The organism is Pseudomonas sp. UBA1879, from assembly GCF_002338065.1.
Classification (GTDB): domain Bacteria; phylum Pseudomonadota; class Gammaproteobacteria; order Pseudomonadales; family Pseudomonadaceae; genus Aquipseudomonas.
Genome location: NZ_DDHJ01000013.1, coordinates 57,042 through 146,274 on the forward strand (window position 1 = coordinate 57,042; position 89,233 = coordinate 146,274).

The following is an 89,233-nucleotide window of genomic DNA, read 5'->3' on the forward strand; positions in this document are numbered from 1 at the left end:
GTGCGGCCGTGCTTTTCTTCGATGTGCAGGAGAGTCGACAGGCGGTGGGCGTCGGCGCCGACTTTCAGCGGCTGGATGAACTCGACCCGGCCACCGGCCCACATGCGATTACGGTTGTCAGCAGGAGGCAAAAACCCGCCGCGAGCAGGATGGCCGTCAGCGCCGAGTTGCGATTCGAACACCGGTTCCTGGAAGAAACACCATTGCCACAGCGGCGGCAGCGCGTCGCCAACGGCGGGCACCGGCTCACCGAAGGTGGCAGCGATGCGCTTGATCAGGTTGAGGCTCAGGTGATCCCGAGCCTCTTCGGTCCGGCCGATCCAGGCAGTGAAATCCACCGGCGACTCTGAAGCACTCATACGCGAGAACCCTCTGCAGTTTGTTGTTATGAGCGGATCATGCGAGCCTGTCAGCATTCTGTGAATTTGCATTTGCGTATACCGGCGTTCATGTAATCTGAACGCCTTCACCTGTCTGGACACCCCTATGCATTTCGACCTGGCTGACCTGCGCCTCTTCATCCACATCGGCGAATCCCCCAGTTTGACCCAGGGGGCTCGCCGTGCCTTCCTTTCCCCCGCAGCCGCCAGTGCGCGGATCAAAGCACTGGAAAGCCAGCTCGACACCCGCCTGCTGTACCGCGACAGCCGCGGCGTCGAACTGACCCCCGCCGGTCAGCGCCTGCTCAAGCATGCGCGGCTGATCATGAGTCAGGTCGATTACCTGAAAAGTGAATTCACCACCTACGGCACCGATTCCGCCGGGCACATCCGCATCTTCGCCAACACCACGGCGGTGACCGAATTCCTGCCTGAAATCCTCGCCGGTTTTTTGGCCGAACGACCTGGCGTCACAGTGGACCTGCAAGAGCGTCTGTCGCGAGACATCGTGCGCGGCGTGCTGGACGGCAGCTCGGACATGGGCATCATCGCCGGGCCCGTGGAGGCGGCAGGTTTGCAGGTGATCCACTTCAGCACCGACCGTCTGGTGCTGACGGTTCCGGAAGGCCACGAATTGGCGACAGAGAAGAAAGTCACGCTCAAGCAAACCCTGGCGTTTCAGCACATCGGCCTGCACGAAGGCAGCACGTTGCTGAGTTTCCTGCGCGATCACGTCGAACGACTGGGGCTGAATCTGTCTTTGCGGATTCAAGTGTCGAGCTTCGAAGCGATCTGCCGGATGGTCGAAGCGGGGGTCGGCATCGGCGTCATTCCCGAGTCCGCCGCGTTGCGGCATAGCCGCACGATGAAGCTGGTGACCATTGAGCTGGACGAACCCTGGGCCGTGCGCGAGCGAAGCATTCTGGTGAGGGAACTGGATGCACTGCCAGGGGTGGTCAGGGCGTTGATTGCGGTGTTGATGCCGGGTGGGCAAGTTGCGGTTTGAGGTGAGTATTTGAAAGCAGAGTGTCAGCCAGCCTATGAGTGGCTGAAAGGCCGTTTTCGCTGATGTCGTAACCTCCGGCGTCTCCCACAGGATTCGTGGCGAAGCGGGGATTGAAGATCGACGCGCACAGCGCACAGGTCCAGTTGCTCTAAGGCGCCGCAGCCTGATGCGGATCAGCAGGACCACGGCATCCACTGTGGGAGCCGGCTTGCTGGCGAATGCGTAAGTTCTGTGAACATCGGAGTGAATGGCACAGCGCTTTCGCCAGCAAGTCGGCTCCTACAGGGGTTGCGTACACCCGAACCGTCTATTCGGCACGAACACCCAACATCCTCAACCACTTCCCCGGCGGATAGCCAAACGTCTTCACGAAATGCCGCGTCATGTGGCTCTGATCGGCAAAACCGGCCACCACCGACGCGTCGCTCAATGACACGCCGCATGAAATTGAATGCCGCACCAGGTCGAGACGTCGCTGGGTCAGGTAGCGATGGGGGCTGGTGCCGAACAGCGCGCGAAAATCCCGGGACAGGCGCCAGCGGTCGGTGTCGCTGGCCTGCTCAAGCACTTCCAGGCTGACACCCTGCTCAAGGCTGGCCATCAGCAGCTCACGGGCGCGTTCGGCGGCAGCGTAGTCGGTGGATTGCCGCCCTCTTCTGACACCTGCGGCATCTTGCAGGGCGATGGTGAGGTCGTACACCGCGTCATCCAGCTCCAGCGGTTCGAAAGGATTGTGCAGGTCTTTCAGCAGCGTCTGACTCGCCTTGAACAGCCGAGGGTCCCGGGACACGCCGCCCTTGATGAAGGGCAACGGCTTGCCGCCCAGCACCTGCTGGATCATCGCCGGTTCCAGGTAAAACATCCGGTAGCGGAAGCCATCTTCGGTGCCCGCGTGGCCGTCGTGAGGCTCGTCAGGGTGCAGGACGATGGTCTGCCCCGGCAAATTGTTCACCTTGTCCTTGCCGTACTGAAAACTCTGCACCCCCGAGAGCGTGTGACCGATGGCGTAGGTGTCGTGGCGGTGCATCTCGAAACCATGGCCGTGGAAATACGCCTCGATACGCTCCAGATTCGGCAACGGCCGGGCGCGCATGACCCAATCCCGCTCGGAATGTGCGAGGTGGGCGTCTCCCTTTGAGTATGGGTCCATGGCGTGGCTCGTGGTCAGTCAGTATCACAGGCGAACACAGATACCACTTGCAGCGACGCTTGGGAATGGGCGGCGCCCCGGCTGTCGATGAAGGATGAGATATGCGACTATTCCCGACTTTTCCTAAAACAATCTTTCGCTAAAAGAGACGCGCATCGGTCACGCAGCCCTGCCAATGACCTGCAAAAGCGCCCTCTCAGTGCCTTCAAACGGACGTGCCTTTCATGAATTTCCTGCGCCGCGTGCTTCTCGATCGTCAACTCAAACGGGCGCTGGCCAAGAACAAATGCCGCCTGGACAGCGGCATTCGTGGCCTGCGGGGCGACACCGAGCTGACCCTGGAACACGGCGTCAAACTGCATCAGGTCAAGATCCACTCGCCCAAGCTGAGCATTGGTGCCTACACCGATATCGTCAGCGGCACCGAGCTGCAACATGTCGCCAGCATTGGCCGCTACTGCTCCATCGCGCGCGACGTGACAATCGGCCAGAACCGCAAATCCCACCCGCTGGAATGGCTGAGCACCCACAGCGCGTTGGGCGGATTGCGTCAACGGCGAGCGGGCATGGCGCAACATGAAGCGGTGAAGCAGACCCTGATCGGCCACGACGTGTGGATCGGCATGGACGTGTTGATTCTGGAAGGCATCACCATCGGCACGGGTGCCGTGATCGGCGCGCAATCGCTGATCACCAAGGATGTGCCGCCCTACGCGATCGTCGTCGGTTCCCCGGCCAAGGTGCAGCGCTATCGGTTCGAGCCGCACATCATCGAGGCGCTACTGGCGAGTCAGTGGTGGAACCTCACCCCGCAGCAACTGGCCGAGCTGCCCATCGAAGACCCGGAAAACCTGTTGGAAGCGCTGAAGGGCCTGGCGGTGCCGGACAGCCCCCCCGGCAAGGTCGTGGTGCGGAACAAGCCATTTTCGGTAACGCATCAGGCGGCGCGATAAACCCGACACCCTGGGCGGCGCTGACGTTCTCGCTAACCGGATTGTTTGGCGGTGGCCTCGGCGTCGTTGGCCGCATGCACCGGTGGTGCTTTCTCATTGAGCAACGCCTGAATCGCCTGGCCATAGGCCTGTCGCCCCAGGTTCATGCTGTCGTTGTGATTGCCGCCCGGCACCAGCAGCAGGTTCTTCGGTTCCTGCGCAGCCTGAAACAGCTGCTCGCTGAAGCGCGGCGAGACGAACTGATCCGCGCTGCCGTGCACGATCAGCAGCGGCATGTGAATCTCGGCAATCTTGTCGATGGAGTCGAATTTCTGCGACACCAGCCAGCGCACCGGCAATGACGTGCGGGTGCTGGCCACAGACGCCGCGACGTCGGCGAGGTTGGTGAAGGTGGACTCGATGATCAGCCCCCGTGCCTGAATGGGTTCGTCACCCTTCTGCGCATCCCGGCCCAGCTCGGCGGCCAGGTCAACGGCCACTGCGCCACCGAGGGAATGCCCGTAGATCAAGCGTTTGCGGGGGTCGGGTTGCAGCTGTTTCAGGCGTTCCCAAGCGATGCGCGCGTCTTCGTACACCGACGCTTCGGACGGCAATCGCCCTTTGCTTTCGCCAAAGCCGCGGTAGTCGATGGCCAGAATCGAAAAGCCCAGCGCGTGCAGTTGCTCGATGCGGAAAAATTGCCCGGTGAGGTTCCAGCGTGAGCCATGCAGATAAAGGATCGCGGGCGCGTCTTTCTTTTCGGCCAGCCACCACCACGCGTGGATGTTCTGCGACACACCGAATGAAGGCGCCTTAAGTTCAAGCTCCTGCACATCGGCGGGAATACCGTGGTACCAACTGGCCGTGCCGGGCTCGATCATGAACACCAGCTCCCGCTCCTTGTGCTGCAACGCCGCGCAGCCGACCGGCAGGCCGACGACGATCAAAAGCATGCACAGCCAGAAAAACCAGCGAGCCTTGAAATGGGCCAGGGAGCGTTGCGGCATAAACGATGAAGTCCGGAGGTCAGGTGAGCGCTCCGGCAGTTTGCCATTCATTGCGGCGCAAGGTCACTGCCGTTTGCCGGAAGCCAAGAGCGCTCCGCTCTATCTGACCGAACGGTGGTCCCCTTGTGGGAGCCGGCTTGCTGGCGAATACGGTATGTCAGTCAGCCTCTTTGTAGCTGACCCACCGCTTTCGCCAGCAAGCCGGCTCCCACAGGTTCGAGTGCGTTCGAACCGTCAGTACCCCGAACCCGATGCAGGTACGCCACTGACAATCGCGATCCCGGAACTGGTGCCCAGACGCGTCGCGCCCGCTTCGATCATCGCCACGGCCGTCGCGTAATCCCGCACGCCACCGGAGGCTTTGACGCCCACGCCCGCACCGACCACCTTGCGCATCAGGGCCACGTCTTCCAGGGTCGCGCCACTTTTGCTGAAGCCGGTGGAGGTTTTGACGAAGGCAACGTCCAACTCACGGCAGATCTCGCACGCCTGGATTTTCTGGGCGTCGTCGAGCAGGCAGGTTTCAAAGATCACCTTCAACGGCACAGTGCCACAGGCGTTTTTCACTGCCGCGATGTCATCACGCACGACGTCCAGCAGCCCCTCTTTCAGCGCGCCGATGTTCAACACCATGTCGATTTCACCCGCACCGACGGCAATCGCCTGCTTCGCTTCAAACGCCTTGGTGTCGCTCAGGCCGGCGCCCAGCGGAAAACCCACCACAGCGCAGACTTTCACCTTCTGCCCCAAGAGCAGGGACGCCGCGTACGGCACCTGTCCAGAGTTGACGCACACCGAATAGAATCCGTGTGCCTGCGCTTCACGGCACAATGTGGCGATCTGCTCGCGAGAAGCGTCTGCGGCCAGCAAGGTGTGGTCGATGTACTGCGCGAGCGCGGCGGGTTCGATCTTCATAGACTCTTCCTTTAGAAGCAGTGGTTAGCGATAAGCGGTAAGCTTCGAGCGGCAAGCAAAGGGGTGTTCACTCGCCCGCCACAATGTTTTAAATATAACAGATTGTGTTAATTTTATATCAAGATAATCGACAGCCGGAACCACCGTGGACACCAAGAAATCCGACCGCATCAAACTGATTCAGCAAGCCCTGCAGGACCAGAAGGCCATTCACTTGCGTGAAATGGCCGCGCTGCTGGATGTCTCGGAGATGACCCTGCGCCGCGATCTGGGCCGTCATCCGGAGAAATTCCACCTGCTGGGCGGGCACATCACCCTGGCGTTCGACCCTTCCGAAGCCAGCGATTACAAAGTCACCGAGCAAGGCACGCGCCACGTCGAGGAAAAGCGTCGCATCGGCAAGCTGGCTGCCGCGTTCATCAAGCCGGGCGATACCGTGTTTTTCGATTGCGGGACGACGATTCCCTTCGTCATCGACTTCATCCCCGAAGAACTGGAGTTCACCGGCGTGTGCAACTCCCTCAACGTGCTGCTCAAGCTGCAGCAGAGACCCAACTGCCACATCGTGCTGTGCGGCGGCAGTTTCCACCGCAAGAATCAGGTGTTCGAACACCACAGCGAAGCCAGCATTCTCGACGGCATTCGCCTGACCTGGGCGTTTGTCTCGGCCGCCGGGGTCAGCGAGGAATTCGGCGTGACCTGCTTCAACTTCAATGAGGTGGAAGTCAAACAGAAGGTCCTGCGCCAAGCCCGACACTGCATGCTGCTGGCCGATCACTCAAAATTCGACGCCGTGCGCACCGCGCATTTCGCCACGCTGGAGCAGTTCCAGGTGGTGGTCAGCGACAAGAAACTGCCCAAACGGTATCGCGATCTGATTCAGGGGTTTGGGGCGCAGGTGGTGGTGTGATTCGGCATCGAGCGCGTCTATCGACTGAACGGGCGTCTCGCGAGCAAGCTCACTCCTACAGGTAAACGCGGTTGCATCTGTAGGAGCGTGGCTTGTGCCGCGATCGGCTGCAAAGCAGTCGTGAATCAGAAAATGCGTTGCACCGGACAGACCGTATTCGCCGGATGTGCTGCCGGTCCCCGGCAGATCGCGGGGCAAGCCGCGCTCCTACAGGTGAACCTGGCTCACCTGACGAAACACGGTTGCATCTGTAGGAGCGTGGCTTGTCCCGCGATCGGCTGCGAAGCAGTCGTGAGATCGGCAAACGCGTTGCACCAAACAGACCGCATTCGCCGGGTGTGCTGCCGGTGCCCGGCAGATCGCGGGGCAAGCCGCGCTCCTACAGTTGAATCTGGCTCACCTGACGAAACGCGGTTGAACTGTAGGAGTGAGCTTGCTCGCGATAGGGCCATCAGCGTTTCAGATCACCTTCCAGCTGCCGCACTTCCCCAGCCGCCAGATACCCTGTCGTCACATTGAACGAAGCGCTCTGCCCCGCCCCCAATTCCCGCACATTGCCCTTGGTCTTTTCTGCCAGGTACCCCTCCGGCTCGCAGGTCGCAGGCAGCACGAACGCGGCCACCTGTTGATCGGCGTTGTGCAGAATCCAACGCGCGGCATGGTCGAATTGCGCAGGCTTGTAGCGCGTGTAAAAAGCCGGGCCATCGGCATGCTTGAGCAGAAAATGCGCGTCACCCTTCGCATCCGCCTGAACGCCATCGAAGAAACACACGATCTCCGGGTCGTACAGCTCGGGGGTATCCAACGTGTGCAGGCGCGATGGGTCGTCTGACAGTTCAGCCATGTAGGCCGACCACGCCGGGGTCGGCTTCACGTGCGCCGGCACACTGCTGCGCACCCGCGTGCGTTCCACGCCCAGCGGCTCAACGAACCGACCACCCGCAACATAGGCGTAGTTCATGTGCGCCATGTACATCAGCTCCATCGCCTTGCCCGCGAGGTTTTGCACGTCCATGCCGATGTCGAACAGCGCCGAGCCCGGACGCAAGGTCACGCTGGGCCGGGCACGGTAGTGATCGCCGAAGCCCATCACGTATTCGTACGCGCCGCCGAGGCGCAGAAAAGCGCCCGCTGCATCCGTGCCGATTTCCAGCCAGGCAGTGTCCATCGGCGCACAGGGCATTTCGCCGTGCAGCGGGTGATCGTCCTCCGACGTCGGGCAGCCGTTGCGCAGAATGCCGCTGTGAAACATGAAGCAACCATAGGTGCCAATCACGGTCGGGCTCGGGCGCGGCTGTTCGAACATGTTGCGCATGGTCAGGTCGCAGCCGTCGAACACCGCCGACCAGATCATCTGCCCCTGGTACGGCAACACCACGACGCGGCCTCGGCTATTTTCCAAGGCCAGCGCCTTCTCGCCGCTGGGGTAGGTCCAGGCCAGCACGCGAAAATCGGCGGACGCCAGCAGGGTCTTTTCTTCACCCGCGAACAGCTCCGGAAACAGCGCAACAGTCGTGTTCATGAGGCGGTCACCGTTGCGCCCACCGGCGCGGTCTCGCTGCGCGGGTCACGCAGGCATTTGATGGCGTAGGCGACGATGACCACGAAGCACAGCAGCGGCACGCTGTAGGCGATCTGCATGTTGCCGTGGGTCGCGTCGGACAGCAGGCCCTGGAAGATCGGCATCACGCCGCCGCCGACGATGCTCATCACCAGCAGCGAGCCGCCGACGCCGGTGTCTTCGCCCAGACCGTCGATGGTCAGGCCGTAAATGGTCGGCCAGCACGGGCCGAGGAAAATGCTCACGCCCACTGCCGCGTACACGGCGCTGATGTTCGGCACCAGAATGGTGTAGGCCAGCAGGACGATGGTCAGCACGCCGTAGATCGCCAGGACCTTGGCCGGATGCAGTTTGCGCATCAGCAGGTTGGCGATCATCTTGCCGACGAAGTAAGCGGCGAAGGTCGTCAGCAGGAACCATGAGGCACTGCGCTCGTTCATCCCACCCATCTGCATCGCCAGGCGAATGGTGAAACTCCACACACCCACTTGCGCGCCGACGTAGAGAAACTGCGCGACCACGCCAAACGTGAAACGCGGGTTGCGCCACAGGCGAGACAGGCTCTGGCCGATGCTGCTCTTTTTAACGTTGTTCTGGAGGTTGCCTTTGCAGGCCGGAAATTTTGTGAAGGCGATCAACACGAACATCAGGATCAGCACTGCGATCATCCATTTGTACGGCAGCAGCGTGGACTGGATCATTTGCAGTTGTTGAATCGCCGCGTCGGACGCGCTCATCTGCTTGAGCTGCTCCTGGGTCGCGTCAGTGTCCTTGAACATCACGAAGCTGCCGACGTACACCCCGGCCATGGCGCCGAACGGGTGGAAGGTCTGCGAGATGTTCAGGCGACGGGTGCCGGTTTCCCGGGGGCCCATCAGTGTCGAGTAGGTGTTGCAGGCGGTCTCCAGAAACGACAGGCCCGCGGCGATGACGAACAGCGCCAGCAGGAACATGCCGTAGGTGGCCATCGAGGCGGCCGGGAAGAACAGCGAGCAGCCCACCATGTACAGCAGCAGGCCGATCAGGATGGTGGTCTTGTAGCTGAAACGCCGGACCACCATCGCCGCCGGAATCGCCACGAAGAAATAGCCCAGGTAAAACGCCGACTGCACGAACGCAGTCTGGAAATCGCTGAGCAAAAAGGCCTTCTTGAAGTGCGCGATGAGCACGTCGTTCATGCTCGCCGCCGCGGCCCACAGCGCGAAGCAGCAGCACAGCAGGATAAAGGCGAACCAGGGCGTGCGGTTCAGGTAGAACCCGTCCGGGGATTGTTGGAGCGCGGGCTTTGTCATTGTTGTTCTCCGTGAAGTGCGGGATGCAGCGACTCGCTCTCGGGGTGACCGGGCAAGGCGCGGCGACTCAGGCTGACTTACAGCAATTCGATGAAACGTCCGAACGTGGCAGCGTCCGGGTAGGAACTCTGGGTGCCGAGGCCGGTGACCGAGCAGGCGGAATAGGCCACGGCCTGGGTCATGGCGCGGCGCATGTCGCCGTCTTCGCTCCAGTGGCGGGCGAAGCAGCCGATGAACGCATCCCCGGCGCCCGTGGTGTCGCGGGCGTCGACTTTCAGGCCCTCGACGCGGAACTCGCCCTCCTCGCCCACGTACAGCGCGCCCTGTTCACCGAGGGTCACGATCACGTGGCGAATACCGTCCTGCACTAATTTCAAGGCCGCGGAGCGGGCCGATTCCAGCGAGTCGATCACCTGCCCGGTGATCAGGGCCAGTTCACTTTCGTTGGGGATGAAGAAGTCCAGTTTGAGCAGGTGTTCGCGGCTCAAGCCTTTGACCGCAGGCGCCGGATTCAGCAACACGGGAATGCCATTGGCCTTGGCGAAATCGATGGCGTGGTAGACGGTTTCCAACTCGATTTCCAGCTGCAGGACGATCAGCGCACAGTCGCGCAGAGCGGCTTGCGCGGCGTCGATGTCAGCCGGTGTGAGGTGCGCGTTGGCGCCTTTGACGATGAGGATGCTGTTGTGGGAATCGCTCTGCACGAAGATCGGCGCGACGCCACTGGAGACCCCGGGCACACGCTGCACGAATTGAGTATCGATGCCGTGTCGCTGAAAATTGGCGAGGGTGTTGTCGGCGAACATATCGTCCCCGACTTTGCTCAGCATCAGCACATCGGCGCCGAGCTTGGCGGCGGCTACCGCCTGATTGGCGCCCTTGCCGCCGCAGCCCATGGCGAAACTCGGTGCTTCAAGGGTCTCTCCCTGGGCCGGCATCCGGTAGATGTAGGTGATCAAATCCACCATATTGCTGCCGATGACCGCGATCTTGTTCATGGGTGTCGTTACCTTGTCTACGCGCCGGATCTCATCGAAATGAACCCTGACGCGGTATTATTTTTGTTATTTAAATAACATTTGTTGTGACTATTCAACCTATATTTTAGGAAGTCTCTACGAGCCGAACGCAAAAACGGGCCGGGCATCGCTGCCCGACCCGTCAGAGGCCCGGAAATAGAGGGGTTGCGGCTGCTGATGGATTCAGACAGCCGGTGGTCGCAATCGTTTGCGATGAGGGTATTAGCTACGGAAAACTCCGAGTACGCCACGGTCCGCTCTAGAGTCTGGCCAGAGGTCGTAGGCGCAAGCTTGCGCCTACGACCGCCGGGCAGAATCAAAAGCCAAACGCGCTACATCAAGCTGTACAGCAACACGATATTCACCACCAACATCGCCAGCGCCGTCGGAATCTGCGCCTTGATCACGGCGTATTTGTCGGGCAATTCCAGCAAGGCCGCCGGGATGAGGTTGTAGTTGGCGGCCATGGGGGTCATCAGCGTGCCGCAGTAGCCGGAGAACATGCCGATGGCGGCCATCACCGCGGGGTTGGCGCCGTACATGCCCACCAGCACCGGCACGCCGATGCCGCCAGTCATCACCGGAAACGCTGCGAAACCATTGCCCATCACGATCGTGAACAGGGCCATCCCCAGCACATACACCATGACAGCCACCAGGCGGAAATCCAGGTTGATGTAAGCCGTTGCCAAGTGCGCCACGGCCTTGCCAACCCCAGCGTCATTGAACACCAACCCGAGCATCGCCAGCATTTGCGGCAACACCAGCGCCCAGCCTAACGCTTCGGTCAGACGCCGGGATTCGCGCATGGCCTGCACCGGTGTGTCGCGGGTCAGCCAGCACGCCAGTGTCAACGCCACCAAGCTGCCAATGCCCAGCGAGACGAAGGTGCTGTTGGCCGGGTCGAGCAGAAAGACTTGGCCGATTTTGACGTTTTTCAGCAACACCGCACCGACCACTGTCACCAGCGGAATCGCCAGCGCCGGAATGAACAGCTTGTTCTTCAGGCGCCCTGCACTTGCCCGCCGCGCCTTGTCCGGCAAGTTGTCGTGTCGGCCGAAACCAACGCCGCCGAGGCCTGCAATCAAAGCCATCGCCACCACGCCCACACCGACCCACACCGGGGGCAAACGATCGCCGATCAAAAACGCAATCGCGAACAGCCCCCAGAACGCGCCCGTGCTCCAGCGCTTGGGGTTGCTGGGGTCGGTGACGGTCATGAACGCGGTAATCGCCAGAATCACCCCTGCCAACCAGTAGAGGTATTGAATGGACAGGATCATGGGGTCACCTCCTGCGCGATCGGCGATGAGGGTTTCAGCGCCGTGAGTTCGCGATTCAGGCGGCGGTCGAAACGGTGCAGGCGTATGGCGTGAATCACGAAGGCACAGATCGCGGTCGGAATCCCCCAGACCGCGATATGCATCGGATCGACGTCAATGCCCGAACCTTGAAGGAAGGTGTGCATCAGGGCGATGGCGCCAAAGGCGACAAAGATGTCCTCGCCGAAAAACAGTCCGACGTTATCGGTCGCCGCGCACAGCGCGAGCAGTTTGATGCGCAGAGCTTCGGGCAACTTGCCGAAACGCGATTCGGCGGCGCCTTCTGCCATGGGCGCGAGCAACGGACGGACCATTTGCGGATGCCCGCCAAGGCTGGTCAGGCCCAATGCTGCGGTGGTTTCACGTACGAACAGGTAAGCGATCAGCAGGCGTCCGGCAGTCGCGCGGGTGAAGCGCGCGATCCAGTTCTGCGCGTGCAAGCGCAGGCCGTGACGCTCCAGAAGACCGATGACGGCCAGGGGCAGCAGGATGATCAGCGGCAGGGTGCGGGTTTTGATGAAGCCCGTGCCGATGGTCGCCAGGATCGCCTCCAGCGGCATGCTCGCGGCCAGACCCGTCGCCAGCGCCGCGAGCGCGACCACCAGCATCGGGTTGAAACGCAGGACGAAGCCCAGAACGATGACCAGCACGCCCAGCAGCGGCCAGAGGTTGATAGCGGTTTGCATGATAGGAATCTCGTTGTTGGGGTGCTTTGATTCAGGCGTTCGGTCACACACGCCGTGCACTACCAGATCGCCAGCGTGTAACTCACGATCAATCGGTTCTCATCAAGATCATTGCCGAAGTTCGAACGCACGGTTGCGTTACGCCATTTCACGCCGAGGTTCTTCAGTGCGCCGCTCTGAATCACGTAGCCGATGTCGGTGTTGCGTTCCCATTCCTTGCCTTCGCCACCCGCCGCGCGTTCCACGTTGTCGCCGGACACGTAACGGGTCATGAACGTCAGGCCCGGCAGGCCCAGCGCCACGAAGTCGTAGTCATACCGCGCCTGCCAAGAGCGCTCCTTGGCGTTGGCGAAATCGCCGATCTGGATGAAGTTGACCAGGTACGGATCGCTGCCTGCGATATAGGGAAACGGGTCGCTGCCGGTCATCCGCTGGTAGCCGAATCCGAAGGCCTGATCGCCGAGCTTGTAGGTGAACATCGAGCCCAAGGCCTTGTTGTCCAGGTCACGAAAGTTGCCGTCTTCGCGGCTGCTGGCGTAGCGGAGGTCGGACTTCAGACTCTGCCCCACCCCCAGCGGCAGCACGTGCACAAGCCCGCCGTAATACTGCCGATAGACGTTTTCCAGCTGCCCGTAATGGGCGCTCAACGCCAGTTGCGGGGTGACCTGGTATTCGCCGCCGCCGAAGGTGAAATCGTTGCTGGTGCCGCCGATGCGGTTGGCGCTCATCTCGGTGAAGTCCGAGGAACTGTTGGCTTTGATGCGGTCGATGTGGCCGCCGGTAAAGGTGAAGTTGTCCAGGTCCTTCGAGGTCAATAGCCCGCCGCGAAAAGTCTGGGGCAACAGCCGCGTATCGTTCGAGTTGATCACCGGGTCCTTGAAGAACAGCGAGCCGACTTTCAATTCGGTCTTCGACACCTTCATTTTCGCGGTCAGCCCGAGCTTGGCGTAGTCATCCTGCGAGCCGCCGGAGGAGCGATCAGCGGGCAGCAATCCGGTGCCTGCGGTGCCGTCGCCGGAGTCCAGTTTCAGCCCGAGCATGCCCAGCGCATCGAGGCCAAAACCCACCGTGCCCGGGGTGTAGCCTGACTGCAGACGTAACAGGAAACCCTGAGCCCACTCCTCGGCCTTGTCCCGCGCGCCTGCCTGTCGAAAGTCGCGATTGAAGTAGAAATTGCGGGCTTCGAGTTCGCCCTTACTGTCGCCGAAAAAGTCGGCCTGTGCGGTCATTCCGTAAGTCAGCGTCGCACCACCAACCAGCAGCGCGCAGACGTATTTTTGATTGTTATGTGTCATTGAAGCCTCTTCCCATGAGCGCGCAGCGGTAATGACCGACTGCTGGCAGAGCGCGGCGGATGAATGAGGTCGGGCATCGAAACACCCCGACCCTGAAGGCTTGACGCGTGTTTCGGGAGGGATTGCCCTGCCCGGCGTCGTACCTTTCTCGTGTCGGCGGCCATCTTTCGGCAGGCTGGCCCATGGCGTCCAACGGGAAAAAACCGCTATGCCCCATAAAAATTTCTGTTGAGCGGATGGCATGCAACCTGCTGCCCGTAGCACGCACCTGCCGAGGATGCCGGAGGCAATTGCCGCCTTCGAACATTCTTGCCGTCGCTCAATCGTTGAAGGAAAACGCTCGGTGAATCTCAAGTTTCTGGAAACCTTCGTCTGGGTCGCACGGCTGAAAAGCTTCCGCCTGACCGCCGAAAAACTGTTCAGCACCCAGGCCTCCATTTCCAGCCGGATTGCCACGCTCGAGGACGAAATGGGCGTGCGATTGTTCGTGCGCGATTCAAAGGGTGTGTCGCTGACGTCCGAAGGCTTGCGGGTGCTGGAATACGCCGAGCACATCATGGACACCCTGCAAAACATGAAGGCGGCGATCAAAGACCCCAGCCAGGTACGGGGGCGGATCCGCATCGGAGCAATGGATACGGTGATACACACCTGGCTCAGTCCGCTGGTAACACGGCTGATGAAGTGTTACCCCAATCTGGAAATCGAGCTGACCGCCGAGACCGCGAGCAATCTGTGTGTGCAGCTGGAAAAGGGCTATCAGGACATCATCTTTCAGACCGACATCCTGCGTTTGGACAGCGTGCGCAATGCCATGCTGGCGCGCTATCCCCTGCACTGGGTGGTGCCGACTGGCTCCGCTCTCGACCGTCCGGACGTAACGCTGGAAGACATCGCGCAGGAGCGGATCGTGACGTTTTCCCGCAACTCACGGCCCCATCAGGACATCCTCAACATGCTGCACACGGCGAACATCATTACCCCGCGCATCAACTGCGTGAATTCGGCCTCGGCCATCACCCGACTGGTGCGCGATGGGTTCGGTATTGGTGCATTGCCCGTCACCCTGGTGCGCGGCGAGCTGGCCCAGGGGGTGCTGACCCAGATTGAAAACGTGCCCCTGCCGCCGGTGATGGATATCGTTGCCAGCTGGCGCACCGGGGCCGGGATGGAGTGGGTGGAGGACATCGTCGGGCTGACGCGGGAATTGGTGAATGCATACGCGCAGGAGATGCCGGAGGGGTTTGTGTTGGAGGCGGGTGAGGATTGAGGGCTGATGCTGCCTGCTGCCTGATATCCCCGCCTGCAGGCGTGAGCTTGCTCACGATGGACCGTGCAACATCCCAATGTGCATCAATGCCACTCCCTCATCGCGAGCAAGCTCACTCCCTACAAGGGGCTGGGTCTTAGGACAGAACCGGGGCGTGAAAAAGATCTCCCGCTCCGCGAAGACTCACAAACGCATCTGGATCAGCGATGACTGAGTCGCCCCAATCATGACGTCAAAAACGGCATCACCTCGGCCATCAGCGCCTCCGGAATCTCCTCTGCCAGATAATGCCCACCCGGCAGCGCCCTGCCCCGCACGTCCGTCGCGACCTGCTGCCATTCCTTCAGCGGGTCGAAGCATTTGCCCACGGTGCCTTCCGCGCCCCATAACACCAGCAGCGGCAAGTGCAGATGATGACCCGCGTCGAGGTCGGCGCGGTCATGGTCCAGGTCGATGCTGGCGCTGGCACGGTAATCCTCACAGACCCCACGGGCCGTGCCTGGCAATTTGGCGCAGCGCACGTACTCGGCGAACGCTTCGTCGGTGAACGGGGTGAACCCGGCGCTACGGCTGCCCATCACACTGCGCAGATATTGCTCGGGATCGGCCTCCAGCAATGTCTCCGGCAGCGGCGCCGGACGGATCAGGAAGAACCAGTGCCAGTACGCCCGAGCAAAGGTTTCATCGGTCTGGCTATACATGGCCAGCGTCGGTGCGATGTCGAGCAAGGCCATGCGGCTGACTGCCTGCGGATGATCCAGCGCCAGGCGATGGGCCACCCGCGCGCCCCGGTCGTGGGCCAGAATCGAGAATGTCGGCAGCCCCAGTTCGCGCATCAGTGCAACCATGTCGCGCGCCATTTCGCGCTTGGAATAGCTGGAATGGTCCTCAGTCGCAAGCGGCTTGCTGCTGTCGCCATAACCCCGCAAATCGGCTGCAACGACCGTGAAATGCTGACTCAGGTGCTCGGCGACCTTATGCCAGATGACGTGCGTCTGCGGGTGTCCATGCAACAGCAACAGCCCCGGCCCGCTGCCCCCGATGCGGTAGGCGATCTGCACACCGTTTACGTAGCGCTGATCTTTTTGAAATCCGGCGAACATGGATGACTCCTTGTGATGGGTGCCGCTCATGCTAGATCGTTGCGCCGTCGGGGCAAGGCGCAAAGCGTGTCGGCGGCGTTCATGAAGCGTGTTGGTCGCGACGAGATTCATCGCAGTGCGGGATCGCGATTGGTCTCCCGGTATCCCGACTCATTGGCTATTCGGTCCCCCAGTGTCTCAGCGGTAAGGTAGCCCGCAGTTCAGCCACCTCTCTCTACAAAGGAACACTGCCATGAACTCGCGCATCACCTGGGGACAGAAATCGCCAGAAGCCTACAAAGCCATGTCCGCCCTGGAAAACGCTGTGGTCAATTCCGGCCTCGAACATGCACTGCTCGAATTGATCCGCCTGCGTGCTTCGCAGCTCAACGGCTGCGCCTACTGCGTCAACCTGCACGCCAATGACGCGCGCAAGGCCGGTGAAACCGAAGCCCGCCTGCAGACCCTGAGCGTCTGGTCAGAAACCACCTTCTTTAGTGAAAAGGAAAAAGCCGTACTGGCCTGGACCGAAAGCCTGACCCAGCTCTCGATTCACCACGCGCCACAGCATCAATATGAAGCGCTGCTCGAGCATTTCAGCGAAAACGAAGTCGTCAACATCACCCTGGCCATCGCCACCATCAACGCCTGGAACCGGTTTGGGGTTGGCTTTGCCATGATCCCGAGCTGATGGGCGGGGGCTGGCACCCATCTGTACCTGTAGCAGTCCGGCTTGCCGACGGTGGCGTACTCACGACCGCCACCGCCTGTAGGAGCGGGCTTGTCCCGCAATCGGCTGCGCAGCAGTCGCGAAAACCTGGGACCGCGCCATTTCGGACACACCGCATACACCAACATTGCGACCGCTGCGCAGCCATCGCGGGACAAGGCACGCTCCTACGCAGTAGGTGTTTCAGACCGGCTACTCGATGGCATCAACGCGTTGAATCCTACGCATCAGCACTTTTCGTTGGTGCCCCCTGCCCGATTCGTCAACAATCATGCCTCCCTTCAACGGCTCAAGGCTGACGCGAACATGGCACTGGATATCCTCAGACTCTCGGCATTTTCGGACGCGGATCAAGGCGGCAACCCCGCTGGCGTGTGGATCGGTGAGACGTTTCCCGACGACGCCACGATGCAGGCCGTGGCCGCCGAGGTCGGTTATTCGGAAACCGCATTCGCCGTCCCGGAAAACGACGGTTGGCGTGTGCGGTATTTCTCGCCGCAAGCCGAAGTGCCATTTTGCGGTCACGCCACCATCGCGCTGGGGGCTGCCTTGGCAGGTCGCTATGGCGAGGGCGAATATTCGCTGCACCTCAACCACGCGCAGATCACCGTCGAGGGCTATCAACAGGGCGCGTTGACGTCCGCTGCCCTGCAATCCCCGCCCACCCACAGCCAGCCGGTCAGCCAGGAAGTGCTCAGCCAGGCCATGGGGCTGTTCGATTTGCAGGCCGAAGACATTGACCTGCGCATCCCGCCCGCGTTGATCAACGGCGGCGCGCAGCATCTGGTGCTGGCACTGAACCGTCGTGAATCGCTTAAGCACATGCGCTACGACTTCGAGGCCGGTCGGAAATTGATGGTGCGCGAGGGGCTGGTGACGATTCTGTTGGTGTTCGCCGAATCCCCTCGCCTGTTCCACACCCGCAACCCGTTCGCTTTCGGCGGCGTGTACGAAGACCCGGCCACCGGTGCGGCGAGTGCGGCGTTTGCCGGTTATCTGCGCGATATAGGCTGGGACCACGGCGGCATGATCGACATCGTGCAAGGCGAAGACATGGGCAGCCGTTCGCGGATTCGTGCCGAATTCAGCGATGTGCCTGGCAGTTCGATTCGGGTGTCGGGCACGGCACGCACGCTGTAACGCTCAAACTTTCAGGTAGCGGCCGCTGAGTGCCACGCCCAGCAGCATGACGGCGATGATCATGAAGGCCACGCCGAGGCTGCTGAGGTGGGCGACGAAACCGATGCCTGCCGGGCCCATCAGGATGCCGATGTAGCCGAGGGTGGTGATGGCCGGGACCGCGACGTTCTCCGGCATGGTCTTCTGCCGCCCTACCGCGCTGTAGAACACCGGCACGATATTGGAACAGCCGATACCCACCAGGGCGTAGCCACACAACGCCGCCTGCCAGTACGGAAGCAGTGTCGCGACGGCCATGCCCAGCGCGGCGCATAACCCGCCGAACAGGATGATATTGTGCACGCCCAATCGTCGCACCACGGGATCGCCGCACAGTCGGCCGATGGCCATGGCGAGGGCGAACACGGCATAGCCGAATCCCGCGTAAGACGCTTCGACACCCCGTTGGGCGCTGAGGAACACCGCGCTCCAGTCAAGCATCGCGCCTTCAGTGAGGAACACGGTGAAGCACATCAGGCCGATGAACAGCACCACGCCATGGGGAATCGCGAACGCCGGGCCTCCCGCTTCGCTGCCGTAGCCGAGCATGTTCGGCCCAGCCTTGTACAACGCCAGGCCAATGAACAGCGCGACGAAGGTCATCGTCAGCCACGGCCAGACACCGGCGCTCAACAGCGCCGACACCCCTGCCGCGCCGAGAATCCCGCCACAGCTGAAAAGCCCATGAAAGCCCGACATCATGGTCTTGCCGCTGGCTCGCTCGACAATGATCGCTTGAATGTTGGTGACGCAGCCCAGCGCGCCCATGCTCGCGCCGTAGACAAACAACGTCGCCACCATCAGCGGCACGTGCGTGAGGGTGGCGAGCAAAGGAAGGCACAGGCAGGCAATGCTGCCGACCACCACGATAATGCGCCGGCAGCCGTAACGAACCGTCATCGCACCTGCCAGCGGCATGGAGAGGATCGAACCGATGCCCAGGCACAACAGCAGCAGACCGAGGCTGGCGTCATCGAGCCCAAGACGGCTCTTGGCGTACGGCACCAGCGGCGCCCACGCGGAAATGCTGAACCCGGTGACGAAGAATGCCACCCGGGTGGACACCTGTTCCAGCCGACCAGGCACGACCGGTGCCGCGGTGCCGATGGAGGTCATTCGCCGCTCCCTTTTCAACCACGTCGCCCCGTCATAGGCCGACCCACCGGCAGCCTAACAAAGCCCGGCGCAATGACGAAGAAGGAATGTCCAGCGGTAATGCCTCAGGAATGCCTCAACCTGCAGACTGTGGCTTAGGCCGCCGACATTAGCGGTATCGCGGACAAAATACCGTGGGAGCCGGCTTGCTGGCGAATGCGTCGGGTCAGTCACGAAAATATCGACTGACTGACCGCATTCGCCAGCAAGCCGGCTCCCACGGATACGACGTCGGTCGCAGGTTTTATGACCTATGCATGACCTCTGTGGGAGCCGGCTTGCTGGCGAAGGCGTCGGGTCAGTCACGAAAATATCGGCTGACTGACCGCATTCGCCAGCAAGCCGGCTCCTACAGGTTCAACCGCGTACTTGTTACGCCTTCCAAGGTGACTGCCGGATGATGTTCACGAAGTTCAGCGGCTTGAAGGCGGAGTCTTCATCCACCAGAACATCGGCGTTCACCGTGCCGAAGGTAGTGTCGGGCTTGTGGCGGAAGCCGTTGGCGAAGGCGCAGAGGATGCATTCTTTGAAATCCTCGCCGCGCGGGTGGGCGTGGGTCACGACCTCGCGCTGTTGGTCGCTGAACTGCTCGTAGTTGATGCCCAGCACGTCCATTTCGACACCGGCCGTCACCAGCGCAACGTTCGGCCGCAGATGCTCCGGCACGCCCGGCGTGGTGTGCAGTGCGATGGACAACCAGACCTGCTCGAGATCGCCTTCCGACAGCCCGAACGGCTTGGCGAACGCGCGAGCGGCGTTGGCGCCATCCACCTCGAAACGCAGGTCCGGGCTGCTGTGTTTTTTCACCAGGCCCAGGTCGTGGAACATCGCGCCGACATAGAGCTGTTCGGCGTCGTACTTGAGGCCTTTGCGCTCACCGGTCAACGCGCCCCACAAAAACACGCGGCGGGAGTGGTTGAACAGCAGATCGTCTTCTTCGTCCCGGATGTAGTCGGTGGTCGCGCGGGCCAGGGCGCTGTCAGGGATTTTGATACCGGCGATTTCTTGGGTCATGGGCGATTCCTCAGTCAGCGGCGCCGGTGTGGCGCGTTGAGGACCATTCTCCTGCCCGGGGGTATTCGCCTCAACGCGCGCGCGGTCTCGTTCTCTGCCAAACAGGCATCGTTTACTGCCAGCCGACCCTGGGTTTACCAGAATCTCCGCGAACGGCGGGGATGGCTTCGGCTAGACTGTGCGCCGATGCCTGCAAGCGGGCCGTCAGAGCCTGCACTCGTGGCATTTCCAACCCATTCGATTCGAACCGAAACAAGGAGCCCCCGTGTACAAGGGTGTTGCGTTATCGGTCATGGCCTCCTGCCTCTTCGCGGTCATGTACTACTACACCTCATTGCTGAAACCTTTGAGTGGAGAAGAAATATTCGGTTGGCGCATGCTGCTGACCCTGCCGTGCGTCACGCTCTTCATGCTCTCCAGCGGCGACTGGCGATTGGCCCGTGCCTTGGCGGCACGCATTCGCCAGACCCCCGCCTTGCTTGGGGCAATGGCACTCTCGGCGTCCTTGATGGGCGTGCAATTGTGGCTGTTCATGTGGGCGCCGTTGCACGGGCGGAGCCTGGAGGTATCGCTGGGGTATTTCCTGTTGCCACTGACGATGATTCTCACGGGACGCGTCGTCTATGGTGAACGGCTGTCACGCCTGCAAACCGTTGCGGCGTGCTGCGCACTGGTCGGCGTCGGCAACGAGCTGATCCGCTTGGGGAGTTTCTCGTGGGAGACCTTGCTGGTCTGCGGCGGCTACCCGATCTATTTCGTGCTGCGGCGCACGCTCAAAACCGACAACCTGGGCGGACTGTGGTGGGACATGCTGCTGATCCTGCCGGTCGCCGTGCTGTTCATCTGTCAGGGCAATCCGGGGGTGGTTGAGGACTACCCGCGTTTCTACGCGCTGATCCCGATCCTCGGCGCCCTCAGCGCGTCGGCCCTGGTCAGCTACCTGCTCGCCAGTCGCCTGCTGGCGTTCAGCGTGTTCGGCCTGCTGAGCTACGTTGAGCCGGTGCTGCTGGTCGGCGTCGCGCTGCTGCTAGGTGAAAGCATTGGCCGGGATGAATGGATGACGTACGTGCCCATCTGGCTCGGGGTCATGGTGCTGATGGGCGAAGGCGCCAAGCACGTACTGGCGCAGCGGCGACGGAATAACACCTGACGGACAGATCGTCGCCCGAACACTCTTACCCAGGATGAACGCGTTCCGCTGTGGGAGTGAGCTTGCTCGCGAATAGGCCGGTGAATTCAGCGCATGTTCTTTGGCTGAAACGCGTCATTTGTGAGCAAGTTCACTCCCACAGGCAGTTCATCCCGCCAACGATGAGACCGGCATTCATTGCCCAAACCGCGCCAGTTGCATTTCCTGCAGCCGACTCAACGTCCGGCGAAAGGCGAAGGCCAGGTAACCCTCGGTGTACAAGGTCTCCATCGGCATCGCCGCTTCGACGTACAGCGGCACCTTGCGGTCGTAGCATTCGTCCACCAAGGCGATGAACCGCCGCACGCCGTCGTCGTAGGGCGACAATTGCGGCAGCTCGCGGTCCCCTGCCACCACCTGCTCGACGCCGTCCTCGGTGCCACGGGCGATGCGGCCTTCACGCTGCGGTGCGCTCAATGCCGGCACCTCGCTGAGCAGCACCGCCGTGTAACGATCACACAATTCGATGAAATCCATCGCCGCCAACGGCTGCTCGCACAGGTCCTTGTAACGGCACCAGACCACGGTCTGGCTGCAGCGCACCACGGCCACGTGCCGTCGCCCCAACGGCACTGGCCGGATCGACACCGTCTCGCCCGCGCTCAGGGCTTCGAACACCTCGAGCAACGCGCTTGGCCCTTGGTCGTGCGCCACCCAATAACGTTGCTGCGCCTGACCGGGGTGCAGACGATGGTCTTCGCCGCCGTCCACTGACACGACATTCATGTGCTGATTGATCGCCGTGATCGCCGGGAGGAAACGCTCGCGATTGTGCCCGGAGGCGTACAGCTGCTCAGGCAGCTGATTGGACGTGCAGACCAGCACCACCCCTTCGTCGAACATCGCCCGCAACAGCCCGCCAAGGATCACCGCGTCGCCGATGTCGTTGACGAACAGCTCATCGAAGCACAACACCCGCACCTCCTGCCGCAGCTCGCGGGCGAGCACGTCGAGGGGATGGGGCACCCCGGTCAGTTGAAACAGGCGCTGATGCACCCAACGCATGAAGTGATGAAAGTGCTGTCGGCGGGCGGGGACGGTCAGCCCCTCGAAAAACCGGTCCATGAGCCAGGTTTTGCCGCGCCCCACCGGGCCCCAGAGGTAGACGCCCTTCAACGCCGCCCGCGGCCCGCTGTCGTTGAGCGCTTGCCAGCAGGCTTGCAACTGCTGCGCGGCCTGGCGCTGGGCCTGGTCCGGCAGAAAACCCTGCGCGTCGACTGCCTGCTGCCAGGCATCCAGGGGTGACAACGCACTCATTGGGCAACGTCGCCCTGACGCTTCGAATAGGACGCACCCAGCAGGTAAAAGCAGCCGCCCGCCACGATGAAGCCCGCCAACATCGAGAACATGAACGCCGGTGGCTGCGCGGCCAGCGCAAAACCGCACAGCACCGGGCCCAGCGCGCCGCCAAGGTTGGAAAGGTTCTGGGCGCCGTAATACATCCCGCGCAGGTGGGTCGGGGCGATGCGATCGATGAACATGTATTCCGCCGGGAAGACGATGATTTCACCCAACGTGAACACGGCCACGGCCAGCGACCAATGCAGCACGGTGCTGGACATCGCGAAGCCCACCACGCCCATCAGGAACAGGCTGAAACCTGCGGTGAGCCACTGATTGAGGTGCTGATGGCTGATGTGTTTACCAACGAAATACTGCAGACAGATCACCACCGCCGCGTTGACTGCCACCACCGAGCTGATGACGCTGTAGGTGAATTCCGGCGTGCTGGTCGTCACCAGGTACTGCGAAATGTAGGCTGAGAACTGGCCGAACACCACGGCGCTGAGCGCGCCACCCACCGTGAAGCACACCAATCGATAGTCCTTGAGCAGAATCCGTCCTACCGCGAGGAACGACACCGGTGCATTGGCCGGGTCGGCGGAGCTGAGTCTACGGTCGCCGTACATCGCGTACACCGCGAAAAAGCCCAATCCCAGCGCTGCCGACATGAGGAACGGCAGCTTCATGTTCCAGTGCGCCAGTCCCGCGCCAATGAACGGCCCCACCGCATAACCGATGTTGATCAAGGTGTAGCGCACCGAAAACACCTTGCTCTGCTCCGCGATCGGCAGCAACTTGCCAAACGCGGCCTTGACCACGATATCGATCACTGAATAGGCAAAGTTGAACGACACCAGAAACAAGAAGAACAGCCACAACCGGCCTGTCAGGCACATGCCAATGAAGCCGACAAAGAAGAAACCGGTAAAGCAGAGAATCAATTTGTAGCTCGACAGCCTGTCGGTGAGATAACCGCCGTACAGGCTCAACAACGAGCCGACGATCAACGCACTGCCGACGATCATGCCGATCTCGCTGATGCCGAGCGTGAAGTTGGACGACAGATAAATGACCAGATACGGCAAGGTAATCGCCCTGCCCAGGGTCAGTAACAGCGATGACGACAGCAGGAGATTGACTGAAGCGGGGTAATGTCTGAGCGCGGCGAGCATCGGTGTGCTGTCCTTGGCAATGGGGCGGTGTTCATTCAGGCGAAACATCGTTACACAATCAAAGGAGAGTGGACACTGATATAGATTCATTTGCACCTGGACGCCGGTACAGATGCCCAGCAATCTGCTTTTGATTTTGGCCGAAGGCCGTGGGAGATTCTATGCTCGCTGGCAAACCGCATTCGCCAGCAAGCCGGCTCCCACAGGGGTCATGCATAGGTCATAAAATCTGCGACCGACATCGTATCCGTGGGAGCCGGCTTGCTGGCGAAGGCGGTGGGTCAGTGACAGCTGAATGACTTGACACTCCGCGTTCGCCCGACCACGGCCCGCACCAAGACGGCCCCCCACAGGGGTCATGCATAGGTCATAAATCTGCGACCGACATCGTATCCGTGGGAGTCGGCTTAGTGTGGGCAGCGTTCCGGAGAAAGCGGTGTGCCATTCGACGTCATGTTATCTGACACATTGCTTTCGCCAGCAAGCCGGCTCCCACGGGTTCTGCATGAAGCCTGGACGCCCATATCCTTCTGAAAGAAGCGTTCGTTCGTCGACCTTCCGCCTCACATTCCGTAACATCCCCACCCTTTGCGCCTTCTCTTTCAGGTAATCCATGAAACCCGCTCGCCCAAGCGCCGACGTCCTTGCCGGCCTGACCACCTCGTTCGCCCTGGTGCCCGAATGCATCGCCTTCGCCCTGGTGGCACACCTCAACCCGCTGATGGGCCTGTACGGCGCATTCATCATTTGTACGTTGACTGCGCTGTTCGGCGGTCGGCCGGGGATGGTGTCGGGGGCGGCGGGCTCGATGGCCGTGGTGATCGTCGCGCTGGTGGTGCAACACGGCGTGCAGTACCTGCTGGCGACGGTGTTGCTGGGCGGTCTGGTGATGATCGGGTTTGGCGTGTTGCGCCTTGGCAAACTGGTGCGGATGGTGCCCTATCCGGTGATGCTCGGCTTCGTCAACGGGCTGGCCATCGTCATCGCCATGGCCCAATTCGAACACTTCAAAAGCGGCGAACACTGGCTCAGCGGCATGCCGCTGTACGTGATGCTCGGTCTCGTCGCGCTGACCATGGCCATCGTTTATCTGCTGCCGCGCCTGACGCGTTCGGTGCCGCCTGCGCTGGTGGCCATTCTCAGCGTTGGGCTTCTGGTCTACCTGTGCGACTTGCCGACACGCACCCTCGGCGACATGGCCCACATCGCTGGCGGCCTGCCTGACCTCGCGTTGCCGGACGTGCCGTGGAACCTTGAGACCCTGCGCATCATCGCGCCATACGCCATCCTCATGGCGCTGGTGGGCCTGCTGGAAACCTTGCTCACCCTCAACCTCACTGACGAAATCACCGAAACCCGCGGCTACCCGGATCGCGAATGCGTGGCCTTGGGCGTCGCCAATATCGCTTCGGGCGTGTGCGGCGGAATGGGCGGTTGCGCGATGATCGGGCAGACCGTGATCAACCTCAGTTCCGGCGGCCGGGGTCGCCTGTCGGGCATCGTCGCTGGGGTCATGATCCTGATGTTCGTGCTGTTTCTCTCACCACTGATCGAGCGCATTCCCCTGGCGGCGCTGGTGGGCGTAATGTTCGTCGTGTCGCAGCAGACCTTTGCCTGGGCCTCGCTTCGCGTGCTGCGCAAAGTCCCGTTGAATGACGTGCTGGCGATCATCGCCGTGACCATTGTGACCGTGGTCACCGACCTGGCCACTGCCGTGCTGTTCGGCATCCTGATCGCGGCGTTGAATTTCGCTTGGCAACAGGCCCGCGAACTGTACGTCGACAGCCATTGCGAAGCCGACGGCAGCAAGCTGTATCAGGTTCACGGCACGCTGTTTTTCGCCTCTACCACGCCGTTCCTCGAACAGTTCGATCACCTCAACGACCCGGCGCACGTCACGCTCGACTGCCGCCACCTGCGCTTCGTCGACTACTCGGCGATTGCCGCGCTGAAGACCCTGCGCGAGCGGTATCAGAAAGCCGGTAAACACCTGCGCGTCGTGCATCTGTCAGAGCGCTGCAAGCAACTGCTCAAGCGTGCGGGCGTGCAGCACGCCTGAACCTGAAGTTTTCAGCACGGGGGCGGGACGCGGGGATCCGCAGCAGGCGAATGGCGGTCGTCTGGGCACCACCGCCTCCTTCTGCCACTTTTCCGTGCGAGCGCTTCTGAAACTGTTCCAAAAGTACTCATGTTTTGTACACAACCCGCTATCGGAATCCGTCAAGCCCATCCGCTAGAAAGGATTTCACCCTTGACCGCAGGGCTCACCGACGCGCACGCCCCTCATAATCTGACCGCTCGATCAATTTCATGGCCCGCTTATTGCTCAGAGCGAGCTAACAGCACCCTTCCATCGTGATCGTCCACGCGTATATACGGAGTTTTTCATGCCTGTCTGGCGAAAGAGTATTCAGTGGCAACTGACCCTGAGCATGGGCGCGGCGCTGGTGATCAGCAGCCTGATCGTGATCGCCATCTACGCCTTCGCGTTGAACAGGCTGACCGACCGTTATCTGCTGCAGCAGGCCATGCCCGCCAGCGTCGAAGCCATTCGCAACGACCTCGAACGGCTGCTGGCGGCGCCTCTGACAGCGGCCAGCGACATCGGCGACAACACGCTGGTCTCCGAGTGGCTGGGCAACGGCGAAGATCCTGCGCAACAAGCCGCCTTCATCCGCTACCTGGCGAGAATCAAGGAGCAGCACAACGCCCTGACCACGTTCATCGTTGCCAAAGACAGCGGCCATTACATCACCAACAAGGGAGCGGATCGCACGCTGCAGCGGGGCCCCGCTGAAAACGGCTGGTTCTACGGTTTCCTCGACAGCAATAAAAAACGCTCGCTGGACATCGATATCGACGCCACGACCAAAATTCCGACGCTGTTCATTAACCAGCGCATCGAACACAACGGCGCCGTGGTGGGCGTGGCCGGCTTGGGTTTCAGCATGAGCGCGTTGTCGCAGATGGTGCGCGACTTCCACTTTGGCAAGGACGGCCAGGTGTATCTGGTCAGCGCCGACGGCAAGATCAAGGTGCACCCGAATGCTGATTTCAATGACCGCGAATCCCTGACCCAACTGGTCGGCGACACCGCTGCACGCACGTTGCTCAGCCAGAATGGCCAAGGGCAGGCGCTGGAGTTCGAGCGTGGCGGTCAGGCGTATGTCGCGGTGGCGAAACCCGTGGATTCGCTGGGCTGGACGTTGGTGAGCGAAGTGCCGCTGGCTGAAGTCTATGGCCCGGCCAAGGAGGCCTTGACCACGATCTCCGCGATCAGCCTGGCTGTGGTCCTGTGTTTCCTCGGCTTTGTGGCCTGGATTGCGCGGGGGATCGTGCGGCCCATTCAGCAAGTGACGACCGCCCTGGTCGACATCGGCGGCGGACAGGGCGACCTGACTCGCCGTCTGGACGACAGCCGCGCCAACGAGTTGGGTGATCTGGCCCGGGGTTTCAACCGTTTCATCGAAAGCCTGCGCGTGCTGATCAACGATGTGCTGCACACCAGCGAGCAACTGCGTCACAGTGTGGTCGACGTGGCGAAGGTGGTCGACAGCACCTCGACCCGTGCGCTGAAGCAGCAGCAGATGACTGACATGGTCGCCACGGCGGTTCACGAAATGGGCCTGACCGTGCAGGAAATCGCCCGCAACGCAGGCGCCGCTGCCGACGTGTCGCGTAATACCCATCAAGAGGCGGTGTCAGCCAAGCGGGTGGTGGGCGAATCCATCGGCCACATTCAAAGCATGTCCGATGGCGTCGGCAGCGCCGCGGGGGCGGTGGAGCATCTCGCCACGCAGATTTCCACCATCGATCAGGTGCTCGGCGTGATTCGCAGCATCTCCGAGCAGACCAACCTGTTGGCCTTGAACGCAGCCATCGAAGCGGCGCGTGCAGGCGAGATGGGACGAGGCTTTGCGGTCGTCGCCGACGAAGTCCGCACCCTGGCCGGTCGCACTCAAAGCGCAACCTCGGAAATCCAGCACATGATGGGTGAGCTGAAGAGCGGCGCCGAGCAGGCGGTCACCTCGATGCGCGCTGGCCAGGCCGCCACCGGGACGGGGGTCGAAGCCAGTCGCCGCACCGGCCACTCACTGGACGCCATCGCCGGGCACGTCGAAGAACTCACCGACCGCAACCATCAGGTCGCCGCTGCCACTGAAGAACAGAGCACGGTGACCGAAGAGATCAACCGCAACGTGCAGGGCATTGCGGACCTGGCGCAATCCACCGCCAGCGACGTGAAAGCCTGCCGCGAAGACTGCCAACGCCTGTCGCAAAAAGCCGAACACCTCGCCGCGCAGATGGCGCGGTTCAGGTTGTGAGGGCGTGACACACCTTCCATTGTCGGAACACAAAACCTGTAGGAGCCGGCTTGCTGGCGAAAGCGGTGGGTCAAGCAACATCAATGTTTCTGATCCGACGCATTCGCCAGCAAGCCGGCTCCTACAAGTGTGCGGTGCGCCGCGATACAGGGATTGCCCCTAAAGCCCTCGCAGAATGTCCTCAGTCCCCACCACCTGCGCATATTCCCCGTGCAGGTTCCCCAGCGACATTCCATGGATCTCCTCGGCTGTGCGCGCCGTCCCGAAAAAATCCGTCCCGTCGAAGGTGTAACAGGCGTCATGGGGCACGATGACTTCGAACCCCAAATTGCCGCCTGTGCGGGCCGTCGACTCGACAGAGTTATGGGTCACCACCCCAACGATCACCACCTGATTGATGCCGTCCGCCCGCAACCAGCCCTCCAGCGCCGAATGACAAAAGGCATCCGGCACCTGTTTATGCAACTCCCCTTCCCCGTCCCAGGGCAAAAACTCAGGCTGGAATTCAACCCCGGATTGCGCGGGCCAGAACACCGAATCGGGTGAGCGGGAAAAATGCCGGACATGAATCACCGTACGCCCGCTGTCGCGCCACGCCCCAAGCAACGCCAGCATCCGCTGCTCGGCCTGGGGATTATTGCGCCGCCCCAGTTTCGGATGATTGATGCCCTGCTGCATGTCGATGATGACCAGCGCGGCCTTGTGGGAAATATCCACCATGCTTTCTCTGTTCCTGAGGCTGATTAAATAGCGCTGAAATGCCGCGCCCACTGCTGAACGGCAAACTGCTCGATGATGAAGTCGACGAACGCCCGAGTCTTGCCGGGCAGCAGTTTGTGCTCACTGTAATAAACACTGATGTGGCCGTCCTCGACGTACCAGTCCGGCAGCACGCGCTGCAACATGCCGCTGCGCAAGTACGGCACCGCGAAGGGCATGCTGACCAGCGCCACGCCCAAGTCCTGCGTTGCCGCGCGACACGCTGCTTCGGAATCGCTCATGGTCATACGGGTTTTCAGGGTCAGCGAGGCCTGCGCCTGGTTGCGATGCGTAAGCGGCCAGGAACGGATGCGGCCGGTCTGCGGCGAGCGGATCAGGATCCCGTCACATTCGCTCAAATCATCGGGGTGGCCAATGCCCGGGTGAGCCTCCAGCCAACCGGGCGACGCCACCAACACTCGGTGCGCGGGTGCCAGCTTGCGCGCCACGACACCCTGAGGCAGGTCGAAACCGCCACCAATGGCGGCGTCGAAGCCCTGTCCGATCAAATCCACCTGACGGTTATCGAAATGCCAATCGGGCGTGATCGCCGGATAGCGCCGCAAAAATTCGCTCAACAGCGGGACCACGTATAAACAGCCGAAAACCGTCCCGACACTCACCTTCAACGTGCCTGCCGGATGGCCCTCGGCGCTCGCCAGATTGGCCACGGCGTTCTGGATGGTGTTGAAACTGGTGCGCACCTTGCCGAGGAATCGCCGCCCCGCCTCCGTCAACGTCAGCCGCCGCGTGCTGCGCTGGAACAGCCGCACGCCCAGCCGCGTCTCCAGCTTGGCCACGCTTTTGCCCACAGCAGCCGGGGTCAGGCTCAGACGGCGCGCTGCCTCGGCAAAGCTGCCGACCTCGGCACTGCGGACAAAACATTCGATGCTGCTGAAGTTTTCCATCGCACTCATTCACAACTTTTGGTTTACACAGACTATCTCGATTACCCGCTACCGAGAACCTAATCCCCGCAGGATACTGATGACCACTCACTCATCGACCTCATCACTGGAGATCAGCATGACCCACGCAACCCACCTCACCGGCAAAACAGCACTGGTTCAAGGCGGCTCCCGCGGCATCGGTGCCGCTATTGTCAAACGCCTGGTGGATCAAGGCGCAGCCGTCGCCTTCACCTTCGTCAGCTCTGAAGACAAAGCCCGCGCGCTGCAGGACAGCATCACGCAGGCTGGCGGCAAAGCCTTGGCGATCAAGGCCGACAGCGCGAATGAACAGGACATTCGCAATGCCGTCGGCAAAACCGTCGAGACGTTTGGCGGCCTCGACATTCTGGTCAATAACGCCGGCGTCCTGGCCATTGCCCCGCTGGACGAGTTCAAACTGGAAGACTTCGACAGAACCCTCGCCATCAACGTGCGCAGCGTGTTCATCGCCAGCCAGGAAGCCGCGCGTCATATGAAGGAAGGGGGTCGCATCATCAACATCGGCAGCACCAACGCCGACCGCATGCCTTTCGCCGGTGGCGGCGTCTATGCCATGAGCAAATCGGCGCTCGTCGGCCTGACCAAAGGCTTGGCTCGCGACCTCGGCCCGCGCGGCATCACCATCAACAACGTACAGCCCGGCCCGGTCGACACCGACATGAACCCGGCCAACAGCGACTTCGCCGAAACCCTGCTGGGCCTGATGGCCGTGCCGCGCTACGGCAAGGCCGAAGAGATTGCCGCCATGGTCGCCTACCTCGCCGGGCCGGAAGCAGGCTACGTCACCGGCGCCAGCCTCACCATCGACGGCGGCTTCGGCGCCTGATCCGCACCCCGTCAGTGCGACTCAAAGCCCCGAAGGCGACACAGCCGACGGGGCCTCACGCTTTACCGCTTAACCGCATGAAAATTCTGAAAAAAAGTTTTGCCTTCGAAAGCGCTTTCGACTACATTAGCGCGCCTCGACAGACTGAACGTCTGAAGAGCTACGGTGAAGTGTCCGAGTGGCTTAAGGAGCACGCCTGGAAAGTGTGTATACAGGAAACTGTATCGAGAGTTCGAATCTCTCCTTCACCGCCACATTCGATGTAAACGAAACCCCCGAGATTCCGAGAGAATCCGGGGGTTTTTCGTTTCTGGTGTTCCGCAATAGCCTTTCCTCGAGGCCGGGGTATCATCCCATCACGTCCCCCGATGCAAGGAACCCACCCCCATGCACTTCATTCCCCTGACCGAATCCCCTCCCGCCATCCAATCCGCCGTGCGGCTGCTGCGCAATCAGGAAGACGTGCGCAAGTTCATGTACACCTCCCACGAAATCAGTGAAGCGGAGCACGAGGGATGGCTGGCGTCGTTGGTGGGCAATCCTCGGCAGTCAGTGTTCGTCGCCATGCTGGATGGAGTGCTGGCGGGGGTGGTGGCGTTGAGTGCGATCAATGCCCTGCAAAAAACGGCGGATTGGGCGTTTTATCTAGACCCGCGTCTACAGGGCAAGGGGTTGGGAAGTCGGGTCGAGTTCTGGATGCTCGATCATGCTTTCAATGAAGCTGGCCTGGAGAAGCTGAATTGCGAGGTGCTGGCGAGCAATACGGCAGTGGTGAAGATGCATCAGAAGTTCGGGTTTCAGGTGGAGGGCGTCCGTCGGCAGAACATCATCAAGGACGGTCAGCGGGTCGATGTGGTCCTGTTGGGTATCACTCAAGCGGAGTGGCGCAACCGTCGCCCGGACATCGAGCCTTTGATTGCGCGCCTTAACCATTCAAATGGATGAGACACCCATTCAAGAGGACAGGTTTTCACGCTGCCGTTCATTTACTTTTCGCAGAACATCGGAAAGCGTTTCATCCGCCCTGTCGAGCAGCTAATGTCTATGCGTCGTGATCTCGTTTGGAGCGCACGATTACGTACGAGGCTAGTTCTGTGGTAGATCACCCCAGCCCGTATTCCAGCCCCCATTGCGCGTCCACCAGAACGAAAAAAAGGACGCGGATTTCGCAGGAGTAGGTTGATGAACGGTATTGGCAAACGCCTGAAACAAGAAAGGAAACGGTTGAAGCTCACGCAAAGCGCCCTTGGCGCGATCGGCGGTGTGGAGGCGAATGCTCAGGGTCACTATGAAAGCGGGCAGCGACTGCCCAGGGCCGATTATCTGTTTCGCATCGCGGCGGCGGGTGTGGACATCAGCCGTGTGGTGACGGGCATCGATTCGAATAATCGAGGAGAGGTTCCCGCGCTGCCTTCCCTTACTCAGCTCGATGACGATCACGACAGCGCGGAAAGCATGGTGAAAATCATCGGTCAATTGCGACAGAGCCTCTGGGTCACGGCCAACGCGCTGTGCGAAGTCACGCGATTGGTGGACACGAAAGAGCAGCGTAGCGATGCCGACCACGTCGAAGACCATCTTCGGGTACTGCAGGGCGATGCTGACACGTTCGTTGCCATGGCGCTGGCCAAGGTGCAGAAAGCCGCTCTCGAGACGCACTGACAACCATCGTCGTCCGCTGACAGCGCCCTCTCTCCAGTGGTAGCCTTGCGCCACCTTGGGAGGGCCTGTATGAAAGGATGGTTAGTGGCGCTGGCGGGCATTGCACTGATGCTCAGTGATACCGCCCATGGCGAGGTATTCAAATGCATCGCGCGGGACGGCAAGGTCAGTTTTGCCTCGACCCCCTGCCCGGATTATGTCGGTGAAGCTATGGCGCAACGCCCTGGCCAGTCCCGCTTGTCCAGCGATTGGGAGGAGCGGGACTTCCCTGACCGGCTTAATAAGAACGCCACTGACATCTTGCGAATCAGTCGGCGCAGTAAGCTCATCATCACCAACGAAAAAGAAATTTCGGACCACATGCAGGCCATACGCCCTCCGCCCCCGGGGATGCCATCGCGCTGCGTCGCGCCGATTTACAACAGCGCGTGTTTCGATCCCTCTGGCGGCCGGGTTCGCCAGCCGGTGAAGGGCAGCCTGTTTCAGTCGGGCGGGAAGTAGCACGCCCCATACTTGCGAATTTCCTGAACTAAAGTATTTATCGGCAACGATGTGACCGGACGTGAGAGCTGCTTAAAGTCGAGCCCCATCGCCAGAATCACAATAACGAGCCGGCCATGACGTCCACCCCGCACCGCACTGAACACGTCCAACAGGCCGCAGCCGCTCTGGTTGCCGCGTTCGCCAGCAACGACACCGATGCCTATTTCGATGCGTTCAGCGACGACGCCACGTTTTTCTTCTACACCCTGCCCGCCCCGCTGCTGTCCCGTGCCGCTTACCGCGAGGTCTGGAACGGCTGGCAGGCTGACGGGTTTGTCGTACTCGATTGTCAATCCAGCAAGGCGCACATCAGCCTTCAGGGCGACGTGGCGATTTTCATGCATGACGTCGCGACCCGGGTGCGCTTCGGCACCGAAGAAAGCCGGTTTCACGAGCGGGAAACCATTGTCTTCCGGTATGACGGCCAGCGTTGGCTGGCCTGTCACGAACACCTGTCGGCGCAGCCTGAACAAGGCGCATAGCCCGCGCAATCAATCATAAGAATTAAACCGTTCACCCCCTCCCGGTCGGAATGCCGACCACTGCCAATGCCACGGCCGGACCGAATCAGGCCGAACAATACGGGCAAGCATGCAGATGCCGGCCTTATAACAACACGACAGCGCGCAGGAAACCGTCATGTCACATCCCTCAACCCGCATCGAAACCTTCGGTGTCGAACAAATTCCGGACACTCAACGCGATGCGTCGCCCATCGATCTGTTTCGCCTGACCTTCGGTGGCGCCAACACCTTCGCCACGGCGGTGTTGGGCAGTTTCCCGGTGCTGTTCGGCTTGTCATTCCAGGCCGGTGTCTGGTCGATTCTCCTGGGCATCGTGCTGGGCTCGATCATCCTGGCGCCGATGGGCCTGTTCGGGGCACTCAACGGCACCAATAACGCCGTGTCATCGGGCGCCCATTTCGGCGTTCATGGCAGGATCGTCGGCTCGTTCCTGTCGTTGCTGACAGCAGTGGCGTTCTTCTCGCTGTCGGTGTGGAGTTCGGGCGATGCACTGATCGGTGGCGCCAAGCGCCTGGTAGGCCTGCCGGAAAATGACCTGACCCTGGCCGTCGCCTATGGCGTGTTCGCGGTGCTGGTGCTGGTGGTCTGCATTTACGGCTTTCGCTTCATGCTGTGGGTTAACAAGGTTGCGGTGTTTGCGTCGAGCCTGCTGTTCCTGCTGGGTATTTTCGCCTTCGGTGGCAGTTTCGACGCGGGTTTCGCCGGGACCATCAATCAGGGCAGCGAAGGCTTTTGGGCGGCGTTCATCGGTGCCGCGCTGCTGGCAATGAGCAACCCGGTGTCCTTCGGCGCGTTTCTGGGTGACTGGTCGCGCTATATCCCACGGCACACGTCGAAGAAACGCATCATGGCGTCGGTGTTTCTGGCGCAGATCTGCACGCTGATCCCGTTCCTGTTTGGCCTGTGCACCGCCACCCTCGTCGCCACTCAGGCGCCGCAGTACATCACCGACAACAACTACGTCGGCGGGCTGCTGGCGGTCTCGCCGAGCTGGTTCTTCCTGCCGGTGTGCCTGATTGCGATCATCGGCGGCATGTCCACCGGCACCACGTCGCTGTATGGCACCGGCCTGGACATGTCGAGCATGTTCCCGCGCCTGCTGAACCGCGCCCAGGCGACGATTCTGATCGGCATCGCGGCCATTGCTTTCATCTTCATCGGCCGTTTCGCCTTCAACCTGGTGCAGAGCGTCTCGACCTTCGCGGTGTTGATCGTCACCTGCACCTCGCCGTGGATCGTGATCATGGTCTTGGGCCTGATCATCCGGCGCGGCTTCTATCACCCGGCTGACCTTCAAGTATTCACCCGGGGCCAGAGCGGCGGCCATTACTGGTTCGAACACGGCTGGAACTGGCGCGGTCTGGGTGCGTGGATTCCGAGCGCCGTGGTGGGCCTGTGCTTCGTCAATCTGCCAGGGCAATTCGTGGGCCCCTTGGGCAATCTCGCGGGCGGCATCGACATCAGCCTGCCGATCACCCTGGGCCTGGCCGCGCTGTTGTACATCACACTGCTGCGCACCTTCCCCGAACCTGTGGGCGTCTACGGCGATCACGGCCCTCATCCGCTGCTGGGCAACAACGCCCATCGCAATGCCAAGAAGCCAATGGCCATTAGTTGACCCACTCGAGCGGTAAAGAAAAGGCTCGCCAAACAGCGGGCCTTTTTCGTTTTCAGCACGACCGGCGGCGTATCTGCGGGTGGCACCGGGCAAAGACATGCCGCACAATCGCCCCTCACCGCAGCAACCTTACCCGTTGAAAACGTCAGCTCGACCCACAGGAGATCTACCTACATGAATAAAGAAGAATGGATCGAAGCTGCCCTGCCGAAGTACATCGTGACCAACCCGACGTTGCAGGAAGAAATCCAAGACCTCAGCCCCAAGGATCAGCAGGATCAAACCCGTTGGGCATTCGAGGACGAAGCCGAGGCCCTGAACATCGAAACCTGGGAACTGGCACTGCGCTTCAGCAGCAAGTCCGAGGACGAAATCCAGGCCCTGCGACTGGCCGTGCACAAGGAAGCCGCCGAGGCGCTGGACATGGACTGGGATGAGTACTGCGAATTGAACGCTGTCGAGGTCTGAACCTTCCTGCCTCTCCTCTCTTCGGGCCGCACCTTGCGCTTACCCTTTCGCGGCCCGAAACCCTGACTTATCGGTCACCCTTTGCGCTTTACCTTGCCCCCCGGGGTGAGTAACGTCTGCGCCATCTCACAACAATAAGGACTCGTTCCATGAGTGATCTGGTCGCGTATCAACTGGACGACGGCGTCGCCACGCTTACCCTGAGCAACGGCAAAGTCAACGCCATCAGCGGCGACGTGGTCGCGGCGTTCAATGCTGCCCTTGATCAAGCCGAAAAAGACCGTGCCGTGGTGATCATCACCGGCCAACCCGGCATTCTTTCCGGCGGCTACGACTTGAAAATCATGACCTCAAGCCCCGAAGCCGCGATGGACCTGGTGGCCGCCGGCTCGACGCTGGCGCGGCGCATGTTGTCCCACCCGTTCCCCATCGTCATCGCCTGCGGTGGGCACGCAGTGGCCAAAGGTGCGTTTCTGCTGCTGTCGGCGGATTACCGCATCGGCGTCGAAGGCCCTTTCAGCATTGGCCTGAACGAAGTGCAGATTGGCATGACCATGCACCACGCCGGCATCGAGCTGGCCCGTGATCGCCTGAGCAACAGCGCGTTTGGCCGCTCAGTGATCAATGGCGAAATGTTCGACCCCAACGGTGCACTTCAGGCCGGGTTCCTGGACAAGGTCGTCCCGTCGGAAGCACTCGTGGACACCGCGCGCACCGTGGCCCTGCAGTTGAAGAAGATCAACATGAAGGCGCACAAGCAGACCAAATTGAAGGTGCGCAAAGCGTTTCTGGAGACGCTGGACAAGGCGATCGAACTGGATCGGCAGCATCAGTTTTAAGGATACCTCGTCAGCCCCTCCGGCTGACGCTCCCCCTTTGCAGGCGTGCGCTTGCTCGCGAACGCGATCTGCCAGCGACAGACCGATTGACTAGTCGGGCGCCGTAGCGAGCGACCTCACACCTACAGGTGTCTTGCCCGCCCACAGCGCGAGCCGGTGGGTTCTCGGCCTCTGTAACATTCGCTTAAATTCGTCGATCACCGCCTGTCTGTCTGGCATTTGCCGATTCAAGTGCACATCCGTACACTGCGCCACCTTTTGTTACGAGAGTGGTTCGCATGCTGTTCGTCCTGCGTATGTTGCTGATGGGTGTGCATTTCGTCGTTGCAGGTGCAGTGGGTCTCGTCCTCGGCATCTGTCGTCCGTTCAACCCCGACAACAGCCGTCTGTGCGCCCGCCTCTACGCCGTGCCGGCCATGTGGATCCTGCGCCTGCGCCTGCATGCGCAGATGGGCGTGCACATTGACCGCTCGCGCCCCTGCGTGATCGTTGCCAATCACCAGTCGAACTACGACCTCTTCGTCCTCGGCAACATCGTGCCGCCGCGCACGGTCTGCATCGGCAAGAAAAGTCTGAAATGGGTGCCGTTGTTCGGCCAGCTGTTCTGGCTGGCGGGCAACGTGCTGATCGACCGGGGCAATCCATTGCGGGCGCGCCTTGCCATTCGCCAGACCACCGACACCCTCCAACAACGGGATACCTCGATCTGGGTCTTCCCCGAAGGCACGCGCAATCAGGGTAAAGGCCTGCTGCCGTTCAAGCGCGGGGCGTTTCAGATGGCCATTGATGCAGGCGTGCCCATTGTGCCGGTGTGCGTCAGCACCTATGTGCGGGAGATGCGCCTGAATCAATGGGACAGCGGTGAGGTGATAATCCGTTCGCTGCCTGCGCTCTCGACCACCGGCCTGACCAGCGACGACATCCCTGACTTGATCGCCCTGTGTCACAGCCAGATGCAAGCCTGCATCGAGCAAATGGACGCCCAATTGCGCACGCCTGCGGCGGTTGCCCAAACCGACGCTGAACAACTCACGTAAAACACTCGAACTCGTTGAAATTCGCCGACTCTCACTGGGGAGAGCGCGCTAAGCTGCGCAAGATTTTCCTCCTGAAAGAAGAAGCGAACCATCATGGGCCGAGTCGTTGCTGCCGCGGTTTACAGCGCCGGAAAAAAAGTCACCAACATCACCCTCGACGAAGGGGCCGCCTGGGCCGCAAAGCCCGGGCATTTCGTCTGGATCGGCCTGGAGCAGCCCAACGCTCAAGAATTGGCCACGCTGCAAAAGCAATTCTGCCTGCACGAACTGGCCATCGAGGATGCGCTGGAAGTGCACAGCCGCCCAAAGCTGGAAACCTTCGGCGATGCGCTGTTCATCGTGACGTACGCGCCGATTCGCGAGAACGGCAGGCTGATCTTCATCGAGACGCACATTTTCGCGGGCAAGGGCTACATCATCACCTCGCGCAACGGCGACTCGAAGTCCTATGGCCTGGTGCGCCAACGGTGTGAGGCGCGCCCGCTGCTGCTCGAGCACGGCGAAGACTTCGTGTTGTACGCGCTGCTGGATTTCGTCACCGAGAACTACCAGCCGGTGACCGAGGCCATCCACTGCGAGCTGGAAGAGCTGGAACACAGTGTACTCAGCACTGAACTCAATGAGGCTGACATTCATCGCATCCACGCGCTGCGCCGCGATCTCCTGCGCCTGCGCCGCTATGTCGCGCCGATGGTGGAGATCGGCGAGGAACTGCAGAAGCTGAGCTTCCCGTTCATCGACAAGAACATGAGGCCGTATTTCCGGGACGTGGAAATTCACGTCAAACGGCAGATGGAGGACCTAGCCAATCTGCGCGACATCGCCAGCCAGACCATCGAAATCGGCCTGCTGCTGGAGTCGTCCCGGCAAAGCCTGACCCAACGCAAATTTGCCGCCTGGGCTGCAATTCTCGCGTTCCCGACGGCCATCGCCGGGATCTACGGCATGAACTTCCAGAACATGCCAGAGCTGAGCTGGCACTACGGGTACTACGCAGTGCTGGGGGTCATCGTCGGCGGGTGTGGCGTTCTGTTTGCCAGCTTCAAGCGGTCCGGTTGGTTGTAGCGCTTCAAGGAAACGCTCGACCCCATTGTCACACCGCTTGGCCCGGCGGGAGCCGGCTTGCTGGCGATCTGTCGATTACAAATCATCCCTACGCCGCGGTCTGTAGGAGCAGCCGGAGGCACGACGGCCGCGTAGCGGTATTGCGGGCGCCGGTGGGGTGACTGACACACCGCCTCGCTGCCGTCGTTCCTCCGGCGGCTCCTACAAAGGTCGGGGGTGTGGCGGCATTCAGCGCACGACTCGCACCTCGTAGCAGTCGACTGGCTGGCGATCTGTCGATCACGAAACATCCCTACGCCGCGGTCTGTAGGAGCCGCCGGTGGCACGACGGCCGCGAAGCGATATTGCGGGCGCTGGTGGGGTGCCTGACATACCGCCTCGCGGCCGTCGTTCCTCCGGCTGCTCCTACAGAGGTCGGGGTGTGGCGGTAGTTAGCGTATGGCTAGCACCCCGCGTGAGTCGGTTTGCTGGCGATTCATAAAACATGCACACGCCGCGGTCTGTAGGAGCCGCCGGAGGCACGACGGCCGCGAAGCGGTATTGCGGGTGTCGGTGGAGTGCCTGACACACCGCCTCGCTGCCGTCGTTCCTCCGGCGTCTGCTACAGAATCAGAGGTGTGTCGGGGCGTTGTGCGAACGCCTCCAGCCCGCGAGGCGGTTCGCACACAGAACGCGCTTCAAATCAGCAATCGCAGTGCAGGGATCAACGTCAGGCGACCTGCGGCTTGTTTGCTACGAACCGCATCATCCACTCCGCCACCGTGGTGCCATGGTGGTCCTCGTTCAGGCTGGCAACGCCTTTGCTGTACACCTGCTCGCCCAGCGCATCCTGACGGATATCGAGGAGGGTTCGCGAGTAGTCGTGAATGAACTCCGGGTGACCCTGGAAGCACAGCACTTGATCATTAATGTGGTACGCCGCGAACTGGCAGAAATCGCTGGAGGCGATGACGGTCGCACCCTCCGGCAGTGCCGTGACCTGATCCTGGTGGCTGATCAACAGGGTCAGCTTGTCCATCGCCGGGGTCATCCAGGGCTTGGCCGGTGCCAGGTCGTAATGGTGGATGCCGACGCCCCAACCCTGCGTCGCGCGCTCGGTCTTGCCACCCAGCAGTAACGCCAGCAGTTGGTGGCCAAAGCACACACCCAGCAACTTGTCGCCCGCCTTGTAGCGCTCCAGCAGGTAAGTCTTGAGAGTTTGAATCCAGGGGTCGGTGCCGAAGGAGTCGGCCTTGGAGCCAGTGACCAGGTACGCATCGAAACGCTCGTCGTCCGGCGGGTAATGACCCTCCATCACGTTGTAGACGACGAATTCAGCCGGGATGGGCTGGCGGGAGAACAGCGATTCGAACATCCGCCCATAACCTGTGTATTGATCGACCAGTTCCGGGCGAAGAACGTCGGTTTCCAGAATGCAGATGCGTAACGACATGAAAATTACCTGAAGCGACAAGGCGAAAATGCACACGCCCAAGCCTGCCCGGAAGACCGAGGCAAGGCAAGGGCCACTGTGTCGTCATTTGCCCTCAAACTGAACCTTCGCTGTACCGGCGCGAAAACGATGCAGCGCTCAAAAAAGCCTGCCGTCACGCGCTTTGTCCAACAGCAGTGCCGGAGGCTCGAAACGTTCACCGTACTGCGCTGCGAGCGCTCGCGCGCGGGCGATGAAATCGTTGAGCCCGTATTGATTGATGAACTGCAAAGCCCCGCCGGTCCAGGCTGGGAAGCCGATGCCGAAGAGCGAGCCGATGTTGGCGTCAGTGGTCGAGCGCAACACGCCCTCTTCGACACAGCGCACGGTTTCAAGGGCCTGAATGAAGAGCAAGCGGTCGCGAATATCCTGGCCCGTGATCTGCACCTCAGGTTGCTCGAAGCGTGCTTTAAGCTCGGGCCACAGACGTTTGCGCGCCCCTTCGGGGTAATCGTAGAAACCGCCCCCTGCGGCCTTGCCTGCGCGTTTGTACTCATTCAGCAACACATCGATCACTGCTATGGCGGAGTGCTCAACGAGCGTTTCGCCCTGCTCTGCCAGATCTTTGCGCGCCTGCTGTCGGATCTGGCTCATCAGGCTGAGTGACACTTCATCGGACACCGCCAGCGGCCCCACGGGCATCCCGGCTTTGCGTGCTTCGGTTTCGATCATCACCGCCGACACACCCTCGCCCAGCATGGCGATGCCTTCGTGGGTGAAGGTGGCGAACACCCGCGAGGTGAAGAAGCCCCGCGCATCGTTGACGACAATCGGCGTCTTGTTGATCTGCTGCACGAAATCGAAAGCGCGGGCCAGGGTCATGTCGTTGGTGCGTGCGCCTTTGACGATTTCGACCAGACGCATTTTGTCCACCGGACTGAAGAAGTGCATGCCGACGAAGCGCTCCTGGCGGCTGACCGCCGTGGCCAGCCCGGTGATCGGCAGGGTCGAGGTGTTAGAGGCAATCACAGCGTAAGGCACCACCACCTGCTCGGCGGCGGCGCTGACCTGGGCCTTGAGTTCCCGGTCTTCGAACACCGCTTCGATGATCAGGTCGCAGCCTTCGAGGTCGCTGTCGCGGCCCGTGGTCTTGATCCGGCCCAGCACGGCCTCACGCTGATCGGCTGTGATCCGCCCTCTGGCGACCTGCTGATCCAACCGTTTGACGGCGTAATCCTTGCCCTTTTGCGCAGTGGTCAGGTTCACGTCTTTCAGCACCACACTGATCCCCGCCAGTGCGGTGACATAGGCGATGCCACTCCCCATCATCCCGGCACCGAGAATGCCGACTTTGCGCATGTGATAGACCGGCGGCGCCTTGGGCCGTGATTCCCCACCATTGAGTTCGTTGAGCTGAAACCAGGTGCCAATCATGTTTTTGGCGATTTGACCGGTCGCCAGTTCGGTGAAGTAGCGGGCTTCGATCTTCTCGGCGGTGGCGAAGTCCACCTGCGCGCCTTCGACGGCGGCGGCGAGGATTTTCTCGGGCGCCGGATACAGCCCTTGAGTTTTGCTGCGCAGCATCGACGGGGCGATGGCCAGCATCTGCGCCACTTTCGGGTTCGAGGGCCCGCCGCCTGGAATCTGGAAGCCCGGTTGATCCCAAGCCTTGCTCGGCGCGGGATTCGCCAGAATCCACTCACGGGCCATGGTCAGCAGCGCGTCGGTATCATCCGCAAGCTGATCTATCAGCCCGGCCCTGAGCGCCTGTTGCGGGTTGAGGATTCGCCCTTCCATGAGCAACGGCAGGGCCTTTTCGAGCCCCAGCATCCGTACCAGGCGCACCGTGCCGCCACCGCCGGGGAGCAAGCCGAGGGTGACCTCCGGCAAACCGAGGCGCACCTGTTTAGCGTCCAGCGCGATACGGTGATGGCAAGCCAGACACAGCTCCCAGCCCCCGCCCAGCGCTGCCCCGTTGATCGCCGCCACCACGGGTTTACCGAGTGTTTCCAGCGCCCGAAGCTGCGCCTTGAGGTCCAGCGTCATCTGGTAGAACCAAGGGGCGCGAGATTTATCCACCTGTACCAGTTCGTTCAGATCCCCCCCGGCGAAGAAGGTTTTTTTCGCCGAGCGGATGATGATCCCGATGAGGCGGTCTTGGTCGGCGTGCAAGCGATCCAGGGTCTCGGCCATCGCCTGGCGATAGGTGGCGTTCATTGTGTTGGCCTGCTGGCCGGGCATGTCCAGCGTCAGCGTGACGATCTGATCGGGGCCGAGGTCGTAGTGGATGGCGTCAGTCATGCGGTCGTAGTTCCTGAAACTATTTTTATGGGGAGAACACCAGGCTTCTGCCCGGAAAGCGTATGAGCCAGCTTGCTTGCGATCGGCCAGGAATCCGCAGCAGCACCAGACACCTCGGCTCTGTCAGCCAGATTGCGTGCACAAACTTTACGGCCGTGTCGCGCCAGATCGTGAGCGAGCTGGTGGGCTCGGCCTCCGGCCAGAATCAAAAGTCCTCCAGGGCGGAGCCACATAAGCTGTGCGCCGGAATCAAACATCTGCCCGCTCGATAATTGTCGCAATCCCCATCCCTCCCCCCACGCACAGCGTCGCCAACCCGTAACGCAACTGCCGCGCTTCGAGCTCATCGAGCAGGGTGCCGAGGATGATGCAACCCGTGGCGCCAAGCGGATGACCCAAGGCAATGGCGCCACCGTTGACGTTGACCTTGTCCGGGTCGACGTTCAGGTCTTTGATGAATTTGAGCACCACCGAGGCGAAGGCTTCGTTGACCTCGAACAGGTCGATGTCTTCGATCTTCAATCCAGCCTTTGCCAGCACTTTGCGGGTGGCCGGTCCCGGCCCGGTGAGCATGATCGTCGGGTCGGTACTGGTGACAGCAGTCGCGACGATGCGCCCACGAGGCCGCAAGCCCAATTCCTGGCCTTTTCGCTGGGACCCCACCAGCATCAACGCTGCACCGTCGACGATGCCCGAGCTGTTGCCGGCCGTGTGCACGTGTTCGATCCGCTCGACGTGGCTGTAAACCCGCAGTGCCGTCGCGTCATAGCCCATATGGCCGATGGCTTCGAAACTGGGCTTGAGTTGGCCTAACCCCTCAAGCGTCGAGTCGCCGCGGATGAATTCGTCGTGGTCCAGCAGCAACAAGCCGTTCTGATCCCGCACCGGCACCAGCGAGCGGCGGAATGCGCCCTTCTCCCGGGCCGCCGCGGCCTTTCGTTGAGACTGCAACGCGTAGCGGTCGACGTCCTCGCGGCTGAAACCCTCAAGGGTGGCGATCAGGTCGGCGCCGATGCCTTGAGGGGTGAAATGGGTGTGCAGATTGGTCAACGGGTCCAACACCCAAGCGCCGCCGTCGCTGCCCATGGGCACGCGCGACATGGACTCCACGCCGCCTACCACCACCAAATCCTCGAACCCTGAACGGATCTTCATCGCTCCCAGGTTCACCGCTTCCAGACCCGACGCGCAGAATCGATTGACCTGCACCCCGGCTACGTTCACGGCCCAATCAGCAACCAGCGCAGCGGTCTTGGCAATATCGGCCCCTTGGTCGCCAATCGGCGTCACGCACCCCAGTACGATGTCGTCGACCTGAGACGTATCCAGATGGGTGCGTAGCTGTAGCTCTTTCATCAAGCCAGCCAGCAAACTCACGGGCTTCACGCTGTACAGCGCCCCGTCGGGCTTGCCCTTGCCCCGAGGCGTGCGCAGTGCATCGAAAATAAACGCTTCGGTCATCCTGTCCCTCACTGTCCAGTTGAAATTTTTATGCTGCCGACGCTCAAACCGTCACACCTCTGCGCTCAATGCCGGAAGTGCCCCGTTCACTGACCATGCTGAAGCCTAGCTCGTTGTAAGAAGTTTCGGACTCAGACGAACGGTAGGCGACTATCGGATGCCACCCACTTTTGCCGGACGTGTCTAGAAAGGGAGTGTTTCATGGTAGCCATTGGCTTTATCACCAATTTTCCTAACAAAATTGCATTGTTCATACCAAACCGATCTAAGCGGCGTGGCACGCGGGCTCTAAGGTTAGGTCTGTAGCACTGAAGCAGTGGCGCACTAAATAACGATTCACATAGCGCCCTTGTTGCCGATCACTTGTCGGGACACCTGCTCTTTGGATTTCACCTCTGCCAGCGGCCGCTTCTTCCTTTGACGAAGTCGGCGCTTTTGTCGCTCAGGAATAACAACAAAAGGCATGCGCCATGTTCAAGCATTCGAAAGTACGTCAAGCCGGGCTGATCGTTTTCGCCACCACACTGCTGTTGATTTTGCCGAATCTGACCCGTTTGTTCGGCTGACCTTGTGCATCCACGCTTGCGACACTGCGTATTTGTGCCACCCTCTTTCTGTCGAAACAGGGAGGTGAGCGCATGCGTCAGTGGATGGCCGTTTTCGCACTGGGTGTCAGCGTCGTTGCACAGGCAGGGCCGGTCGAACAGGCAGAGGCCGTGGCCGCGATCAGGGATGGCAAACTGGCCATCGATGTACGCAGTCAGACCGACTACGACGCCGGGACCGTGCTCAACGCCGTTCGCGTCGACGACCGCCGCCTGGTGCCGCAACTCAAACAGGTCATGACAGACCGCAATCTGGTGATGGTGGTCTTCAGCTCCAGCAACGCCCGGGCCAGTGACGCCCAAGACCGGCTGCTCAAGGTTGGCTACAACAGCATCATCAACGGCGGCACCTACGACGAACTGCACAATGCGCTGTACGACGTGAGCGATGATCCTGCCGAGTAACCCCTTTCTGAGTCGTCTTCTGCCTGTCAGCCTGAGACAGCTGCGATCCACGACGCCGCGCAACGGGGCTGCAGATCAGCACGCCAGCGAACACCCACGAAGTGTTGTCGGATCAATAACTGGACCCGTCGGCGTCCCGAGGTCTGACGCAAAACGACGGTGGGAGCCGGCTTGCTGGCGAAGGCGTCTGTCAGCCATTCAGGTGGCGTCTGACAGGACGCCTTCGCCAGCAAGCCGGCTCCCACACAGGTGAACGGCCCCAAGCACTGCACCGACATTTTCATTCGGGGCCAAATAAAATCCTGAACTCACCGGAAACCCGTAGCAGACGCCGGAGGCACGACGGCAGCGAGGCGGTGTGACAGACACGCCCCAATCGTCAGACCCACCGCTTCGCGGCCGTCGTGCCTCCGGCTGCTCCTACAGGATCGGCATTGGACGCTCCAGACCTAGGCACGGAGTGCCTTACGACTGCCGCTGCACCTGCATCTGTGTCACCGGCAACGCAATGGGCGCTGAGTCTGAGACCACTACTTTGGCGTGCATCTGCTCGCAGCCACCGCCGCGACGCATGCCGCGCACGGGGCAGGCATCCAGATAATCCAGCCCCACCGCCAACTTCAAATGACGCTCGGGAATGGCCAACTGGTTCGTCACGTCAAAGCTGTACCACGCGCCTTCGATCCATGCCTCAGACCAGGCATGGCTGGACAGGTGTTCGCTGCTGTCGCTGTACAGATAACCCGACACATAGCGCGCTGGCACACCAAGGCTCCGGGCGCAGGCGAGAAACGCGTGGGTGTGATCCTGGCAAACCCCTGCGCCATTGGCGAACGCCTGCGCGGCGCTGGTCTCCACGGCAGTCGAACCCGGGGTGTAAACGATGTGCTGGTTCAGCGCGTGCATCAGGTCAATCAGCCCGGTCCGGTCGGTACGGGTCTTGGTTTCTCTCGCGGCGAATTCACGCATCGCTTCATCGGCCTCGGTGAGGCGGGTGAAGCGCAGGAACGGCAACGAGGACTGGCTTTCGTGTTCGGCTTCGCGTTTCTCGTCGATTTCCACCTGCCCTCGGGCACCGATGACGATGGCCTCATGGGGCTCGTCCAGGGTGAGTACATGCAGGATGTTGCCGAACGGATCGACCTGCGCGCGCACCGGGCGCGGCAATGCCAACTGCCAGCTGAGCACTTGCTGGCGCTCGCTGTCGTGTGGGGTCAGACGCAAATACTGGATGCTGGCGCGGACCTGATCTTCGTAGTGATACGTGGTCTCGTGGCTAATGGACAGTCTCATGCTGCCTCCAGATAGGAAGTGTGAATAACGTTACCCAGTTGGGCCAGCAGCGGAATGAATTCGTTCAACCATTCATGCAGACCCTCGTCGAGGATTTCGTCGATGCCGGTGTAACGCAGACGTGCATCGAGTTCGGCTGCCAACCGTTGCGCAGGGCGGCCATTGGCGCCCGGCAGGCTGGCGAGAATCAGGTCCAGTTCCTCAAGACAGGCACGCAGCGAGCGCGGGATGTCGGCGCGCAACAGCAGCAATTCGGCCACCTGGCGTGCCCCCGGCGCATCGCGGTAGACCTCGGTGTAGGCTTCAAATGACGACAAGGCACGCAACAAGGCGCTCCACTGGTAGTACCCTGCCGCCGAGTTGTCCGCCGCCGCGTTGGCGGACGGGCCCCGCAGTTCGAGCATTTCGTAACGAGCATCCAGCAGACGCAGAGTGTTATCAGCGCGTTCGATGAAGGTTCCCAAACGAATGAAGCGAAACGCGTCGTTGCGCATGATGGTGCCGTAGGTCGCCCCCCGGAACAGGTGGGAACGCTCCTTGACCCACTCGCAGAAGCGGCTCATGCCGTATCGGCTGAGGCCTTGTTCGGCGATGCCGCGAATTTCCAGGTAGGTAGCGTTGATGTTTTCCCACATGTCCGCGGTAATACGCCCACGCACCGCATGGGCACTGGCCCTCGCTGCGGCCAGGCAACTGAAAATGCTCGCCGGGTTGGCGGCGTCGAGGGCGAAGAAATGCAGCAGGCGTTCGGCGTGCAACTCGCCGTGACGCTCGAGGTAATCGTCCAGAGTGCCGGTGATCAGCAGCGGCATGGCGAGCTCATTGAGGCCATCCCCGCGTCCGTCCTGAGGCATCAACGACAGCGAGTAACTGACGTCCAGCATCCGCGCGAGGTTTTCCGCCCGCTCCAGATAGCGCGACATCCAATATAAATCCGAGGCAGTTCTACTTAGCATTGGCAGGCATCCTTAATCCTCGACCACCCAGGTGTCCTTGGTACCGCCACCCTGCGACGAGTTGACCACCAGTGACCCTTCGCGCAGTGCAACGCGGGTCAGGCCACCGGGTACGACGCGGGTTTCGCGGCCGGAGAGGACGAAGGGGCGCAGGTCGATGTGTCGCGGGGCGATGCCGTTCTCGACGAACGTCGGACAGGTCGAGAGGGACAAGGTGGGTTGAGCGATGTACGCATGGGGCTTGGCTTTCAAACGAGCGCGAAACGCCTCGATTTCCGCAGCGGTCGCCGCCGGGCCGACCAGCATCCCGTAACCACCCGAACCTTGGGTTTCCTTGACCACCAGGTCGCCGAGATTGGCCAGTACGTGGGACAGCTCCTCGGGCTTGCGGCACTGCCAGGTCGGCACGTTCTTCAGAATCGGCTCTTCGTCGAGGTAGAAGCGGATCATGTCGGTCACGAACGGATACACCGACTTATCGTCGGCGACGCCCGTGCCAATGGCGTTGGCCAGCACGACATTGCCAGAGCGATAAGCCGACAACAGGCCCGGCACGCCGAGCATCGAGTCCGGATTGAACGCCAGCGGATCGAGGAACGCGTCGTCAAGACGGCGGTAAATCACGTCGACCGCTTTCGGGCCGTCGGTGGTGCGCATGAACACGCGATCGTCGCGCACGAACAGATCAGCGCCTTCCACCAATTCGACGCCCATTTCCCGCGCCAGGAAAGCGTGCTCAAAGAACGCACTGTTAAAGCGCCCCGGCGTCAGCACGACCACGCTGGGATTATCCAGAGGGCTCGAACTCTTCAATGTGTCGAGCAGCAAATTCGGATAGTGATCGACCGGCGCGATGCGCTGCGCGGCGAACAGTTCGGGGAACAGACGCATCATCATTTTGCGGTCTTCGAGCATGTAGCTCACGCCGCTCGGGGTGCGCAGGTTGTCTTCGAGGACGTAATAGGTGCCGTCGCCATCGCGTACCAGATCGACACCGGAAATGTGCGAATAGAGGTCGCGATGCAGATTGAGACCTTGCATCGCCAGCTGATATTGCTCGTTGGCCAGGACTTGTTCGGCGGGAATGATCCCGGCCTTGATGATGCGCTGATCGTGATACAGGTCGGCGAGGAACATGTTCAGCGCCTTGACCCGCTGAATGCAGCCGCGCTCGACGACGCGCCATTCACTGGCCGGGATACTGCGTGGAATCGTATCGAAAGGGATGAGACGCTCGGTCCCCTGCTCGTCACCGTACAGCGTGAAGGTAATCCCGGCACGATGAAACAAAAGATCGGCCTCACGCCGACGCTGAGCGAGCAGCTCAGGTGGCGCTTCGCCCAGCCAGCGGGCGAATTCCCGATAATGCGGACGGACAGCGCCATCAGCATCGTACATCTCGTCGTAAAAGGTGCGGATCATGCCGTACTCCTTGTCACCATGGACACCGTGACCATCGCAAGGCCCGTGCCAGCGGCATAAACGCTTCAGAATCAATGGGTTGTGTAAATCAGCGAAAGCCTTCGCACCATTCCTGTGCATGAAGCGCTCTAACCCATTCCCCTACGCTTCATGGCGAAGCGCTCTGTTGCAGAAAAACCTATGGGAAGCATAGCCAGAGTTGATTTCCCGGCCTGACTTCGTTCGCGAATAATCGCGCCATCAACGCTGACACGCGGGGTGCAGACGGCACCGACGCGTGGTTGGCGTGCCAGGATTGCCCAACGAATTCCCTTTCCGCCGCTCCTTCAAGAGCGGCTTTTTTTTTGCCCGTTTTTGATGTCATGTTCACAAGATGAACGTCCCTGACACCACCTGCCGCCCTCTGGGAGTGGACTGGCTCACGAATGCTGAAGATCAGCCGCCAATGAAGCTACGACTGCAACTGCTCTTTCTTGAGCAAGCTCACTCCCACAGGTTTATGCCCGGATGGGTCAGCGGCGAACACTTTCGTCGCTGGCCATCCCGCCCGGGCACAGTGGCTATAGATCTCAATGAAGCCGCTTGATCTCCTGCTTCACGCCCCACCCCTCGACCTCGCCGTCCAGGCCGAGGATCGCGGTCTGAAAGTCTTGCTCGAAGTCGCCGATGCCGTCGTACGTGGCGTACATCAATTTGCTCAATTGCAGGTGCCACGCCCCGTCCTCACGGGCGTTGACTTGGGTATTTAGGGATTCACCGCGAAATTTCTCTGCCGCCTGACGCGCCCGCTCCTCATCCGGGAAGACGGCGTAAAACTCGATGGGGTGGATACGTGCAAAATCGAAACCGCCTTCTTTCATGCGGCGCAGTACGTGGCTGCTGATGTCTTCTTGATAGGTCGTGCTCATGAAACGTCCTCCTATGCAACGATAGATAGAGTTTCAACAATCCCGAAACGCTTCCTGAGGAAGGGTCGAGCGACGGATCATCCGCCGCACGGGACTCAAGCATGTCGCTGACAAGGCCGGTGCCGCTGTTACAAATCAGGCATCTGAACGGGAACTGGCCCGGATAGATGCTTCACCGGCCTCGATCGCAGAGTACGCCCATTGCTGGCATGTTGCCAATTGCTAACCTGCGCTGAGGGCTCAGGCTTTCAGGACGCCTCCACAATGGAAAGGATCTGTACCGCGTTTTGCTCTTTCAATATTTCGGCTGTGGGGGCTTTGGATCGACCGTCCAGATCGTTCAGATCAAGCTCATTGACGACCGGGAACAGAATCGGGCGCAGGTGCTGCGCAGCCTCCTCCTCACTGGGACGGTGCTCGAGTTCAAGATTGCGGCTTTGCTGCACACCATCTTTATCCTGAAACGAAATAGTCCAGACTTTCATCAATGTCTCCTCAGTCAGGCCGCACGTCGGCCTACGGAAATCGGACTGCGCTGTTTTGGCATTTGTTCAACGTTTTTCGCCCTTGGCAGGAAGGACTCAAGGCAAAAAAAGAGGCCAACGGGGGTAAACCCGAGGCCTCCTTTTTCATGCGCGACGGGTCTTACGGCTTGGCGTCTTTCACGCCAGCGGTGTTGTCGAGCAGGCTCTTGGTGGCGGTTTGCAGGAAGCTGTCGAGCTTCTTGCGCAGTTCGGCCACGTCAGGCGCGTTCGGAACCAACTCGGCGTGAGGCTTGGTGCCCAACGCGTAGTTGTACATCTTCGGCTCCATTTCCTTCGGCTCGATCAGAATGCGATTGCCTGTGACGATTGCCACGGTCTGTTCGCTGCCGGAGGGTTTGATCACGCCGAAACCCAGATCGCCCGCAGGCAGGTTCAGCAGGTCGCGGCCCCAGCATTGATGCACGGTGTCGCCACCCAGACGCCCCATGATGGTGGGGACAATGTCGATCTGAGTGCCGACGATGCTGCTGCGTTTGCCGAACTTGTCCTGCAGGCCGGGGGCGATCATCAGCATTGGCACGTTGAAGCGGCCCAGGTCCATCTCGGTGATCTGCTCGTTGTTGCCAAAGCCGTGGTCACCCACGACCACGAACAGGGTGTCCTTGTAGTAAGGCTCTTTCTTGGCTTTCTCGAAGAACTGGCCCAGCGCCCAGTCGGAGTAGCGCATCGCCGTCAAATGCTCGTCCAGCGTGCCATGGCCGGTCACCCGTTCCACGGGCAGGTTGGCGGGCAACGCGTACGGCGTGTGGTTCGACAAGGTTTGCAGCAGCGCGTAGAACGGCTTGCCTTTGGCCTCCCGGTCTTTCAGTTCCTGAGCGCCACGGTCGAACATGTCCTGGTCGGACACACCCCATGTCGGGTCGGAAAACACCGGGTTGACGAAGTCGTTGCGGCCGATGAAGTTGGTCATGCCCTGGTTGCTGAAGAACCCGGACTGGTTGTCCCAGGCGAAATCGCCGTTGTAGACGTACACGTCGTCATACTTGCGGGCGCTCAGCAGTTGCGGCAGGCCGGACAGCTTGTGGCTGCCTTCCGGCGTCTGCATCAGGTATTCGAAACCCGGCAGGTTCGGGAAGCAGGCCATGGTCGCGAACATGCCCTGATGGGTGTGCGTGCCGTTGGAAAAGAAGTGGTCGAACAGCAGTCCCTCTTCCGACAGTTTGTCGAAGTACGGCGTAATGTTGGATTCGTCGCCCAGCGCACCCACCGAGTGACCGGCGAAGCTTTCCATCAGGATGACGACGACGTTCTTGATCGGCAGCGTGTTGCCGGCAGGCGGAGTGAACTCGCGGCGGATAGCGGCCTTGTCCGGATCCACCAGCTTGTCGTTGGCCGTCAGCAACATGTCGCGCACGGTCTGCTGCGCCTCAGGCTGCGGCAGCGTGGCCTTCCAGATGTTGTCGCGGTCTTCGGACATACGGCTCTTGGCGGCAGCGATCAGCGTCAGCGTGCCGTTCAGGCCGAGGGTGTTGGCGAAATTCGAATCGGTGGTGTACGCGTCGCCCCAACGCAGCGGAGGACCCTGCCGCAAGGTGCCGCGCGCCGCGATCACGGCGACGACAAGGCACAGGACGAAGACGCCAACGCGGGTGTACCACGGCGCGACGACGCGGTTGCTGGCGCTGCTGATATTGAAGCCGCCACGAGGACGCGTCGCGCGGTCGATGCCCTTGAACACCAGGCTCAGCAGCCAGGTCACAACAGCCCACGCCAGCAGATAGCGCACCACCGGATAGCCGTACCAGATCATGCTGAGGACGGTTTTCGGATCTTCTTTCACGTACTGAAACACCAGGCCGTTCAGGCGTTGGTGGAACTCGCGGTAGAAGTCCATCTCCATCAGGCCGAAGAACGTGGTCAGGCTCGCGACCAGCGTCAGCCAGAAGCGGAACAGACCGCGGGCCGCCATCAAGCGCGCGCTGAACAGGGCCAGCAGCAGCGGGATCAGGATGTAGACCACCAGCCGCAGGTCGAAACGCAGCCCGTTGCCGAAGGCCTCGATGAACGTCGAGGCCGGCGTGGCGCCGATCCCTTCGCGGTTGTAAACCAGCAGCGCAACGCGCAACAGGGTGTACAGCACCATCAGCGCCAGCCCGCTCAGCAGCGTATAAGCCAGGTGCGATTTGACGGTAGGTTGCGGCGCGCGCGCCGGGGCGTCCGGTTTGGCCATGTGTCGTAGGGTCCGTTGGATTCAGGTTTGAGTTCGAAAAGCCAGTGCGCCCACGGACAGCAAAATGCCGGTGGGGGTCGCGGGGGGCAAATATTACGTGATCGCTCGGTGTTTACCACCAATGAGGCGCATTCTTCATCACACGCTCAGCGTCGTGGGCGGACTTTGGCCTCGAAGCGTCTGCGAAGCAATCCGGAGTTTCGCGACAAAACGGTGAAAATTCCGTCGTTTGCGCGGCGTTCCAACATTTTCTTACAAACCTGCGGGCCGAGCATACGCCCCCGATCCAGCGGCCTCATCGAAACACTTCGCGGCCGTCGTCCCTCTGGCGGCTCCTACAAGATGGGTGGCGAACTCAGAAACCGCGCATGGCCCGGATCTCTGTAGGAGCAGCCGGAGGCACGACGGCCGCGATGGCGGGGTGTCAGACGATGCATCGCCATTTGGACCACCGCTTCGCGGCCGTCGTCCCTCCGGCGGCTCCTACAAGATGGGTGGCGAACTCAAACACCTCGCTTGGCACCGACCTCTGTAGGAGCAGCCGGAGGCACGACGGCCGCGATGGCGGGGTGTCAGACGATGCATCGCCATTTGGACCACCGCTTCGCGGCCGTCGTCCCTCCGGCGGCTCCTACAGGATCTGTGGCGGCTGAAATCGGGGTTCAGCGCCTAACCATCGTCTACATGACGTCAAAGGCAGAATATTACTTAGGCATAACAAAACGCCCGACGGGCGATTGCGCGTCAGGCGTTGATGTTCTGAAGTCGTCAGACCGAGGTCTAGACCCGTACGTTGCCCCGAGGCCCGGCGATGGCCCAGATGATCAGGCCCAGTACCGGCAGCAGTGCGATCAGGAGCACCCAGAGGATTTTCATCCCGGTTTCGGCGCCGCTCTTCAACACGTTGATAATGGCCCAGATGTCGAGGGCCAGAATGATCAGTCCAATCAGACCATTAAAGGTGGAACCCATGGTGTCGCTCCTTATTGAGGCTTGCCCTGTTAGGAGTGTGGCGCCTTGACCGGGGTTCCGTGGCTGGTGCAAGGAATGACAGATTCAGTCTCGGGAACGCGTGATTTAGCCCCGAGGCTGGGTGAGCGCCGCAAGCGCCGCAGTGATCACCACCGCCAGCGCCACGCCGATCGCCACCGCGATGAAAATCCCCCACTGCGCCACCATGAACTTCAGGGAGAGGTAGAACCCGATCACCCCAATGGCGCCTATCGCGTTACCGCGCACGATCGCCCCCAGTTCGCGACGGCCACCCTGCACATGGGCGAAAACGGCCAGCGGCCAGGCGATCACCGGAATAGGCGCCAGAAACCCGCTCACGACAGGGCCGAGCCATTGCGCACCTGCGGTGATCGCCAACAGCAGTAAGGTGGCCGTGAGCATCCGCATCGGGATGACCCACCGCGGCACAGGCACGTAGCCCCCTGCCCCGGCCTGAACACCCTTCGTCGTCGCGCGAACGATCGCCACCACCAGGCACAACGTCACCACGATGGATGCCGCAAGCGAACCCAAGCCGTTCATCACCAGCGCCACGCAGACGTAAAAAACCAGCGCGCTCAGACAACCGATGAGGGCCGACAGTCGCCGCGTAACGCAGTAGTAGAACAGGTAGGTCGCCTGAATCGCTGCCACTCCCGCCAATGCGCCGGGAACAGCCATCACGGCGAAATCAGGGCCTTGCTCCAGACTCAGGAACAGCATGACCGAAGCCGAGGTGACCGGCAGCCCCGATAAAAGGCCGCCGATGTGACTGCCCCAGCGCTTGCCGGCCAGGGAAATGGCCAGCATCAGCAGCGGCGTGATCAGCAGCTTGAGATAAAACGCAGTCATCGAAGAAGCGCCCCGGCCGAGAGAATGACCTTACAACGACAGTGCGTAGAAGCGCGTGTCCACTGCCATCAATGGAAAGGTCGGCGGCAGTTGATGAGGCTCGATGAGTTCGAAGCCGTGCTTCTCATAAAAGCGATGGGCTGCGAGAAATTTCGCCGTCGTACCCAGATAAATCCGCTTCACGCCCCGGGCTCTCGCTTCGGTGATCAGGCTTTCCAGCAGTTGCCGCGCCACGCCGAATTCTCGCCCGCGCCACGGCACACCGACGAACATTTTGCGCAGAGCGGCTTCCTGATGGCCGATGTCCTTGAGGCCAATGGTGCCAACCACCTCCTCGCCCCTGCGCGCCACCCAGAAATCCCCGGTACCTGTCTGGTAGAACAACGGAATCTGCATCAGGTCCGGCTGATCTTCCGCCGTGATCTCAATCTGAAATTCTTCGCGCTGAATCGGCACGATCAGGTTCACGATACCGCGCTCGTCGCCGGGCTGATATCGGGCGATTTGGATGTCGGAATGAATCACGAGAGTCTCCTGCTGACTGATTGTTCAAGGTTCGATGATGCCGCTGCGCACCTACTGCTGCGCTTTGAGCGCCTCAAGCGCGGGTTCGATGAGGATGCCCAGCTCGACGCCCAGCGCCATCACGCGGGCCTGATCGTTGCCGTAAACCAGCACGGTTTGCAGCTCATCGTCCAGCGGCTCGCTCAGGTTCATCAGCACGTAGCCGCCCATCTCGCGATTCATGCTGCCGAGCTGGATCTGGATGCGGTTGAGCGCGGTCAAGGGCTCGGTCTTGGCAAGCTGCCGGGGCTTGATATTGAAGGTGACATTCGGGCCGAACGACGCGGTGATCTCGCTGAACAGGTCCATGTAGGTGTCGGCCTGAAACATCACGGTGTCGGGCAGGCTGCCGACCACCACCCATTCACCCAGCGGTATGGGAAAGGAGTCGTCGTAATTGATGTCGGGGTTGGCGGCAAGAAAGGCTTCAGGGTCGGCGTAAGCCTGAGCGGCCTCGTCGGCAATCTTTTCGATTTCCTCGTCGCTCATGCAGCCGGAGCTGATTTTGCTGATGAATTCGATGAGGGAAGCTTTCATGGCGATGGGTCCGGGCAAAAAACAGGCGCGAAGGATAGCCGGAAATCCTTCGCGCCTCTATCGGTTAACGCCGCAACGACTTCGGATAGGCCGGGTCTCGAGCGCTGCCGCGTGACCCGCGCGCTACGTTTAAATGCTCAACCGCGTCAGTTGCTCAGCGGTATCGGTAGCGCCCATGGTCTGCGCGGCCATCAGCGGCGTGACACCTTTGGCGTCCTGAACATTGGGGTTGGCGCCCTTGGAAATCAGGTAATCGACGATAGCGGTACGATTGAACATCGCCGCCATCATCAGCGCGGTGCGGCCATCACCGCCGGAACCTTCGACCTCCGCCCCGCCTTCTACCAGCAATTTCACGACTTCCAGATCGCCCTTGAACGCTGCCCCGGCAATCGGGCTCTGGTTATTGTCATTGCGGATTTCAGGATCGGCACCGTGCTTGAGCAACACCTTCACCGCCTCCTGATGACCGTGGTAGCTGGCCAGCATCAACAGCGTATCGCCCTTGTGGTTGCGCAGATTGGGTGTCAGGCCGTTTTCAAGCAGACGCTCCAGCATCGCGGCGTCACCGGCGCGGGCACGGTCGAATACCTGCTCGGCGAATTCAAGTGCTTCTTCATCTGTCATGCGGGTCGGGGTGCCGGGGGTGTTTGAGGTGTCAGACATTGCATTCTCCTGTAGGGCCGCACATCGGCACACATGGTCGTTCAATCTTTAAAGGAAACCTGCAGCGTGAAACATCGTGCGGGCAGGATTCAGAGGCCCGGTCCTCTGGCCAAGTTCCTCATCACGCTGCTCGGTCAAAACGCGCGGCCATACGACGAACGATGCCAGCGCTGATCCAGGTCCGCCAGCCATGCTTTTCGATGGCCTCCATAGCAAAGCCGTCCATCGCCCCTGCAAAAAACACGGGCGTGCCGGTGAAATAAATCCGGGGTATCGCTGTCTGAAAGACTGACACCGCCCCCCTTACCCGCCCGCTGCTTCGATCCTGTCCCGCAAAATGCAGGGTGCACGATCGCCTTTCTTGCAAAATGCACGAACGACAAAATTTCCGCTCCATCTAAGTCATTGTTTTAAAAGGATTTTAAAAAACATCCATGCTGGCACAGTCACTGCATTAGTCCTACCAAGCTTGTAATCACTGAGCAATGGAGCCGCTAGACATGACTTTCATTCAAGAAAAATTCGCATCCGTATTTTCCGACTTCGAAGTCAACACCCAGCCTCGTCCAGATGGCGGTGTATTGCTGTCGTTGCGTAACAGCGAAGGCAAACAGATTCGCCGCTCGGTGTCGTACGCTCAACTTCACACGCCGGTACAGCTGGAATGGGTCATTAGCGCGATCCGCCGCGACCTGGCAGCCCAAGCCAGCGAACTGCCTGCCATCTCGATGCTGCAGAGCCAACACCGCTTCGACCTGCCGACCTACCACACTCGGTGATATCCGGCCTGTCCGGCCTGCTATATTCCTGTCCAAACCGCGATGCATTAAGTCATCGCGGTTTTTTTTGCATGTCGAATCAGGCAGCGACGGTCGTCACGCATCCGATATGACGCTTCACTTCTCAGCTAATGATGCCGCGACATAGTGCTTCACCCACCGCCTGCGCGCGGTTGGTAACGCCGAGCTTGGCGTAGATGCTCTTGAAGTGGTGCTTAACCGTCGCCTCAGACACCTCCTTGATCAAGGCGATTTCCCACGCAGTCTTGCCCTCGCGAGCCCACTTGAGAATTTCCAATTCCTTGAGGGTCAACGCGCGGGTCTGGAACTGACGTCCCTTGCCGGCGACATGCAACATGGGCACGAGGCTGGTCACCAGGTAACGGTCATTATGGCTGAGCGGTCGCTCCATGCCGTTGAGCGAACAGACGCTGACGACGCCGCGGTTGACCCGATTGTCGCTGGTATAGCCGTAGGACAGCGCGGGCAGCAGTTGGCAATCCTCCACGGCCGCAAGAAACGCCGACGACGGTGGATAGGTGTCGAACGCGTCCGTCCAGTCGAGAAAGCCCATGGTGTGACGAAAGCAGCGGATGATCGGGTCCTCGATCATCAGCCGACCTTGGTTGTACAGATCCTTCCAGTAGCCATCGACATTGGAGGTGATGCAGCTGAGCAGCAGCCCCTCGCGGTATTGATAGAACATCGCCCGTTCGCAACCGCATTCTGCTCTGAGCCAGTCGAGTGCGTTTGCGATGGCGGCGTTGCCGTCCTGTTCGGTGATGCTGCTGACCATCTGCTCGATCAATGGGCTCAGCGTCCCTGTTTGTCCGTTTTTCATTTTCCCCTCCGTTTAAAAAACGTGCTGTGTCGTCCCTGAATGGCGCTTTAGAGTTTTAGGTAGGCCACGGCCTGTTGCCTCGCAAAGTCCTGCAGAAAAATCCGCAGGCGAGGCGCATTTACAGGCCACCAGGCATCGACGGGCGAAGGGTTACACAGTCTGAGGGGGTTAAACACAAGGGGTAAAACAAACAGGCATGCCTGACTGATAAACAGGCCGCGTCTTACAAAACAACCAAAACTTGCTTACATTTTTGGCCCTTTTGAAACACATCGACCCATGCAAATGACGTGGGCCGTTTTATTTCGACACTGCCAGGTAGGCAGCAAAGACGCGGGGGGAAAACTCCTTGGCTCGACCGTCTCAATCATCCAGATTCGGAAATTGACCGGCGATGGTCGCCTCGGTCATTTTTGCGTGCTGTCCATCGGGAGTATCGAACAGGCGAACCACGACCACCCGAGGTTGCTCACCGATGTCGAACCATTGACAGGTGCCTGCGGGAATGGAAATCAGGTCGTTCTTTTCGCACAGCACGGTGTAGACATAATCACCGACATGGAACGAACACAGCCCACGACCTGCGACGAAAAATCGCACCTCGTTCGCCTCGTGTCGGTGCTCATCGAGGAATCCCGCACGCAGCTCGGCTTTCTGCGGGTGACGCTCATCGACGCTGATGACTGCGCTGGACACAAGACCTCGCTCATTCATCAGTTGGCTGACCGGCTCGCGGTAGGCAGCGACGACCTCTTCATGTGTTGCACCTGCGGAGACAGGCGTGATCGCGGGCAAGCGTTCGAAAACGACGCCCTGTTCGGCAAGGGTGGAAGCGATGTCTTCGAGATGCGTCAGCACCTTGTTCGGCAACTCCGGGGACGACACGTGATAAACGGAAAGAATGCTCATGGCAGGGTTCCTCGGTTCAATCGCTCACCGACTCGCTGATCGGCGCAGATTCATTCAAACAATCGATGAAGCGGACCTTCAGTGGACACTCGCCGCCTCAAATCAAGGGGCCGCCTCCTTCATGCGTGTCGCGGCCAGGACAGCAGCGATCAACGCAGCGACACTGGCGATGGCGAACGTCCATTCGGCGCCCAGCGCGTTCCAGCTGTAGCCGGAATACAACGCCCCCACCGCCCCGCCAGTGCCGGACAATGCGGCATACAACGCTTGTCCCTGGCCCTGCTGACGGGGGCCGAAGCTGCGTTGCAGGAAATGGATCGCGGCCGCATGAAAACTGCCAAATGTGGCCGCGTGCAGCAGTTGAGCGACGATCAACACACCCAGATGGTCCGCGAAATGCCCCAGCAACAGCCAGCGCAGCGACGCCAGCGCAAAACTGACGATCAATACGTGACGCACGCTGAATCGCTGAAGAATTCGGCTCATCGCCAGGAACATCAGCACTTCCGCAATCACCCCGACGGCCCACAGCATACCGATGATGCCGCGACTGTAACCCAGGCGTTCAAGGTGCAGCGTGAGAAAGGTGTAATACGGCCCGTGGCTGAGTTGCATCAGCGCCACACATACATAGAAGGCAAGCACCCCGGGGCTGAACAGTTGGGTGAGGAAACCTTCGCCTGCGGGGCGCTGGGTCGACGCGGGCGGCTGGGCGTTGGGCACCCACCCGCTGCTGACGACGATCCCGGCCATGATCAGCAGCAACGCCTGGGGATACAGATCGAGGCTGAACCACTCGAACAACCGCCCCAATCCCACTACGGTCAGAATGAAGCCCACCGAGCCCCAAAGACGAATCTGGCTGTAGCGCGCCGTCTGACCCTGAAGATGCGCGAGGGTGATGACCTCGAATTGCGGCAGCACGGCGTGCCAGAAGAAGGCGTGCAGCGCCATGACCATGGCCAGCCAGGCGTAGGATTTGTCGACGAGAATCAGGGAAAAACACGCCAATGTGCAAACCGCACCGAAGCGCACGATGGCCAGACGCCGACCGGTGTAATCGCCGAGCCATCCCCAAAGGTTGGGTGCCACGCAGCGCATCAGCATCGGGATTGCGACCAACTCGCCAATGCGTGCGCTGGAGAAACCCAAATGGTCGAAGTACAGCGCCAGGAACGGCGCCGTCGAACCGAGCAAGGCGAAATAGAAGAGGTAGAAGCTGGACAGTCGCCAGTAGGGAAGCGCTGCCACGTTCAAACGCCCGTGGCGGCCGCGCCGGACTCCTGCATTACAGCTGACCCAGCACCGGAGTATTGACCCGCACGTCGAGGTTCTGACCGCGATGACGCAACAAATGATCGAGCAACACGATCGCCATCATCGCTTCGGCGATCGGTGTGGCGCGGATGCCGACGCACGGGTCGTGACGGCCTTTGGTGATCACGTCCACCGGATTGCCGTCGACATCGATCGACCGACCCGGCGTGGTGATGCTCGACGTCGCTTTCAGCGCCAGGTGCGCCACGATGGGCTGGCCCGACGAAATGCCGCCGAGGATGCCACCGGCGTTGTTGGACACGAAGCCCTCCGGGGTCAGCTCGTCGCGGTGTTCGGTGCCGCGCTGGGCCACGCTGGCGAACCCTGCGCCAATCTCGATGCCTTTGACCGCATTGATGCTCATCAGCGCATGCGCCAGTTCCGCGTCCAGGCGATCAAAAATCGGCTCGCCGAGCCCTGGCATGACACCGTCAGCCACCACGGTAATCTTCGCCCCGACCGAATCCTGGTCGCGACGCAGCTGATCCATATAGGCTTCCAGCTCCGGGACTTTATCCGGATCGGGGCTGAAGAACACATTCTGCTCAACCGACTCCCAGGTCTTGAACGGAATCTCGATCGGGCCCAATTGACTCATATAGCCGCGCACGGTGATGCCTTGAGTGAGCAGGTATTTCTTGGCAATGGCGCCGGCCGCTACACGCATCGCCGTTTCCCGGGCCGAGCTGCGGCCACCGCCACGGTAGTCACGGATGCCGTATTTGTGGTGGTAGGTGTAATCGGCGTGGGCCGGACGGAACAGATCCTTGATCTGCGAATAGTCCTTGGATTTCTGGTCAGTGTTGCGAATCAGCAGGCCGATGGAAGCGCCAGTGGTCTTGCCTTCGAACACGCCGGAGAGAATTTCGACTTCATCGGCTTCCTGACGCTGGGTGGTGTGGCGGCTGGTACCCGGCTTGCGGCGGTCCAGATCGCGCTGGAGGTCTTCCAGCGACAGTTCCACACCTGGCGGGCAGCCGTCGACGATAGCAACCAGCGCCGGGCCATGGCTTTCGCCGGCAGTGGTGACAGTGAACAGCTTGCCGAAGGTATTGCCGGACATGCGGGAGGCTCCGAGAAATCGACCAAAAACCAAAAAACCCAAAAAGAGCGCGCCAGTATACGCAGGCTCCACGTCTAGATCACGCGCGAACCTTATTCGATTGGCTGCGTCCAATTTCACACTTTATTGATGATGGCCTTGCGATGCTACGTGGTATGTCCCTGATTCGCGGCTTTACGCCGCTGCGAGTAATCGCTTTGACCCTCACTCTGCTGTCTTCCCTCGCCCATGCGGGCACGCCGGTCGTACTGCAACGTCCCCTCTCCCTGGAGACCGGGACGGGCGAACTGTTCGGCACCTTGCTGCTGCCCAAATCCAAAGAACCAGTGCCCGTGGTGCTGATCATCGCGGGTTCAGGCCCGACTGACCGCGACGGCAATAATCCGGACGGCGGACGCAACGACAGCATGAAACGCCTGGCGGTGATTCTGGCCCGGCATAACATCGCCAGCGTGCGTTACGACAAGCGCGGTGTGGCCGCCAGCCGTCCGGCCACGCCCGACGAACGCGACCTGACCATTGAAAAATACGTCGATGACGCCGTGGCCTGGAGCGAAAAAATCAAGGCCGACCCGCGTTTGGGTCAATTGATCATCATGGGTCACAGCGAAGGCGCGCTGGTGGCCTCGCTGGCGGCGGAACGTGCAGGCGCCACGGCGCTGATTTCCCTGGCAGGCACGGGTCGTCCGGTGGATCAAGTGATCCGCGAGCAATTGCAGGACCGACTGCCGCCTCCCCTTCTAGCCCGCAGCGAAGAATTGATCAAGGAAATGAAGGCCGGCAAGACCGATCCGAACGTGCCCGACCCACTGCAGGTGGTGTTCCGCCCGAGCGTGCAGCCTTATCTGATCTCGCTGTTCCGCCAGAATCCGGCCGAGGCTTTTGGCAAGCTGAAGATGCCGACGCTGATCCTGCAGGGGCGCAACGACATGCAAGTAGGCGTGGGTGACGCCGAATTGCTGCACAAGGCCAAGCCCGACTCGCAGCTGGCGATCATCGACGGCATGAACCACGTGCTGCGCATCGTGCCGATGGACATGAAACGCCAGCTGGCGTCCTACAAAGACCCGCAGTTGCCGTTGGCCAGTGAGTTGTCCGACCGCATTCTGACGTTCATCGGGTCAGTGCCATTGCATTGATTTCATAGGCGGCTCTCCCCTTCAGATCTGCTGAAAACGGCCGATATCGGGTTGCTGGCATTGTGTTGCCGGGCAATGTCGAAAAACAGGATCGCCGTGATGACAGAAGCAATGATGGAAGCCGAACCGGTCGCTCAGACCGATCGCCAGGAGGGGGACACCGCGGCAGTATTGTGGGAAGACGTGCAAGCCGAGCATTTCTCGATGTTGCGACTCGCGCCTCTGCCAACTGACCGGGCCACCGGGGGCCGTCCACTGCGCTTCGTCGAGTTTGGCCGTGCGGAGCGCCACAGCAAGGACTTCAGCCTGCTGCGCATGACGTATCACTTGCCCGGGCAAAAGACCCGCAAAGAACAGAACAATCTGGACATTTGGGTCGACCACGCCAACCGTTCAGTGCGGGTCGGTCCGGAATCCGGATTGCAAATCGAGCCGTGGAACCGGGGGCTGGGCCGCTTCATGGTGGCTCAAGGCATTCACTGGGCGCAGAAACGCTGGTCTGAATACCGCATCGAAGGCACAGCCCTGGCCAACAAGGATGCATTGAACGAAGACACCCGCCTGCGTCGCGATCACTTCCTCAAGACCCAGGGTTTTGAGGTCGCCTACGCCGACCCTCAGCACCTGAAAGGCAGCGTCAAAGACGCCAAGATCGGCAATCTGAACAATACGTGGAACACCGAAAAGGTGCAGATCGTCGAGATTCTCGACGCTGCGCACATGCTGCAGCAAGCGGAGCAGAAGATTCAGGAGCAGGAAGTCACGATCAAGAAAGCCGAAGATCGTGTGAGCAAATTCCGCCGCGACGACGCCGGGCTGCGCTTTACCATCGCGTGTCTGGTGACGTTTGCTGTGTTCCAGGCCGGGCTGTTGATCTGGATTGCGACGCACCGCTAGATCGAATGCGATATGACGTTGTGGGAGCCAGGTTGCCGGCCCCACAACGGGTTCTGCGCCAGGCTTAGACCCGCGCCGCAAACAGCGCCTGATGTTGCCGACACTGCTCGGCGGTCAGCATGAACACCCCATGCCCGCCGCGCTGGAACTCCAACCAAGCGAAGTCCACCTCCGGGTACAGCGCTTCGACGTGCACCTGGCTGTTGCCCACTTCCACGATCAACAGCCCCTTTTCGGTCAAGTGATCCGCCGCCTCGGCCAGCATTCGTCGAACCAGGTTCAGACCATCGTCACCGCAGGCCAATGCCAGTTCGGGCTCGTGCTGGTATTCGTCCGGCATGTCGGCGAAATCTTCGGCATCGACATAAGGTGGATTGGACACGATCAAATCAAAGCGCTGCCCCGGCAACCCCTCGAAACCATCGCCCTGAACGGTGTACACCCGTTCGTCAACGCCGTGGCGCTCGATGTTCAGGTTCGCCACTTCCAGCGCTTCGAAGGACAGGTCCGCCAGCACCACTTCAGCCTCCGGAAACTCGTCAGCGCAGGCGATACCCATACAACCGGAGCCGGTGCAAAGGTCGAGAATGCGCGCGGGAGGCTGAGCAAGCCAAGGCTCGAAACGGTCTTCGATCAACTCACCGATCGGCGAGCGCGGAATCAGCACACGCTCATCGACAATGAACGACATGCCACAGAACCAGGCCTCGCCCAGCAGGTAGGCGGTGGGAACGCGTTCGTCGATACGGCGCTTGATCAGGTGCTGCACACGGACCAACTCGTCCTCTTCAAGGTTGCAGTCCAGATAGTTGTCGGAAATTTCCCAAGGCAGGTGCAGTGCACCCAATACCAACTGACGGGCTTCGTCCCAGGCATTGTCGGTGCCATGGCCGAAAAACAGGTCTTCCCCATGAAAACGGCTGACGGCCCAACGGATATGATCGCGCAGGGTGCGCAGGCGGGAAGTGATCACGGCAGACTCCTTGAAAAAACGACGGGCGATTCTAGCAGCCATCCTCACAACAAACGATGCCTGCACCCGACAGTGGCCGCCTGCAAAAACTTTCCTCGGCCTTTCCGCGAATTTGCAGGCAATATGACAGTAACCGCGACCTGCTCGACGGCTTGACGCCCGGCAAAAAAGCGACGGCTGTGAGCATTGAGATTCACAGAATCGCTCAGCCAGTGGACAATGCGGCAAAAGCCCCACTCGAAGGAGCCCCAGATGTCTGTTCCAAACACCGGTCCGAAGACCATGTTTCAACTCAGTGGCCGCGAATACGCAGCGGCCACATTGAGTAATGCCACGCTGATCATCATCGATGCCCAAAAGGAATACCTCAGCGGCCCGCTGGCCTTGACCGGGGTTCAAGCGGCCATCGACAACATCGTCAAATTGGTCGACGCGGCCCGCGCTGCGAAGTCGCCGATCATTCACGTACGCCACCTTGGCACCGTGGGCGGCATGTTCGATCCGCAAGGCGAACGCGGCCAGTTCGTGCCCGAGCTGCAACCTCAAGGCGACGAAATCGTCATCGAAAAGCGCCTGCCCAATGCCCTGAACGGCACCGTCACCACCGACGACCGCAAGACCCTGCACAAGCTGCTGGAAGATCTGGGGCGCCTGGATCTGGTGGTCTGCGGCTTCATGAGCCACTCCAGCGTCAGCACCACCGTGCGCGCGACCAAAGATTACGGTTTCCGCTGCACGCTCGTGGAAGACGCCTGCGCCACCCGCGACCTGCCGACCCCCACGGGCGTGATCAAGGCTGAACTCGTGCAACAAGCGGAGATGGCCATCATGAACGACAACTTCGCCAAGCTGGCCCTGACCAAAGACCTGATCTGACTGAGCCGCGTCGCTCGAAGCGGATTCACGATTCGCCGCCCCTTGACCTCACGTCGAGCGCCGTTTGAGGCGGAGCCTGAAGAAAACGCGTACGCATGCTAGCGTGAGGTTGTGTGAGCCGCTTCACATAACCGCCTATCCGTTAATGACTCGTGTTTGGCGTCGAGGGTTGGCCCGCCGGGAACCACCCGGACGTAAGCAGGTCAGAGCGCCGATACCCCTAGAGGAAGTCGGAATGAAGATATCCGATGGTTTTGACGCCCGTCGCCTGCGTCCGAAAGGTCGCGGCAACTGGCGGATGCGCATTGGCGCTGCCATTTCCGCCATTTTCGCAACGGCCGGCGTATTGCTGGCCATGGCTGGAGTCGCCAGCCTGATCGGCCATCCGGCGGCACTGGGTGAACTCAACGCGAGTCCTGCCGGTGCAGTGGTCACCCTCGTGATTGGCCTGTTGATGCTCTACATCGGTGTCTGGCTATGGCGCCGCAGCCGTCGTCGCCGTCGTCGCGCTGGCGAGTTGAACATGTCCCCGCACTTGATGAAAAAGCACGATTAGCCCCTCCTTCGCGTCTCGACTACGCCATTCGATCCTTTTAGTCGCGCCGACAGTGGCGTGACTTGGTTAAACTGGCGTCCTTCGCGGAGACCGACATGCAAGACGACGATTTTTCCCTGTTCAGAAACGAGCTTCGTGGCGTCAAGCCGATCAAGACTGAACACGCGGACGTAGGCAAACCCAAAACCGACCGTAAGAACCTGGCCAAACTGCGGCAGGCAGCGACCGTGCGCTCGGACGCCACGATTACCGTTGATGGCCTGTCCGATCAATTCGTGATCGACGTCGGGCCGGAAGACACGCTGTACTGGGCGCGCGACGGGGTTCAGGAAGGTCAGATGCGTAAGCTCAAGTTGGGGCAGATCAGCTTCGACGGCAGCCTGGACCTTCATGGTATGAGCGTGGAACTCGCCCGGGAGACGATGTGGGAATTCCTCGCGGAAGCCACCAAGCTGGAGATCCGCTGCGTGCGCATCACCCACGGCAAAGCCGTGCGGCTGGACGGCAAGCGGCCCATGATCAAAAGCCACGTCAACACATGGTTGCGTCAACACCCGCAGGTGCTGGGCTTTACCTCCTGCATCGCCAAACACGGCGGCGCAGGGGCGGTTTACGTGATGCTCAAACGCACCATGATGGATGGCCGCGACGAGTAGCCGCCCCTGAAGGTCGTAACTCAGGCCTGAGCCTGCGGCACAAAAAAGCCGCGACGAGGATTCCCTCCAGTCGCGGCTTTTGGCCTAGGGCGGTCGAGATCCCGGCATCTGGCCCGGAAGCGCTTCAGCCCGATCAGCGATGGTAATAGCCCGGTCCTGGGCCACCGTCGAAATGCCGGTGGTCATGCCACCCACCGCCGTGACGCCCCCAACCGGGACCGAAGAAACAGCCCGAAACCGACGACGTCAGGGCGATAATCAGCGCGATTTTCGCAATTCGGCTCAACATAGATTCACTCTCTTCATCCGGGCATCGTTTACCCATACGTTCAGACACCGGACCGACACATTTCGACATAGGCGCTCGGTAAAGGTTAGGTAAAGGTGCCGCGTGCTCGATCCAGGCGGCGACGTGCCGCAGGTTTGTCGGTCACCCGCCTTACTCCTCCCCGCCGAGCTAAGCTACTATGTGCGCCTTTGCAGGCCTTCTGCCCTGCGTTTCTTTGAACCCACACGGAACACACCCCTGTGACACTGGAACAGAACTACACCGAGATTCTTGGTCAACTTGGCGAAGACGTCTCCCGCGAGGGCCTGCTCGACACCCCGAAACGTGCGGCCAAAGCCATGCAGTACCTTTGCCGCGGCTATCAGCAGACGCTGGAAGAAGTCACCAACGGCGCGCTGTTCAGCTCAGACAACAGCGAGATGGTGCTGGTCAAGGACATCGAACTGTATTCGCTGTGTGAGCATCACCTGCTGCCGTTCATTGGCAAGGCGCATGTGGCCTACATTCCGAGCGGCAAGGTGCTGGGGCTGTCGAAGGTGGCCCGCATTGTCGACATGTTTGCCCGTCGCCTGCAGATTCAGGAAAACCTCAGCCGGCAGATCGCCGAAGCCGTTCAGCAAGTGACCGGCGCTTTGGGCGTGGCGGTGGTGATCGAGGCCAAGCACATGTGCATGATGATGCGCGGTGTCGAGAAGCAGAATTCGTCGATGATCACCTCAGTGATGCTCGGCGAGTTTCGTGAGAATGCCGCCACCCGTACCGAGTTCCTTAGCCTGATCAAGTGATCCGGGCGTTCTGAAGCGCCGCGACGACGGTTGCGGCCGCGAGGTTTCACGCATGTTGATGAAAGCACTGAGGGTCGGCCTCGGCCAGGTGGTCATTCTGGCCGACTTCCTGACCCGTCCGAGCAAGAAAAAACGTTCGCCCGAGGCGCAGGCCGCCGTGGACGCTTCGGCCCAAGACTTGACGCTGTATCAGTTCAACGCTTGCCCCTTCTGCGTGAAAACCCGCCGCACCTTGCGCCGGTTGAATGTGCCGGTTGAGTTGCGCGACGCAAAAAACAACGAACTCGATCGCCAGACCCTGCTCAATGAGGGCGGCAAGATCAAAGTGCCGTGCCTGCGCATCGAAGAAGCCGGGAAGACGGTGTGGATGTATGAATCCAAGGTGATCATCGATTACCTGAATCAGCGCTTTTCGTCGGTTTGATTGAAGCCTGATGCGCAGTCCCGACACGGCCTGTTGGCTGGCAACACGCCGGTGGGAGTGAGCTTGCCCACGAATAAAACGGCGCAGTCAACGTATTGTCAGCGCGTCATTCAGGCGCTTTCGCGAGCAAGCTGACGCCCACGCCGTTCCATCTCTTCGCCCGATTTCACTGCCGTTCTGTTGCACGGCAGATCACGGGACACGCCACGCGCTGACAGGTGTTGCACCGAGAACGTCAGCGCGGGCAGCCTTCCTGCCGACACGCCGTGTACGCCTTGAGCTGATCCACACGCACTTTGGTGTGTTCAGTCAGGCATTGGGCCTGGGACAGTGGCCACAGGCTGCCACCGTCCTCACGCTTGCCGACCTGGTACTGGCAATCGGCATCACGAAAGGCGATCCATTTTTTCTGGGCCTCCTGCAACGCTTTCTTGCGCGCGGGCGTCGTCAGGTAATTCATCTGGGCCTTGTATTGCGTGTTCAACTCATCGTCCAGCGCCTTGTATTGCTTGCTCGCACATTGATTCATCGCCGCTTGGGTCGAATCGCAATCTTCGGCCTGAGCCGAACAGCCAATGCCCAACGCCATGAACATACCCACCGCTATCATCATGTAGCGCATCGAAGTCTCCCTTCTTTTGAATAATGGCCCGGCAGCTTAACCACCAAAGGCATGACTCACCTTGACCGGGCACAACCGTCAGACACAAAAAAACCGGCCACTGCTGCCAGTGCCGGTTTTTTCTTTCGTGAACGGTCAGTCCAGCATGCCGACATAGCCAGGTTGTTGCTGAACCCGCGTCAACCAGGCCTGAATGGCCGGGAATTGCGTCAGGTCAAAGCCGCCTTGGTGTGCCACGTGTGTGTAGGCGTACAAGGCGATGTCGGCGATGGAGAATTGTTCGCCCACCAAAAATGGCGTGCGCAACAGCTGTTGCTCCATGACTTTCAAAGCCTTGTAACCGCGCTTGTGCAGCGAGCGGTATTCCTCCAGACGCTCCTGAGGCAGGCCCAGATAAAACTGGATGAACCGCGCCACGGCAATGGTCGGCTCATGGCTGTATTGCTCGAAGAACTGCCACTGCAACATTTGCGTGCGCAAGCGCGGCTCCGTCAGCAAAAAGGGCGTACCTTCGGCCAGGAAATTGAGGATCGCATTGGATTCCCACAGACAGGTGCCGTCTTCCAACTCCAGCACGGGAATCTTGCCGTTGGGGTTTTTGGCCAGAAACACTTCGGTCTCGGTCTCACCGTTGAGAATGTCCACGGGCACCCATTGGTATTGCGCGCCGAGCAGGTGAAGCATCAGCTTGATCTTGTAGCAGTTGCCTGAGTTGTAGTCGCCGTAAACCGTGTACATCGTCTGCTCTCCCCTCGTTGCTGCGTTGGTGCTTGCGTAAGGTATCAGGCCGCGAGTGCCCGTTGTGCCTGTCTGATGACCTGGGCGAGACGCTTCAAACCTTCGTCCAACCGTGCCGGGTCGATATGGCTGAAGTTCAGGCGCAGGTAGCCGGGATTGGCGTCCGGATCGGTGAAAAACGGCTCACCCGGCATGAAGGCCACGTTCTGCGCCAGCGCCGTGTCGAGCAGGGTGCGGGTGTCGAGCTTGCATTTGAGCGTCAGCCAGAAAAACAGGCCCCCTTGCGGACTGTTCCAGTCGGCCAGATCACTGAAATGCCGCTGCAAAGCCGCCTCGAACTGATCGCGCCGGGTTCGGTAGAAATCCCGCAACTCGACAAGGTGCCGCGCGTACGGCTCACTGCCGATCCACTGCAAGGCCTGCCACTGTCCGACGCGATTGGTGTGCAGGTCGGCAGCCTGCTTGAGTTTCAGCAAATGCGGGAACAGATCGGGCGAGGCGATCAGATAACCGACCCGCAACCCGGGCATGAGGGTTTTCGACACGGTGCCGGTGTAGATCCAGCTGGCCTTCTGCAACCGGCTGACGATGGGTCTGGCGCTGCCGCCATCGAAAGTCAGGTCGCGATAGGGTTCGTCTTCGATCAGGGTCACGCCGAATTCATCGAGCAACGCCGCCACAGCGTCCCGCGCCGATTCGCTGTAGCGCACGGCGGACGGGTTCTGGAACGTGGGAATCAGGTAAGCGAATGACGGGGTGTGCTGCTCCAGGCGTTGGCGCAAAACGTCGATGTCCGGCCCTTCCGCCTGCAGCGGGACGGTCAGGCAATCCGCGCCGAACAGCTGAAAGATCTGCAACGCCGCGAGGTAGGTCGGTCCTTCCAGGAGAATCTCCGTGCCCTTGTCGATGTACAACTTGGCGGCCAGGTCCAGGGTCTGTTGCGAGCCGCTGACGATCATCACCTGGCTTGCATCGCAGGCGATGCCCAAAGCCCTGGCTTGGGCGGCCAAGGCTTCACGCAACGGCGGCTCACCTTCGCTCATGCCGTACTGCCCCATGCTGCGTGGCATGTCGGACCATTCGCTGTGGGGCAACATGGTTTCGGCCGGCAGGCCTCCGGCAAACGACATCATCTGCGGGCGCTGGGCAGCGGCCAGGATTTCGCGGATCAGCGAACTCTTCAAACGGGTGACGCGTTCAGAAAATGCCATGAGATCACCACTGGCGGAAATAAATGGAAATACGTCAAACTGCTTGACCGAAATTACGATGCCTCAGATGGATACGTCAATATGCTTGACCTTAAAAATTCATCGACGCAACAGATCGCCATGGAAGCGTTTTTCTACGGCTATCAGGCGTTCACCGCGAAAGCCGATGAAATGCTCGACCGTCGGGGGCTCAGCCGGGTGCACCAGCGCATCGTGTTTTTCATCGCCCGCTATCCGGGGTTGAGCGTGAAGGAATTGCTTGGGGTGCTGGGGGTGAGCAAACAGGCGCTGAACACACCCTTGCGCCAGTTGGTGGAAATGGAATTGGTGCTGAGCGTCGCCAGCGAAGACGACAAGCGCAAACGCCTGCTGGCACTGACAGCAGAAGGTGCGAAGTTCGAGGAATCATTGCGCCGCGAACAGGTGAAACTGCTGCAGAAAGTGTTTCAAGAGGCAGGACGAGACGCGGTGGACGGCTGGCTGGCGGTGAATCAAGCGCTGGGCAAGACATTGAACCGCGGCTAACTCAGCGGTTGTACCGCCGTCTGGCGAATGCATTCGCGCGCACGGGTTCGCTGCTGCAGGGTGGTAAGCGAACGGCAGCGCACCGCGTCGAACTGTGCCGATCAATGCGTTTACGGCTGTATCGCAACGAGATGTGACAACTGCGTATAGGCTTGCTGATTCGTTCACCTTGCCGCTCCCAGGATCGACCGCATGACTGACGCGACCCACACCCCGCTGCGCCCGCTCGCCGACACCTCGCCCTCGGCCATCGTTGCGGGCTTCATCGCGATGATGACCGGCGTCACCAGCTCACTGGTGCTGATCTTTCAGGCCGGGCAAGCGGCCGGGCTGACGTCAGCGCAGATTTCCTCGTGGATCTGGGCGCTGTTCATGGGCATGGCGCTGTGCAGCGTCGGCTTGTCGCTGCGTTATCGCTCGCCGATCACCGTGGCCTGGTCCACGCCAGGGGCGGCGCTGCTGATCACCAGTCTCGGCCATGTGGCCTACCCCGAAGCCATCGGCGCCTTCATGACCAGCGCGTTGCTGGTGTTCATCTGCGGCGTCACCGGCAGTTTTGAAAAACTGGTCAAACGCTTGCCGACGTCACTGGCAGCGGCATTGCTCGCCGGGATTCTGTTCAAGATCGGCAGCGAAATCTTCGTCGCCGCCCAGCACCGTACCGGCCTGGTGCTGGGGATGTTTTTCACCTACCTAATCGTCAAGCGCTTCTCGCCGCGTTACGCCGTGCTGGTCACGCTGCTGGTGGGCGTAGCGCTGTCGGCCATGCTGGGGATGCTGAACTTCAGCGGCTTCAACCTGGAAGTCGCGGTCCCCGTCTGGACCACGCCATCGTTCACACTGGGCGCGACCATCAGCATTGGCATTCCACTGTTCGTCGTCGCCATGACTTCACAAAACATGCCGGGCATCGCCGTGTTGCGCGCCGATGACTATCAAGTACCCGCCTCGCCGCTGATCAGCGCCACCGGGTTGATCTCGCTGATCACCGCACCGTTCGGCGCCCATGGCATCACCATGGCGGCGATCAGTGCGGCCATCTGCACCGGCCCGCACGCCCACGAAGACCGTAGCAAGCGCTACACCGCTGCGATCTGGTGCGGGGTGTTCTACGCCATTGCCGGGGTTTTCGGGGCGACGCTGGCGGCGCTATTCGCGGCGTTTCCCAAGGAACTGGTGTTGTCGATCGCGGCGCTGGCGCTGTTCGGCTCGATCATCAATGGCCTGACCGTGGCGATGAACGAACCCAAGGAACGCGAAGCAGCGTTGATCACGTTCATGGTCACCGCGTCGGGGCTGACGTTGTTTTCCATTGGTTCGGCGTTTTGGGGGATCGTGGCGGGGGTGTTGACGTTGGTGATTCTCAACTACCGCAAAGCCTGAGCGACAATGCGGTTGAGAGGCAAACGCTGACGGTGGGAGTTGGCTTGCTGCGGTCGGCGTTCCGACGAGTGCGCTGGTTCAGCCATAGATGACTTGACTGATACACCGCTTTCGCCAGCAAGCCGGCTTCCATAGGGGTTAGCGCCAGTCTCTGAAATCACCACCAGCGGCAAGCCGTGCGGCTACAGGTTCCGGATAGCGCGGCTCATCAGGCTCACAGCCGGAAATGCCCTACCATCCCCTTCAATTCCATTCCCAACGACGCCAGTTCGATGCTGGACGCTGCGTTGCCCTGCATCGCCAAGGCGGACTGATCGGCACTGGCGCGAATGCTGGTGACGCTGCGGTTGATCTCCTCGGCCACCGAACTCTGCTCTTCTGCCGCCGCAGCGATCTGTTGGTTCATCTGTTGAATCAACGACACTGCAGCGGCAATGCTGCCCAATGCGCTTTCGGTCTGGAGCGCATCGCTGACCGCGAGCTTGACCAGTTCACCACTGCTTTGAATCTGCGCCACCGATGCCTGCGCTCCGCTTTGCAGGCGGGTCACCAGCCGCTCGATTTCCTCGGTTGACTGTTGAGTGCGCTTGGCCAGCGCCCGCACTTCGTCAGCGACCACGGCAAAGCCCCTGCCCTGCTCGCCTGCCCGGGCGGCTTCGATGGCGGCGTTGAGCGCCAGCAGGTTGGTCTGTTCAGCGACGCTCTTGATGACGCTCAGCACCTTGCCGATGTTCTGGATTTCGGCGCTCAGGTTTTCGATGGTGTGGCTGGCCGAATTGGCGGACGTCGCCAGTTGTTCGATGCGCTGCATGCTCTGGCGCACCACCGCCTGACCGCTGTCCACCTTCCCGTCAGCGGTCTGAGCAGCCTGTGCCGCCTCTTCGGCATTGCGCGCGACATCGTGCACGGTCGCCGTCATCTGGTTCATGGCCGTGGCCACTTGCTCGGTTTCTTCCTTTTGGGTGCTGACTTCCAGATTGGTTTGTTCGGTCACGGCGGACAGCGAATGCGCCGAAGTCGCCAGCTGCTCGATGCCCGCTTGCAGACCACTGACGATGCCACTCAAGCCCGCACCCATTTGCTGCATGGCCTGCATCAACTGACCGATTTCGTCCTTGCGCGTGACCTGCACATGGCCGCTCAAGTCGCCGGCCGCAATGCGTCGGGCAATCGCGATCACACTGCGCAGCGGCGCGACGATGAGACGGGTGATGACGACTGCGGCGATCAGGCCGACGAACAGCGCCAGGACCGACGAGCCGATGATCTTCAGCGAATTGGCTTTCAACTCGCCCAGCATCGACTGGTCCTCGGCGTCGTACGCCTGATTGACCTGTTGCATCACGGTTTTCGCGTTGGCCGCCAGTTGCTGCGAGACCTTGGCCTCGTCAGCCAGCAACCCGGTGTATTCGTTGAGTTTGTCGCTGAAGTTGGAGATGTGACCGCTGACTTCGGTCAGTACCGTGAGATAACCGGAATCCTTGATGACCCCTTTGAGCTGCTCGGCCAGTTCCTGTGCCTGCACGGCCTGTTCGATCTTGCCGGTCTTGGCCTCTTCGCCCGCGCCGGTCTTGCGGCTCTTGTCGAGACGTACGCGCGCCTCGTCCATGGCCTGCATCATCAGCTTGGAAATCTGGCCCACCTGGCCGGACTGTTCGATCACATCCGCGCCCTGCTGACCTTGAGAATCCTTCAGGCTATACGCCCCGTCGTCCGCCAGCCCCGCTTGCAGAACGTCAAGGTTGTTGGCCACGCTGGAGACCGACCAACTGGCCATTTCCAGCGCCAGGTCCTTGCTCTGACTGATGCTGACGAATTCATCGAACGATTTGCGGTAGGCGGCCAGTGCTTGCTGAACCTGCCCCATGACCTGCTGGTTGCCCCCAGAACCGGCCTTGAGCTGTTCGGCCAGGGCCGTAAGGGCGTCAAGTCCGGCATGGAGTTGTTCGACCACTTTGGGATCGCTGTGGAGGGCGTAGTCTTGCTCCAGCAGACGAACGCGGCTAAGGCCGGTATTCAGTGCGGTCATTTCCTTGAGGCTGTCGAAGTGCACGCTGATCGAGCGCAGCGACCAGACGCCGATCGCCGCCACCACCGCAGTCAGCAGCAGGACGAGGAAGAACCCGATACCCAGTTTCTTCGCCATTCCAAGGTTGGCGAAACGCGATTGCACGGCCGAAATCATGATGTTCAATCCCCAGTGACAGCTCAAAAGAGGCACACAGCGAGGCCATGCCCAGCACGGCCATACAATTTTCGTGCAGAGTCGCAACAGATCGGAGGCCAAACGGGAATTTGACGTCGGAATAATGGCAAATAGCTACGCCGACGTCGCTTCCAGAATAGTTATCGGCCTGCCGCGGCGCTTCAGCAGGCGCAAACCCCTTGATCACCCCTCGAATGAAGGGCGAATGCGACGAAAGGTAACGCGCCAAGGGGGAGCAAAACCGGGCATGGGGTGACAGACCTGCGCCGGTAACGCGCGCTGGCGTCCAGGTTCAGCGGACGGCGGAGGCCACTACCAATGTGCCCGAGTCGGCGTCCAGCGTGGCAGGACAGCCCAATCCCACGGCGTGATTTCGATCACCGTGGCCGATGGACAGCCCGCCCAGCACTGGAATGCCCAGGTTGCCGAGGCGCTCACGCAACACGTCGGGCGGGCGAATGGCGTTGTTGCCGTGCCCCGGTTCGCTGAACTGGCCGATCGCGATGCCTGCCAGGCCCTTGAGGACGCCGGCATTGCCCAGATGAGTCAGCAGGCGATCCACGCGATAGGCCAGCTCACCGACGTCTTCGATCAGCAGGATCGCCCCGTCGAGTTCAGGCAGGAACGGTGTACCGATGCAGGTGCTGAGCATGCTCAGGTTGCCGCCGAGCAGGACACCGTGGGCGATCCCCGATGTACGAACGCTGAAGGTCGGCTCATCAGGGTCCGCTTCCACCACAAAGCGTTCAGGGGTCATGAGCGCATGCCGAAGGGTGCTGGCGAACAGCCCTCCTCGTTCAAGCTGCGCAGCAACCGGGCCGTGAACGGTCGCCAGTCGGGTGTGGGCCCACAATGCGGCATGCAGCGCGGTGATGTCAGAGAAACCCACCACCAGCTTCGGGTCTCTGCGCACGGCGTCGTAGTCCACGCGGGCAAGGATCCGTTGAACGCCATAGCCGCCCCGTGTGCAGAGCACAGCGCGGATCTCCGGGTCCGCCAGCGCATCGTTCAGGTCCGCGACGCGATGGTCGTCGCTGCCCGCCAGGAAATGCTCGGCCTCCAACGCATGGGGATACACCCGAGGCCGAAGCCCCCAGGACGACAATTCGCGGACCGCTGCTTCCACGCGCGCTTCGGCCACGGGGCCGGCGGGCGACACCAGCGCCACGGCGTCACCGGCACGCAGCATTTGGGGGTTGAGGGTCGGACGGACTGCAGGCATTTCAACGACTCGACTGGCTTTCGAATGAGCGGGCAATTTAGAGCACTCCCTGTGTTGAATCCAGAGGCCCGTGGCGCCGGGCCGCGTGTGACATGCCTGAAATGATCGGAGAAATAAACGCCGCGGGCGTAAGAAACGTTAGCTCATCTTGTCAGTCGGGCCTGCCTCTGCCCCCGGTCCGCGCGTCACTTGAAAGCGCGTGACGTTCTTGCGCAACCAGCCCAGGAAACCGCTGGGGTCAGTGATGACCGGTTTGGTTTCCAATATCGATGCCCGGGCTTTGGTGCGGAATTTCATCAGCCCCGCCAGCGCGCCGATCAGTTCGCCGTGTTCGTGCAGCCACGGTTCCAGATCGGCCCTGTCGATGCGGTAAATCATGCAATCGGTGAAGGCACAGAAACGGCCCACGGTCGGCGTGCCGTCAACGAGTCCGGTCTCGCCAAACAGCTCTCCCGGCCCCATGCGGCCGATTTCCATCCAGCCGTCCGGCCGTTGAATGGACACCGACAACACACCCGATTCGATGATGTACAGCGCGTCGGGCACGATGCCCTCTGCGAGCACCACGTCCTTGGCCCCGTAGGCGCCCAAATGCATGTGCTGTTCGAGCTGGGCGCGGTCTTCATCGCTGAGCATGCGCAACGCCCCCACGGTATTCAGCACGGCGGACTGGCGGGTGGCGGGCCGTGACTGATCGAGTCGGGTTTCAGTGGCCGCGAGTTGGCGATGAATGAGGTCATACAGCTGATTGCGCACCGCCGAGCGTCGGTCGCGGGATTTCACGTAACCGGTGACTTCGTATTCGACGCTGCGCAGCCCGGTCTTGACCACCACTGCCGAGGCTTTGGGGGTCGTCAACAACTCCCGGCAGCCGAGGATGGCCTTGTCGAGCGAGTCGAGCACGATGCTGGGCCGCAGTCGGGTCGGCAGTTCAAGGCTCAGGGTGACGGCATGAAAGTGGTCAGGGCGGCTGAAATTGACGATGCGGGTCTTGGCCGCCATGGAATTGGGAATCACCGCCATGCTGCCCTCGGAGGTCAGCAGGTGGGTGGAGCGCCAGTCGATTTCGATGACCTTGCCTTCGATGTCGTCGACGCGAATCCAGTCATCGACGCGATAGGGTTTGGTGGCGTTGAGGACGATGCCGGAAAAAACGTCGCCCAACGTACTTTGCACCGCAAGGCCGAGGATGATCGCCACGGCGCCGGACGTCGCCAGCAGGCCCTTGACCGGCAGGTCCAGCACGTACGCGGCAGCCGCTACCACGGCGACCAGGAAGATGATCGCGCCCATGACGTCTTGCAGCAGGTGCCCCTTGCCGCCGATGCGCGGCTCCATCACCACCACGGCAAAGACTGTCAGGGCGCGGGCACCGAACAGCCACCACGCGATGGTCAGAATCGTCCCCAGCACGTGACGAGCCACCGTCCACTCCCCGGGCACGGGGTATAACGGGCTCAATCCGCCGTCGAGCAGGGCCATGCTGAACAGGACGAACAGCAGCAGTCGGCATGCCAATTTGCGCCGCAAAAAGCGCGGCGGCAGCCACTGCCAGAGCACCAGGTCGATGACCAACAGTACGGACGCGCTGATTAAGGGGTAAGCAAACCACAGGTGTTCCATCGACGCGTCCTGGAGGTGAAGAGCTCCTGCAGCTTAGCTGAATACTTACTGCGGAAAAATGCGCCGATCGACGCCTGCCTGGCACGACATACGCACTCGAACATTTGGCGTATGATCGCTTTCCATATCCTGTTGAAAAAACGCCCACCGGAGAATTCCATGTCGCGCTCGCAGGCGGAGAAAGCCGTCATTCATGAACACATCGTCAACCTGGCCGCCGAGCGTTTCCGTGAGGTGGGGCTGAACGGGATCGGTGTCGCCGATTTGATGAAGGAAGCGGGGCGCACCGGGGGCGGCTTCTACAAGCACTTCGAATCACGGGAAAAACTGGTGGAGGAAGCGCTGCAAAGTGCCTTCGACAAACGCGCGAAAAAACTCGAGCCCTACACTGCGCCTGATTCGACGCTGCAATTGGCAGATTTTGTCGAGAGTTATCTCAGCGAGCGCCATCTGAACAGCCCCGGCTCAGGCTGCGCACTGGCGGCGGTCATGAATGACGTGGCCCGCAGCAGCGAGGCTGTGCGGGACCTGTACACCCGAGAATTGCAGAACGAATTGGCCGTGATCGCCACACTGACCACCAGCAAGCAACCCGCCAAAAAACGCGCCCAGGCGTTGCTGGCGATGAGTGCGCTGGTTGGCGCGATCGGCCTGTCGCGTGCTGTGTCGGATGATAAGCTCAAGGCGGAATTGCTGAACACCGGCAAGACACTGCTCAAGGCTTTGGAAGGGTGAGCTGCAAGCTGCAAGCATGAGACTGCTGACCATTGGTTTGTTACGCAGCGGTGTGGTGAACCCATACGCGATGGGAGTAGGTAGGCTTGCTGGCGAAGGTGGTGTGTCGGACAACCTATCACTGACTGCCCCGACGCCATCGCTGCCGTCGTGCCTCCGGCGTCTCCTACAGGATTTGCGGCGTGACGGAGAGCTGTGATTGACGCTTGACCTGTAGGAGTGGGCTTGCCCGCGATGACAGTGGTTCAGGCAATGGAGATGCAGCGCATGAACAATCCATTCGCCAGCAAGCAGGCTCCCACACGAACATCGGCGTGTCACGCAGCGGTATAGCGAACCGAGACCCGGTAGGAGCCGGCTTCCCACACCGAACATCAGCATGTCACGCAGCGGTGTGGCAAACCCAGGCCTGGTGGGAGCCGGCTTGCTGGCGAAGGCGGTGTGTAGGACAACCTATCACTGACTGCCCCGACGCCATCGCTGCCGTCGTGCCTCCGGCGTCTCCTACAGGATTTGCGCCGTGACGGAGAGCTGTGATTGACGCTTGACCTGTAGGAGCGCGCTTGCCCGCGATGACAGTGGTTCAGGCAATGGAGATGCAGCGCATGAACAATCCATTCGCCAGCAAGCCGGCTCCCACACGAACATCGGCGTGTCACGCAGCGGTATAGCGAACCGAGACCCAGTGAGAGCCGGCTTGCCCGCGAGGGCTGTGTTCCAGGCGACAGAGATTTAGCGGTTCAACAATCCATTCGCCCCGAAGCCGGCTTCCACACCGAACATCGGCGTGTCACGCAGCGGTGTAGCGAACCCAGACCCGGTAGGAGCCGGCTTCCCACATCCAACATCAGCATGTCATGCAGGGGTGTAGCGAACCCAGACCCGATGGGAGCCGGCTTGCTGGCGAAGGCGGTGTGTCGGACAACCCAGCACTGACTGCTTAGACGCCATCGCTCCCGTCGTGCCTCCGGCGTCTCCCAGGATTCGCAGCGTGGAAAGGGGTGTAATCAAAACGCCGTTACGCCGCCGTCCACCGCCAGGGAATGACCGGTGGTGAACGCTGCGCCGTCGCTGCACAGGTACAGGACGGCGCTGGCGATTTCTTCGACGGTGCCGATGCGCCCGACCGGGTGCATCGTGGCAGCGAAGTCGGCTTTGCGCGGGTCGGCTTCGTGGGCACGGCGGAACATGTCGGTGTCGATCACTGCGGGGCACACCGCGTTGACCCGGATGCGCTTTTTGGCGTATTCGATGGCCGCCGATTTGGTCAAACCGATGACCGCATGTTTCGATGCCGCGTAGATGCTCATTTTCGGCGCTGCACCCAATCCTGCCACTGACGCGGTGTTGACGATCGCGCCGCCGCCCTGGGCCAGCATCAGCGGCAACTGATACTTCATGCACAGCCAGACACCTTTGACGTTGACGCCCATGATCGCGTCAAATTCGGCCTCGCTGCCCTCGGCCAGGCGGCCTTTCTCGATCTCGATCCCGGCGTTGTTGAACGCATAATCGACGCGGCCAAACACCTCGACTGCCTTGAGCATCATCTGCTGCACTTGCGCCTCTTTAGTGACGTCACAGGGCAGAAACAGCCCTTCACCTCCAGCCTGACGGATCAACTCAACAGTCTCCTCCCCGCCAGCATGGTCCAGATCCACCACGACGACCTTCAAACCCTCCTTCGCGAAGGCCAGCGCAGTGGCCCGGCCAATACCCGCCGCTGCGCCGGTGACCAGTGCCACCTGCCCGGAAAACGTCATGCTCATGAAATGATCCTTTTGTTATGGGGTTATGCAGACCGTGTCGGGCCAGTTTAGCGAGGGGTGTGGCGCATGCATCAGCACTATCAAGGCCCCGGTTACGGGATCATGGTTGGCAGTGATAAAGCGCTGTCGCTGCATCATTTGAATGGATCGACGCGCATTCGCTGCAAGGGCTTTGCTTGTGGGGATGCGGCTGCGGGTCTATCACTGGCGTTTCAACTCGCATCAGGACGCTGCCATGACTGCTCTCACCAATCGCCAATTCTTGCTCGCCCGACGCCCTACAGGCCCTGCGACCCGTGACGATTTCACCTACCAAACCGTGCCCGTGGCCGAGCTGACGCCGGGGCAAGTGCGGGTGAAGAACGAATACCTGTCGCTGGACCCCGCCATGCGTGGCTGGATGAATGAAGGCAAGTCTTACATCGCACCGGTCGGCCTGGGCGACGTTATGCGCGCGTTGGGGGTGGGCAAGGTCATCGAATCGCAAAATCCCGCGTTCGCGGTCGGCGATTACGTTCAAGGCGTGTTGGGGGTTCAGGATTATTTTGCGGGTGACCCCAAAGGGTTTCATAAGGTCGATCCGAAGCTGCTGCCATTGCCGGTGTACCTGGCCGCGCTGGGCATGACCGGCATGTCGGCCTACTTCGCGTTGCTGGAAGTGGGACAGCCAAAAGAAGGCGACACGGTTGTCATTTCAGGCGCAGCGGGCGCGGTGGGCAGCGTCGCCGGACAGATTGCCAAAATCAAAGGCTGCCGCGTGATCGGGATCGCCGGGGGCAAGGAGAAATGCCAGACACTGATCGACGAATTCGGCTTTGACGGCGTCATCGACTACAAAAACGAAGACATCCATGCGGCGCTGAAACGCGAGTGCCCGAAAGGCGTGGACGTGTATTTCGACAACGTGGGCGGCGACATCCTCGACGCGGTGCTCACCCGCCTGGCCTTGAAGGCACGCGTGGTGATCTGCGGCGCGATCAGCCAGTACAACAATAAGGAAGCGGTCAAAGGGCCGGCCAATTACCTGTCGCTGCTGGTCAATCGTGCGCGAATGGAAGGTTTTGTGGTGATGGATCACGCTGAGCACTTCGCCAAAGCCGGCATTGAAATGGCCGGCTGGCTGGCACAAGGCAAACTGAAGAGCAAGGAGCACATCGTCGAAGGCCTGGAGACCTTTCCTGAAACCCTGCAAATGCTGTTCAAAGGCGAAAACCATGGGAAGTTAGTGCTGAAGGTCTAAACCGCGAATGTGAAAAAAATGTAAAAAAACCCGTCACCAGTGATAACAATTCGCAATCACTTCCTGCTAGCATCTGCGCCGAAGAAACATTCGCATTGCCAGGGAGGCTTTTCGCAGACTCGATATCTACAGGAAGCTTCCCATGGCCTTACGCCTCCCTTCTCGCCCTACCCTGCTCGCGCTGTGCTGCTCGGTCAGTGTCAGCGCTTATGCCGCCGACCAGGCCATCGAACTGGGCGCCACCGCCGTCGATGCGCAAGCCATCAAACAGACGCCAAGCGCCTTGCCCGAGGAATTCGCGGGCGGTCAGGTCGCGCGCGGTGGGCAGATGGGGGTGCTGGGCAACCAGGACAACATGGACGTCCCGTTCACCATGACCAGCTACACCTCGAAGCTGATCGAGAATCAAGGTGCGGAGAACGTCGGCGATGTGTTGCTCAACGACCCTTCGGTGCGCATGTCCGGCGGCTTCGGCAACCAGTCCCAAGCCTTCGTGATTCGCGGGCTGCCGCTCAACGGCGACGATATTTCCTTCAACGGGCTCTACGGCGTATTGCCTCGGCAGATCATCTCTGTCGATTCGGTAGAACGGGTCGAGGTGTTCAAAGGGCCTAATGCGTTTCTCAACGGCGCCAGCCCGACCGGCACCGGCCTGGGCGGCAGCGTCAACCTGCAACCCAAACGCGCTGAGGACATCCCGACACGTCGCTACACCCAGGACATCTCCACCGACGGTCGCGTCGGCGAGCATCTGGACGTCGGCCAGCGCTTTGGTGAGGAGAACCGTTTCGGCGCGCGGCTGAACTTGAGTCAGCGCGAAGGCGAAACCGCCATCGACGACATGGATCAGCGCTCGAAGCTGTTCATTGCTGGCCTGGACTACCAAGGAGACCGATTCCGGATTTCCACTGATTTCGGCTACCAGAAGGAGCGAATCAATCACCTGCGCAATAACGTGCGGTTGGGCAGCGCGCTGACCAGCATTCCCCACGCCCCGGATTCGGACCATAACTACGGGCAGGACTGGAGCCATCAGGAAACCGAAGACACCTTCGGAATGGTCCGCGCGGAATACGACCTCAGCGACAGTTGGACGGCCTACCTGGCCGGTGGCGGCAAGCACACCCGCGAAACCGGTGTGTATGGCACGCCCGTTCTGACCAATGCTGCCACGGGCAATGGCACGATCAGCGCTTCCGATACCAACCACAACGAGGACAACGGCACGGTCATGGCCGGTGTGAATGGCCGGTTCCAGACCGGGCCGCTCAGCCATCAGATCGCGCTGGGCGCGGCGAGCATTTGGACCCGTCAGGAAAACGGTTACATCTTCTATAACAGCGCGCCGACCAATATCTACACCACCCCGGCGATCGCCAAGCCAGGCACACCGACCCTGGTCGGTGGTGATTTGGGCGATCCGGACCTGGCCGGCAAAACGCGCAATCGCAGTCTCGCGCTGTCGGACACCGTCGGCCTATTTGACGACTCGCTGTTGCTGACCTACGGCGTTCGTCGTCAACAGCTGCGAGTCGAGAACTACAACGTGAACAGCGGTGCTCGCACGTCGCTTTACGACGACGGCATCACCACGCCGGTGTACGGCATCGTCTACAAGCCCACTGACACGGTATCGCTCTATGCGAACCGCATCGAAGGCCTTGCCCAAGGCCCCACGGCCAGTGGCAACGTGGTGAACATCGGGCAGAGCTTCCCGCCGGGGCGCACCAAGCAATACGAGGCCGGCATCAAACTGGACACCGGCACGTTCGGTGCCAATCTGGCGGCATTCCGCATCGAAAAGCCTGCCGATGGCTTTATCGAAGGCAACGTATTCGTGCGCGAAGGCATGCAAGTCAACCGCGGTGTCGAGTTCAGCGTGTTCGGCGAACCTCTGGACGGCCTGCGTCTGCTGGGCGGTGCCACGCGCATGGAGTCGAAGCTGGAAGACACCGCGGGCGGCACCAACGATGGCAATCATGCGGTGGGCGTCCCGACCTTCCAGATGAACGCCAACGTCGATTGGGACGTGCCGGGCTTGCAAGGGGTGGCGCTCAACGCGCGTTTCCTGCGCACCGGCGGGCAGTATGCCAACCCGAGCAACACCCTGAGCCTGCCGACCTGGAACCGCTTCGACGCGGGCGCGCGCTATGCATTCAAGGTCGCGCAGAAAGACGTGACCCTGCGGGTGAACGTCGAAAACATCGCCAATAAGGATTACTGGGCGTCGGCCAATGGCGGCTACCTGACCCAAGGCGATCCGCGGTTGGTGAAGTTCTCCGGCACCATCGATTTCTGATGATCAGCGCCAGACAACAAGGCGCGTGACCGCCTGTGGGAGTGAGCTTGCGCACTCCCACAGCGTGGATCGTGGCATTCAATCCCAGTCGCGCTCGGCGCCCACTGGCTGATATTTTGCTGAACAAGTCTCCGATTCCGCTGCCAAAAGCACCTTGAGGCGCACTCTGGTGTAAGCTCGTGCGCTGTTGATTTCGATCCATCGAGAGGCTTATGCGGGCTCCCTTCCGACGTTCTACCCTTGCAGCGCTGCGCGGCTTCGAATCGTCCAGCGCGGCCATCACCCTTCTGCCGAGTGCTGCCGACTATCGCCGCACGTTGCTCGAAAAAATCGCGACGGCGACCCGGCGCATCTACATCGTCGCGCTGTATCTGCAACAGGACGAAGCCGGTCAGGAAATCCTCGACGCGCTCTATGCCGCCAAGGCCGCCCGGCCAGAGCTGGACATCGTGGTGCTGGTGGACTGGTTCCGCGCACAACGCGGGCTGATCGGCGCGGGCAAACAAGCGGGCAACTCGGCGTGGTATCAGGCGCAAAACCTCGAACACGATCAGGAAGTACCGATTTACGGCGTACCCGTTCAAACTCGCGAGTTGTTTGGCGTGTTGCACCTCAAGGGCAGCGTGGTCGATGACTGCGTGATCTACACCGGCGCCAGCATCAACAACGTTTACCTGCACAAACTCGGCAAATACCGGCTGGACCGCTATCAACTGCTGGAAAACAAGGACCTGGCCGACACGTTCCAGCGTCTGGTGCAGAAAGACATCCTGCCCTCCGACGCCGTGCATCGCCTGGACCTGCCGTCGCCGCCCGCATCACGCAGCATTCGTGGCGAAATCCGGCAGTTCCGTCAGCACCTCAAACGCGCCAGTTACGACGTGAACGAAGGCGTCCGCGAAAACGGCAAGCTGCGCCTGATTCCCTTGCTGGGCATCGGCAACAAGAACCCGCTCAGCAAGGTGCTGTGCGACCTGATCGCCGCGACCCGCGATCAACTGACGCTGTGCACGCCATATTTCAACATGCCGCTGGTGGTCAAGCGCGAGATCAACCGGGCGCTCAAGCGTGGCGTGAAGATCGACATCATCATCGGCGACAAAACCGCCAACGACTTTTTCATCCCGCCGCAGGAGCCGTTCAAGGTCATTTCGGCGCTGCCGTACTTGTACGAAATCAGCCTGCGGCGTTTCATGCAGAAGCATCAAACCGCCGTCGCCAGGCATCATCTGAACATTCATCTCTGGAAGGATGCCGACAACACTTTCCATCTCAAGGGCCTGTGGTCAGACGAGCGCTACACCGTGCTCACCGGCAACAACCTCAACCCCCGCGCTTTTCAGCTCGATCTGGAAAACGCCATCCTGATCGACGACCCCAAGGGCGAGTGGCTGAAACCCCGCGCCGAGGAGATCGACCTGCTGATGCGCAATACCCACCGCGTCGGCAAGTTCGATGAACTGGACACCCTCAGCGAATACCCGACTGGGGTGCGGACGTTTCTGCGCCGGGTCAGCCGGGTGCGGGTCGAACGTCTACTGTACCGGATCCTCTAGGCCTCATGAGCAAGAGCACCGGCATCCGCGCGCAACAAGCCGAAGAAACCCGCGCGCGCATTCTCAAGGCGGCGATCACGGTCTTCACTCGCGACGGCTATTCAGGCGGGCGCATCGAGAAGATTTCCGCCGAGGCCGAATCCAATGACCGGATGATTTATTACTACTTCGGCAGCAAGGAGAAGCTGTTCGTCAAGGTGCTGGAAAATACCTACGAGCGTTTCAATCAGGCCGAAAGCACGCTCAACCTCGACCCCTCAACGCCGGTGGAAACCTTGCGCCAACTGGTGGCGTTCGTGTGGGAGTACTACGTGAGCCACCCGGAATTCGTCGCCATCCTGAGCATTGAAAACCTGCACAAAGGCAAGCATGCCAGGCAGTCCAGCGAGTTGCGCAGGCTGTCCGGCGAAGCCGTGGGCGTGCTGCGGCCGATCATCGAAGCCGGCCAGCAACAGGGGCTGTTTCGCCATGATGTGGACCTGAAGCACGTCTACCTGATGATCGCCTCGCTCTGCTACTTCTATAACTCCAACCTCCACACCCTGACATCGTTTCTAGGCCAGGACATGGCGGCGCAGGAGGAGCGACAGGACTGGCTGGCGTTCATTCAGGATCTGGTGGTGCGGGGTGTGAGGGTGTTGGATTGAAGCGGTGCCTCATTGCTGAAATCCTTCGCCGGTCATGCGCCCTTTGTGGGAGCCGGCCCAATTGTCAATGGCTTCCGGGATTGGCCTTGAGGTACGCCACTTTCTCCTGCAACCTCGTCCACTGCGGCTCGTTCGGCGCGAAGGGGCTGCGCCACAGCTTGACGCGCAAGCTGTAGGAGCGTGGCTTGTCCCGCGATCGGCGGGGAACCCGTCGCAAAACCGGACGACGCTGTATGCCTGATACACCGCATATACCGACCTACGCGACCCAGGCGCGATCGCGGGACAAGCCACGCTCCTACAACAGGAACATGCATCAATGGGTGCCGGGCGTAGTCCGTGCGAGTGCCGGAATCACGCCACCATTTGTAGGAGTGAGCTTGCTCGCGATAAGGCGGTGTTTAGCGAAATAGCCGTGACTGACGCACCGCTATCGCGAACACGCTCACTCCTACACGGGTGCTGATTCAATGGCTTCCGGGATTGGCCTTGAGGTACGCCACTTTCTCCTGCAATCCCGTCCACTGTGGTTCGTTCGGCGCGAAGCGGTTACGCAGGTAGGCTGAGAGATCGCTGATCTGCGTGTCGCTCAAGCTGTCCTTGAAACCCGGCATGTAGCCCAAATCCGGGGTGGCCGGGTTGGAGATGCCCTTTTGAATCACTTTGATCAGATTGTCCGGCAGCGCGCTGTGGACGTTGGTGTTGTTGGCCAACGAAGGTCTCACGCCAAACAATGTCGGCCCCAAGCCATCGGCGTGACAACCCTGACACGACCCCTCGAACACCCGTTGGCCATTGCTCAACGCCTGGGCTGAAACCCTCGCTTGAGCGGTCGGCGCGGGCGTTGCTGACGACCCCGTCGCGGGTGCCGCATCAACGCCGCCATTCAGTGAAGCCAGGTACACTGCGATCGCTCGCACATCCGATTTCGGCAACTTCGCCAGTTCCGAGACCACCGGCCCCATCGGCCCAGCCGCGACGCCATGGGCATCGGAATAGCCCGAGCTCAGGTAATTGAACAGATGATCTTCAGTCCACGGGGTCGGCGATTTCGACAGGCTGTTGAGCGCGGGCGCCTCCCAGCCGTCGACCATTCCGCCCGCCAGAAACGACGCCCCGCCCTTCTCCGCGCCCATCAGGTTGCGGGGCGAATGGCAGGCAGCGCAGTGGCCCAATCCGTTGACCAGGTACTGCCCGCGATTCCACTGTGCGCTTTGCTCAGGCTTGGCCTGCACCTCGCCCTTGCGCAGAAACAGCGCGTTCCAGCCCGCCATCAACGGCCGCATATTGAACGGGAACTGCATGGCGTTGGCCGGCTGCACGTGTTTGACCGGGGTTTGCGACATCAGATAGGCGTACAGCGCCTGCATGTCGGCATCGTCGATATTTCGGAACGCGGTGTAGGGAAACGCCGGATACAGGTGTTTGCCATCGCGACTGATGCCGTCGCGCATCGCCCGTTCGAACGCCGGATAGGACCAGTTGCCGATGCCCGTTTCGGGATCCGGCGTGAGGTTGCTGCTATATAAAGTGCCGAAAGGGGTTTGCATCGCCAGGCCGCCCGCGTTTTTCACGCCGCCAGGGGCGGTATGGCAAACCGCGCAATCCCCCGCCGACGCCAACAATCGACCACGCTCCAGGGTCGCGGCGGACCAGGTGCCCGCGCTTGGCGGTGCTATCGGCGCGATCTCGGCGCGCCAGGGCAATGCCGTCGCCGCCACCCCCAGCACCGCGCCGAACGCGGCGAACAACGAGCCGAACAGCCATTTCGAGCGTTTGGCTTTCGGCGATTCCGGCGGGTTTTGGCTGGCGTCGTTGCCAGCGGTTTTCAGTGCCGCCAATACCCGCTCCGCTGTGATCGGCAGCTCGCGGAAACGAATGCCCGTGGCGTCGTAAATGGCGTTGGCAATCGCGGCGGCGCTGGGCACCGACGCCGACTCCCCTGCCCCCATCGGCGGTTCGGCCTGACGGGGCATCATCATGACGTCGACCTTGGGCACCTCCGGGAACGTCAGGATCGGATAACCACCCCACTCCTGACTGGCGATGGTCGATTCCTCGAAGGTCACCCGCTCCTTGAGCACGCGGCTGGTGGACTGAATCACGTTGCCGTGAATCTGGTGCTGGACCCCGGCCGGGTTGACCATCATGCCCGCGTCGTGACCAATCACCACCCGCGTCACAGACACATCGCCGGTGTGTTTGTCCACCGCCACGTCCGCGACCCACGCCGCCCACGCCGCGCCGAAGCCGGGAAACTTGCTGTGGATGTAACGGGCGTAGGCGAATCCTCGACCGCGCAGTACACCGTCTTCTTCCGGGGTTTGCATCGGCTGGGTACGCGGCGACCAGTCGGCACGGGCCGCGGTGGCCTTGACCAGCTCCGAGGCGCGCTCGTCGTGCAAATAGCGCAGGCGGTATTCGACGGGATCGACGCCTGCCGCGAAAGCGAGTTCGTCGATGTAGGATTCATGAGCGAAGGTGTTGGGAAGCGCCGACACGCCGCGCATCCACGAGGCGCGGACGATGGGCGCCATGTCGTTGATGGTCACCCGCATGTGCTCGATGTCGTAAGGCGGAATGGACGTGCGATCGCCCATCTCGAACATCACTGGCACCGGCTCGACGCGCCCGGTCAACAGCAACGCCAGCGTCGGCGAATTGTTGGACGGGTAGCTGGTGGTGAAGTCGTAACCGGCAATGTCGCCTTCGCGGGTCAGGCCGCCATCCACTTCCATCAGTTGCGCAGTGCCTTTGGGCTCCCATGCGTGTTCCTGCTCGCGGGTCAGTTGCACGCGCACCGGTCGACCCACGGCTTTGGACAGTAAGACCGCGTCGGCACAGACGTCATCGGCGCAATTACGGCCATAGCACCCCGCCGCTTCCATGCGGATGATCTCGATCTTTTCTTCCGGGTATTCCAGCAGCCAGGCGATATCAGCGCGCAGCATGTGAGGGTTTTGCGTACCGGACCAGATCCGGATGCTGTCTTCGCTGTAGTCCGCCAGCCCGCAAGAGGGTCCGATGCAGCCGTGGATCTGGTAGGGCCACAGATATTTGCGGGTCATCCGTTCGCTGGCGTTGCTCAGGGCTTCATCTACATTGCCCTTGTCCAGCACCACCCGCTGCACATGAGGGTTGTCACGAATCGCCTGCTCGACATCGCTCATGTCCGGCAACAGATGCTGCCAGGGCTTCCAACTGACCTGCAGTTCTTTGGCGGCTTTGGCGGCCTGTTCTTCACGCATCGCGACGATGCCGATGAAATCCCCACTCACCACGACCCGCACGATCCCAGGGATGTGCGCGATGGAAGACTCGTCAACACCCAACAGACTGGTGCCGACGAATTCGCCCGTGTCGTACCCGGCGTACGGCGGGCGCACGACACGACCGTGAAGCATGTCGGGCAGGCGCATGTCGTGAACGTAGGTCAGCTCCCCAGTAGCCTTGCCCGGAATGTCCACCCTTTGTGCGACGGTGCCCACCAGCTTGTAGTCTTCGAGACGCTTGAGCGGTGCGTCACCGGAAATGCGCAACTCGATGTGCTGGTCGGTCAGCAGTTCACCGAAGCGACTGCTGCGACCGTCGGGGGCCGTGATCACGCCGTTTTCGATGACCAGCGTGTCCGCGCCCATCCCCCAACGTTGCGCCGCTGCATTTAATAGATAGCGGCGGGCTTCGGCAGCGGCGTTGCGCAGCGGGATCGCTGAAATCTGCAGCGTGGCGCTGGCGATGGTCGCGCCTTGATTTGGCGCTCGCTCGGTGTCGCCGAGGATCATGGTCACCTGATCCATGCGCAGGTCGAGTTCTTCGGCGACGATCTGCGCCAGCGATGTGCGAATGCCGGTGCCGAGGTCGACATGCCCGTTGAAAGCGTAAACCGTGTCGTCCTGATCGATGGCGATGAACAGCCCCAGCTCCTTGGGCTTGACCGTCGGCGTACCGCCTTTGGCGACGGGACCGGACGGCGGCAGGATGTCATCGACGATCAACAGAACACCGTTTTTGGCCAGAAGGGAATCGCGAGTGGGCGTGGTCTGGGTCATAGGGGTATCCGGTTCAAAGCGAGTGACGAGCGGCCCGCATGACCGCGCGAAGGATTTCGAGGTGGGTGCCGCAGCGGCACAGATTGGCCGAGAGCTCGTTGCGGATCTGTGCCTCGGTGGGGTGCGGGTTGCGGTCGAGCAAGGCTTTGGCAGTCATGATCATGCCGTTCATGCAGTAACCGCACTGCGCGGCCTGCTCGTCGATGAACGCCTGTTGCACCGGATGCGGGCACGCTCGGGAACCGATGCCTTCCAGGGTGGTGATCTCCCGCCCTTCGGCGCCGGCCAGCGGGAACACGCAGGACCGCGCCGCCACCCCGTCGATGATCACCGTGCAGGCGCCGCACTCGCCCAAGCCACAGCCGTATTTCGGTCCGTTGAGTGCCAAGTCATTGCGCAGGACCAGTAGCAACGGGGTGTCCGCCATGGCCGTGACGGACGTTGCTTGTCCGTTGACTTGAAGCGTCACGGTCCGCTCTCCCGCGACCTTGGGCTCGCTCATCTCGCCTTCCCTATCTGTTACCGAGTGTCTCGGCCTTTTCGTGAAGTGATTACTTCATGAAAAGAGAGCAGGAAGCGTGCCAGCGGGGAAATGGGTGTAGCAAGCAGCTACCTGATGATCGAATGTCAGGAGCGCGCTTGCCCGCGA

80 protein-coding genes, 1 tRNA gene and 2 pseudogenes (1 of these 83 running past the window's edge) are annotated in these 89,233 nt (G+C 60.9%); 37 read left to right on the top strand and 46 right to left on the bottom strand.

Annotated features, from left to right (window positions below; genetic code table 11):
• On the bottom strand, positions 1 to 359 hold the beginning of the coding sequence (locus B3N48_RS12215) for an FAS1-like dehydratase domain-containing protein (RefSeq protein WP_296183943.1). It extends 481 nt beyond the left edge of the window; 359 of the gene's 840 nt are visible here — the first part of the coding sequence; the start codon lies at positions 357 to 359; its stop codon lies off the left edge, out of view.
• Between the two features lie 127 nt (positions 360 to 486).
• Here B3N48_RS12215 and B3N48_RS12220 point away from each other — a divergent pair, with 127 nt between their 5' ends.
• On the top strand, positions 487 to 1,386 hold the full coding sequence (locus B3N48_RS12220; protein ID WP_296183945.1) for a LysR family transcriptional regulator: 900 nt from the start codon (positions 487 to 489) through the stop codon (positions 1,384 to 1,386).
• A 307-nt stretch (positions 1,387 to 1,693) separates the two neighbouring features.
• Here the strand turns inward: B3N48_RS12220 and B3N48_RS12225 are convergent, their stop codons facing one another.
• Positions 1,694 to 2,536 (bottom strand): AraC family transcriptional regulator, encoded by an 843-nt coding sequence (locus B3N48_RS12225; protein WP_296183948.1) that lies wholly within the window; start codon positions 2,534 to 2,536, stop codon positions 1,694 to 1,696.
• Between the two features lie 224 nt (positions 2,537 to 2,760).
• Here B3N48_RS12225 and B3N48_RS12230 point away from each other — a divergent pair, with 224 nt between their 5' ends.
• Positions 2,761 to 3,489 (top strand): CatB-related O-acetyltransferase, encoded by a 729-nt coding sequence (locus B3N48_RS12230; RefSeq protein WP_296183950.1) that lies wholly within the window; start codon positions 2,761 to 2,763, stop codon positions 3,487 to 3,489.
• A 32-nt stretch (positions 3,490 to 3,521) separates the two neighbouring features.
• Here B3N48_RS12230 and B3N48_RS12235 read toward each other — a convergent pair whose 3' ends face one another.
• Together B3N48_RS12235 and deoC are read right to left on the bottom strand one after the other, a co-directional pair.
• Positions 3,522 to 4,475: an alpha/beta hydrolase gene (locus B3N48_RS12235; protein WP_296183951.1), complete on the bottom strand. Its 954-nt coding sequence runs from the start codon at positions 4,473 to 4,475 to the stop codon at positions 3,522 to 3,524.
• A 234-nt stretch (positions 4,476 to 4,709) separates the two neighbouring features.
• On the bottom strand, positions 4,710 to 5,390 hold the full coding sequence (deoC, locus tag B3N48_RS12240) for a deoxyribose-phosphate aldolase (protein WP_296183953.1): 681 nt from the start codon (positions 5,388 to 5,390) through the stop codon (positions 4,710 to 4,712).
• Positions 5,391 to 5,535: 145 nt separating this feature from the next.
• Here deoC and deoR point away from each other — a divergent pair, with 145 nt between their 5' ends.
• The gene (gene deoR, locus B3N48_RS12245; protein ID WP_296183954.1) at positions 5,536 to 6,300 is read left to right on the top strand and encodes a DNA-binding transcriptional repressor DeoR; all 765 of its coding nucleotides are present in this window, start codon (positions 5,536 to 5,538) and stop codon (positions 6,298 to 6,300) included.
• A gap of 451 nt (positions 6,301 to 6,751) precedes the next feature.
• Here the strand turns inward: deoR and B3N48_RS12250 are convergent, their stop codons facing one another.
• The 6 genes from B3N48_RS12250 to B3N48_RS12275 all read right to left on the bottom strand — a co-directional run bounded on the left by B3N48_RS12250 (position 6,752) and on the right by B3N48_RS12275 (position 13,475).
• Positions 6,752 to 7,822: an aldose 1-epimerase family protein gene (locus B3N48_RS12250; protein WP_296183955.1), complete on the bottom strand. Its 1,071-nt coding sequence runs from the start codon at positions 7,820 to 7,822 to the stop codon at positions 6,752 to 6,754.
• Positions 7,819 to 9,153: an L-fucose:H+ symporter permease gene (gene fucP / locus B3N48_RS12255; protein WP_296183956.1), complete on the bottom strand. Its 1,335-nt coding sequence runs from the start codon at positions 9,151 to 9,153 to the stop codon at positions 7,819 to 7,821. Before fucP ends, B3N48_RS12250 begins: the two co-directional genes overlap by 4 nt.
• A gap of 77 nt (positions 9,154 to 9,230) precedes the next feature.
• Positions 9,231 to 10,151 carry a ribokinase gene (gene rbsK, locus B3N48_RS12260; protein ID WP_296183957.1) on the bottom strand — a complete coding sequence of 307 codons (921 nt, stop codon included), beginning with the start codon at positions 10,149 to 10,151 and terminating at the stop codon, positions 9,231 to 9,233.
• 353 nt (positions 10,152 to 10,504) lie between these two features.
• Positions 10,505 to 11,455 (bottom strand): DUF979 domain-containing protein, encoded by a 951-nt coding sequence (locus B3N48_RS12265; RefSeq protein WP_296183959.1) that lies wholly within the window; start codon positions 11,453 to 11,455, stop codon positions 10,505 to 10,507.
• Positions 11,452 to 12,180 carry a DUF969 domain-containing protein gene (locus tag B3N48_RS12270; protein WP_296183960.1) on the bottom strand — a complete coding sequence of 243 codons (729 nt, stop codon included), beginning with the start codon at positions 12,178 to 12,180 and terminating at the stop codon, positions 11,452 to 11,454. Before B3N48_RS12270 ends, B3N48_RS12265 begins: the two co-directional genes overlap by 4 nt.
• 59 nt (positions 12,181 to 12,239) lie before the next feature.
• The gene (locus B3N48_RS12275) at positions 12,240 to 13,475 is read right to left on the bottom strand and encodes an OprD family porin (RefSeq protein WP_296183962.1); all 1,236 of its coding nucleotides are present in this window, start codon (positions 13,473 to 13,475) and stop codon (positions 12,240 to 12,242) included.
• Between the two features lie 343 nt (positions 13,476 to 13,818).
• On the opposite strand from B3N48_RS12275, the gene B3N48_RS12280 reads away from it, so the two are divergent.
• A complete protein-coding gene (locus tag B3N48_RS12280; protein ID WP_296183964.1) occupies positions 13,819 to 14,745 on the top strand; it encodes a LysR family transcriptional regulator in 927 nt (308 codons plus the stop codon).
• Between the two features lie 224 nt (positions 14,746 to 14,969).
• Here the strand turns inward: B3N48_RS12280 and B3N48_RS12285 are convergent, their stop codons facing one another.
• Complete coding sequence (locus tag B3N48_RS12285) at positions 14,970 to 15,848, bottom strand: alpha/beta fold hydrolase (protein WP_296183965.1); 879 nt, start codon at positions 15,846 to 15,848, stop codon at positions 14,970 to 14,972.
• Positions 15,849 to 16,080: 232 nt separating this feature from the next.
• On the opposite strand from B3N48_RS12285, the gene B3N48_RS12290 reads away from it, so the two are divergent.
• Positions 16,081 to 16,518, top strand: coding sequence for a carboxymuconolactone decarboxylase family protein (locus tag B3N48_RS12290; protein WP_296183966.1), 438 nt, complete (start codon positions 16,081 to 16,083; stop codon positions 16,516 to 16,518).
• A 345-nt stretch (positions 16,519 to 16,863) separates the two neighbouring features.
• The gene (locus tag B3N48_RS12295) at positions 16,864 to 17,697 is read left to right on the top strand and encodes a PhzF family phenazine biosynthesis protein (protein ID WP_296184474.1); all 834 of its coding nucleotides are present in this window, start codon (positions 16,864 to 16,866) and stop codon (positions 17,695 to 17,697) included.
• 3 nt (positions 17,698 to 17,700) lie between these two features.
• Here the strand turns inward: B3N48_RS12295 and B3N48_RS12300 are convergent, their stop codons facing one another.
• Together B3N48_RS12300 and B3N48_RS12305 are read right to left on the bottom strand one after the other, a co-directional pair.
• Entirely contained in the window at positions 17,701 to 18,852 is a 1,152-nt protein-coding gene (locus B3N48_RS12300) for an MFS transporter (RefSeq protein WP_296183968.1), read from the bottom strand.
• 411 nt (positions 18,853 to 19,263) lie between these two features.
• Positions 19,264 to 19,905, bottom strand: a complete 642-nt coding sequence (locus B3N48_RS12305) for an HD domain-containing protein (RefSeq protein ID WP_296183970.1) — start codon at positions 19,903 to 19,905, stop codon at positions 19,264 to 19,266.
• Between the two features lie 265 nt (positions 19,906 to 20,170).
• Between B3N48_RS12305 and rarD the strand changes: the two genes are divergently transcribed.
• Positions 20,171 to 21,055 (top strand): EamA family transporter RarD, encoded by an 885-nt coding sequence (rarD, locus tag B3N48_RS12310; RefSeq protein ID WP_296183972.1) that lies wholly within the window; start codon positions 20,171 to 20,173, stop codon positions 21,053 to 21,055.
• Between the two features lie 174 nt (positions 21,056 to 21,229).
• Here rarD and zapE read toward each other — a convergent pair whose 3' ends face one another.
• Together zapE and B3N48_RS12320 are read right to left on the bottom strand one after the other, a co-directional pair.
• The gene (gene zapE / locus B3N48_RS12315; protein WP_296183973.1) at positions 21,230 to 22,351 is read right to left on the bottom strand and encodes a cell division protein ZapE; all 1,122 of its coding nucleotides are present in this window, start codon (positions 22,349 to 22,351) and stop codon (positions 21,230 to 21,232) included.
• Positions 22,348 to 23,550, bottom strand: coding sequence for an MFS transporter (locus B3N48_RS12320; RefSeq protein ID WP_296184475.1), 1,203 nt, complete (start codon positions 23,548 to 23,550; stop codon positions 22,348 to 22,350). The genes zapE and B3N48_RS12320 overlap by 4 nt, the downstream gene beginning before the upstream one ends.
• Positions 23,551 to 24,163: 613 nt before the next feature.
• On the opposite strand from B3N48_RS12320, the gene B3N48_RS12325 reads away from it, so the two are divergent.
• From B3N48_RS12325 to B3N48_RS26890, 3 genes and pseudogenes are all read left to right on the top strand, one after another.
• On the top strand, positions 24,164 to 25,609 hold the full coding sequence (locus B3N48_RS12325) for a SulP family inorganic anion transporter (RefSeq protein WP_296183974.1): 1,446 nt from the start codon (positions 24,164 to 24,166) through the stop codon (positions 25,607 to 25,609).
• A 469-nt stretch (positions 25,610 to 26,078) separates the two neighbouring features.
• Positions 26,079 to 27,017 (top strand): annotated as a pseudogene (locus tag B3N48_RS26885) (HAMP domain-containing protein); the annotation flags it as partial.
• 129 nt (positions 27,018 to 27,146) lie between these two features.
• A complete protein-coding gene (locus tag B3N48_RS26890) occupies positions 27,147 to 27,875 on the top strand; it encodes a methyl-accepting chemotaxis protein (protein ID WP_414704232.1) in 729 nt (242 codons plus the stop codon).
• A gap of 159 nt (positions 27,876 to 28,034) precedes the next feature.
• Here the strand turns inward: B3N48_RS26890 and B3N48_RS12335 are convergent, their stop codons facing one another.
• Both B3N48_RS12335 and B3N48_RS12340 read right to left on the bottom strand, forming a co-directional pair.
• Positions 28,035 to 28,595, bottom strand: coding sequence for a cysteine hydrolase family protein (locus B3N48_RS12335; protein WP_414704228.1), 561 nt, complete (start codon positions 28,593 to 28,595; stop codon positions 28,035 to 28,037).
• A gap of 23 nt (positions 28,596 to 28,618) precedes the next feature.
• On the bottom strand, positions 28,619 to 29,542 hold the full coding sequence (locus tag B3N48_RS12340; RefSeq protein ID WP_296184477.1) for a LysR family transcriptional regulator: 924 nt from the start codon (positions 29,540 to 29,542) through the stop codon (positions 28,619 to 28,621).
• 118 nt (positions 29,543 to 29,660) lie between these two features.
• On the opposite strand from B3N48_RS12340, the gene B3N48_RS12345 reads away from it, so the two are divergent.
• The 11 genes from B3N48_RS12345 (at position 29,661) to B3N48_RS12395 (ending at position 38,166) form a co-directional block, all read left to right on the top strand.
• On the top strand, positions 29,661 to 30,410 hold the full coding sequence (locus B3N48_RS12345; protein WP_296183977.1) for a 3-oxoacyl-ACP reductase family protein: 750 nt from the start codon (positions 29,661 to 29,663) through the stop codon (positions 30,408 to 30,410).
• A gap of 164 nt (positions 30,411 to 30,574) precedes the next feature.
• Positions 30,575 to 30,664: transfer RNA gene (locus tag B3N48_RS12350), tRNA-Ser, on the top strand.
• A gap of 133 nt (positions 30,665 to 30,797) precedes the next feature.
• On the top strand, positions 30,798 to 31,355 hold the full coding sequence (gene pseH, locus B3N48_RS12355) for a UDP-4-amino-4,6-dideoxy-N-acetyl-beta-L-altrosamine N-acetyltransferase (RefSeq protein WP_296183978.1): 558 nt from the start codon (positions 30,798 to 30,800) through the stop codon (positions 31,353 to 31,355).
• A 237-nt stretch (positions 31,356 to 31,592) separates the two neighbouring features.
• Positions 31,593 to 32,072, top strand: coding sequence for a helix-turn-helix domain-containing protein (locus tag B3N48_RS12360; RefSeq protein ID WP_296183980.1), 480 nt, complete (start codon positions 31,593 to 31,595; stop codon positions 32,070 to 32,072).
• A gap of 69 nt (positions 32,073 to 32,141) precedes the next feature.
• Complete coding sequence (locus B3N48_RS12365; RefSeq protein WP_296183982.1) at positions 32,142 to 32,573, top strand: DUF4124 domain-containing protein; 432 nt, start codon at positions 32,142 to 32,144, stop codon at positions 32,571 to 32,573.
• A gap of 116 nt (positions 32,574 to 32,689) precedes the next feature.
• Positions 32,690 to 33,097, top strand: coding sequence for a YybH family protein (locus B3N48_RS12370; protein WP_296183983.1), 408 nt, complete (start codon positions 32,690 to 32,692; stop codon positions 33,095 to 33,097).
• Positions 33,098 to 33,254: 157 nt separating this feature from the next.
• Positions 33,255 to 34,757 carry a purine-cytosine permease family protein gene (locus B3N48_RS12375; protein ID WP_296183985.1) on the top strand — a complete coding sequence of 501 codons (1,503 nt, stop codon included), beginning with the start codon at positions 33,255 to 33,257 and terminating at the stop codon, positions 34,755 to 34,757.
• Positions 34,758 to 34,931: 174 nt separating this feature from the next.
• The gene (locus B3N48_RS12380; RefSeq protein WP_296183987.1) at positions 34,932 to 35,225 is read left to right on the top strand and encodes a DUF6388 family protein; all 294 of its coding nucleotides are present in this window, start codon (positions 34,932 to 34,934) and stop codon (positions 35,223 to 35,225) included.
• 149 nt (positions 35,226 to 35,374) lie between these two features.
• Positions 35,375 to 36,064, top strand: a complete 690-nt coding sequence (locus B3N48_RS12385) for a crotonase/enoyl-CoA hydratase family protein (protein ID WP_296183989.1) — start codon at positions 35,375 to 35,377, stop codon at positions 36,062 to 36,064.
• A gap of 278 nt (positions 36,065 to 36,342) precedes the next feature.
• Positions 36,343 to 37,101, top strand: coding sequence for a 1-acylglycerol-3-phosphate O-acyltransferase (locus B3N48_RS12390; protein ID WP_296183991.1), 759 nt, complete (start codon positions 36,343 to 36,345; stop codon positions 37,099 to 37,101).
• A gap of 93 nt (positions 37,102 to 37,194) precedes the next feature.
• Positions 37,195 to 38,166 carry a magnesium and cobalt transport protein CorA gene (locus tag B3N48_RS12395; RefSeq protein WP_296183992.1) on the top strand — a complete coding sequence of 324 codons (972 nt, stop codon included), beginning with the start codon at positions 37,195 to 37,197 and terminating at the stop codon, positions 38,164 to 38,166.
• Positions 38,167 to 38,875: 709 nt separating this feature from the next.
• On the opposite strand, the gene B3N48_RS12400 is transcribed toward B3N48_RS12395, so the two are convergent.
• From B3N48_RS12400 to B3N48_RS12410, 3 genes are all read right to left on the bottom strand, one after another.
• Positions 38,876 to 39,598: an amidotransferase gene (locus B3N48_RS12400; RefSeq protein ID WP_296183993.1), complete on the bottom strand. Its 723-nt coding sequence runs from the start codon at positions 39,596 to 39,598 to the stop codon at positions 38,876 to 38,878.
• 138 nt (positions 39,599 to 39,736) lie between these two features.
• Complete coding sequence (locus B3N48_RS12405) at positions 39,737 to 41,878, bottom strand: 3-hydroxyacyl-CoA dehydrogenase NAD-binding domain-containing protein (protein ID WP_296183994.1); 2,142 nt, start codon at positions 41,876 to 41,878, stop codon at positions 39,737 to 39,739.
• A 249-nt stretch (positions 41,879 to 42,127) separates the two neighbouring features.
• The gene (locus tag B3N48_RS12410) at positions 42,128 to 43,339 is read right to left on the bottom strand and encodes an acetyl-CoA C-acetyltransferase (protein ID WP_296183995.1); all 1,212 of its coding nucleotides are present in this window, start codon (positions 43,337 to 43,339) and stop codon (positions 42,128 to 42,130) included.
• A gap of 638 nt (positions 43,340 to 43,977) precedes the next feature.
• On the opposite strand from B3N48_RS12410, the gene B3N48_RS12415 reads away from it, so the two are divergent.
• The gene (locus B3N48_RS12415) at positions 43,978 to 44,349 is read left to right on the top strand and encodes a rhodanese-like domain-containing protein (RefSeq protein WP_296183997.1); all 372 of its coding nucleotides are present in this window, start codon (positions 43,978 to 43,980) and stop codon (positions 44,347 to 44,349) included.
• A 465-nt stretch (positions 44,350 to 44,814) separates the two neighbouring features.
• On the opposite strand, the gene B3N48_RS12420 is transcribed toward B3N48_RS12415, so the two are convergent.
• The 11 genes from B3N48_RS12420 to B3N48_RS12470 all read right to left on the bottom strand — a co-directional run bounded on the left by B3N48_RS12420 (position 44,815) and on the right by B3N48_RS12470 (position 55,255).
• A complete protein-coding gene (locus B3N48_RS12420) occupies positions 44,815 to 45,642 on the bottom strand; it encodes a transglutaminase family protein (protein ID WP_296184000.1) in 828 nt (275 codons plus the stop codon).
• Positions 45,639 to 46,598 carry an alpha-E domain-containing protein gene (locus tag B3N48_RS12425; protein WP_296184002.1) on the bottom strand — a complete coding sequence of 320 codons (960 nt, stop codon included), beginning with the start codon at positions 46,596 to 46,598 and terminating at the stop codon, positions 45,639 to 45,641. The genes B3N48_RS12420 and B3N48_RS12425 overlap by 4 nt, the downstream gene beginning before the upstream one ends.
• Positions 46,599 to 46,610: 12 nt before the next feature.
• Positions 46,611 to 48,020 (bottom strand): circularly permuted type 2 ATP-grasp protein, encoded by a 1,410-nt coding sequence (locus tag B3N48_RS12430; RefSeq protein WP_296184003.1) that lies wholly within the window; start codon positions 48,018 to 48,020, stop codon positions 46,611 to 46,613.
• A gap of 569 nt (positions 48,021 to 48,589) precedes the next feature.
• Positions 48,590 to 48,928: a ribonuclease E inhibitor RraB gene (locus B3N48_RS12435; RefSeq protein WP_166594959.1), complete on the bottom strand. Its 339-nt coding sequence runs from the start codon at positions 48,926 to 48,928 to the stop codon at positions 48,590 to 48,592.
• 248 nt (positions 48,929 to 49,176) lie between these two features.
• A complete protein-coding gene (locus B3N48_RS12440; protein WP_296184005.1) occupies positions 49,177 to 49,413 on the bottom strand; it encodes a hypothetical protein in 237 nt (78 codons plus the stop codon).
• A 160-nt stretch (positions 49,414 to 49,573) separates the two neighbouring features.
• A complete protein-coding gene (locus B3N48_RS12445; protein WP_296184006.1) occupies positions 49,574 to 51,643 on the bottom strand; it encodes an LTA synthase family protein in 2,070 nt (689 codons plus the stop codon).
• A 780-nt stretch (positions 51,644 to 52,423) separates the two neighbouring features.
• A complete protein-coding gene (locus B3N48_RS12450; RefSeq protein WP_296184007.1) occupies positions 52,424 to 52,615 on the bottom strand; it encodes a PLD nuclease N-terminal domain-containing protein in 192 nt (63 codons plus the stop codon).
• A 105-nt stretch (positions 52,616 to 52,720) separates the two neighbouring features.
• A complete protein-coding gene (locus B3N48_RS12455; RefSeq protein WP_296184008.1) occupies positions 52,721 to 53,488 on the bottom strand; it encodes a hypothetical protein in 768 nt (255 codons plus the stop codon).
• Positions 53,489 to 53,518: 30 nt separating this feature from the next.
• Entirely contained in the window at positions 53,519 to 54,013 is a 495-nt protein-coding gene (locus tag B3N48_RS12460; RefSeq protein ID WP_296184009.1) for a GNAT family N-acetyltransferase, read from the bottom strand.
• Positions 54,014 to 54,064: 51 nt separating this feature from the next.
• Positions 54,065 to 54,589: a hypothetical protein gene (locus B3N48_RS12465; RefSeq protein WP_296184010.1), complete on the bottom strand. Its 525-nt coding sequence runs from the start codon at positions 54,587 to 54,589 to the stop codon at positions 54,065 to 54,067.
• A gap of 129 nt (positions 54,590 to 54,718) precedes the next feature.
• Positions 54,719 to 55,255 carry an ankyrin repeat domain-containing protein gene (locus B3N48_RS12470; protein WP_296184011.1) on the bottom strand — a complete coding sequence of 179 codons (537 nt, stop codon included), beginning with the start codon at positions 55,253 to 55,255 and terminating at the stop codon, positions 54,719 to 54,721.
• A gap of 500 nt (positions 55,256 to 55,755) precedes the next feature.
• Here B3N48_RS12470 and B3N48_RS12475 point away from each other — a divergent pair, with 500 nt between their 5' ends.
• The gene (locus B3N48_RS12475; RefSeq protein ID WP_062385760.1) at positions 55,756 to 56,034 is read left to right on the top strand and encodes a DUF3509 domain-containing protein; all 279 of its coding nucleotides are present in this window, start codon (positions 55,756 to 55,758) and stop codon (positions 56,032 to 56,034) included.
• Positions 56,035 to 56,158: 124 nt separating this feature from the next.
• Here the strand turns inward: B3N48_RS12475 and B3N48_RS12480 are convergent, their stop codons facing one another.
• The 4 genes from B3N48_RS12480 to aroC all read right to left on the bottom strand — a co-directional run bounded on the left by B3N48_RS12480 (position 56,159) and on the right by aroC (position 60,164).
• A complete protein-coding gene (locus tag B3N48_RS12480) occupies positions 56,159 to 56,875 on the bottom strand; it encodes a helix-turn-helix transcriptional regulator (protein WP_296184012.1) in 717 nt (238 codons plus the stop codon).
• Between the two features lie 363 nt (positions 56,876 to 57,238).
• Positions 57,239 to 57,784, bottom strand: coding sequence for a 1,2-dihydroxy-3-keto-5-methylthiopentene dioxygenase (locus tag B3N48_RS12485; protein WP_296184013.1), 546 nt, complete (start codon positions 57,782 to 57,784; stop codon positions 57,239 to 57,241).
• A gap of 102 nt (positions 57,785 to 57,886) precedes the next feature.
• Positions 57,887 to 59,035: an MFS transporter gene (locus B3N48_RS12490; RefSeq protein ID WP_296184014.1), complete on the bottom strand. Its 1,149-nt coding sequence runs from the start codon at positions 59,033 to 59,035 to the stop codon at positions 57,887 to 57,889.
• Between the two features lie 37 nt (positions 59,036 to 59,072).
• On the bottom strand, positions 59,073 to 60,164 hold the full coding sequence (gene aroC / locus B3N48_RS12495; RefSeq protein ID WP_296184016.1) for a chorismate synthase: 1,092 nt from the start codon (positions 60,162 to 60,164) through the stop codon (positions 59,073 to 59,075).
• 143 nt (positions 60,165 to 60,307) lie between these two features.
• On the opposite strand from aroC, the gene B3N48_RS12500 reads away from it, so the two are divergent.
• Positions 60,308 to 61,303 (top strand): alpha/beta hydrolase, encoded by a 996-nt coding sequence (locus B3N48_RS12500; RefSeq protein ID WP_296184017.1) that lies wholly within the window; start codon positions 60,308 to 60,310, stop codon positions 61,301 to 61,303.
• A 114-nt stretch (positions 61,304 to 61,417) separates the two neighbouring features.
• Positions 61,418 to 62,200 carry a hypothetical protein gene (locus tag B3N48_RS12505; RefSeq protein ID WP_296184479.1) on the top strand — a complete coding sequence of 261 codons (783 nt, stop codon included), beginning with the start codon at positions 61,418 to 61,420 and terminating at the stop codon, positions 62,198 to 62,200.
• Between the two features lie 64 nt (positions 62,201 to 62,264).
• On the opposite strand, the gene prmB is transcribed toward B3N48_RS12505, so the two are convergent.
• Positions 62,265 to 63,173, bottom strand: a complete 909-nt coding sequence (gene prmB / locus B3N48_RS12510; protein WP_296184018.1) for a 50S ribosomal protein L3 N(5)-glutamine methyltransferase — start codon at positions 63,171 to 63,173, stop codon at positions 62,265 to 62,267.
• Between the two features lie 252 nt (positions 63,174 to 63,425).
• Between prmB and B3N48_RS12515 the strand changes: the two genes are divergently transcribed.
• The 5 genes from B3N48_RS12515 to B3N48_RS12535 all read left to right on the top strand — a co-directional run bounded on the left by B3N48_RS12515 (position 63,426) and on the right by B3N48_RS12535 (position 66,759).
• The gene (locus tag B3N48_RS12515) at positions 63,426 to 64,049 is read left to right on the top strand and encodes a cysteine hydrolase family protein (RefSeq protein WP_296184020.1); all 624 of its coding nucleotides are present in this window, start codon (positions 63,426 to 63,428) and stop codon (positions 64,047 to 64,049) included.
• 235 nt (positions 64,050 to 64,284) lie between these two features.
• Positions 64,285 to 64,605: a hypothetical protein gene (locus B3N48_RS12520; RefSeq protein WP_296184022.1), complete on the top strand. Its 321-nt coding sequence runs from the start codon at positions 64,285 to 64,287 to the stop codon at positions 64,603 to 64,605.
• 95 nt (positions 64,606 to 64,700) lie between these two features.
• Positions 64,701 to 65,261, top strand: coding sequence for a Smr/MutS family protein (locus B3N48_RS12525; RefSeq protein ID WP_296184026.1), 561 nt, complete (start codon positions 64,701 to 64,703; stop codon positions 65,259 to 65,261).
• A gap of 528 nt (positions 65,262 to 65,789) precedes the next feature.
• Entirely contained in the window at positions 65,790 to 66,335 is a 546-nt protein-coding gene (folE, locus tag B3N48_RS12530; protein ID WP_296184028.1) for a GTP cyclohydrolase I FolE, read from the top strand.
• Positions 66,336 to 66,387: 52 nt separating this feature from the next.
• Positions 66,388 to 66,759 carry a glutathione S-transferase N-terminal domain-containing protein gene (locus B3N48_RS12535; RefSeq protein WP_296184029.1) on the top strand — a complete coding sequence of 124 codons (372 nt, stop codon included), beginning with the start codon at positions 66,388 to 66,390 and terminating at the stop codon, positions 66,757 to 66,759.
• A gap of 235 nt (positions 66,760 to 66,994) precedes the next feature.
• Here the strand turns inward: B3N48_RS12535 and B3N48_RS12540 are convergent, their stop codons facing one another.
• From B3N48_RS12540 to B3N48_RS12550, 3 genes are all read right to left on the bottom strand, one after another.
• The gene (locus B3N48_RS12540; protein WP_296184030.1) at positions 66,995 to 67,381 is read right to left on the bottom strand and encodes a lysozyme inhibitor LprI family protein; all 387 of its coding nucleotides are present in this window, start codon (positions 67,379 to 67,381) and stop codon (positions 66,995 to 66,997) included.
• A gap of 135 nt (positions 67,382 to 67,516) precedes the next feature.
• Entirely contained in the window at positions 67,517 to 68,119 is a 603-nt protein-coding gene (locus B3N48_RS12545; protein ID WP_296184033.1) for a glutathione S-transferase family protein, read from the bottom strand.
• 44 nt (positions 68,120 to 68,163) lie between these two features.
• The gene (locus tag B3N48_RS12550; protein WP_296184034.1) at positions 68,164 to 69,330 is read right to left on the bottom strand and encodes a PLP-dependent aminotransferase family protein; all 1,167 of its coding nucleotides are present in this window, start codon (positions 69,328 to 69,330) and stop codon (positions 68,164 to 68,166) included.
• Positions 69,331 to 69,411: 81 nt separating this feature from the next.
• Here B3N48_RS12550 and B3N48_RS12555 point away from each other — a divergent pair, with 81 nt between their 5' ends.
• Both B3N48_RS12555 and B3N48_RS12560 read left to right on the top strand, forming a co-directional pair.
• Positions 69,412 to 69,855: a MarR family transcriptional regulator gene (locus tag B3N48_RS12555; RefSeq protein ID WP_296184035.1), complete on the top strand. Its 444-nt coding sequence runs from the start codon at positions 69,412 to 69,414 to the stop codon at positions 69,853 to 69,855.
• A gap of 192 nt (positions 69,856 to 70,047) precedes the next feature.
• Positions 70,048 to 71,238, top strand: coding sequence for a benzoate/H(+) symporter BenE family transporter (locus tag B3N48_RS12560; protein WP_296184037.1), 1,191 nt, complete (start codon positions 70,048 to 70,050; stop codon positions 71,236 to 71,238).
• A 214-nt stretch (positions 71,239 to 71,452) separates the two neighbouring features.
• On the opposite strand, the gene B3N48_RS26895 is transcribed toward B3N48_RS12560, so the two are convergent.
• The 4 genes and pseudogenes from B3N48_RS26895 to B3N48_RS12575 form a co-directional block, all read right to left on the bottom strand.
• On the bottom strand, positions 71,453 to 72,334 hold the full coding sequence (locus B3N48_RS26895) for a methyl-accepting chemotaxis protein (protein ID WP_414704233.1): 882 nt from the start codon (positions 72,332 to 72,334) through the stop codon (positions 71,453 to 71,455).
• Positions 72,314 to 73,423 (bottom strand): annotated as a pseudogene (locus B3N48_RS26900) (HAMP domain-containing protein); the annotation flags it as partial. The gene B3N48_RS26895 and the pseudogene B3N48_RS26900, both read right to left, overlap by 21 nt.
• 313 nt (positions 73,424 to 73,736) lie before the next feature.
• Positions 73,737 to 74,666, bottom strand: coding sequence for a S66 peptidase family protein (locus B3N48_RS12570; protein ID WP_296184041.1), 930 nt, complete (start codon positions 74,664 to 74,666; stop codon positions 73,737 to 73,739).
• A 138-nt stretch (positions 74,667 to 74,804) separates the two neighbouring features.
• Entirely contained in the window at positions 74,805 to 76,289 is a 1,485-nt protein-coding gene (locus B3N48_RS12575; protein ID WP_296184042.1) for a mechanosensitive ion channel family protein, read from the bottom strand.
• 159 nt (positions 76,290 to 76,448) lie between these two features.
• Here B3N48_RS12575 and B3N48_RS12580 point away from each other — a divergent pair, with 159 nt between their 5' ends.
• Positions 76,449 to 77,024 (top strand): TetR/AcrR family transcriptional regulator, encoded by a 576-nt coding sequence (locus tag B3N48_RS12580; RefSeq protein ID WP_296184043.1) that lies wholly within the window; start codon positions 76,449 to 76,451, stop codon positions 77,022 to 77,024.
• 1,007 nt (positions 77,025 to 78,031) lie between these two features.
• On the opposite strand, the gene B3N48_RS12585 is transcribed toward B3N48_RS12580, so the two are convergent.
• Complete coding sequence (locus tag B3N48_RS12585) at positions 78,032 to 78,793, bottom strand: SDR family oxidoreductase (protein WP_296184044.1); 762 nt, start codon at positions 78,791 to 78,793, stop codon at positions 78,032 to 78,034.
• Positions 78,794 to 79,028: 235 nt separating this feature from the next.
• Between B3N48_RS12585 and B3N48_RS12590 the strand changes: the two genes are divergently transcribed.
• The 4 genes from B3N48_RS12590 (at position 79,029) to B3N48_RS12605 (ending at position 84,535) form a co-directional block, all read left to right on the top strand.
• The gene (locus tag B3N48_RS12590) at positions 79,029 to 80,033 is read left to right on the top strand and encodes an NADP-dependent oxidoreductase (RefSeq protein ID WP_296184046.1); all 1,005 of its coding nucleotides are present in this window, start codon (positions 79,029 to 79,031) and stop codon (positions 80,031 to 80,033) included.
• A 142-nt stretch (positions 80,034 to 80,175) separates the two neighbouring features.
• Complete coding sequence (locus B3N48_RS12595; RefSeq protein ID WP_296184047.1) at positions 80,176 to 82,332, top strand: TonB-dependent receptor; 2,157 nt, start codon at positions 80,176 to 80,178, stop codon at positions 82,330 to 82,332.
• Between the two features lie 212 nt (positions 82,333 to 82,544).
• Positions 82,545 to 83,888, top strand: coding sequence for a CDP-diacylglycerol--serine O-phosphatidyltransferase (pssA, locus tag B3N48_RS12600; protein WP_296184048.1), 1,344 nt, complete (start codon positions 82,545 to 82,547; stop codon positions 83,886 to 83,888).
• 5 nt (positions 83,889 to 83,893) lie between these two features.
• Positions 83,894 to 84,535: a TetR family transcriptional regulator gene (locus B3N48_RS12605; protein WP_296184049.1), complete on the top strand. Its 642-nt coding sequence runs from the start codon at positions 83,894 to 83,896 to the stop codon at positions 84,533 to 84,535.
• A gap of 467 nt (positions 84,536 to 85,002) precedes the next feature.
• Here B3N48_RS12605 and B3N48_RS12610 read toward each other — a convergent pair whose 3' ends face one another.
• Positions 85,003 to 88,584, bottom strand: a complete 3,582-nt coding sequence (locus B3N48_RS12610; protein ID WP_296184050.1) for a molybdopterin cofactor-binding domain-containing protein — start codon at positions 88,582 to 88,584, stop codon at positions 85,003 to 85,005.
• 13 nt (positions 88,585 to 88,597) lie between these two features.
• Positions 88,598 to 89,086: a (2Fe-2S)-binding protein gene (locus B3N48_RS12615; protein WP_296184051.1), complete on the bottom strand. Its 489-nt coding sequence runs from the start codon at positions 89,084 to 89,086 to the stop codon at positions 88,598 to 88,600.
• Positions 89,087 to 89,233 lie beyond the last annotated feature (147 nt).

Bases quoted from the DNA above. Each gene is read 5' to 3' on its own strand.
- B3N48_RS12340 (WP_296184477.1), bottom strand. From the start codon at position 29,542: ATGGAAAACTTCAGCAGCATCGAATGTTTTGTCCGCAGTGCCGAGGTC.
- B3N48_RS12515 (WP_296184020.1), top strand. From the start codon at position 63,426: ATGTCTGTTCCAAACACCGGTCCGAAGACCATGTTTCAACTCAGTGGC.
- B3N48_RS12420 (WP_296184000.1), bottom strand. From the start codon at position 45,642: ATGAGACTGTCCATTAGCCACGAGACCACGTATCACTACGAAGATCAG.
- B3N48_RS12360 (WP_296183980.1), top strand. From the start codon at position 31,593: ATGAACGGTATTGGCAAACGCCTGAAACAAGAAAGGAAACGGTTGAAG.
- B3N48_RS12485 (WP_296184013.1), bottom strand. From the start codon at position 57,784: ATGAGCATTCTTTCCGTTTATCACGTGTCGTCCCCGGAGTTGCCGAAC.
- B3N48_RS12560 (WP_296184037.1), top strand. From the start codon at position 70,048: ATGACTGACGCGACCCACACCCCGCTGCGCCCGCTCGCCGACACCTCG.
- B3N48_RS12585 (WP_296184044.1), bottom strand. From the start codon at position 78,793: ATGAGCATGACGTTTTCCGGGCAGGTGGCACTGGTCACCGGCGCAGCG.
- B3N48_RS12545 (WP_296184033.1), bottom strand. From the start codon at position 68,119: ATGTACACGGTTTACGGCGACTACAACTCAGGCAACTGCTACAAGATC.
- B3N48_RS12275 (WP_296183962.1), bottom strand. From the start codon at position 13,475: ATGACACATAACAATCAAAAATACGTCTGCGCGCTGCTGGTTGGTGGT.
- B3N48_RS12455 (WP_296184008.1), bottom strand. From the start codon at position 53,488: ATGACTGCGTTTTATCTCAAGCTGCTGATCACGCCGCTGCTGATGCTG.
- B3N48_RS12380 (WP_296183987.1), top strand. From the start codon at position 34,932: ATGAATAAAGAAGAATGGATCGAAGCTGCCCTGCCGAAGTACATCGTG.
- B3N48_RS12550 (WP_296184034.1), bottom strand. From the start codon at position 69,330: ATGGCATTTTCTGAACGCGTCACCCGTTTGAAGAGTTCGCTGATCCGC.
- B3N48_RS12375 (WP_296183985.1), top strand. From the start codon at position 33,255: ATGTCACATCCCTCAACCCGCATCGAAACCTTCGGTGTCGAACAAATT.
- B3N48_RS12475 (WP_062385760.1), top strand. From the start codon at position 55,756: ATGACTTTCATTCAAGAAAAATTCGCATCCGTATTTTCCGACTTCGAA.
- pseH (WP_296183978.1), top strand. From the start codon at position 30,798: ATGCACTTCATTCCCCTGACCGAATCCCCTCCCGCCATCCAATCCGCC.
- B3N48_RS12575 (WP_296184042.1), bottom strand. From the start codon at position 76,289: ATGGAACACCTGTGGTTTGCTTACCCCTTAATCAGCGCGTCCGTACTG.
- B3N48_RS12540 (WP_296184030.1), bottom strand. From the start codon at position 67,381: ATGCGCTACATGATGATAGCGGTGGGTATGTTCATGGCGTTGGGCATT.
- fucP (WP_296183956.1), bottom strand. From the start codon at position 9,153: ATGACAAAGCCCGCGCTCCAACAATCCCCGGACGGGTTCTACCTGAAC.
- B3N48_RS12295 (WP_296184474.1), top strand. From the start codon at position 16,864: ATGGCACTGGATATCCTCAGACTCTCGGCATTTTCGGACGCGGATCAA.
- B3N48_RS12450 (WP_296184007.1), bottom strand. From the start codon at position 52,615: ATGGGTTCCACCTTTAATGGTCTGATTGGACTGATCATTCTGGCCCTC.
- B3N48_RS12390 (WP_296183991.1), top strand. From the start codon at position 36,343: ATGCTGTTCGTCCTGCGTATGTTGCTGATGGGTGTGCATTTCGTCGTT.
- B3N48_RS12440 (WP_296184005.1), bottom strand. From the start codon at position 49,413: ATGAAAGTCTGGACTATTTCGTTTCAGGATAAAGATGGTGTGCAGCAA.
- B3N48_RS12590 (WP_296184046.1), top strand. From the start codon at position 79,029: ATGACTGCTCTCACCAATCGCCAATTCTTGCTCGCCCGACGCCCTACA.
- B3N48_RS12435 (WP_166594959.1), bottom strand. From the start codon at position 48,928: ATGAGCACGACCTATCAAGAAGACATCAGCAGCCACGTACTGCGCCGC.
- B3N48_RS12285 (WP_296183965.1), bottom strand. From the start codon at position 15,848: ATGTTCGCCGGATTTCAAAAAGATCAGCGCTACGTAAACGGTGTGCAG.
- B3N48_RS12430 (WP_296184003.1), bottom strand. From the start codon at position 48,020: ATGATCCGCACCTTTTACGACGAGATGTACGATGCTGATGGCGCTGTC.
- pssA (WP_296184048.1), top strand. From the start codon at position 82,545: ATGCGGGCTCCCTTCCGACGTTCTACCCTTGCAGCGCTGCGCGGCTTC.
- B3N48_RS12365 (WP_296183982.1), top strand. From the start codon at position 32,142: ATGAAAGGATGGTTAGTGGCGCTGGCGGGCATTGCACTGATGCTCAGT.
- B3N48_RS12265 (WP_296183959.1), bottom strand. From the start codon at position 11,455: ATGATCCTGTCCATTCAATACCTCTACTGGTTGGCAGGGGTGATTCTG.
- B3N48_RS12395 (WP_296183992.1), top strand. From the start codon at position 37,195: ATGGGCCGAGTCGTTGCTGCCGCGGTTTACAGCGCCGGAAAAAAAGTC.
- B3N48_RS12270 (WP_296183960.1), bottom strand. From the start codon at position 12,180: ATGCAAACCGCTATCAACCTCTGGCCGCTGCTGGGCGTGCTGGTCATC.
- B3N48_RS26895 (WP_414704233.1), bottom strand. From the start codon at position 72,334: ATGCAGGCCATGCAGCAAATGGGTGCGGGCTTGAGTGGCATCGTCAGT.
- zapE (WP_296183973.1), bottom strand. From the start codon at position 22,351: ATGAGTGCGTTGTCACCCCTGGATGCCTGGCAGCAGGCAGTCGACGCG.
- B3N48_RS12385 (WP_296183989.1), top strand. From the start codon at position 35,375: ATGAGTGATCTGGTCGCGTATCAACTGGACGACGGCGTCGCCACGCTT.
- B3N48_RS12400 (WP_296183993.1), bottom strand. From the start codon at position 39,598: ATGTCGTTACGCATCTGCATTCTGGAAACCGACGTTCTTCGCCCGGAA.
- B3N48_RS12290 (WP_296183966.1), top strand. From the start codon at position 16,081: ATGAACTCGCGCATCACCTGGGGACAGAAATCGCCAGAAGCCTACAAA.
- B3N48_RS12555 (WP_296184035.1), top strand. From the start codon at position 69,412: ATGCTTGACCTTAAAAATTCATCGACGCAACAGATCGCCATGGAAGCG.
- B3N48_RS12445 (WP_296184006.1), bottom strand. From the start codon at position 51,643: ATGGCCAAACCGGACGCCCCGGCGCGCGCGCCGCAACCTACCGTCAAA.
- rbsK (WP_296183957.1), bottom strand. From the start codon at position 10,151: ATGAACAAGATCGCGGTCATCGGCAGCAATATGGTGGATTTGATCACC.
- B3N48_RS12345 (WP_296183977.1), top strand. From the start codon at position 29,661: ATGACCCACGCAACCCACCTCACCGGCAAAACAGCACTGGTTCAAGGC.
- B3N48_RS12235 (WP_296183951.1), bottom strand. From the start codon at position 4,475: ATGCCGCAACGCTCCCTGGCCCATTTCAAGGCTCGCTGGTTTTTCTGG.
- B3N48_RS12320 (WP_296184475.1), bottom strand. From the start codon at position 23,550: ATGCTCGCCGCGCTCAGACATTACCCCGCTTCAGTCAATCTCCTGCTG.
- B3N48_RS12595 (WP_296184047.1), top strand. From the start codon at position 80,176: ATGGCCTTACGCCTCCCTTCTCGCCCTACCCTGCTCGCGCTGTGCTGC.
- B3N48_RS12425 (WP_296184002.1), bottom strand. From the start codon at position 46,598: ATGCTAAGTAGAACTGCCTCGGATTTATATTGGATGTCGCGCTATCTG.
- B3N48_RS12570 (WP_296184041.1), bottom strand. From the start codon at position 74,666: ATGCCTGCAGTCCGTCCGACCCTCAACCCCCAAATGCTGCGTGCCGGT.
- B3N48_RS12220 (WP_296183945.1), top strand. From the start codon at position 487: ATGCATTTCGACCTGGCTGACCTGCGCCTCTTCATCCACATCGGCGAA.
- B3N48_RS12305 (WP_296183970.1), bottom strand. From the start codon at position 19,905: ATGACCCAAGAAATCGCCGGTATCAAAATCCCTGACAGCGCCCTGGCC.
- B3N48_RS12535 (WP_296184029.1), top strand. From the start codon at position 66,388: ATGTTGATGAAAGCACTGAGGGTCGGCCTCGGCCAGGTGGTCATTCTG.
- B3N48_RS12580 (WP_296184043.1), top strand. From the start codon at position 76,449: ATGTCGCGCTCGCAGGCGGAGAAAGCCGTCATTCATGAACACATCGTC.
- B3N48_RS12230 (WP_296183950.1), top strand. From the start codon at position 2,761: ATGAATTTCCTGCGCCGCGTGCTTCTCGATCGTCAACTCAAACGGGCG.
- B3N48_RS12225 (WP_296183948.1), bottom strand. From the start codon at position 2,536: ATGGACCCATACTCAAAGGGAGACGCCCACCTCGCACATTCCGAGCGG.
- B3N48_RS12605 (WP_296184049.1), top strand. From the start codon at position 83,894: ATGAGCAAGAGCACCGGCATCCGCGCGCAACAAGCCGAAGAAACCCGC.
- B3N48_RS12250 (WP_296183955.1), bottom strand. From the start codon at position 7,822: ATGAACACGACTGTTGCGCTGTTTCCGGAGCTGTTCGCGGGTGAAGAA.
- B3N48_RS12505 (WP_296184479.1), top strand. From the start codon at position 61,418: ATGGAAGCCGAACCGGTCGCTCAGACCGATCGCCAGGAGGGGGACACC.
- B3N48_RS12615 (WP_296184051.1), bottom strand. From the start codon at position 89,086: ATGAGCGAGCCCAAGGTCGCGGGAGAGCGGACCGTGACGCTTCAAGTC.
- B3N48_RS12415 (WP_296183997.1), top strand. From the start codon at position 43,978: ATGCGTCAGTGGATGGCCGTTTTCGCACTGGGTGTCAGCGTCGTTGCA.
- B3N48_RS12500 (WP_296184017.1), top strand. From the start codon at position 60,308: ATGCTACGTGGTATGTCCCTGATTCGCGGCTTTACGCCGCTGCGAGTA.
- B3N48_RS12525 (WP_296184026.1), top strand. From the start codon at position 64,701: ATGCAAGACGACGATTTTTCCCTGTTCAGAAACGAGCTTCGTGGCGTC.
- B3N48_RS12410 (WP_296183995.1), bottom strand. From the start codon at position 43,339: ATGACCGAAGCGTTTATTTTCGATGCACTGCGCACGCCTCGGGGCAAG.
- B3N48_RS12520 (WP_296184022.1), top strand. From the start codon at position 64,285: ATGAAGATATCCGATGGTTTTGACGCCCGTCGCCTGCGTCCGAAAGGT.
- aroC (WP_296184016.1), bottom strand. From the start codon at position 60,164: ATGTCCGGCAATACCTTCGGCAAGCTGTTCACTGTCACCACTGCCGGC.
- B3N48_RS12465 (WP_296184010.1), bottom strand. From the start codon at position 54,589: ATGAAAGCTTCCCTCATCGAATTCATCAGCAAAATCAGCTCCGGCTGC.
- B3N48_RS12370 (WP_296183983.1), top strand. From the start codon at position 32,690: ATGACGTCCACCCCGCACCGCACTGAACACGTCCAACAGGCCGCAGCC.
- B3N48_RS12610 (WP_296184050.1), bottom strand. From the start codon at position 88,584: ATGACCCAGACCACGCCCACTCGCGATTCCCTTCTGGCCAAAAACGGT.
- B3N48_RS12325 (WP_296183974.1), top strand. From the start codon at position 24,164: ATGAAACCCGCTCGCCCAAGCGCCGACGTCCTTGCCGGCCTGACCACC.
- B3N48_RS12405 (WP_296183994.1), bottom strand. From the start codon at position 41,878: ATGACTGACGCCATCCACTACGACCTCGGCCCCGATCAGATCGTCACG.
- B3N48_RS12470 (WP_296184011.1), bottom strand. From the start codon at position 55,255: ATGTCTGACACCTCAAACACCCCCGGCACCCCGACCCGCATGACAGAT.
- B3N48_RS12480 (WP_296184012.1), bottom strand. From the start codon at position 56,875: ATGAAAAACGGACAAACAGGGACGCTGAGCCCATTGATCGAGCAGATG.
- B3N48_RS26890 (WP_414704232.1), top strand. From the start codon at position 27,147: ATGGTCGCCACGGCGGTTCACGAAATGGGCCTGACCGTGCAGGAAATC.
- B3N48_RS12335 (WP_414704228.1), bottom strand. From the start codon at position 28,595: ATGGTGGATATTTCCCACAAGGCCGCGCTGGTCATCATCGACATGCAG.
- deoC (WP_296183953.1), bottom strand. From the start codon at position 5,390: ATGAAGATCGAACCCGCCGCGCTCGCGCAGTACATCGACCACACCTTG.
- B3N48_RS12300 (WP_296183968.1), bottom strand. From the start codon at position 18,852: ATGACCTCCATCGGCACCGCGGCACCGGTCGTGCCTGGTCGGCTGGAA.